Source organism: Brumimicrobium mesophilum, from assembly GCF_003025005.1.
GTDB lineage: Bacteria > Bacteroidota > Bacteroidia > Flavobacteriales_D > Crocinitomicaceae > Brumimicrobium > Brumimicrobium mesophilum.
In genome coordinates this window covers 1-88,070 of sequence record NZ_PVSS01000017.1, presented here as the reverse complement: position 1 = coordinate 88,070, position 88,070 = coordinate 1, and the positions used below count along the sequence as shown (strand labels likewise).

Sequence of the window (88,070 nt, the reverse complement as noted above, 5' to 3'; positions counted from 1 at the left end):
GTCAGAAGACTTTCAAAGTTGTGAAACAATAATTTTTAAAAACTGAAGCGATTCAAAATAGTTGAATCGCTTCAGTTTTATCACTTTAATTTATTTCAAAAAATGTTACTCTTTGAGTAGCGTTTTTTTTTGGTATATAGAAACATCCAATGTTAATATACTAAAAAAAATGGAGCATGTTTTTGTTTAATGGGCTCAATACCTTATTTTTACACATTATTCACAAAAAACTCATACTTTTAATATGAACAAATTTTACAAAAAATTACGAAATCTTGGGCTAGCAACTGTTGCTGTAACCGGTATGGTTACATCATCAATGGCTCAATGTACAACAGAAATTGCACCATACAGCGAAGACTTTAGCGGTGGAGCGCTACCAGCTTGCTGGGAGAATTTATCTTCTGGTACTACGACGGCTGCAAACAATTTTTGGAAGTTTACAGGTGCTCCTGGATATGGAGCAACAGCGAATGGTCGACCAACGGGTACATATGCTTGGGCAGATGGTTCAACACCAAACCCTGACTCTATTAACTTAATCACTCCATTGATTGATTTGTCTCCACTTACTACTCCTTCTGTTGGTTTCTCATGGTTTAGTAACAATAATGTTATTCCAGGGGATAATAACCCTATGAGAGTAGATGTATTCGATGGAACAACTTGGACTACCATTGCAACTTTTGAAGGAGATGATCCTGCATGGCAAGAAGAAATTCTAGATTTGTCTGCTTATGCGGGTTTAACTGTAAAAATTAGATTTTCAGTAGATCAATCTATTGCAGGTACAGCATTTAACAATGATATTCTTCTGGATGATGTAATGGTAATGGAAGCTCCAAGCTGTTTTAAACCAACAGAATTAACAATTCTCAACGTGACTACAACTTCTGTAGAGTTATCATGGGTAGAAAATAATGGAGCTACATCAGATTGGATAGTTGAATACGGTCCTTCAGGATTCACACCAGGATCTTCAGCAGGGACAGAAGTAGTTGTAACTACAAATCCATATACTGTACCAGGATTATCACCTAGTTCTAGTTATGACTTTTATGTAAGAACAGTTTGCGCTCCTGGAGATTCAAGTCTTCAAAGAGGTATATATTCAACATATACATTGTGTGGTATTGTTGTAGCGCCTTACTATGAAGGCTTCAATAGTGGTGCGCAACCACAATGTTGGGATAATTTGGCAACTGGTGGTACAACCGTTAACTACTTATGGAAGTTCGATGGAAATCCGGGATATGGATCAGCTCCAGCTATTAATGGTCGTCCAAACAATTCTTATGCTTGGGTAGATGCTTCTTATACAAGCGATAGTGTAATGTTGACTACGCCAGAAATAGATATTTCTCAGTTAACAACTCCTTATTTAGCGTTTGAATGGTTTAGTAGCAACACGAATACTCCTGATGATACCCACCCTTTAATAGTAGAAGTTTACGATGGTACATCTTGGAATTTACTAGATACATTACTTGCAGATAGTTCTGAATGGATGTTTGTAAATTATGATTTGAGTGCATTCTCAAATAATATCATCCAAGTTCGCTTCATGCTTAATCTGACTACAACAACAAGCAGTGCTTTTTATACTGATATTCTTTTGGATGATATCAGAATAGATGACTGTATAAGCTTTGGTGGTGTTGATGGTTCACTTGATATCTGTAGATTAGATAGTACAGTAAATTTAAATGACAACATAATCACTAAGCCAAACGGTGGTGGTGATTGGATATTCTCTGCACAACCAACATTCTTAACTGAAGATTCTATATTTAATGTTACATATTTGCCAGCAGGTTCTTACGATGTATATTATATTGAACGATTTGTTTGTTATGATACAACTTTCGCAACTATTAATGTATTCGGACCTTCATCTGCAGGTGTTGATGGATCTGTAACTGTTTGTAAAAACGAGCCAATTAACCTTTTTGGAGCCTTAACAGGAAACATCGATTCAGATGGAGATTGGTTAGATTTCACAAATACTGTGTTACCAAACTCGCAGCCTAAAGCTCAGCCAATTCCTGGTAATTACAACTACATCTATATTGCAGACAATGGAGTTTGTCCAGCAGATACTTCAATTGTGACTGTTACAGTTGATAATTCATGTGATTTCTTATCGTTAGATGATGAGTTGTTTACTGATATTTCAGTTTTCCCTAATCCAGCGACAAGTCAATTAAATATCGTTAATCCATCTAATGCTGCTTCATTGAAAGTAGAAATGTTAGATATGAATGGACGTGTGGTTTTAGTTGAAGACAAAGCATTGAATAATGCATCAAATGCTACAATTGCAATTGATCACCTTGAAAAAGGAATTTACACATTAAGAGTTTATAACAATGAAGGACAAAAATCTTTCAAAATTGTAAAACAATAAAAGTGATGTGAATTATTGGAGGTAAAAACTCCATATCACTCATTTAGAAGCAATAAATCATTGTATTATAAGACGTCTCTCTTCGGGGAGGCGTTTTTTTATGGGTCTCAATTTGACAATAAGTTGATTCCAATGAAATTAACCAAAACCGATTTTTGAACTATTTTTTTTCTATATGTCAATCATAGTGGGGATTAATGACGTATTCTGTTCTTCGCCAGTAATATATAAAGCTTAAGCATTGTTTTAACATGTTGTTTAACATGAATTTTTTTTTTATTTTAGCCTAAACAAACAAAATACTAGAATTATGAAAAAAAAATTACTCAAGGGGGTGCTTTTATTTGCAACCTTTGCATTTGGAGTCAATCTTAATGCACAATGCCCCATTATTCCTAATGACCCAATAGCTAATCCATCCGTATTCAATTATTGTACAGGTTCAACCTCTGCAATGATTACAGCTGAAACAACTACTGGAGGTCCGGCTTCACTTTCAACTAATAACCAGACAGGTGGAAATGGATGTGGTGGAGGTGCCATGTTTGATATTACTAATACTAGTGCGTATGATATTACTGTAAATACGATTGATGCCAGATTTAATGGAGCCGGTGCTTCAACTGTTGTTTATACAAAAAGTGGAACATTTTTAGGTTCCGAAACAACAATGGCCAATTGGACCTTGTTGGGAAATTATACTACAGTTGGTGGTGCAAATACTTTTGAAAATATCGATGTTGCTGATTTTGTTATCGCTGCTGGAGCAACTATGGGTATTTATATTAATTATAACGCTAGTTATACTACATTAACGGGTCCTTCCGTTGCAACAAACGGAGAAATTACAATTACTTCAGGCTCAGGTTTATGTTCTGCTTTTGGTGGAGTAAATGCCAACAGAGGTTTTAACGGAACTGTAAATTATACTTCTGCTGTGCCAACAGGTGCTATTTGGTATGATGCAGCAACCGGTGGTAATGTATTGGGTACGACAAACCCATTTGAAACCGTTGGTACTACAGTGATGCCAACGGCAACTGCCGGAAGTTATGATTTCTATGTTTCTTCTGGTGTTGCAGGTTGTGAGAGTGTAAACCGAACACTTGTGACCGTTACAATTGACCCAGTTAATGTTGAAATCGATAGTATAGACGTAACTTGTAATAATGGAAACGATGGTTCCTTTGTTGTAACAAACGTTGCATGTGGAACAGCTCCATTCACTTTTTCTGTTGATGGAGGTGCTTTTGGACCAATCCCTACAAATTTATTAGTAGGAAATCATGATGTAATTGTGAAAGACGCAAATGGTGATGAAAGTGCAACTTATGTTGTTCAAGTTGCTGATGCTTTAGCTCCGAGTGCTTTGAATGCATCCAATATCACAGCAACTACTGCTGAGCTTTCTTGGACAGCAAATGGAAGTGAAACCTCTTGGAATGTAGAATGGGGTGCGCCAGGATTTACTCCAGGTACAGGAACTTCAATTGGTTCTGGGCTAGCAACCACAAATCCTTACTCTATTACAATCACGCCTGCAACAGAATACGAATTTTATGTTCAAGCAGAATGTGGTAGTATTAATCCTGGAGCTTGGTCTGGACCTTATTACTTTGATAATGAGTACTGTGATTTTACTATTACGAGTACTAATCCACAACATATTACTTCATTTGTTACCAATGGAGCAATTGTGAATATTAATAATCCTGCATCAGGGCCAGGGACGCCTAATGCAGGGTATACTGATTTCACAACTATTTCAATGGATGCTTATGAAACTCAAATTATTGATTTTGATATTGCGGCATCTACTACTTTTACATATGGGGCTTCAATTTATGTAGATTGGAATAATGATTTTGTATTTGACGCATCTGAGAAAGTTTATGCTTCGGCTGGTTATCAATCGATGCCACAAAGTGGTAGTTTCACAATCCCAACTGGGATAGCTGTAGGTCAATACAGAATGAGAGTCGTTGCGGATTATCTTAATACTGCACCGCCTGCTTGTACTGGTAATAGTGCAGAAGCTGAAGATTATACAATTAATATCATTAATCCTCCTTCTTGTTTACCTCCTGTTGATTTAGATTCAGTTAACGTAACTACGACATCTGTTGAATTACAATGGACATCATTAAGTGGTGCAACAAATTGGATTATTGAATATGGTCTTGAAGGATTTACTCAAGGTTCAGGAATGGAAGTTAATGCAACAACAAATCCTTTTATAGTTACAGGTTTAACACCAAGTGCAAATTATGATTTCTATGTAAGATCTGATTGTGGTGGTGGTGATTCTAGTGCTTGGAGAGGTCCTTTCTCCACTTATACAGACTGTGGTATTGCTGTAGCTCCTTATTATGAAGGGTTCAATAATGCTGTACAGCCACAATGTTGGGAGAATGAATCTTCTTTGACGAGTACAAGTGTTAATAATTATTGGAAATTTACAGGTACTCCTGGTTATGGTGCAACTGCCAATGGTAGAACCCCAGGTGAGTATGCTTGGGCTGATGGTTCTTCACCATACCCAGATAGTATGGTTTTGGTGACTCCAGAAGTTGATATTTCTCAATTGGCAACGCCATATTTATCATTCGAATGGTTTAGTAACAATACAAATACACCTGGTTTCAATGTTCCGTTGATTATTTGGGTTCATGATGGAACAAATTGGAACTTGCTAGATACACTTAGAGGTGATAATCCAGAATGGCAATTTGTTAATTATGATTTAAGTGCCTATTCAAATAATATTGTTAAGGTGGCATTTGTTACAAACAATGCTATAGTTACAACTCTTCAATCTCAATATAATGACATTCTTTTAGATGAGATTAGAATTGCTGATTGTATCAGTTTAGGTGGTGTTGATGGAGTTTTTGATGTTTGTAGATTAGATAGTACAGTTGATTTGAATGATAATATTATCACAAAGCCAAACGGTGGAGGTGATTGGTCTTTCCCATCTCAACCAACTTTCTTAACTCAAGATTCTATATTTAACGTAACCTTCTTACCAGATGGTACTTATGAATTATTCTATGTTGAACGTTTCGTTTGTTATGATACAACTTTCGCAACGATAAATGTTTTCAATCCTTCATCAGCTGGTATCGATGGATCTGACGTGGTTTGTTTAAATGAGCCACTAGATTTATTTGGAGCGTTAGGAGGTGCAGTTGATTTAGGAGGGCAGTGGTTTGATTTTACAAATACACTTCTTCCGAACTCACAGCCAAAGGCACAACCAATTCCTGGTAATTACAACTATTTCTATGTTGCTGATAATGGAGTTTGTCCTGCAGATACCTCAATAGTTACAATTACGGTTGATAACGCATGTGATTTCTTATCGTTAGATAATGAATTGTTTACGGATATTTCAGTATTCCCTAACCCGGCAACGAGTCAATTAAATATCGTTAATCCATCTAATACTACTTCATTGAAAGTGGAAATGTTAGATATGAATGGACGTGTAGTTTTAGTTGAAGATAAAGCATTGAATAATGCATCCAATGCTACAATTGCGATTGATCACCTTGAAAGAGGAATCTATTCTTTAAGAGTTTATAATAATGAAGGACAAAAATCTTTCAAAATTGTAAAACAGTAATTGTAAAACATATTTTATCACATTATTCAATTTATTGAATATATGTTGTTTTGAAGCGCCTCTCATTTGGGAGGCGCTTTTTTGTTAATTTTAAGTTTGTTTAGAACCTGTTTTTGTAAGTATTTGCCTAGAATTTAATGAATTGTATTCTCATTTATTCTTTGTATTTTTATATTCAATCGAAAGATGATCTTAAAAAACTACTTTATGAAAACTATAACTCTAAAAAGTTTTATCCTCTTGATTTCCATTTTGTCTGGTTTAAGTACGAACGCTCAATCACAATGCACACCTGTTCAAGCTCCTTTTTATGAAAGCTTCGATAGCGGAGTAATGCCTCAATGTTGGGAAAATATTTCTTCTGACCCGAGTACAAGCCCAGATAATTATTGGAAATTAAATGACCAAGGAGATTATGGAGCTGCGAATAATGGAAAAAATGAAGGAGAATTTGCCAAAGCAGATGGTTCAAATCCAAATCCTGACAGTTTGATGTTGATTACGCGAGAAATCGATCTTTCTCAATTGACAACTCCTTTTATCTCTTTCGAATGGTTTAGCAATAATGTCGATTTTCCAGGAGATAACACTCCCTTGATTATTGATGTTTTTGATGGTACAAATTGGACTAATCTTGATACATTATCAGGTGATTCAGCTGTATGGAGATTTCAAAATTATGATTTAGCTGCATTCATGAATCAAACAATTCAAGTTCGTTTTATGGTGAATCAAACCTTAACCATAAACCATCCAATTTATAATGATATTTTAATTGACGATGTGAGAATTGATAATTGTGTGAGTACAACCGGACAAGATGGTTCTGCTGTAGTTTGTATTACAGGGAGTACAGTCAATTTAGATGATAATATAATTGTGAAACCCAATGGCGGTGGTTATTGGTCCTATCCAAGTCAACCTGGATTAGTCAATGGTCCTTATTTTAACGTTACAACTTTGGATACAGGTTCAACTTACGAAGTGTATTACATCGAAAGATTGGTTTGTTATGATACAACTGTTGCTACTATATCGTTTTATGAATATTTTTCTGCAGGAATTGATGGTAATACAACTGTTTGCAGAAACGAACCTGTTTCACTTTTTAGTCACTTAAGTGGTAATATTGATTTGGGTGGAACATGGTACGATTTTACTGGAGCTGCGTTGACCTCTTCTTTGATTTATTCTCAATCAATTTTTGGTGTTTATGATTATACATATGTGATTGATAATGTAAACTGTCCAAACGATTCGTCTGTGGTAACTGTTGAAGTTATTGATGGATGTGGTTGGGGTTGGCCAGATGCTTCTACAACAAAACAAAGTTTTGACAACATCTCAGTTTCTCCAAACCCAGCATCAAATCATTTGAAAATCACTAATTCTTCTAATGTTTCTGCTTTAAAAGTAGAAATGGTAGATATGAAAGGAAGGGGTGTATTGAAAGAAGATAAAATATTACATACTTCAGAAGTGGCAACAATTATGATTGACCACCTTGAGAAAGGGATTTATACCTTGAGGGTATATAATGACGAAGGTCAAAATGTATATAAGATAGTGAAACAATAAGCGTTCTCATGTGTTTCTTAAGAAACGCTATTATGAAATTTATTTCTACATTAAGCTTAATAATGATACTTGTGTTGAATTCTGGTTTCAGTTTTGGACAAGGCAGAGTTGACGGATTTTACAAAGGAAAAGGAAATATTGAACTCGCTTTTGGTGGAGGTGTTGAATTCGCCTCAAAATATTTTGCAGGAAATGACAAAATAGGTTTATCACGAAAAATTTATAATTCTAGTTTAACAGTTTCTACGGGATTGTTTGATCGTCTTGATCTATATATACATATTCCTTATGTTGCAATTGGTGATCAGAATTCAATTCAGGATGGAAGTCTATTTTTAAAATATCTAATAAGGAAGATTGAGTTATCCCAGGGAGAACTTTCTTTGAGTCTTGCCGGTGGATTTTCGTCAAATCTTGCAGATTATCAAACCGAAGGAATAAATGCAATCGGTCAAAAAGCTAAGGTGCTAGATATTAGGCCAATAGTGCACTACCAAATTGGAGCTTGGTTTGCAACGGCACAGTTTGCTTACAATTACAAATTCGATCCTGTTCCAAATGCAACTAATGCAAGTGTAAAGGTGGGAAAAGCAACTGGGAAATATTATTTTGATATATGGTATGAAAATTTATATACTTTTGGTGGGTTTGATTACAAAGGAACTCCAGCACCACCGTCATTTCGTGAATTGGGTGTGAGTTATCATAAAATAGGAGGAACATTTTACAAGCCTTTAGGCCAGAGATTAGGTGGATATGTAAGTTCTGCTTATGTTTTAAGTGGTCGAAATATTGGACAAGGACCGATTTTAAATATTGGTTTGGTCCTGAAAAATATGTAAATATTAGCTTAACCTAAAATAGTGTCATATACTTTAGGTTAAGATTTTTTGTTTCCTAATCTTCTTTTTTACTCTAGTTTGGAAATTTCGAAGCCAACTTTTTCAACGGCCTCAATAATTTGAGAGGAAATATCTTTTGTTGCTGATACAGTCAAAATTTTATCTTGACTCTCTAAATCAACATCCCATTCCTCAACTTCGTTTATTGCATTTAAACCAGGAGTTACTTTTTCTTCACATCCTCCACATTTCAATGTCGTTTTAAATCTTAATTCTTCCATTATTTGGTTTTATTTTCTTTTGTAAATTAAATCTCGATTATTCAGAGTGCTTCACCGCGCTTCAATGATATTTAGGTAATTGAGTCTGTCGAAATACCGAAATATCAAAACCCAATTTTAAATAATATTTCTGATATTACAACACACTAAAGTTTAATATTTTTTAAGCGTAAACTGTTGAGCACGACTGATACTGAGCTAAAAGCCATTGCTGCACCAGCAAGCATTGGGTCCAGTAAAAATCCATTTAAAGAGTAAAGGACTCCAGCAGCTATTGGAATACTGATTACATTATAAAAGAACGCCCAAAATAAATTCTGACGAATCCCTTTTACAGTTTTTGAAGACAACTTCAAAGCTCTTGGAACTGATGCTAAATCCGAAGTAGTTAAAGTGATTTTTGCAACATCCATGGCAATATCCGAACCGTGTGCCATAGCTATACTCACATCTGCTTGAGCTAAAGCTTCTGAATCGTTTATGCCATCACCAACCATCGCTACAACTTTTCCTTCTACTTGCAGTTTCTTTACGAATTCAGATTTGTCTGAAGGCATTACATCTCCTTTAAAATTTGAAATTCTTACTTGATGTGCAACGGCAGAAGCAGTTTTTTGATTATCTCCTGTTAACATATAAACTGCAACACCTAAATCTTTCAAGTCTTTTATCGCTTGAACAGAATTCGTTTTAATTTCATCTGCAATTCCTAAAATGGCAATTAATTGATGTTCATCCGTAAAGAAAACCACAGTTTTGGCTTCATCTTGCCACTTTTGAATTGTAGCGTTTAAAGTTTTGTCGATTTTAATTCCTTGTCCTTCAACTAAAGTTCGATTTCCAATAAAAAAGGTTTTTCCATTTTCGTCAATTGCTTGAGCTCCTTGTCCAGTGATACTTTTAAAATCTTTCATTTTAGAAGGAACCACACCACCTTCTTTTAATCTTCGAATCACTGCATCAGCCAAAGGATGTTCTGAATCTGCCTCCAAAGCCAATAGTTTTGAACGCAAGACTTCTTTATTTTCGTTGATCAACCATTTTTCATCTGTTACATTCGGTTTACCTTTGGTAATTGTTCCTGTTTTGTCGAGAATTATCGCATCTACTTTATGTCCCAATTCTAAACTTTCAGCATCTTTAATAAGAATGTTGTTTTCGGCTCCTTTCCCAATTCCTACCATTATAGCAGTTGGTGTGGCTAGTCCTAGTGCACAAGGACAAGCGACAATCAAAACTGCGATTGCTGTAGTTAATCCGTGAGAAAATGCCAATTCACCACCAAAAATCATCCAAATAGTAAATGTGAGAATAGCGATTCCTATTACGGTAGGAACGAAAATGCTAGCAATTTTATCCACCAATTTCTGAACTGGAGCTTTACTTCCTTGTGCTTCTTGAACGCGAGTAATGATTTGAGAAAGAAAAGTATCCTTTCCTACCTTTTCAGCAGTAAACTGAAAACTTCCTTTTTGATTCAATGTTCCAGCGAATACTTTATCTCCTTCGGTTTTCTCGACAGCTGTTGGTTCTCCGGTAATCATGCTTTCATTTACAAAAGAACTTCCTTTAATGACTGTTCCGTCCACAGGAACTCTTTCTCCTGGACGAATGATTATAGTATTTCCCTTTTCAACTGCTTCAATTGGAATTTCTTGTTCTTCACCATTGATTATCGCCCGCAAAGTTTTAGGTTGTAATCCCATCAATTTTTTCAATGCAGTCGAAGTGTTGGATTTCGCTTTTTCTTCCATCACTTTTCCCAAAAGAATAAAAGTGATTATCACAGTGGCCGCTTCATAATAAACGTGCGCTGGCATTCCACGAGAAATAAAGAGATCAGGAAAAAATGTACTAAAAGCACTAAAGGTGTACGCAATTCCTGTACTTAATACTACTAAGGTATCCATATTCACATTCCCTTGCTTGGCTTGCTTCCATGCATTAATAAAAAAGCTACGTCCAAAAATGAATAGTACTGGAGTGGCAAAAGCCAAAGAAATATAGTGACCAGGTTTCCAATGCATAAAGAACATTCCTAAGATGAAAACGGGTAAAGTCAAGATTGCCGCCCAAAGTGTTCTTTTTTTTACTTCCTTGTATTCTTTATCTTGAAATTCGGTTTGTTCTTCTGTTGCGTTTTCAGTGCTTATGATAATGTCGTAACCTGCACTTTGTAAACTTGATTTTAGTTCTTCTTTGGTCACAGTTTCTTTATCATAAGAAACTAACACGCTATTCGAAGCGAAATTTACTCCTGCTTCATTTACACCATCCATTTTCTTTAAAATGTTTTCAATGCTAGAGGCACAACCTGCGCAAGACATTCCTGTTACTGGAAAAGTAGATTTTTCAATTGATATGGACATAATATTTGACTTGTTTAATTTTAATAGAATTGCAAATGTCAGGAATTAAGACATCAAGAGTGTTATGGTTTTTTGAGAGAATGATATGTTTTTTGGTAGAGGCGGTAGGGGCGATTTGGTAATGGCGATTTGCAAATCGCCCCTACCAAACGTCAATTCCCTTCCGGTTCGAACCACGTAATTCTTTAAACTGCGTCAAGGTCATCCCTGTTTCTTTTTTGAAAACGCCAGATAAGTATGCAACGCTATTATAGTTCAATACATCTGCAATTTCTTTTGTAGGAATTTCACCATTAAAGAGCAATTCTTTCACTTTTTCGATTTTTTGGATCACAATGAATCTGTTGATTGTTATTCCTTCAACAGAAGAAAATAATCGACTCAAATAAGGATAATCGTAATTTAATTCTTTACTCAAGAAATCAGAAAAGTTTACCGTAAGAGGCTCAGGATTGTGATGAATTTGTTGAATAATTGTTGTTTTAATTTCTGAAATCAACTGTGACTTGTTTGAAGCAAGTAATTCAAATCCAAGAGAAGTTAGTTTTATACTGAGCTCTTCGTGTTGAGTATTATTGAGTTCTTCACTGAGATAAGCCTGACCCAATTCTACTTTCTCTGCGGAAATATCCAATTCCTGAAAAGCATTTTCCACGGCGGTAATACACCGCGGACAAACCATGTTTTTTATGTGAAGAGTTTCTTTCATTTACCTAAATCCAAAGGTAATAAAACTAATTTTTAATGAAGTGATTTGGTTTTAATTGATTGTTGTGGGTGAATTAATAATCCCACGGATATTTTCAAACCCACTCAATAACCAACAACCGCAGTTTAAATAATTATATTCAATAATCACCCTAATTGTTTGTCGTATAACTTCATAAACCATATATTGCTTAGCCATTAATAGTTTGAAAAGCATTTTTTTAGGCTATTTTTGAAACACTTGTAAATAAATCTTATGAAAATGAAAACATTTCTACTTAAAATTACTTTCCTAATATTCATTCTTCCATTCTCTTTATTATCGCAAAACTCAAACACGATTCTTCAAGAAACGTTGGATTTGAATGCGAAAGAAAAAGGGTTAACAAAATCGGATGTTGCAAATTGGAAATTAGAAAACCACCACAATTCTCGAAAGGGAAGTGTTGGGTTTTATTATATTCACCAATCTTACAATGATATATTAGTGTACAATGCCATAAGCGTTGTTGCAATTAAAGACAACAAAGGATATCTAACGGCAAGTGGATTTATTTCTGACTTAGAAAGTAAAATTGAAACTGCAACAGCGACTATTTCTCCGAAAGATGCAATTTTAGCAGCAGCGAAAAATATTGAAGCAGTGAAAATTGGAGATTTGAATGAACTTGCTTCCAAAGGAGCGAATAACTATGTTTTTGAAGCGAAAGATTTATCAGTTGAAAATATCACAGTAGACCTTAAGTTGTATCCATTAAATAATTCGACAATTCGAGCAGTTTGGGATTTACATATTTATCCGCTTGATCAAAAAAACTGGTGGAGTATTCGAGTAGATGCTCAAACCGGAGAAATTTTAGACAAAACGGATTGGGTGTTGAGTTGTAATTTTGGAGATCATGAAAATAAGCAAGGTTCTCATGCAAATAACAATCACACTATTGCAGAGTTTAATCAAGCAGCTATTTTTCCACCTCCACCACCTGGTGTTGGAGCGGTTTACAATGTTTTTCCAATCCCAGCAGAAAGTCCAAGTCATGGTCCTCGTCAATTATTAATCGATCCAGATGATCCAATTGCTTCTCCGTATGGATGGCATGATACGAATGGAGCTTTAGGAGCAGAATTCAACACTACGCAAGGGAATAATGTTTACGCGAGTGAGGATAGAGCTGATGCTGATGTTTTGGGTCATGCACCAAACGGTGGAACAACACTTAATTTTGATTACCCACTTGACTTTAATTTACTTCCAATCGATTATGAAGATGCTGCAATTACGAATTTGTTCTATATGAATAATATTATGCATGATGTTTGGTATCAGTATGGCTTCGACGAAGAAAGTGGAAATTTTCAACAAAATAATTATTTTAATGGTGGTTTCGATGATGATCATGTGAATGCACAAGCTCAAGATGGGGGAGGAATGAACAATGCGAATATGTCCACAGGACCAGATGGATTTAATCCTAGAATGCAAATGTATTTATGGAGTTCTGGATCTACAGATTTATTGACTGTTAATTCTCCATCTTCTATTAGTGGAATTTATGGTTCTCTTCAAGCTTCTTTTGGACCTGCTGTCCCTGTTAGTCCATTAACGGCGGATGTTGTAATATATGATGATAATACCGGTGAAGGAGCTGATGCTTGCCAAGTAGCGGTAAACGCTGCTGCTTTAAATGGGAAGATTGCTTTTGTTAAAAGAGGTTCTTGTAACTTCTCATTAAAGGTTGAAAATGCAGAGAATGCAGGAGCTATTGCGGTTATAGTAGCGAACAATACGAATGGTAATATTATTTCAATGGGAGGAACTGGACCTGGAATTGGAATTCCTTCGGTAATGATTTCTCAAGCCGATGGAGCGAGTATAATTGCTCAAATTAATAGTGGAAATACTGTAAACGCGACTTTGCAAGCTCCAGGTGGAAGTGCCTACAACGATGGCGATTTTGATAATGGAATTATTGCACACGAATATGGACATGGAATCTCTACTCGTTTGACAGGTGGAGCAGGTGTTGCTAATTGTTTATATAATGAAGACCAAATGGGTGAAGGCTGGTCTGATTGGTTTGGAATGATGTTAACAATTGAGCCGGGTGATATTGGTGCTGATGGACGTGGAATCGGAACTTTTGCTCAAGGACAACCAACAACAGGACCTGGAATTCGTCCATTAAGATACAGTACTGATTTCAATGTTAATTATATTACTTATGCAGCCACAAATAACTCCAGTGCAATTTCTCAACCTCACGGAATAGGTTTTGTATGGGCTACAATGTTATGGGATTTGAACTGGGCATTAATTGACCAATATGGATTTGATCCTGATGTTTACAATGGTACTGGAGGAAATAATATAGCGATGCAATTGGTGATTGATGGATTAAAATTACAAGCTTGTGCACCAGGTTTTGTAGATGGTAGAGATGCAATTTTACAAGCAGATCAGATATTTAATAACGGAGATAATCAATGTTTGATTTGGAATGTATTCGCAAAAAGAGGTTTAGGTTTTTCTGCTAGTCAGGGGAGTTCTGATAATAGAAGTGATCAAATTGAAGCATTTGATTTACCTGGAAATTTAAGCTCGGCTGCAAATACAGATGTTGTTGTTACATGTGATGCTTATACTTGGCCGGTTAATGGTCAAACATATAATTCTTCAGGAGTCTTTTCTTTCGCGTTAAATAATTCTACCAACTGTGACTCTATTATGTCATTGGATTTAACAGTAGAAAATATCAATACACAAATTACTACTACTAGTTTCGGGGCAACTTTAATAGCTACGAGTGGATATGCTTCTTACCAATGGATCGATTGTGATAACGGGAATACACCAATTGCCGGAGCTACAAGTAATCAATTTACCGCTACTTCAAATGGAAGTTATGCTGTGATTATTAGCACAGATAATTGTATTGAAATATCTGATTGTTTCACAGTTGGTAATGTTGGGCTGAATGACAATTCTATTGATGAGATGAGTATTTACCCTAATCCATCTAAAGGTGATGTCGTTATGGATTTCTCAAGTACGATTGAAGAAGCCGATGTCAAAGTTTATGATATGAACGGAAAAATAGTTCAAGAATTTGAGGTAATCAATTCTCCGCAATTTACTTTCTTTTTGAAAGGTGAAAATGGTGTTTATACGATTGAAATCACAACAAATAAAGGTGACGTTTATAGAAAAAGAATTAGCAAGATAGAGTAGGAAATACTCGTGCTTTAATCTAAAAACCGCCAGAATTAAAAATAGTTCTGGCGGTTTTTCGTTTTTATTAAAATGTACAACGGATACTTTATCAGAAGAATTTTATTTTGGATCCACTGAAGCAGGGAGTTGGAAAATCTTTTGAATAACTGGAGATTTTAATTAGTGCACTCAAATTCAACTTACTTTGTTGTACTATATCCTGAGCGTTTTTTAAGCAACCTAATTGAAGCACTCTTCGTCTTTTGCTTTGATTATGAAAAATATGAAAAGAATTTTAGGATTAGCATTACTACTTTTAGCCGCCACAAGTTATAGTCAAGTACAGAAAAAGATTTTGTTTATTGGAAATAGTTACACTAATGCTAATAACCTTCCAGAATTAATCACTTCTTTGGCACAAGCTAGTGGAAATAGTATTATCTCAGATGCATATACTCCTGGAGGTTCTCAATTGAATCAACATGCTACAAATCCAGTAGTTTTAAACAAAATCGCAGCAGAAGATTGGGATTTTGTTGTTTTACAAGAACAGAGTCAACTTCCCGCTTTTCCTTATGCTCAAACTTCCACCTTATTCTATCCAAATGCGGCAATTTTAGCAGACAGCATTTATGCCAATAATGAATGTTCACTTCCATTATTTTACAATACTTGGGGTAGACAAGTTGGAGATCCACAATGGGACAGTATCAACACATTTCAGAAAATGAATAAACGCTTGTTTGAGGCGTATTCACTAGCAGCTGAGCAGGCAGGTGCTATGTTGTCTCCAATTGGTATAGGGTTTTCGCATGTAAATCAGGACGGAAACGCAATTGTGAATTTCAATGATTTATATACAAATGATGGGAGCCACCCCACAATTAAAGGTTCTTATTTAGCGGCTTGTATATTTAATAATGTTATATTTTCTGGAATTTCAACAGGAAACACTTTTGTGCCTAATGGAATAAATGCTGCCGAAGCCGGATACCTTCAAGGAGTTGCGGATCATGTGGTTTATGACGTTGATTCAATACAGCTCGATTTCAGACCAGAATTATCAAATAATGATTTCACCGTTGTGATCAACTCAGGACAAGGAACATTCAACCCTTTAATTTCAGAAGGGGACTTTGATTCATGGAATTTTGGAGATGGTCAAACTTCGACCCTAGAGAATGCAACACACACCTATACAAGTAACGGGACTTTTGAAGTGGTAATGTATTCATCTGCAAAATGTCAAACAGATTCTGTGAAGCAAGATGTTACGATTTCAACATTGGGAGTTTTTTTGGAAGAATTGTCTGCAATAAATGTTTATCCAAATCCTTCAAGTAATGGAATGATAAATATTGATTTGAATGGCCTAGAAACATACACAGTTTTCACATTGTTAGGAAAAGAAATATACCAAGGAAGTGACAAGCAATTGACATTATCAAAAGGAGTTTATGTAGTGAAATATAATAGCCAAAGTAGAAAAATTATTGTTTTATAGTTGAATTAGCTATTTTAATGATCTTTTCTTTTGGCTTGTTGAGTTGCTGATTTTCTATTTTTTTGTCAATCCGTTTCGATTATCTAAAAAGAGTTTAAACAATTTAGTTAGATTTGTTTAATTATTTATTCCAATTAGAAGTATGGGGTTCTTTAAGAAGCTAGGAAATTTTGTTATTAGTCGTAAATTCATTATCAATTTTTTATTGTTTGGATTAGTTTGGTTCCTTATTATTTGGGGAGGAACTACCTATTTTGGTGCTTATACGCGTCATGGTGAAACCATTCATGTACCAAGTTTGTTGAACAATAACGTGAAAGATATTCCAAAATTAATAGGTGATAAGGATATCAAATACGAGATTTTAGATTCAATTTATAATCCTGATTTAGTTGAAGGAACAATAATTTATCAAAATCCGATGCCAACAGATTCTTCTGGTTTATTTGTAAAATCAGATCGAGTAATTCGTGTTCGAGTTTCAAAACGTTCTCGTTTGGTTTTAGTCCCAATAGTTGTGAGTAAAAGTCACAGATTTGCGGAAGCTGTTTTAATGACAAAAGGTTTACGTACACGTGTGAATTTCGTTCCAAGTAATGAAGATCAAGGAAGTGTTATTTCTCAGAAATTTAAAGGTAAAAGCATAACTAGTGGACAGCAAGTACCAATAAATTCTGTTATTGAATTAACTGTGGGAAAGCGAACGCAAGGTGAAATGGTGAGTATACCAAATTTAAATGGACTTACAATAAATGAGGCGCAAGAGCGTTTTCTAGGAAGTTCGAGCTTGAGATTATATGCTGTTTATTCTGGTTGTGAAACGAGTAAAGATAGTTTGCAGGCACGAGTAACTCGTCAGACTCCTGTTGCCTCAGATAGTAGCAGGATTCCTGAAGGTTCGACAATAACTGTATTCTTATCTCCAGAAATTGGAGAATAATAAATTTTGGAAAACAATACTCATGAAATACGTTCACATCTTATTACTTACTTTTCTTTTTTCTGCGGCTTATGGTCAAGACGGCGTTAGTCCATTAACAACAAATCCTGATTTGTTTGGGAAAGAGAAACCTTTGCCTACAAAGGCTTTACAAAATAGTTTTGACAGTACATTTTTTTACAAAACTGACACTTTGACTTTACCTTTCTTCGATGATTTTTCAAGAAATAATTTTCAAACGTATGATGCTGGATTTACTGATCCAAATGTGAGTGAAGTGCTTTACCATAGAATGTTAGATGAGTTTACATCTGTACCTCTAGATCCAGATACGAGATTGACAGATACGAGAACGTATCGTTTAGAGTATAATGTTGCAGCAGACACCACGATTTATTATTACTTCGATTCTATTCGATTTTTATATGATGATTTAAGTGTTTATGAACCCAATCATATTCAAACCTATGCATTTCCTTCTTATATTATTTATGACACTTTAGACGGAACAACCAATTCTGCTGACACAATTTTGTTGAGTAATTTTGAATATGAGCAGGATTCAGCAAGAATATTTATTTCCACAATTAATGACCCTGAAAGTTTATGGTTGAATGAAAGAGCATATCACAATTATAGATTTGCTCAAAACCCTTGGTCATTAGGTGTGGTGTCTTTTGATGGCTTAGACGAATTTGGCTATCCTTATAATTTTGGAACAACCACTAATGGAGTAGCAGATATTTTAGATGCAAAACCAATTGATTTATCCGTAAATAGTCCAGCTGACTCAATATACTTTAGTTTTTTATATCAACGTGAAGGTTTTGGAGATAAACCAGAGGAAGATAGTGATTCTCTATTTTTGGAGTTTTATTCTCCAGTGGATCAATTATGGAAACGTGTTTGGAGAACAAATGGAGGTCCAGTTTCTGATTTTATGGTTGCCCATATTCCGATTACTGATCCTATTTATTTTGAAAAAGGGTTTAAATTTCGTTTTTCAAATTTTGGTTCATTGGCAGGTGCTTTAGATCATTTTCATATTGATTATGTGAATCTTAGGCCATTATCTGGTTATCAAGATACCTTGTTTAAAGATTTTGCTTTGGTTTATCCAATTTCTAGTCTAATCAAAGATTATATCAGTGTTCCATGGAAGCATTATAGAAATAATCCGACAGGAAAGATGAATGACGAAGTAAATGTTTCTGTTAGAAATGGGAGTGAATTAACTGAAAATAATCAGAATGGTAGGGTGAATGTTTATTATGAAGAAAATTTAGAGGGTACATTTATTTTAAATGCCGCTGCACTTTCTGGAGGCAATATTAATTATTCTCCAAGGACCACCTATTCAAGTGTACATGATTTTTCGACAGGATATTCATTTGACAATATGCTGAGCAATGATACCTTAGCACGTTTTGATTATGAAGGGATAGCCAGCGCACAATTCCCCAATAACCCAATTAATGACACAACTTTTGGGAAACAAATTTTTGAAAACTATTATGCGTATGATGATGGTTCAGCTGAAAAAGCATATGGCGTAACGGGAGAGCAAGGTTTATTAGCTTATCAATTTAATGCTTACGAACCCGATTCATTAGTGGCTATTCAAATTCATTTTGTTCCTTCTGTAGTTGACGTTTCAAACAACTTATTCTTGTTAACTGTTTGGGATGATGCCAATGGAGAGCCAGGAAATGTTTTGTATGAGGACGAATTCTTCTATCCTCGTCAACCCATTTATACAGGAGGATTAAATAAATTTAAATCTTACTTTTTTAAAGATACCATTCGTGTAGGAGTAGGAGAAACATACTATATTGGTATGCGTCAAATTGATGAAGATAGATTAAATATCGGATTTGATTTAAATCATGATAACGCTGATAAAATATTTTGGAGTGTTGATGGTGGAGGTCAATGGAATAATTCAAATTTTGCTGGTTCTGTAATGATGAGGCCTGTTATTACTAGTAAAATGGATTACCAATTAGGAGTGAAAGAACAACTTAATTTAGCACCAAACTTGGACTTTACAATTTATCCTAATCCGACCAGAAATATTTTAAATGTTAAAGGTGAGAACTTTAGCACTAAGACAACTTTCGAAATTAGTGATTTGAACGGGAGGGTTGTTAAGCGATTCAATAGTGATAAACAAGTTGACGTTTCCATGATACATAGCGGAATTTATCTGGTAAACAGATTAGAAAAAGGTCAAATTATACAAACAAAGAAATTAGTAGTTCAATAAGGATGAAAGAAGAAAATCAAAACGATAACATCGAAGAAACAGAGAATGATGAACTTTACGAGCACCATAAATTCATAGCGGATTCAGGTCAAGAAGTATTGCGAATCGATAAGTTTTTAATGGATCGTTTGGCTAACACCTCAAGAAATAAAGTTCAAAATGCAGCTAAAAACGGCAATATTTTGGTGAATGGTGTTGCTGTTAAGCAGAACTATAAAGTTAAACCAGAAGATGAGGTGTCTATAGTAATGCCTTATCCAGTTCGAGAAATCGAATTAATTCCTGAAGACATACCTTTGGATATTCGTTACGAAGATGATACAGTAATCGTAATAAATAAACAGCCAAACATGGTTGTTCATCCAGGTTATGGCAATTATTCAGGAACATTGGTGAATGGATTGATTCATCATTTTGATCAGTTACCTTCAAAGTCGGAAGATTATTTTGGACGTCCTGGTTTAGTTCATAGATTAGATAAGCACACAACGGGTTTGATGGTTGTGGCTAAAACGGAAGACGCTTTAACTAATTTGTCTAAACAGTTTTATGATCGCACTACAGAACGTCGCTACCATGCTTTAGTTTGGGGAGATGTTTTGGAAGATGAAGGTACTATAACAGGAAATCTAGGAAGATCAATAAAAGATAGAAAATTAATGACTGTTTTTCCAGAAGGAGATTTTGGAAAACATGCTGTAACTAATTATAAAGTATTGCGTCGTTTTGGTTATGTCACTTTAGTAGAATGTAAATTGGAAACTGGAAGAACTCATCAGATTCGAGCGCACATGAAGCATATTGGACATACTTTGTTTAACGATTTAGAATATGGCGGAGATAAAGTTTTGAAAGGAACAACATTCTCTAAGTACAAATCCTTTGTGCAAAACAATTTTTCATTGTTAACGGGACAAGCTTTGCATGCCAAAACTTTAGGTTTTGTGCACCCAAAAACAAAGGAATACATGCGATTTGATTCTGAATTACCAGATGATTTCAAAGCTGTCATAGAAAGGTGGGAAACTTATCTTGCGGCAAGAGATGAAATTTAAAGGTTTTTAATTGAAAAATTAGAGCAATTTAATTTTTTTAAGGCCTTGTGAGTTAAGTGGTTATTGGACTCTTAAAGTAAAAAAAATAGTTTATGTCCAATAAATAACTAAAAAGTATTAATTTTAGAAGATTATTCAAAGAAGAACAATAATTTTGAATGATAATTTGTGTATAATTTTTTAATTTACTTTCTTTCGAGAAAATAACATGTTAAATATTGCTTTTATGAAAAACTGTTTACTATTAATTTCAATATTCATCTCAGTTATGGCGTTTGCACAGCCAGCTGCAGTTGTAAGAGCGGATGCCGCTTTTAAAAGTGGGAAATACTTTGAAGCTGCAGATCTTGCTGTTAAAGCTTATGAGAAGATTTCTCCTAAAAACGCTAAAGCATTAGCATTAAAATCAGAGTTGGCTTATAAAGCTGCTTACTCTTTTGAAAAAGCGTATGACAACGAAAAAGCGATTGATTGGTATCAAAGGGCAATTGACTTAAAACATTATGATCAAAATCCTTATGTGTACTTTCGATTAGGAAGTGCTTACAAATTAAAAGGTGATTATGACAAGGCAAAAACGAATTACGAAAGTTTTTTAGAGTTGGTTCCTAATGATAATCAAGCAGAAAATGCAATATCGTCATTGGATGATGCAGTTTTTATGAAAGACAATCGTTCACGTTATACTGTGAAATCTGAATTGAAAATCAATACAAATGGTATGGATATGGCTCCAACGATTTCTAGCAATCGTGGAAATGCTATAGTTTTCGGTTCAACAAGACAAGCAACAACAACTTCAGGAAAAGATCCAATTACAGGAGAAGGTTTTTTCAATATCTGGGAAGTAGAAATTGATAGATCAGGTAACTGGAGTGAACCTAAACTATTTGGAGGAGATAGCTTAAATACTGAACACAACGAAGGTACTATAGCAATGGATGGAAGATTTAGAACTGTCTATTTTACAAGATGTCCGTCAGAATTTAAAAAAGATTTAGGTTGTCAAATTTGGATGGCAAGTAAAAAAGGTAGAAGCTACGATATTCCGACGAAAGTTGTTTTAGGAGTTGCAGATTCAATTAGTGTTGGTCATCCATTACCAAATGAAGATGGTTCAATTTTGATATTCTCATCTGACCTGCCAGGAGGTTTAGGAGGAAGAGATCTTTGGTATTCTGAATATGAAAGAAGAGCAAAAACTTGGTCAACACCTGTCAATTTAGGCCCAGAAGTGAATACTGCTGGTGATGAGTTATTCCCAACTTATGCGGCAAACGGAGATTTGTTTTTTGCTTCAACTGGTCATAAAGGTTTAGGTGGATTGGATATTTTCCGTTCTGCAAAAATCGGAGAAGGAATGGAGTTTGGAGCACCTAAAAATTTAGGAACACCAATCAACTCAGACGCAAATGACTATCACATGACAGAAGTTGATGAGAAAAATGGTTACTTTACATCTAACAGACAAGGGTCAAAAGGGACTCGTAATTTGCCAGATATTTGGTCTTACGTGTTGCCTCCAAACATTTTCGATTTAAAAGTTATTGTTAGTGAAGTAGGTGGTTCTTCTAGAATTGATGGAGCTATTGTTGAAGTAACTGAAATTCCTCAAGATCCTGAAGAAGGAGAAGAGAAACAAGATACTGTAATATATAAAGGAACAACAAACGCTTCAGGAGAGATTTTTTGGGATAAAAAACCAGATGGAGATCGTTTTGTAAATGAAGATAAAGACTACATGGTTAAAGTTCTTCCTTTAGAAGGATACCATGAGAGTGGATATATTGAAGAATTCTCAACTATAGGTTTAGGATATGATCAGAACTTTATTCTTGAAATGAATTTATTGCCTAAAACACCTATCGTTCTTCCAGAAGTTCGTTATGCATTAGGTTCTGCAAATTTGCAAGTGATTGCTGGAGAAATCAACTCTAAAGATTCATTGAATTATGTATATGAATTACTTGAAGAATACCCTGGAATGGTACTTAAGTTAGTCTCTCATACAGATGCACGTGGTGGAGCAGGTACAAATGCTGCGTTAGCGAAAAGAAGAGCACAGTCTTGTGTGAATTACCTAGTGAATGAGAAAGGTGTAGATCCATCAAGATTAGTTCCTGAAGGTAAAGGTGAAAACAGCCCTCGTATTGTTTATTTAAAAGATGGTGATTATATGGCTTCTAAGCCTTCTGGAGAATTTAAAGCGGTTGAATTAACAGAAACTTATATCAATCAATTTAAATCTTCTGACAAAGAAACATTCGAAAAGTTACACCAATTTAACCGTCGTACAGAAGGTGAGGTTGTAAGAATGGATTACGTTAAGGAATAGGAAATAATAAAACCAAATAGGTTTAGATACTAAAAATCCCCATGCTCATATTGAACTTGGGGATTTTTTATTGTATTACCTTTTAAATTTAAAGTAATGCAAATCCCAATACTTCTTGGATAAATTCTTCCGGAGCTTCAGCATGGATCCAATGACCAGCTTTTTCAATTGTATAGAAATCAGCTAAAGGAAATAGAGTCCTAATTGCATCATGATCTGCTGGCAAAATATAATCTGATTGACCTCCAGCAATAAATAAAGTATCTATCATTGTTTCAACCTCTGGCAAGGCTTTTATAATTTCAGAATATTTTTCTTCTAAAACAGGTAGGTTAATACGCCAAGCCAATTGTCCTTTTTCTTTCCAATATAAGTTCTTCAATAGAAATTGGCGAATGGATTTATTGTCGATGTATTTAGATAATTGTTCCGATGCAGCGCTTCTTGATTTAATTTCGGATAAATCTATGGATTTCAAACCATTGATAATCGTATTATGTGAGCTAGGGTAATCTTTTGTTCCCATGTCTACAATGATTAATTTATCAATCATTTCAGGATGTTTTTGCGCATATCTCATCGCCGTTTTTCCACCCATAGAATGTCCCATCAAAACAATTTCTTTCAGATCATTTTCTAAGATAAATTCATGAAGGTCATCAGCCATTAAATCATAGCTGAATTCCTCACTCCAACCAGATTCACCATGGTTTCTTTGATCTACTACATATACATCAAAGTATTCTCCCAGTTTTTTTCCATGCGTTTGCCAATTGTCTGAAGAACCAAAAAGTCCATGCAGAATAACAAATGCTTTGCCTTCGCCAAATTGTTTAAAGTGTAATTCCATCTATTCTAGTAATTCTAATTATTTGAGTAACTCTAAATACTTTTGTATTGTGACCTCTAATCCATAGTAAAGAGCGTCTGCAATTAAAGCGTGACCAATACTTACTTCTTCTAAATTAGGAATAGAATTTTTGAAGAACGCTAAATTCACTAAACTTAAATCATGTCCTGCGTTAATCCCTAAGCCTAATTGGTTGGCTAGTTCAGCAGCAGTGATATAATCTTTAATCGCTGCATCTTTATCTTTTTCGTAATTATCTGCAAAAGGCCCAGTATATAATTCAATACGGTCAACACCCACTTCTTTTGCCCCTTTAATGTTGTCTGGATTTGTATCTACGAATATAGAAGATCTAACGCCCCATTCAGATAATTGTTTGCAAATTTCCGTTAATTGGCTTTTGTGTTTTATTGTATCCCATCCGGCATTCGAAGTTAAAACATCTGGACCATCCGGAACTAAAGTTGCTTGAGCCGGGCGTGTTTCTTCCACTAATTTCATAAAACGCTCATCTGGATATCCTTCAATATTATATTCTGTTGTTACTACCTTTTCTAGGTCGTAAACATCTTTGGTTGTAATATGTCTTTCATCCGGCCTTGGATGAATTGTGATTCCTTCAGCACCGAATCTTTCACAATCTTTTGCTACTTGAACAACACTAGGAACGTCTCCACCTCGTGCATTACGAATTGTGGCAATTTTATTAACATTAACGCTTAATTTTGTCATGCTATTGTTATTTTTTGCAACAAAGTTATATACATTAACGCAGAATTACTACTTTGGTCAATATAATGATAGGAATTGAATTAATAACAGATGAGATCCCACCGTTAAAACATACGGATTCAGGGGAAACGGCTTTACAATGGATGGAAGAATTCAAAGTGAATCATCTTTCAGTGCTGAAGGGCGAGAGTTTTGTAGGCTTGGTTTCAGAAGACGATTTATTGGATAAATCTGATCTTTCTTTACCACTTACAGACTTGTTTGTTCATCTACCACGACCATATGTTAAGGGGACTTCGCATGTTTATGAAGTATTGAATATTGCTTCTTTGGAAAACTTGTCTGTTGTTCCAGTTTTGGATGATCAGGAAAATTACTTAGGAAATATTAGCATTGCAAAATTGATGCAAAATGTGGCTTCCACAGGAAGTATCAAAGAAGCAGGTGGTATTATTGTTTTGGAAATGAGTGATACAGATTATTCTTTGGCTCAAATTTCACAAATTGTAGAAAGCGAAAACGCAAAAGTATTGAGTTCATTTATTACTTCAAATGCATTATCTAAAAAATTAGAACTTACCCTTAAAATTAATCAATTAGAGTTGGGTAGGGTAATTAAGGCATTGGAGCGATATGATTTTCATGTTAAGGCAAGTTTTCAACGCAATAGCTATCATGATGATTTGAAAGATCGTTATGATGAATTAATGAATTATTTGAATATTTAATCAATGAATGTAGCGGTATATTCTCGAAAAGTTTTAAAACACGAAGTGCTTTTCTTTAAGCGTTTCTTTAAACAGATGGAAGATTTAAATTGGAACCCCATCATTGAAGTTGAGTTTTATAAACAATTGAAACAACAAATTGGACTAAAGGATGGTTACCAAACTTTCAATAGTTATAAGGATTTTGTTACAGGAATTGATTTAGCCATAAGTATTGGGGGAGATGGTACATTTCTTAAGTGTGTGAGTTTTGTGAGATCTAGCGGTGTTCCTATTTTAGGAATTAATACTGGTCGATTAGGATTTTTGGCGGATACCAATACAGCAGATTTCGAAAGAACTTTAGAACGTATTCAAAAAAAGGATTTTACTTATCAAAAGCGTTCACTTATTCAAGTTGAAACAGAAGAAAATATATTTGGAGACAGAAATTTAGCATTAAACGAGTTAGCCGTACATAAAAAGGATACAGCTTCAATGATAACGGTTGAAGCATATTTAGGGGGAGAGTATTTGAATTCTTATTGGGCTGACGGTTTACTAGTAGGAACTGCAACTGGATCTACAGCCTACAGTTTGAGTTGTGGTGGACCAATTATATATCCAAGTTGTGGAGTACATTTTTTAACCCCTATTGCTGCTCATAATTTAAATGTCCGTCCTGTTGTAGTTCCAGATCATATTCCAATTACGCTAAAAGCTATAGGAAGAGATCGGAATTTCTTATTGACGTTAGATTCTCATTCCAAACCGGTAAAAAACGGTACTGAAATTGAATTAATAAAAGCTGATTTCATGATCAACGTTGTGAAGTTTAGTGAAAATGGATTCTTCAAAACTATTCGAGAGAAAATGATGTGGGGAATTGACCAGAGGAATGAGTAAATAATTACCAAATATTTTTCAAGTTTTACATAATTTTTGTTATTCATTCTGAATGTCAAATCGCTAACCAATTTGTTCTAATAGAATAGACAATAATTTCTTATTTTTGTCGTTTCATTGTTCCACATGAAAATAAATTTCAAAATATTATTGATAAGCGCTTTGGTTTTATTAACCACAGGTCATTCTATTGCTCAAGTTGAGAATTTTGGTTCTCGATCATCTTTGGGTTTTATGGTGGGTGGAAGCTATTACATTGGAGATTTAAATCAATACAAGCATTTTAATAATACAAATCTTTCAGCTGGTCTAATTTATAGGTATCATGTAAATTCAAGAATTGAATTACGTGGAGCTGTAAGGTACGGAAAGGTTGAAGGATATGATTCTGAATCTGATAGACCAGATAACTTGGCAAGAAACCTTTCTTTTGAATCCGATATTTTCGAAATGTCAGGAGGTCTTGAATTCAATTATTTGAATTATAAAATGGGAAATAAGCAATACTTCTTTACTCCATATATGTTTATAGATATTGGTTTGTTCAAAATGAATCCTAAGACTGAATATAATGGCGAATTAGTGGAGCTTCAACCCATAGGAACTGAAGGTCAAAACAGTGATCTTAGCGATATAAAAGCATATAGATTGACTCAAATCGTTATACCATTTGGAGTAGGTTTCAAAATAAACCTAGGTGAAAGAGCAGCTCTTTCATTAGAATATGGAATTCGAAAAACCTTTACAGATTACTTAGATGATGTAGGGAAAGGAGATTATTTAAATAGGACTCAATTAGCTGAACAAAACGGAAGTATTGCGGCTAATTTATCTGATCGTTCTCCTGTTGATATTGAAATGACAGGAAGTAGAGGGAATGCCGAAACGAAAGATTGGTACTCAATGTTTGGTGTAATGTTTACTTTTTCATTAGGAAAGCCAGGTAACTGCCATTATCAAAAATAAACTTCTATTTATTCTCTTGAAGTTTACTCGGTGTTCTTGCTGCAAAAAAGATGGTTATTAAGGCCATAAAAGGTGCTTTAAATCTAACTAAGACATTGAAAAGTCCTGAGGTGAACCCTGCGAAGAATCCCAGTATCAGAGAGAAAATTATGGCAAATACTAATATTTCATTTTTACTTACAAATTGAAAATGAGCCAAGATATTCCCTGAACGAAAAAAGAATCCGAAAGTTAGAAATATTAATAGAACGCCTTCAATTGCGCTTAAAAGTAGAAAGGGACTGCTAGCTTCTATTGGAAAAGGACGATAAAAAGCCGTTATTATTGAAATAGGAACTGCCTTAATCACACCAAATGTAGAATAGTCTGTTATACCTAAGTCATAGCGGGGACCAGTATAAAGTTTATTTTCAGCAAAATCTTGCTGAATAACTGCCATCTCTTCAATGTATGCATTATTGTTAATTTCGTGAGTTAAATTTTGAATATACACCAATGATAATAGAATAGTTAATCCTGTAAATGCAATTCTAATTGACCAAAGTAAGACAGGATTGTATTTTATGTTCTTAATTATACGCATTAGGATAACAAAAGACAAAGGGATGAGAATGGCTATAATCATAAAGTCCCGCATTGCATATAAAAAGTAGATTGAAATTAGAAGTAATATTACATATTTGAAACTCCATTTTTTCTTTTTAAGCAATATTGAGAAAGCGATATAAACTATTGTTTGAAAGGCTATCAGAACGTAGGTGTCTTTAGATATTCCAGAGCACCAAAAAGATACAGTTGGAATAAATAAAGTAGCAAATGCGAGCACCCATTTCTTACAAAAATCAAAATCTTTAACCAATTCATACATTTTCCAAGAGGTGATTCCGGTGATTGTTGCAGTTATCAATGACAGTGCTAAATAACTATTGAAAGTAAAAAATGTAAACAAGGAAGTGACCTTACAAACGAAGAAGCTTGCAGGTTCTCTATATATCCAACCTGGAGGGTAGCGAGTATTCTCGTTAAAATTATTTCTAATAGTTGATGAAGAGGGAGTTTGCCACAATTCAGAAAAATAGGCAGTTGGGCTATCCCAAAAAAGATGATTCAGTTTTACAGCTCCATCCCAATATGCTAAAGTATCTCCTCCTTCCAAAACAAGGGAATACGTAAGAGCAAACAAGACTCCGAATCCCAATTTAAAAATCATTGCTGGGTAAAAAAGCTTGTAATGAGCTTTGTCTAATTTATTTAAACGTAGAACCCACAAGAATGCCAAGAGAAGAATTAACCAACCAGCACCAATAACAATATCGAAAAAACCAATGAGCTCAGTTGTCAAAGCTAAATTCTATTATTATAAGTTATATATATCGTTGGTCAACTTCCATAATTTTCCTGCAATTGTCACAAGTTCGATTTTCCACTGACGAATAGAACTCTTTAAATCGTGGAAGAAAGTCTTTTTCGATGTTTTCTAATTTGAATTTATATGTTTTAAGGGGGTGATTACAGGATTCGCAATACCACATTAATCCATCAATTAAATTTGTTCCTTTTCGAACTCTTTCGATAACTAAGCCAACGGTGTTTTCTCCACGAATTGGAGAATGCGGTGTACGTGCAGGAAGTAAAAACAACTCTCCTTCAGAAATTTTTATGTCCTTGGCTTTTCCTTTTTCTTGAATGCGAACCGTGATATCACCTTCAATTTGAAGGAATAATTCTTCCGATTCATTGTAATGATAATCTTTTCGTGAATTTGGTCCTCCAACAACCATAACAATGAAATCTCCAGCATCTACATATAAGTTTTTATTTCCAACTGGTGGTTTAAGTAAATCTCGATTGGATTCAATCCACTTCATTAAGTTAAAAGGAGCTTTCATATTTTAAAATTTTTATTAAATATAGTTATTCCTATTGGTATCATCAACTGATTAAATAAAAAAAACAGAAGTATAAATAAATTTACCTCTGTTAATATAAACTTTTTTAATGTATTTATTCTATCCACTTATCAAAGTGCCAAACTTCTGTTGTAATTCTTCATCCTTCTGGATGGCTGTATAAAGTTCTTGATAACGTTGAAGGGTTAAACCTTCTTGTTGAATCAATTTTGTAATTTCAGCTTGAAAGTCACTCTGAATTTTGCTCATTTTTGAGTTTATGGCAGCTAGTTTTTCAACCTCCTCTTCTTTAGGGTCAGCTTTTTTGTTTGGGTCATTTTGAGCTTTAGCAATTTCATTAAATCGAGCGATTTCCATGCCTTCTTCTTCTATTGTTTTTACAGCCTTTTCTTGCATTTTTTGACTTTCAGATTGAACTTCAACATAGACGTTTGCAAATTTCTTCAATTCCTTATCAGTAATATCTTGAGTTTGATTTTCTTGAGCTGGCAACATTTGTTCTTGTCCGATAATTGATGTTGCTCCAGTCGTTAAGGCAAAAGCCAATAAAAGTGTTGTGATTTTCATATTGTTTTAATTTGTTTATTTTTTTCAAAACTATGGGATATAATATGGAATGTAAAGTAATTGTTGCTAAGTTGTGTTAATTGTAAAGTTGTTTCTCTTGGAAATATACAAATTGTGAAAAGATGGAAGTATCACTTAGGATTGAGTATTCTTCACTAATATTTCTCAGACTTAATGGAGCTAATCCAAAACATTTTAATTTATTTTAATCCCACACACAACCTTTTGATTTTAATTCTCGTCAGTACAATAGTTTGTCTGGGGTTTTATTGAAGGGGTTCAATTTTAAGCAGGCGGACTAACTCTTGCAGAGTAGACTCAGAAAAAACTTATATCGCGTGTTATCACGAAAAGATCCAGTTTTTTTTGAGTCTTTTTTTTGATTAATACTTTTACAGCTATTCGAACCAATCCATAAACTCCTTTTTTTAATTCTTAGATTTGCAAAGTCATTTCACATTTTTATTTCAATAAGATTTTATGGATTCATTGACCCAAATTGTATTAGGTGCCGCAGTTGGAGAAGCTGTTTTAGGTAGAAAAGTTGGAAATAGAGCTATGTTTTATGGTGCATTGGCCGGTACAATTCCAGATTTAGATGTGATTTCATCATTTTATGTTGATACTGTTCGGGCTTTGGAAGTTCACCGTGGTTTTACCCATTCCATACTTTTTTCTGTGATTTTTGCTCCGATATTCGGTTGGCTCGTCTCAAAAATCGACTCCTATAAATCAGTGAAAGGTTGGTCAATGTTATTCTTTTGGGCATTGTTTACCCATCCAATTCTCGATGTTCATACTACCTGGGGAACTCAACTTTTTTGGCCCTTAGATATTCGTTTGGCCTTTAAAACCATTTTTGTAATTGATCCACTTTATACGATTCCGTTTCTAACCTTTCTTTTGCTGGCAATGTTTCAAAAGAAAGATTCTCCGAAACGTCAGAAATACAATCGAATGGGTTTAATTGTGAGTTCGAGTTATTTAGCGTTAACATTTTTACTCAAAGGATTATCATTCTTTCAATTTACAACAGCTTTAGCACAACAAAATATCACTTATCAAGAAATTGATACAAAACCAGCTCCATTAAATACTATACTTTGGACGGCAAACATTAAAAGAGAGAATGATTTTTTAATTGGAAATTATTCTTTCTTAGATAAAAGTGATATCCAATTCTCTAGCTATTCTAAAAATCATGAACTCATTGATCATTTAATTGATCATGAGAAGATGCAGCGTATGATTAATATCTCACATGGTTGGTTCACAATTACAGAAAAGAATGGAGAATTATTCTATAATGATTTAAGGTTTGGCTTGTTAAGCACGAAAGAGAATTCAACAAACTTTGTTTTTCAATATAAAATTATTGAAAATAATGACGGATCTATCAATTTTTTAGAATCAGAAAAGGATATTGCCGATGGAAAAAAGTTGATAGGGGAGCTCTGGGAAAGGGTTTTAGGTAATTGATTAATAATTATTAATGTTTATAGTTTAATGCTTCATTTGATATAATAATTACGAATTTCTCCTTCTTATATTTCATATCGCAGTGTGAGACTCAAACTCGTAAAAAATTGACCTTTATTTAAATATTTCTGATGCCAGTCACCCACAATAAATAAAGCTGGTGGAAATGCTTGATTCAAGATGTGGTCTCTCACAGGAAATATTGAATTCTGAAAACGCAATTCCAATTGCCAATTTTCTTTGATTTCATAATTCACTCCCAACTGTAATCCAATGTCTAAAGATTTAAATTCTCTATAAGGTTCTGTAAGACCAAAGCTATTTCTTTCATTTTGATTGACTTTTACGCCTAAATATAATCCGGCGTTGAACTTAAATTTATTAAAATGATAATTTAAAACTAGTGGAGCTTCTACATAATTCACTCTTAATCTATAAGGGCTATAAACTGATTGTGATTGATAATTTCTCGCTCCTTTTTGATTGAATTGCAAACCAAAGGTTGCGGACCAAGTTTCATTAAATGGATAGTTCACGTCTGCTCCTGCGATTCCTCCAAATTGTGCAAAGCCGTAAATTCCATCGCCACTAATTTGGCTAGAAGTTAACCCGCCGATAATTCCCAAAGAGAATTTTTGAGAGAAGAGATTTGGAGTGAGGAATGTCAAGCCCAAGAGAAGAATGAATGTAAGATTTTTTAACATGGAGGAAAGATAAGAAAAAAAAGGTAAGGCAAAGTTTGGTAGTTGTGTGGTGGATTGCTGAGAGCGCCTTCGGCACTTGGTATTTACACGCAGGTAAAGTAGAGGTTTTTCACGCTTGTGCTGAGCCTGTCGATTTAGAGATTCACAGAGAAGGTGGAGGGTTATCCAGTATTTGAAGTTTTCTTACAAAAAATTAAACTTTTTGATCTTTACCAACACCAAACCCCATGGTTAATTTTAGAATCCCAACAAAAATCAGAAGTACTAAAGCATAATTCCAAACATGTGTTAGGTCATAAATTACTCCTACAGCAAATGGACCTGTAGCAGCAACGAAATATCCGATTGACTGTACAATACCAGAAAGCTCAGCTGCCGTTTCGGCATCATCCGAACGCAGTACAATTAGAAGTAAAGCCAGTCCAAAAGTACCACCTAAAACAATTCCAATTAAACTTATCCATAGTTCAATAAGTCCAATTTGAGGGATCATTATACAAATCAATGAAACAATTTCGATGATCGACAAAACAAGAATAACTAAGCGTTGGTCTTTTCTTTTTCCTGCCCAAATTGGAATAACCATGGCACCAATAATGCCCGTTACTTGTGACAATGAAAGCATCCATCCAGCGTAGTTTGCATCCATTCCTTTTCCAATTAGAATTGAAGGAAGCCAAGCGAGAACAGTATAGAAAGCAAATGATTGTAAACCCATGTAAAGCGCAAGTTTCCAGACCAATAGTGATCCACTTAATTTTTTCATTGCAATAAAAAAACTTCTACGAGGCGGAGTTCTTTTGATGCGTTTGATGTTGGGAATCCAGATTATGATCGCTAAAATGGAGAAAACTGTCCAAATTGCTAATGAGCCTTTCCATCCCAGATTAAATTCTGTAGCTAGCGGAAAGCTTAATCCTGCTGCAATCGAAGCTCCAAGTGACATTACTCCGGTGTATAAACTGGTCACTAAGCCTGCTTTATGAGGGAAGTTACGTTTAATTAAGGCAGGAATAAGTACGTTTCCAAACGCGATAGCAATTCCCAACAAAACTGTTCCAAAATAGAGGGGGAAAATACCGTCGGCTGAACGAATTATAATTCCTAGAGTGAGTAGAATTAATGAACCCAATAAAGTATTTCCAATACCAAATTTTTTAGTAAAAACAGGAGTGATTGTCGAAACCACCCCAAAAGCAATCAGAGGTAAGGTGGTGAGTAAACCCAGTAATGCTTCCGATAAATTAAGGTCGGCACCAATTAGTTCAATCAGTGGACCAATTGCTGCAAGCGCAGGTCTAAGGTTAAGTGATATTATCAAAACACCAACTAAGAGCAGTATTCTTGTAGACTTATTTAATCCGTTTTCGTCGAGTTTTTCCATTGAGCTTAAAAGGTCGCAAAAGTAGAGTTTTGTTTTGAGTGAGACTTCTATTTCAAGAAAATCATTCTGTTAAATCCTGAACTTGCGTTTAAAATTTTTTTTGAACATAAATTAAAATATGGTGTATTAAAGAAGTTTTAAATCTTTGTAAACAACTTTTTTATCGAATTACTTTATATAGCACTAAGTCAGCGTCTTAAAGTTTCACTGTTTAATTGCAATTCATTCCATTTCACGAAAAAAAATCAATAAAAAAAACCTCAAAATCTTGATTCTCTTGAGAATGTCGTACCTTTGCACTCAAATTTTAAATAAAAGTATGACCTTTAACGATTTAGGGCTGAGAAGCCAAGTGGTCAAAGCTGTTACAGACATGGGGTTTGAACAGCCAACGCCAATTCAGTTAGAAGCGATTCCACACTTACTCAAGTCTAAGAGTGATTTTGTAGGATTAGCTCAAACTGGGACAGGGAAAACTGCCGCTTTTGGATTGCCATTAGTGAACAGAATTACAGAAAGCCGAAAATATCCAACAGGCTTAATTATTTGTCCGACACGGGAATTATGTTTGCAGATTGCAAAAGATTTACAAAACTATTCTAAGTACGAAAAATCAGTGACTGTAGAAGCCGTTTATGGTGGAGCAGACATTCAACGTCAAATCAAAAACATCCGAAATGGAGTATCTATTATTGTAGCTACACCAGGACGTTTAGTAGATTTGATCAAACGTAAAGCGATTCAGCTTAACGAAGTTGAAGTTGTAGTACTGGATGAGGCAGATGAGATGCTAAACATGGGATTCAAAGAAGATTTGGATTTTATTTTGAGCGCTACGCCGGAAGAAAAAAGTACGTGGTTGTTTTCTGCAACAATGCCAAAAGAAGTGGCAAGAATTGGGAAAACGTATATGACTGACCCATTAGAGGTGAGCATAGGAAACAAAAATGAAGGTAATGCCAACATTGACCACATTTATTTTTCAGTAAAAGAAAGAGATCGTTACGCTGCATTAAAGCGTTTAATTGATTTTAATCCTAAAATATTTGGACTTGTTTTTTGCCGTACAAGAAGAGAGACTCAGCAAGTTGCTGAAAAACTTGGAAAAGAAGGGTACAGCGCAGAAGCATTGCACGGAGATTTATCTCAAGCGCAACGTGATCGAGTAATGAACTTATTCAGAAGCAGAAGTATTCAATTACTTGTAGCTACTGATGTTGCTGCTCGTGGAATTGATGTTGACGATATTACTCACGTAATTAATTATAATTTACCTGATGAGGTAGAGAATTATACGCACCGAAGTGGTCGTACAGCACGTGCTGGTAACACAGGAGAATCTCTTGTTTTAATCAACACACGTGAGAAATATAAAATCAATCAAATCGAAAAGATTATTGGTTCTAAATTTACTCAAGCTGAAATTCCTGGGCCGGAAGCTATTTGTGCTATCCAGTTGGAATCTATGATCAACAAAGTGAAAGCGACTAAAGTAAACGAAGAAGAAATCGCACCTTTCATTCCACATATCTTAGCTGATTTGGAGGAGTTGTCGAAAGAAGAAGTGATCAAGAAATTCGTTTCTGCTGAATTCAACCGTTTCTTAGATTATTACAAGAAAGCAGGTGACCTAAATGCTAAAGCTTCTGATAGAGGTGGAGACGATAGAGGTGGAGACGATAGAGGTGCTGACAGAGGTCGTGACAGAGGTAGAAGTAGAGACAGAGGAAGAACAGATGAAAACAAACAACGTTTCTTTGTTTCATTAGGAGATAAAGATGGATTGAATCCAGGTGGATTATTACGTGTAATATGTGATGCTACAGGATTAAAATCTGACACGATTGGTAGAATTGATATTATGCCAGCGTTTTCATTCTTTGATGCAGATAAGTCTGACGCAGAAAAAATTCTAGCACAAGTAAATGGTGCAGATTTCGAAGGAAAAAGCATGAACATTGAAAAAACCCAAGAAAAGTCGAAAGGCGGAGGTGGTAGAGGTCGTGGTGGTAGCCGTGGCGGAAGTCGCTCAGGTGGAGACAGAAGAAGTGGTGGAAGAAGCGGAGGCGGTAGTCGAAGTGGAGGCCGTTCTAGCGGAGGTTCAAGCAGAAGAAGATAAAATTACACTAAAACCCAGATAAACGAAAAATGGAAATTAGAAATATAGCGATTATAGCACACGTTGACCACGGAAAAACGACGTTGGTTGACCGTATAATCGAAGCAGGAGAGTCATTTAGCGAAAGAGATCGTGAAAATGCAGGCGAGTTGATGATGGATAATAACGACCAAGAAAGGGAAAGAGGTATTACCATCGTATCAAAGAATGTTTCTGTAAATTATAAAGGAACAAAGATTAACATCATTGACACTCCTGGTCACGCCGATTTTGGTGGTGAGGTAGAGCGTGTTTTGAACATGGCTGATGGTGTTTGTTTGTTGGTAGATGCCTTTGAAGGTCCTATGCCTCAAACACGTTTTGTACTTCAAAAAGCACTTCAATTAGGGTTGAAACCTTTAGTTGTTGTAAACAAAGTTGATAAGGACAACTGTACACCTGATGAAGTTCATGAGAAAGTTTTTGACTTGATGTTTGAACTTGAAGCGAATGAAGATCAATTAGATTTTGAAGCAGTTTATGGTTCTGCAAAGAACAAGTGGATGTCTAAAGATTGGAAAAAACCAACTGACACCATTGAACCACTTTTGGATACAATTTTAGAATATTTCCCTCCAGTTGACATTAAAGAAGGAAATACTCAAATGTTGATTACTTCTTTAGATTTTTCTTCTTTTGTTGGTCGTATCGCAATTGGTCGTTTACAAAGAGGAACAATCAAGCCTGGTATGCCAATCATTCTTACTAAGCGTGATGGAACGCAAGAAAAGCACCGTATCAAAGATGTGTTTGTTTACGAAGGAACGGAAAGAATTAAAGTTGATAGCGTTCAGCCTGGTGATATTTGTGCTGTAACAGGTATTGACGGATTTGATATCGGAGATTCTATCTGTGATGCTGAGAACCCTGAACCATTGGAAACTATCACTATTGATGAGCCAACAATGAGCATGATGTTCTCTATTAACGATTCACCATTCTTCGGGCAAGAAGGGAAGTTTGTGACTTCTCGTCATATCCAAGAACGTTTGACAAAAGAATTAGAGAAAAACTTAGCATTACGCGTTCAACAAACTGAAAAAGCAGATAAATGGTTAGTCTTCGGAAGAGGGGTAATGCACTTGTCTGTATTGGTTGAAACAATGCGTCGTGAAGGTTACGAATTACAAGTGGGTCAACCACAAGTAATCATCAAGGAGGTTGATGGTAAGAAACATGAGCCAATTGAGGAATTAACAATTGATTTGCCAGAGCAATTCTCAGGAACAGCAGTAGAAGCAGTTTCTAGACGTAAAGGTGAAATGACAAATATGGTTGCCAAAGGTGATCGTATGATCATTGACTTTATCGTTCCTTCAAGAGGAATTATTGGTTTACGTAATTACTTGTTGACACAAACGGCAGGTGAGGCAATCATGAACCACAGATTTATTGAGTTCCAACAGTACAAGGGAGAGATTCCTGGTCGTCAGAATGGTTCTTTAATCTCTATGGAGAAAGGGTCAGCAATTCCTTATTCTTTGAATAACTTACAAGATAGAGGTAAATTCTTCGTTAATCCTAATGAAGCAATTTATGGAGGTCAAGTAATTGGAGAAAATTCAAGACAAGGAGATTTAGTGGTTAACGTTACTAAAACGAAGAAAATGTCTAACATGCGTTCTTCAGGAGCTGATGATAAAATCAGTATTGCACCAGCAATCAAAATGTCTTTAGAGGAAAGTTTGGAATACATTCAATCTGATGAGTACGTTGAGGTTACACCTGAATCATTAAGAGTTCGTAAGATTATCTTAGATGAGGGTGCACGTAAGAGAGCAGGTAAATAACCGGAATAGCTTAAGAATAAAACTTTAAAAAAGGCGATTATCGAAAGGTAATCGCCTTTTTTTGTCCACTATTTTATTTAAAGTAAAAGTCAGCTTTCAATAAAATCAAAGCACTTACAACTTTTCAACTTCAACGTAAAACCTTTCTAAATCCGGATTAACTTTTCTCATTTTTCGAGTTCCACGAAGTTTTTCCCAATCAGAATTGGGTTTAATTCTTTTGATTCGTTTACCAAGTTTGACATCAATTGGCATTTTGAAATTTTCAACTGAAGCGTCCCAACGGTAATAAATCCGCTTTTTTTCTTTCTTTAATAGTAGGACAGGGATTTTTGAATGATATAAATATTGATTGAAAATAGGAGCTAGGGTTTCATTAGAATTTTCCTCGAAAAACGCAATAACTTCCTCCGAATTCGTGATTTTATGTTTGAAATTTTCACTGAAATCTTTTACAAGAGCCCACCATTTTTCATCATCGTTAATGACACTTCGAATAGTGTTTAGCATATTGGCGCCTTTGTAATACATATCGAAACTTCCCTCTTTATTTACTCCGTAATCTCCAATGATAGCTTCTTCGTTCGAAATCATTGTTTTCTGTAAACCGTTGAAATATTTCAAAGCATCTTCTTTTCCCCAGCGACATTCAATATAAACTGCTTCGGCGTATGAAGTGAAGGCTTCATGAATCCACATGTCTGCAATGTCAGATGAGGTAATGCTGTTTCCAAACCATTCGTGTCCTGTTTCGTGGATGATGATGAAATCAAACTTCTTCCCAATTCCTGTTTTCGAAATGTCCGTTCCTGCATATCCCATTTTGTACTCGTTACCGTAAGCAATGGCACTTTGATGTTCCATTCCCAAATAGGGTGTTTCTACTAATTTGTACGCATCTTCTTTGAACGGATATTCTCCAAAGTGTTCGTAAAAACATTCCATCATTGGAATAACCTCTTGAAATTGCTTTTTAGCTTTTTCTAAATTATAGGCCAAAACGTAATAATTGAGGTCTAAATCGCGAAATTTGTCTGCAAAATGAACATAATCACCAATATTTAGGATAATATTGTAATTATTGATCGGATTTGTGACTTTCCAGCTCCATTCAGTAAAGCCATTTTCTAAGTCTTTTTTTCCTGTGAATCGACCATTTGAAATGTTCATTAATCCATTAGGAGCAGCCACATGAATTTCGGCTTCTTCAGGCTTATCACTTTGATGATCTTTATTCGGATACCAAAGACTAGCGCCAGTTCCTTGAACTGCAACACTCACCCAATCTTTTCCGTTTTTATCCTTTGAGAATACAAATCCGCCATCCCAAGGTGGAGTTTTTGCAATTGTAGGATGACCAGAAAAATGAATGCTTAAACTGTCTATTGTTTCAGCAATTAATGCATTTTTAAATGTAATAAAAACGGCGTTAAAGTCTCTTGTGTAGTTCAATTTTTCACCCTGATGAACTATAGAATCAACTTTCATGTTTTCGAATAAATCGAGTTGCATTATTGGCATGTTCTCAATTACACGAAAAAAAATTTCATTAAACCCGGAAATGTATTTTTTGGAAGGTTCAACTTTTACGTTTAGATTGTACTTTAATACATCATAACTAGATCGTTCAGGTCGCAAAGAACCACGTAGAGTGTCTCCTCTAGTGTATTCTTTCGACCCTTGAAAAACTTGGCCTTGAATTAGAGCTATGTTAGAAAGAAATACGAAGAGAAGAAAGTGTTTTGCATACATAAACTTTTATTTTAGGCTAAAATAAGGAAATAAATTAGCGTTTAATTTCATTAACTTTACTATTCAATGTAAAACCTTTGTAAAAGAATCGAGGATGAAAATAACTTTATTGTTTTTCCTATTTCCACTCTTTCTGCTGTCTCAAAAGAAAGTGCCCTTTTCAACTTTAGTTAGTGAACTCAATGAAGATTTAACTCAATATGAAAAGTTGTCTCCGTTTGGTGAAGAATACCTGTCGCTAAAAGATTTTGATTTGTCTAGAAAAGAAAGGAATGAACTGATTTTGGTATCTGATTATGATGAGAATCTTACAAAAAACAAAGATTCAATAGCTCAGTATCAAATGATATTCTATTTGCAAGATCAAATTTTAAGTAAACTAGATAAAGTATTAAAACATCCAGATTTTGAAAAGTATGATATTGATGAATTGATTCATGATGAACTTTCTGTTGTAAAATCAACGGATAATAAATTATTCAACTTTTCATTGGATGAAAAAACTGGTGGAAGTTACCGTTCTCGATTTTCAATTATGCACTACACTGATTTAATTTTAGCCGACTCTATTGAAATTGATCCATATTTAGTTTTTGAAGGCGATGGTTACGATGAAATCTTTATGTTAGAAACCATGGAAGGTGTCAAATACGTGCTAACAGGAAATATTCGTGGATGTTCTTCTTGTTTTCACACCTTTGTTCAATTGATAAACTTCGAAGACAATTTGTTTAATTTAGATTTCGAATATGCCGTAACAAATCGTGATTGGAAGGATGGAGCCTACTATGATCACGAAACGAAAACAATTGAGGTGAGTTACCAAGTTGATGATTTGACTCAGCATTGCGGTTGCGAAGAAGGAAGTGAAGTTTATTTCGAATTTAATCCCAATGAGTCAAATTTGAATGAAATATTTTGCGGGTGTAAATTCATTTTTAACGGAAAAACATTTGAGCTAATTAAGGATGGGTGGGAGAAAATAGATGACCAAAAATAATCACTATCGCTTCGAAATTTTATTATTAGAAATACTGATTTGACGTGAACATTTAAATCTTGTAATTTCATCACTTCTTTTATTGAGATGTTTTTTGCTGATCTTACTATTCACCCGTTTTCTCCAAAGGTTGAACGAACTTCTTTTCAACGTTTTTCTCATTAATTCAACAACATTTGCTTCAGTTTTGCCAAATTGAAATTCAATTGCTTCAAAAGGAGTTCTGTCTTCCCAAGCCATCTCGATAATTCTATCCGTTTCTCTTTCTGTCATATAGCTTTAAAACAACAATTATTTAAAATGGTTCTTAAAATTATGGAGTTTTGACATTTGGAAATATTTTGATGTTAGATTTTGTCTATATTTACTATTCGGCATAAACTCAAATTACAACATCATGGAAACAACAGCAACTATACTTGGAGCAACAGGGTTAATTGGAGGACATATTCTGGAGCGATTAAAGAATGAAGCCACTTTTGATGAAATTAGAATTATTTCTAGAAGGTCATTAGAAATTGACCATCCTAAGGTTAAAGTTGTTGTAATTGACTTCGAGGATGAAGCGCAATTCAAGGCGGCTATTGATGGAAGTACTGTTGTTTTTTGTGCTATAGGAACCACTCAAAAAAAGGTTAAAGGGGACAAGAAATTATATAGGAAAATAGATTTCGATATTCCTGTTAATGCGGCTCAACACTGTGTAAAATTTGGCTGTAAACAATTTTTAATCGTTTCGTCATTAGGAGCGGATAGTAAAAAACGAGGTTTTTATTTGAAATTGAAAGGAGAAGTAGAAGATGCCTTGAAGGAGAAAGTTCATTCACCTGTTGGTTTGGATTCCTTATCTATTTTCAGGCCATCACTATTATTAGGGGATCGTTCAGACAATAGATTTGCTGAAGGAATCATGCAGTTGTTTGGTAAAGTGCTGAAATTCCTAATACCTAAAAATGCAAAACCAATTGAAGGTAGAACTGTTGCCAAAGCGATGGTTGAAGTTGCGAAATTAAATAAAAAGGGTGTAGAAGTGTATCATTATCAGGAAATGCAAGACGTGGTTTAACACGCTACAAGGTCCACCCTATATTTAGCCTTAAGTACGTACTTTGATTAAAATAGCCCGCTGAAAATGAAACATTACGAAGTCTATTTTTTTCTGTTAATCGGTAATGATCGAATTGAATCATAGGAAGCAACCATGTTGATTTCCTAAATTCTTCACTTTCCGGGTTGATTAAATATTTATTTGGAGTAAATCTGATTTCACCTCCTGAAATTGGAGTTTTAATATAGTTAACTCCAGCAGATAATGCCCAGCCGTATTCATTGATATTAAAGTATGTTGAGCCCAATCCCCTTCCCATGAAAACCATTGCGGAAGAACTGATGTGGTGGTTTCCCCCTTCTTTAAATTGATTATCTAAAGTGTTGTAAACCGATAAATTAAAATGAAAAGAAGCTTTTAAACCAAAGGAAGTTTTGTCAGTCTCATAGAGATTTACACGTGGCTCGATTCCTACACCAATAATGTTTATTAGAAAATTTCTATCTGTATATTCAACAGTTTTGTATTCGAAATTAGTGAAATGGTGTGGCTGTCCGTCGAAAATAATATCCATTTCTTTTGGTTTGAAAACTTCTGTAGGTATGTTCAGCTTTAAATCAAGAAAGAAATTCTTTTTCAGCCAAGAATAATTTTTAGATTCTGGTTCTTTGTAAGAATTCATTTTATCATCCACTAATTCTAAATCTTGGGATATTCCATTGAAGAAAATTAATGTGAAAAGAGTTATAAATATTACTTTCATTTTTAAAATATTATTCCAAGGTTAAAGAATGGTCTTCCCATGTGACGCATTGGTTGGTTATTATTATCATTTACAATCAATCCCCATTGAATACCGTAACCTAATAAAAAATGATCTTTCAAAATGAAATTACGTCCAAAAATAACTGAGGCTACGATCATTTTACCTTTTCCTCGTTCATCGTAGTAATACAGGTTTTCAAAGCAGTTTACGCAATTTGGGACTTCGACTTCTTCTTGCTGCAATGTTTCTCCGTTTTGGGTTCCATACTCAAATTTTAGCCCAATATATCTACCCGCTGGAGAATAGCTGCCTTTATTCTTTCTGTGGTAATTAAATGCTATTCCAATCGTTTTGTCATTTACATGCATGTATTTGTAATGATAATCATTGAAAAACTCTTTGTTTGCGCTAGTGGCACTCAATCCAATTGAAAAATGCTGAAAAGGAGAGTAAGTAAAGTTAATTGTTTGAGGTGCTAAAAGCTTTGTAGAGAAGTAATTAAGAACTACATATGAAGGCTGGTAAGAGAAAGAAAACTTCTTTCCTTGATAGCCCTGATAGCTTTGAGCATTTACACCGATGGTAATAAAAACAAGAATTATAAATAAAATTAGTTTTCTCATTTGGCAATATTTAAGTCGTTTATAATGTCTTGAAAAGTTAAGTAAACCTGAGCGGTTGTTTGAGGTTGCTGAGAGGTTCTGGTGTCCCAAAGAGCTAATTCACCATCAACCAATCTAAACATAATAGTTAGTTTGTAGGTTCTGTATTTCCCTATTTCAGAATTCATCACGAGCTGGGGGAAGTACTGATAAACAAACAAAACTGGATAAAATCTTTTCATGATACTTAATAAGCCGATTGTTTTAATATCAACTTGTAGGTTCGCCATTACGAATTCAATTCCATCTTCCTTGATTAATTTGTTTATTTCATCTTGATACATTGAAGTGTAGTCCTGTGCATCAAAATAAAATCGCTCTTGTAGCCATTTGTTTAATAAATTAAATTTATTGTACTCATCTCCAGAATATTCTTGAGGATTTGGGATTAAAGAAATAATTTTATCTGGATAATTTTCTGCTAGTTGCGAAATAGCCTCGGTTCCTCTAATTAATTGTTTTTCACTTTTTTCAACGTTTACATTGAATTTTTGCAATCCGACTTGAAGGTTTGTTGTGTTGTAATTAGACATTGCAATTTTTCCTTCGAAGGAACCTGAGAATTGTGCATTTGAAGTATAGTTTTTCGTATTGATCATCTCTGTAAATGGACTGATTAAAAAGTCATAATCTGTAAGATTCAAACTTTTACTTTCTTCAGATTTACGATCACTTTCTTTCGTTGATAACTCTTGAATATATCCTTTGTATTTGGCTAAAGTTGCACTGTTGTTTTCAACAGACATGCTATCCAATATTTTTACGCCCCATTCAGCCAGTAGTTCTTCATTTTGATCTTCATAAAAAGTAGAAAGAAGTTCATCAGGATAAGATGAAATGTTGGATGTATTTAGTTTGATAGAATTCTTTTTGTCCACGATTAGTCCATAAATTGCATAGGCAATACTGTTTATCGCATCTTCTTTTACTATCTCATTAGTTGAATTTTTTAAATAATAACTAGCGTAATTATATGTTGAAATGAAATCAAAATCTGATTTGTAAATTTCTAGCATTTCTAATTTTGAATACAGACTTAAAGAATTGAAAAATTCCTTTGAAATCAAAAATTGACTTCCTTTAGTATTGTTGTTGTTAAATTTTTCAATCGTCACTGAAATGGTATCAATTCTAAGGTCTATGTCAGGATGGCTACTTAATTGAGAGGTTTTAGCATCATCCGAGGAGCTTTTTAACTCGTTCAAATTTTCTTTAATTGTTTCTTTACAATAAATTAATAAATCAGCATCTATGAATAAAGAGCTTTCATCAAATGAATCATCATATACTTTTTGATTAGAAGTCTTAAGCATGTTTAAAGCTTGAATAGCTTCTGCTTTAGAGTAATTTGTTTTTAGATATAAGTGCAGTCCGTTGATATCGGCTTCATATTCTGCATCAAGACCCATTTGGTGTTCAAATAATTTCAAGTAATCATTATTAATTGAAATATCGGCTTTGTCCAGATTGTCTATTTCATCCTTAATTGTTCGCTGCTTGGAAATAATGTGGTCATTAATGACATGCATAATTTCATGTGAAATGATAAATGCCAATTGAGCTTCACTTTTAATCTTTGCCAAAAGTCCTACATTAATAAAAATATCTTTGTTTACAGTAGCAAAGGCGTTAACAGAATTGTCGTGGGTGATAAATATTTGAATGTCATTATTTACCGAAGGATAATCTTGAAGTAATAAGCTTTTTATTTGATTTAAATATTCAGTGGCTTCAGAATTGAAATTCACAGCACCACTTTTTTTAAGTGAATGGTTGAATAGTGACCCTTGTTTTAAAACATCTCCTATTAAATAACCTTCCTTTCTGTGGAGTTTACCATAGTTTTCATAGTAAAGGTCGTTTTTTAACTCCTCTGAAGACTTAAAATGATTAGATATATCAATGTTTTTGGTTTCATTAAAAATATTTTCTTGAGCATTTAGAAATATACCAGATAAAACAAAAAGTAAAGTAAGAATTACATTAAATGTAGACTCAGGCCTGTTGGTTAAAGTAAGAGTGTTTTTCACGCCCAAGTAATAAGTTTGTTGTTTTTTATTGCAGTCGACAAAAGTAATTTAATATACATATTTAACAAATTTTATATGAAATACCCACAAAAAAAGGAGCTCAATTTCTTGAACTCCTTTGATTATTTATCAAATTTAGTTTTGTAATAATGTGTTTAATAGCAAGACGCGATTAATTTTGAAATCCAAGGAGTTGACATTTGTCAATGACTGCTTTCAAAAATAATTGCAACGCCGATAGTGGACATATTATTACGAAACTATTATTAAGTAGTTTGTTTTCTTACCCTTACCTAAAAGAATAAATTGATCACTAATCAAGTGGTCTTCTGTTAGGATTAAATCTTCTTTAACTTTAGTTTTGTTCACGCTAATTGCATTTCCTTTTAACTCTCTTCTTGCTGCTCCGTTAGACTCTAAGAATCCAGTTTTTGCTGAAAGTGCGTCGATAATTCCAACACCTTCTTTTAATTCAGCTCTAGTTAAAGTGGCTTGCGTAATTCCTTCAAAAACTGCAAGGAAATCTTTGGCAGATAGTGATCTTAAATCCTCTTCTGTTGATTTTCCAAACAAAATATTTGAAGCTGTAATTGCCGTTTTTAGTGCTTCTTCTGAATGAACCATTATTGTGACTTCTTCAGCCAATTTCTTTTGTAATTGACGTTGGTGAGGAGCTTCCTGATGTGAGGCAACTAATTCTTCAATTTCTACTTTCGATAAAAAAGTGAAAATCTTAATGAATTTTTCTGCGTCTTCATCCGAAGTATTCAACCAGTATTGGTAGAATTGGTAAGGAGATGTACGTTCCGCATCTAACCAGATATTTCCACCTTCCGTTTTCCCAAATTTCGTTCCGTCTGCCTTTGTAATTAAAGGACATGTCACTGCGAATGCTTTTCCACTTTCTACACGACGAACCAATTCTGTTCCTGTGGTGATATTTCCCCATTGGTCAGAACCTCCCATTTGAATGGAAACTTCGTTGTTTTTATATAAATGTAGAAAATCATTTCCTTGAACTAATTGGTAAGAAAATTCCGTGAAAGACATTCCTTCCGCATTTTCACCCGTTAATCTTTTCTTTACAGAATCTTTGGCCATCATGTAATTTACCGTAATGTGTTTTCCAACATCGCGAATAAATTCTAGGAATGAAAAGTTTTTCATCCAGTCATAATTATTCACTAAAACAGCAGCGTTTTCATCTGTCGTATCGAAAGCTAAAAATCTACTTAATTGTGTTTTAATAGCGTCTTGATTGTGCTGCAGTTCTTGTTCATTCAGTAAATTACGCTCTTGTGATTTTCCAGAAGGGTCACCAATCATTCCTGTAGCTCCACCAAGTAAAGCATAAGGCTTGTGCCCAGCACGTTGAAAATGACGTAACATCATAACACTTACAAGGTGTCCAATATGTAAAGAGTCTGCAGTAGGATCTATTCCCACATAAGCAGAACGCATTTTTTCTAATAAATGTTCTTCCACACCGGGCATGCTATCGTGAATCATGCCTCTCCAAGTCAATTCTTCTATGAAGTTTTTCGCCATTTTTTCTAATTTTCTTCAAAAATACTATTGATATCTTATATTCTGATGATTTTGGTGGTTATTTTAGGGTGAAATATGAGTAGATTGGACTTTTTAACCAAAGTTCGAACAAGAGCATTACATTAATTGTTACTATCATTGGAAAAATAAAAATACAATGAGCAATACAAAAAAGGTATATATAGCAGGTGGTTGTTTTTGGGGAATGGAAGATTTGTTTAGAAACAGAAAAGGAATCATTGATACGGAGGTTGGATATATTGGTGGTGAAAATAAAAATCCATCATATAAATATCATCCTGGACATGCAGAAGGAATTGAAATCACTTACGATGAAAGTCAAACTTCATTTAAGGGAATCCTAGATTATTTTTTCCGAATTCATAATCCAACTACGATAAATAGACAAGGAAATGATAAAGGAACAAGTTATCGTTCGGCTATTTTCTATCAAGATGAAGATGAGAAAAGAACAGCGGAAGAGGTAATTGAAATAGTAAATGCATCCAATAAATGGGATGGAGAAGTGGCAACTTCTTTAGAAGCATTTTCCCCATTTTGGCCAGCAGAACCAGAACATCAAGATTATCTTCAAAAGTATCCAAATGGATATACTTGTCATTTTGAGAGGTTTGAGGAGAGTTTTATTTAATCAGTATTGAGTGTAGAGTGCTTCCAATTTTCCCTAAAGATATTCGCCCGCATCATCGATGCGCTCGAATATCTTTCACCATTAACTGCGGAGTCGTTCTTCCTCTATATTGATTCACTTCCAAAGTAAAAACCATATCAAAAGGACCGTTTTGAACAATTTCTAATGCTTCTGGAGCTTTAAAATAAATCGCTGGAATATGTTTTTGAAAATCTGGCTGATAAACATTCATTTTTAAATGAACATCTTTCAATAATTTTGCATCATGCGCATAAACGTTTTTCGCCAAGAAAAGTGGTTTCATGTTTTGTGGGCCATGTGGCTCAAATTGATTTAAAACACGCATTAATCTTGGGACTTCAAGCACCGATTCTCCCATGTTGAATAAGCTGTCAAAAGCCAATTCTTTTTCAATAATTTGTTCTGGAATTAAAGATTCACTTCCAATTATTTTTCGAACCTCATCATCAAAACATTTAACGAAATCATTGAGTTGTTCATTTTTTAAGGTCATTCCAGCAGCAAAATAATGGCCTCCAAAACGATCTAAATATTTACTGCAATTTTCAAGGACATCATAAACATTCACGCCTTTTATGCTTCGTGAAGAACCTGTCCACGTTTCTCCGTCTTCAGATTGCGTTAAAACAATTGTAGGACGATAATAATTTTCAATTAATCGAGAAGCTACAATTCCAATTACTCCTTTGTGCCATGTTTCGTGGTAAACTACAGTCGTACATTTTTGATTGAATCCAGGGTCATTTTCAACGATTGATAAAGCATGTTCGGTAATTTCTTTATCTAAACCTCTTCTTTCTTCATTGAAATCATGAATGGTTTGAGCGATATTTCTTAATTCTTTTTCGTCTTTTGAGGTCAAAAGAACCACCGCTTTTTTTGCATCGTCTATTCTACCTGCTGCATTAATCCTTGGAGCAATTGTAAACACAACATCAGTTAAAGTTAGCGGTTTTTCTTTCTTCGCTAAATTCAACATAATATCAATTCCAGGTCGGGTATTTTCATTCAATTGCTTTAATCCATATTGTGCCAATAGTCGATTTTCTCCAGTAACAGGAACAATATCTGCCGCAATACTTATGGCCAATAAATCTAAATTTTCAAACAGGATACTTTCATCCCAATTATTCGTAGTTGCAAGAGCTTGCATTAATTTAAAACCAACTCCAGCACCAGATAATTCTTTATACGGATAATTACAATCTTCTCTTTTCGGATCCAAAACAATACAATCCGGCAATTCTTTTCCGGGTGTATGGTGATCACAAATAATCATGTCGATTCCCAAAGAATTAGCTAGATCAACCTTTTCATTGGCTTTTATTCCACAATCTAAGGTGATTATTAAAGAAAAGTCATTCTCTTTTGCACTTCTGATACCTTTTTCACTTACTCCATAACCTTCAGAATAACGATCTGGAATATAATAGGCAATTGTATCGGTAAGTTGAGAAAGATATCCATAAACTATCGAAATCGCTGTTGTTCCATCGACATCATAATCTCCGTATATCAATATCTTCTGACCTTCTTCCAAAGCAATGTTTACGCGTTCTACCGCGCGTTCCATATCTTTCATCAAAAAAGGATCATGTAATTCTTTAAGTGTTCCACGGAAAAAAGATTTAGCCTGATCAAATTCTGTAATTCCTCGTTGGACTAACATATATGCCACAACTTCGGAAACATTCATTTCGTTTTTCAAGTTTTCTACCTGAAGCGCATCTGGAGCGTCTTTAATAAGCCATTTCGTATTCATTATCTTCTGATTTTTTGGGTGGTCTTATTTAAGTTAGTGAAATAATTGAATTAATTAAAGAATAAAATGAAAAATGGTACTCGCTGCCTTCGACAGGCTCAATCAACAAGAATCATTTTCCGTTGACTGAGCGTAGTCGAAGGCAGCTATAAAATTTATTATTTAACACTCTCCTCATACCCTTTATCCACCAGCAAATTCTTCCCATCCGCAGCATTTACAGCCAAGACATCACATCTTTCATTTTCCACATGACCTGCATGTCCTTTTACCCAAATAAATTTTGGCTTATAAATAGCATGTAATTTCAAATAGCGTTTCCATAAGTCAACATTCTTTTTTCCTTTAAATCCTTTTTTCTGCCAATTGAAAACCCAACCCTTTTCGACAGAATCGACAACATATTTGGAATCTGAGTAAATAACAACATCATGTTTGTCGGTTTTAATCGCTTCTAAAGCAACAATTACCGCCATAAGTTCCATTCTGTTATTCGTAGTTAAGCGGAAACCCTGAGACAATTCTTTCTCAAATCCCATAAATTTGAGAATTGCACCGTAACCTCCATTTCCTGGGTTTCCTTTTGCCGAACCGTCTGAATAAATTAGAATTGCCATAAAAACAAAGCTAAGTTTTTGACTACAATATTAATAGGGTTTCCTAAATTTTATTTTTTTTGGTGATTTTTCTTGTTGCTGTCAAGAGGTTGAGTAGTTATTTAAATGGCTGTTTATAAGGATGAATGAGTGTGATGTGTATTGAATTTCTGCCAATAGAGAAAAAACATGTGAAATCATGGAAACTTTTCGAGTGTAAATAGTTTCCATCGTTTTTATTTTACTACTTTTGCGCTCCAATGGATAAAAAGTATAAAGAAATAATTGAGAAATCAGCATTGATTTTTTTGCGTCACGGAATTAAATCAGTGACAATGGATGACTTGGCCAGAGAAATGTCAATGTCAAAAAAAACGATTTACAATCATTTTAAGGATAAAGACGAACTGGTGAAACAAATCGTAAGCACTTTAATAGATCAGAATCAAGTGGCATGCGAAGCGAGTAGGCTAAGGTCTGAAAATGCAATTGAAGCGTTGATGAGTATTAGTGAATTTTCTACAAAATTATTTACTGAAATTCATACTTCTGTATTTTTTGATTTACAAAAGTATTACCCCGAGGCATGGGAAATCGTCAGAGAACATAGGTTGAAATTCGTAATTAATCAAATTAAGGATAACATTATTAGAGGTCAAAAAGAAGGTATTTATTTATCTGAATTGGATCCAAAAATTATGGCAGGAATTCATTTGTCTACTGTGAGTATGCTAACAGAAGGTAAAATATTTGATGTTGAACCGAATCAATTTGGGGCGTTATTAGAGCAAATTATTCTATTTCAATTAAGAGGAATAGTGAATGATAAAGGAAGAGAGTTAATGGTTAAAAACATGAAAAATAAATAAAAATAATGAATAGGTTAAACAAACTAATAATTGTTCTGGTTTTGTTGGTGACTCAATCAACATTTGCACAACAATTTTCACTTTTTGAGGCACAATCTTATGCCTTAGAAAATGCAGAACAAATCAAGCGATCTGAACTAGATTTAGAATCTGCTAAAAAGCAAGTGATTGAAACGCGAGCAATGGGATTGCCACAAATTAATGGGGAAGTGAATTTCCAACAATTGATCAATATTCCAACGCAAGTTTTAGATGGAGCTTTAATGGGGCAACCTGGAGAAGATATCGAAGTAAGTTTTGGTCAAGAATTTTCAGCCAATGCAGGAGCATCGGTGAATCAATTGATTTTTAATGGTTCTTATATTATTGCTTTACAAGTTTCTAATTTCTACACTGAATTTGTAGCTTCAAGTATTAAAAAATCAGAACAAGATGTTCTATCAAATGTAACACAAGCTTATCAAATGGCTTTGGTGAGTGCAAGAAATAAAGCATTCGTTGATACTTTAGTTGGCTTGACAGAAGAGTTAATCAGAAAGCAAAGAGAGTTGTTTGATGTTGGTTTCATTACTCAAGAAGAAGTTGACCAAACAGAATTTTCATTATTGTCGGCACAAGCGAACTTAGTTGCTGCAAATACAACTTATGAGAACGCATTGATAATGTTGAAAATGACGATGTCTTATCCTATTGATGATGAAATTACATTAACTGAAGATTTAGATAATTTGTTATTGGATAAGCAGGTTGATTTGTCGGGTTCTTATGAGAATAATCTAGAATTAGATATCCTTAGAAAGCAAGTTGTGATTTCTGAGTATGATTTAAAGAATGTAAAAATGGGGAATTATCCACAACTTTCAGCATTTTTTAATCATCAATTTGATGCTTATAGATCTGAATTTGATTTTTTTAGAACTGGAGGAAAATGGTTTGATCAAACAGTTTGGGGATTGAAGTTGTCTATTCCAATTTTTGCAGGTGGAGAAAGATGGGCGAAGATTCAAAAAGCAAAAATCACTGTATTACAAGATGAATTAACTGTTCAAGAGTTTCAGCGTTCTCTTTCTGGTCAAGAAATACAATTGAAGAATGAGTTAAAGAGTGCAAGAACAAATCTTGAATTGCAAAAGAAAAATGTTGAATTAGCTCGTAAAATTCATAATAACTCAATGATTATGGCTGAAATTGGTAAGGAAAACAGCATTATCGTAACACAGAAATATAATCAATTAGTGCAAGCACAAACTAATTATGTGAATGCCATGGTTGAAGTCTTCAATAAAAAATTGGAGTTGGATAAATTATACAATCAATTAATTAGAAATTAACAGTAACAGAACCGATGAAAAAATATTTTAAATCACTGGTAGTATTAGGAGTAATATCAACAGTAGTTGCTTGTAGCCCAAGCACTAAATTGGATAAGTTAAAGGAAAAAAGAGCAGAACTTAAAGTTGAAGTGGCTGAATTAGACGCGCAAATTAAGGAATTGGATACGGTCAAGGTTGTTATGCTTCCATACGTAGAGAGTGAAAGTGCTGACTTTGGTCAATTTAAGCACAGGATCACTGTTCAAGGTGATATCGAAACAGACCGCCAAGCAATGATTGTTGCAGAGTCTAACGGATTAATCAAGTCAATTAACGTTAAGGAAGGTCAATCGGTTTCGAAAGGGCAGATTTTAGCTAGAATTGATACCGAAATCTTATCGAGTAACATTAAAGAGTTAGAAACACAATTGGAATTTGCTGAATACAACTTGGAGAAACAACAACAATTGTTTGATCGAGGTGTAGGTACAGAATTTGAATTAAAACAAGCGAAGAATCAAAAAGCTTCTTTAAGTTCTCAATTGAATACAATTAAAACACAATCTTCTAAATCTGTTGTAAGAGCACCTTATGCTGGGGTTGTTGATGAAATTGTAACACATGAAGGAGAAATGGCAAGTGCACAATCTCCAATTTTAAGATTGGTGAACAACAAAGACATGTATGTGTCTGGAAACATTTCTGAACACTACTACAGAACAATTAAGGAAGGAACAAAAGTAGAGGTATTTGTACCAACTTTACAAGATACGTTTAATCTGGAAGTTTCTTCAATTGGTAACTATATCAACCCAACAAATAGAACTTTCAAAGTGAAGTCAGACATCAAAGGGGAGACTAAATTGTTGCCAAATATGCTTGCAGAAATGCACATCACAGATTTGGTTGTAGACAGTACATTGATTGTACCATCTGTTTCTTTGTTAAAAACACAACAAAATGAGGATTACCTATTCATTTTGGAGAAATCTGGAGAAAACTTCATCGCCAAGCAAGTGATGGTGAATATTGTGAGTCAATACAAAGGTAAAGCTGCAATAACTGTTTCAAAAGAAGCAGTTAAGTCTGGTGACCGTGTGGTTTCTGCCGGAGCGCGTGGAATTACAGATGGCGATATTGTTCGAATAGAGAAAAGATAAGATAATGGAAGAGAAAAAAACAACAAAACTTTTTGGAATATCGAATTGGTCGGTAAATAACTCCAAAACGGTTTTCTTAATTATCGCCATCCTATTTATAGGTGGAATGCTGTCTTATCAGTCGATGCCAAAAGAAAACTTCCCAGAGTTACAAATCCCTGAAATTTATATCGGGATAGCAAAACCAGGTTCATCCCCAGAGTATATGTCTGAGAAAATTGCAGAAGCAATTGAGAAAAAAGTAAAGACAATTAAAAAGGTAGATGAGATTACTTCAGATTCACAACATGGTTACGCAACTATTCGTGTGGCTTTTGAATTTGGTATTGATGTCAACGACGGATTAAACAAGGTGAAAGATGCGGTTGATCAAGCGAGAGCTGAAACAGATTTCCCTGAACTCCCTGTTGAACCAAATATCTTTGAGATTAATCCTAGTGATTTTCCAATCCTGAATATTAACCTAAGTGGTGAAAGTCAAGGCGTTTTGAAAGAAATAGCTGAAGACTTAAAAGACATGGTGGAAGACCTTTCTGAAATCAATGAAGTGAACATTCGAGGAATTCAAGAAGAGGAAATGCGTATTGATGTTGACCGTTTAAAAGCGGAAGCAGTTCAAGTTTCTTTAACAGATATCGAAAATGCAGTTTCTGCTGAACACGCAACAATTTCTGGTGGTGAAATTCTAATGAATGGAATGCGTAAAACCGTGATGATTGATGGTGAATTCCAAAATGCTTCGGAATTAGGTGAAGTTATCGTAAAACAACAGGATTACATGCCTGTAAAGTTGAAAGACATTGCTGATGTTTATTTCGGAAATGGAGATACAACTTCTTTTGCTAGAGAGTTTGGTGCACCTGTAGTTATGCTTGATGTGATTAAGCAAGGTGGTGAGAACTTGCTGGATGCCGCTGATAAAATTGAAGCATTAATCCAACAAGCAAGAGATGAAAATATTATTCCTAAAGGAGTTAGTGTTTCATTGACAAATGATCAATCAGATCAAACAAGAGACATGGTTTCTAACCTTGAAAACTCAATTATTTTTGGGGTAATCTTGGTAACACTTGTATTATTGTTCTTCCTTGGAGGACGTAACGCAATGTTCGTAGGTGTAGCGATTCCACTTTCAATGTTGATGTCATTTATGATTCTTCAAACAATGGGTGTTACACTAAACACAATGGTACTTTTTGCTTTGGTATTGGCACTTGGAATGTTGGTAGATAACGGAATTGTAGTTGTTGAGAACATCTACCGTTTTATGGATGAAGAAAAATTCCCACCTTTCAAAGCAGCAATTCACGGGGTGAGTGAAGTAGCTTGGCCTATTATTGCATCAACGGCAACTACTTTGGCAGCCTTCGTTCCGTTGGCAATTTGGCCGGGTATTTTTGGGGAGTTCATGAAATACCTTCCAATTACATTGATTATCGTTTTAGGTTCTTCTTTATTTGTTGCGTTGGTGATTAATCCAGTGTTAACAGCGCTTTATATGACTGTGGAACAAGCAAAACCTAAAAAGGGGAAATCTTTAACGTATGGAGCAATCTTCATAGGATTAGGATTCTTAATTGTTATGGTAGGTGCTACATTATTTGGGAATATCTTATTGCTTATTGGGGCATTAAACTTATTGAATACTTTTGTTTTCTACCCAGGAACAATCGCATTCCAAGAAAGGTTATTGCCTGTTCTTGAGCGTTGGTATAAGAATTTCTTGACTTTTGCTTTGAAAGGATCAAGACCAGTTTGGTTTATTGTCGGGACTTTTGTAATGCTGATTTTATCTGTAGTTGTCTTCGCAATTAAACAACCAAAAGTTGAATTCTTCCCTTCAAATCAAGCGAAGTTTGTTAACGTTTTTATCACGCATCCAATTGGAACGGATATTATGGAAACGAATAAATCTGCTTTGATCATCGAAGAGAAAATTAATGAGATTCTAGCACCTTATACAAAAGGTGCTGACAGAAGTAATGTACAGGATGCTGACCTTGTTCAGTCAATTATTGCTCAAGTTGGAAAAGGAACGAGTGAGCAAGGAATGGACATGGGGAATACGCCACACAAGGCAAGAATCACAATTGATTTTACTGAATTCCAATACAGAGATTCGATTAACACAACTGGTTTTGTCTTGACAAAACTGCAAGATGAATTGAAAGGTGTGTTACCAGCTGACGTGCAAATTTCTGTGAAGAAAAACACAATGGGACCACCTCAAGAGGCGCCAATTAACATTGAGTTGATAAACACAAAGAAAAATGCCAGTTACAAAGACCTTATTATTGTAGCAACGGATGTGAAAAATCACCTCGACCGCTTAGGGGTTCAAGGTGTGGATGAATTGAAATTGAACGTTGAGGCAACAAGACCTGAGATTCCAATTGAAGTAGACCGTGACCAAGTGAGAAAATTGAGTTCTTCAACTTCACAAGTAGGTATGGCAATTCGTAAAGCCTTATTGGGTCAAGATATTGCAACATTTACGAAGGATGAAGAAAACTACGATATGGTCGTGCGTTTTAAAGAAGACTCTCGTTATGATTTAGACGCTTTGTTAGATCAAAAACTGATGTTTAGAAATAACACTGGACAATTATTGAATATTCCAATTCGAAGTGTAATCAAAGATCCAGAAGAGAATATTTCTTTTACGGGTGTTTCGCGTGAAGACCAAACTTCAAAAGTGATTATTTCATCTGAGGTGACAGAAGGATTTAATGGGAATGAAGTTGTAGCAGTCCTGAAAGAAAAGATGATGGATTATGCAAATGACGACAATCTTCCGAAAGATGTAGCCTACAGCTTTACAGGTGCTCAAGATGAGCAAGCTGAGGAAATGGCGTTTTTAACAAATGCGTTAATGATTGCCGTATTCCTTATTCTATTGATTATCGTTGCGCAGTTTAACTCATTCTCTACGCCAGCAATTATCCTTTTCTCAGTAGTACTTTCATTTATTGGAGTATTCTTAGGATTGGCATTGAGTGGGCAAACATTCGTTATTATGATGACGATGATTGGTATTATTTCTCTTGCGGGTGTTGTGGTAAATAACTCCATTGTATTGATTGATTATACCAATTTAATACGTAGAGAAAACCGTGAGAAAGCAAGTCTTGAAGAAACGGAACTTGAACCAGACGATGAAGTAGTGGAGGCTACAATTCGAGGTGGAGAAGTACGTTTACGTCCAGTATTGTTAACGGCAATTACAACTGTACTTGGTTTACTTCCTTTAGCGATTGGTTTAAATATCGATTTCGTTGGATTGTTAACTGAATACAAGCCAAACATCTTTATTGGTGGAGACAACAACATGTTCTTCTCTCCAATGGCTTGGACAATTATTTACGGATTAACATTCGCAACATTCTTGACTTTGGTTATCGTACCAGCGATGTATTTAACGTTGTACAGATTCAAAGTTTGGATTTACAAAAAACTGAATTGGACGTTGAAAACAAACGTGTAGTTCTTTAGTTAAAAGTTATACTAGGAAAAGCGGTACTTCTAAATGAAGTATCGCTTTTTTTGTTAAGATTATTTTTAGAATGCTACCGCGAAAAGGTGGTTGAGCTTGTAGAAATCCAATTCGTGATCGTCCTAAAAAAATATTTTTCTCCATCACCGCAGGTGAAAACTCTGCTTACCTCCTAAACCTTTGCTTCCTTTGCGGAAAAAAAACAATAAACTTCTCCAATTGCCGCTACCGCAAGTTTTCAACTTGTGATGGCAAAATCTTCTCAATAGCCTTCCACAAATCCCTAGCCGTAAAATCCCACGAGAACTCTGTCGCTCTTTCCAATCCTTTTTCAATTAAATCTTCTCGTAATTCTTGATTATCTAGCAACGAATACAATTGATTTTGAATTGATTCTACAGAATACGGATTACAATACAAAACTGCATCACCACCAATTTCAGGGAGAGAAGTTTTATTTCCAGCTAAAACTGGAACACCAGATTGCATTGCTTCAACTAGCGGAATTCCAAAACCTTCAAAATAACTCACAAAAGCCATGCATGTCGCACTTCCTACAATATCCGCCAATAATTCTAAAGATACATGACCTGTAAATCGAATATAAGATTTCATTTCTTCCTCTACTTCAATCGTTTGACTATCCCACATTGGTTCGCCTACAATTAATAATTGATGAGGTATTTTATGTTCAGATTTCAAGTTTTTAAAAGCCGCGATCAAACGTTGAACATTCTTTCTTTTGTGAATTGCACCAACAAAAACGACGAAAGGTTTTCCACCGGTATATCGATCTCTGATGGCTTGTTTTTCAAATTGATCTATGACTTTGAAAACAGGAGAAACTCCATTATGCGTTACATCAATTTTCTCTTCGGGAATTCCATAAGTTTTAACAATATCAGCCTTCGAGAAATGAGAAACTGTACACAAATGTTTGGCTTTTTTTGCAAACAATGGAAAACGTTTTTTGAAGAATTTTAAGACATTTTTTGGAACGTCTTGCGGATTATGTTCAAAATTCAAGTCGTGCATTACCGTAAGTTGCGGCACATCCGTTTTTAAGGATAAATAGCCATCGGTAGAAACAAAAGCATCGCATTTATATTTTTTCAATGCTTTCGGAATAGCATAGTCAAACCAAATGATTTGAAGAATTGGATGTCTAGCAGGTGGATTTACTACAACAGGAGTTATGTTATCCGAAAAGATAAATTTCTTGTCAAATGGACGATCAAAAAAGAAAATAAATTCATGGTCTGGATGGTTTTGAGTTATTCTCAACATGGTCTCATAAGTATACCATCCAAAACCTTCCATTTTGTTTTTCAATAAAAATCTTGTGTTAACGCCAATTCTCATAAATCAAAGATATTAATATTCTTCGAATACAGTATGCAGTATAGAGTTTAGAGTGTCGAGCGGAAAGTGAAAAAGATCGAGCGATTGGTAATTCGCCCTCGTGCTTTCATTCAATAACGCATATTTTTGTTCTTTCCATTCAACTAAAAAACGTACTTTTGCCAATTCATATAAAAAAACCATAAACAAAGGTTTGATTTTTGTGTTAGGTCACTTGATGAAACAATTATATTTATTGAGTTTCCGACAAAACAGTTTACAATATTATGGAAAAAGCATTAGCAGTTTTTCAATCAATAGCAGCAGAATTATTAGCAGACGAAAAAGTTAACCCTGTTGTAGATTATATTCCTGCAGATCAATTGTTTGATAAACTTGATCTTTCACTTGTCGATCAACCGATTGATGATGAAACACATCTTAAGAAATTGAAGGAATTGGTGATGGCAACACCAAGAACTGCAACAAACGCTTTCTTTAATCAATTGTATGGTGGAAGAAATGAAAAAGCAGTGCTTGGAGAATTGTTGGCGGTGCTGATGAATAATAGCATGTACACCTTTAAAGCGGCTGGAGCACAAGTGGGTGTTGAAAAAGCCGTTCTGCGTAAAGTTTGCGAAATCATTGGTTGGGATGAAAAGTCTGACGGTACATTTGCAACAGGAGGTTCTATGACGAATTTCATGTCTATGCTTATGGCTAGAGATGCCTACAATGGTAAAGTTCGCTTTGATGGAGTTCAGCAAAAAATGACTGTTTATACTTCAATAGAATCTCATTACAGTATTCCAAAAAATGCTTCTTTTTCAGGAATTGGAAGAAATAACGTACGCTATATTCCTGTGAATAAAGTTGGCGAAATGAACCCTGTTGAATTAGATAAAGCAATCGCAAAAGATCTTGCTGATGGTTTTCATCCTGTGATGGTGAACTCAACAGCTGGAACAACGGTTCTGGGTGCTTTTGATAATGTTGAAGAAATTAGCGTCGTATGTAAAAAACACAATGTTTGGATGCATGTGGATGGAGCATACTGTGGTTCTGTAATTTTTAGTAAAAAATACAAGCATCACTTAAAAGGACTCGAAAACGTTGATTCTTTTAGTTTCAATGCACATAAAATGATAGGAACGCCATTAACGTGTTCGATTATTGTTGTAAAAGACAAACAAAACCTACGAAATTCATTTGCGAATGACGCAGAATATCTTTATCAAACGGATGAAGACGATTTCAATCCAGGAAAAACTTCTTTGCAATGTGGAAGAAGAAACGATGCGTTAAAATTCTGGACATTCTGGAAAAGTGTGGGTACGCAAGGATTAGAAAAAATGGTTGATCACCAATTTTCTTTAGCCGATACAGCACGAGAGTACGTAAGAAATCATCCAGATTATGAACTGTTCAGCTTCGATGATTCAATTGCTGTTTGCTTCAAATACAAGAATATCCCATCTCAAGAATTGTGTACAAAGCTTTACGAAAAAGCCGAATTAATGGTGAGTTTTGGTTCATTCCAAGAAGATGAATTTGTAAGATTTGTAACGATCAACGCTCAAAATAGCCATGATGATATTTTACTTTTCTTCAAAAGATTAGAAGAGTTTGTCGCTGAATATTATGGTGAATTGAAAGAAAGCGACTTTGTTTGGGAGGAGTGTTAATATAATTACGAAAATTGCGGAGACTAAAGTCTCAATCGAAAGGTTTAAGATCTGAAGTTAATCAAGAATTTCATTAATTCTTGCGAAGTGTATTATGTTTAAAATAAAATATGAAAAATCTACTTGTAATTTTACATTTAACGATGTTTTTTTCCTTTTCAGTGTTTTCTCAAACGTATGACAAAATTGAGCTCACAAAAAAAGAGGAAAGAAAAATAAAACGGTATATACATCCTCAATCGAAATATATTTCAGTTTCAGCTGGTTTTGGTTTTACTTCCACTCATATTAAAGACCCTAACAATTTTCTTTCAGAAGGTTTGATTATGCATAATAACACCTATTTCCCAAATGTGATGTATGAGCATGGTATTAGAGATGGTTTCTTTGCTGAAGCGGGATATAGTTATATTGGTCAAGGAATCTCATTGAAAAGAGATTATAGTGAAAATATTAGCTGGGGTTATTATCGAAAGCATTATTCAAATCATGATATTCAATTAGGGATTGGCTATAGGTTGGCGAATTCAAATAATTTCAACTTCTTCAACCTTCATGCGGGAATGTTTTTTGGTGTTTCTAATATGAAATCGAATGATGTCAAAAATTTCAAAGAAGGTACAGCAACAATTAGCGTTTCTGAGAATGTGGAAAATACAGCAAATTTGAACTATCAATTGGTTGAAACGACAAATTCATTTTCTAGGCTTTCAGTTGGTCCTTATTTGGGGCTGTCAAAGGACATTCGACTTTCTAGTAAAGTTAGAATATTTGTGAAATATGTTCATCGTTTTGGACTAAATGCTAATATCGATAATTCAATAAAGATCGTCTCTGATAATATGACATTCGATGATAAAGTATCTGTTAAAGTTCGTGGTGGTGGAGCATTCATTTCAGGAGGGCTAAAAATTTCTATATTTTCAAATAAATTACCTAGTTATGAGATTCAATAGCATTTTAGCGTCAATTATTATTCTTTCTTTTAGTGTTCTTCAAAACCTTCACGCACAAAATAATAATGCCACTTTAGACCAAAGTATTTCGCAATCTAGGAGTTCGAAAATTCAAGAAAGAGCAAATCGTAGATTGGTTAATCCAAATACGCATATAGTTACTGTGTCTCTCTTAAATAGTCGTCATCCCATTATTCTTATTGAACCAAGCTTTTCTCTACCACAAATGAACAGCACTCCAATTAATTTAGATCGAGGTAATCTTGTTAACGGTTGGAATGTTGGTTATCAATATAACTTACCTCAGAATTTTTTTGCAGAAGGTGATTTTAGTTGGACATGGCATGGTACAACATTAAAACCTAATCGATATGGAATTAAGGAAGGAGGAATAATAAGTATTTATAATAATTCTTTCATTACTTACTCACTTAATATAGGTGGGGGATATCGATTTGTCGGTAAAAACAACTTACGGTTTTTCGATGTACATGCAGGCTTCGTTTTGGGAATGACTGATAATAAGGTGAGTACAGGCGGTGGATATGGACTTAGTGCTGCATATTTAGATTATAATGATAATGTAGGAATTACGACCCTTGGTTTCAATTATCGCATTAGTTCTCGAACATATTACGGATTTTACCTTGGAATCTCTAAAGACATTAGAATTACAGAAAATCTACACCTTAGAGGGCGTTATCAATATCAATTTGGCAAAAGTAGTTCGATCACAGAGCATACAATTTCTTATAGCCTTCCAACCCTTGGTCTAACCGAAGTGGTTAGAGCAGAAATGACAGCAAAAGCGCAGATATTTTCTATAGGACTAAGCTGGTATTTTGATAAGAATAATTAGAGATTTTCTAATTTTTAATTTGAAGCCTCAACTTTCTCAGATTCACTTTTCATATAATTATAAAAGTAACTATTTATGATTAGATCTTTATTGTTAAAAAGATAAAGTACATTTTGATTGTCACCGTTGAATTCTGGAATTTTATTTAGTCTTCTAAACCTTCTGTTTTGAGGCCCTTTAACGAATGTAGTGTAGTCCATTAATACCACATAATCGTATTTTTCAAAGTTAATATTCAATTTAGTTGAATCAATATACTCTAAATATGGAGTGATTTCGGCGAGCTTATTTTCTTCAGACCATTTAACGGAATCCAGTTTAGAACCATACTTTGAAAAAGCATAATATTTGAAGGTAGTAGTTTCACAAATATTTAAAGAATCGTAAATAGGGAGTTGCCCTTTAAAATTGTAAATATAAGCCTCAGTATTAAAGACTTCAAGGTCTCCAGTTTGCTCTATGTAGTCAGAAGAAGAATAAACTATTTTATAATTTGTTATGTCCTTTTTACGTAAATCTTTAACTATCTTATTATGGCTTTCAAGTCGAGTGTTATATTCAGTTGGTTCTTTAATGTTTAAAGTGAATTTATTAAGCATAACCTTTGAAACTACTTGACATCCTTGAAGTCCTGACAAAGTAATAAGTAAAATGAATAGTGAAATTTTCATAAAGCAGTGTTTATTTTTAAAGAGAATTTGATCAAATTTATATAATTATATTTAAACATTCATAATTTAAATATTCATAATTTAAACATTCGTAACTCTACTTTCTTATATTTCTTATATTTAGGCAGTTAAAGTCCGACTATTTTAAAACCCCTATCGTGTTAACCATTTACAAGTAAACATTTAACATTAACAACTAAATTTAACCACAGTCACTTCATCTTCCAACCCAATATCTGGATAGAAACGTTGCATTTTCTCCCACATATCTTGGTGATCTTTGAAACCATCATTCTCCAAATCCTCAGTATTCACATCCTCTAATTTAGCATAGTAAAAACTAACAACTTCAACTATTTTTTGTCGGTCCTCATCAGAACTTTCAAACATCAATTTACCCAATTCTATTTTTCTTCGACCTTTCCGAATAGTCGTTATTTTACCTTGGTTCAAGGCATCAAAAATATCCTCATGTAAGATTAATTTCTGCATTTTTCTATTCTCAATTTAGTTACTACTTTGATATGATCACTTATCTCGTGTAGATAAAATCGCAGTGCTGTTTTTCAATTTCTTTTCCCTAAATTTACTTCTAAACAATTGTATTATGAAGAATCTCACCTTATTTTTTGTCTTTTTCTTAGGCTTGCAATCATATTCTCAAACAGGAACTCAGTCAACTTCGACTTTGCAACATGATGGTAAAACTAGGGAATACATTCTTTACGTTCCACAATCATACGATGGACAATCAGAACTTCCCTTGGTAATTAACCTTCATGGTCATGGTTCGTCTATGCTAGAACAACTTTTCTACGGTGAATTTCGTAATATTGCTGATACTGCAAATTTCATCATGGTTGTTCCCAATGGCTTGTTTGATTCGGGAAATGAAAGACATTGGAATTTTTACTTACCCAATGGAGAGGACGATATTGGTTTCTTATCGTTACTAATCGATGAAGTATCTAGTCAGTATTCAATTGATCAGAACCGGATCTATTCAACAGGAATGAGTAACGGTGGATTCATGAGCTATTATTTAGCATGTAATTTATCAGATAAAATCACTGCAATTGCATCTGTAACTGGAACGATCATTGTTACTCAGTTGGGAAATTGCAACCCTAATAAACCTGTCCCAACAATGTTGATTCATGGAACTAATGACCCAGTGGTTCCATATAACGGGAATATTGGATTTGCGTCAGTTAATCAGGTGCTGGACGAATGGGTGAGTATTTTAAACTGTTCTAATTCACCAACTGTTACACAATTACCAGATATTGACCCAACAGATGGGTGTGCCGCAGAGCACTATCTTTACGAAGGAGGAACAAATGGAGCTACTGTTGAACATTATAAAATAATAAACGGAGGTCATACTTGGCCAGGTGCTTTTATAGATATTGGGGTAACCAACCATGATATTGACGCCAGTACCGAAATTTGGAGGTTTTTTAGTCAATATAATTCTTCGGACTTACTATCAATTGATGAGCAACCCCAAGGGGATAGTGGATTGATTATTTATCCAAACCCTTCCAAAGGGACAATTCAAATTGAAACACACCAAAAAGTAGATAAGATTGATATACTATCTGCCCATGGAAAAACAATTGCAACCTTTACCAATATTCAAAAATCATTCGAAATTTCGAATTTGAATAATGGTGTTTATTTCGTGAAAATTGAGACTGAAGGAAAAGTTGTAACCAGAAAAGTAATTGTACAGTAGTTTTAAATGCTTTAATTCGGGTGTTGTTTTTAAGACCTTTCCTAAGATGTAAAACTGTTGAGCGAAGTACTTCATTTCAAGGTTAGGAATAATATGGAGGTTTATCGAGAAGCAGGGCTGATTTACATTGAATCCCCGTCATTCTCGATACAAATCCCTTCATTTCTTTACGCCACTCACTACCGCGAGTTTTAGCAGCTACCGCGAGTTTTCAACTCGTGGTAAGCTAGCTAATAACTATCTTTTATCTATCGCGAGTTTCCTCGTGATCCTTTACTAAAACTAAAATCTACTTTATAATAGAAAATCGGCAAGAATCCCAACTGATACCTTTCAGCAATTGGTTCTTGTGTTGGATCAATCAAATTTGGAGCATAGCTCAACGCTAAAATATTCTCTGTATTTAGAATATTCACTAAGTCCAATCCAATTTCGTGCGTTAGTTTTTCTGTGTTTAAAACATAAGTTACCTTGAAATCTAAACGGAAATAATCTTGAAATTGTCTTGTGTTAAATAGAGAATCTTTAAAAACCAATTCGCTGTTGATTTCTGTTTGTGCAATATCAACATATCCATATCTTCTTCCTCCAGCCGCAGTAATTTTAAACCCTGCAGAAATTTTACTTTTATCATTGATTTTAATTTCTTTACCTGCTAGGAAATTCAATGCATAGTTTCCATTGAAATCTGTATCTCTTTCAATTCCATCACTTCCTTTGTATTTAGATTCAAAAAGTGATCCTGTAGCCAAGAAAAAGAACGATTTATTGAAAAACTTTTGAACTGTTACTTCAACTCCATAATTTGTTCCGGTTCCTTCGTTTACTAATTCATCTGGGAAAAATCTTTGGAATCCAGATCCTTGATTAATCAAACTAAAGGACGAAGCATACATGTCGACTGGAATATTGTATAAATATTGATAATAAACCTCAGATTTAAGACTTAAGTTCCCTTTAAAGTTTTTCTGATAACCAATTGCACTGTGAAAACTTCTTGTGAAATCCATGTCTTCATTCAACCTACGTAAATCTCCCTGAGCATCAGATTGCTGGTAAGTATATTGATAGGTTGGCTGCATTTGTGAGTGCATTCCTGCTCCTGCACTCAATTGATGACCGTTGTTTAAACGCCATTGCCAACCTAATCTCGGTTCTGCATAACTCCAACTGTCACTCAATGAAAAATATTGACTGTGTAAACCTGCTGTGAAGTCCATTTTTTCATTCACCTTCAATTTGTACTGAACAAACGGCTGTACTAACATGCTGAAACCTTTGTAGTCGTGTCGCGTTTCGAAAAAGCTTTTTGTAACATCTAATGCAGAATCAATATTTTCCATATAATATCCATCCACATTTAGTCCAGCGCGAATTAGGTTTCTATTATTGATTTTATGATTTATACTTGCGTATAATGCAGTTTTATAGGTCTTAAATTTATAGCTAAACAATTCAAAAATAGAATCTGTTCTGATTTCATAAGTCGGTTCACTCCCCGAATTAAGCGTGTCAAGACTTCTAATTAAAAAATCGTGACGCGATTGTTGTTGATCATAAGATTGGGCAATTGTCGCTTTAAAGAAAGTGTTTCTTGATATAGGTTTCTTATAACTGACACCAACAACTCCCATGGCAGTTCCAAAATATTGATCTCTGTCTCCTTCCCCAAAAGCTTCTTCAGAAACTTCTTTCTGATCAGAAATTACAATGTCAATGTCGGAGGCTCCTCCAATTCCAAAAACACCAAGGTGACCACCTTTTTTAAGGGGGAAGGATAATTTGAAAGCACCATCTCCATAAACAGGAACCGCATCTGTTCCAATTCTAATATTCATTGATTGGAAAATACTTAGCGTGCTGTAACGGCCCATTACCAAATAACTAGATCGTTTGTCGCGGTTGATAGGGCCTTCTGCTAAGGCTTCTGTTCCTAAAAAACCAAACTGACCAGTAAATTCATGTTTGTCTGTATTTCCATTTCTTAATTTTAAATCAAACACCGCTGAAATTGAGTTTCCATAATCAGCTGGAAATGCTGACATGAAAAAGTCTGAATTTGCTAATATTTTATTGTTCAAAATGGCCACTGGTCCACCTGTAGATCCAGATGTAGCAAAGTGATTTGGATTTGGTAAATCAATCCCTTCAACTTTCCAAAGTACTCCAATTGGGGAATTTCCTCTCACTACAATGTCATTTCTTGAATCATCTGCTCCTTGAACTCCAGCAAAGTTACTAGACATTCTTGCGGGATCACCTCTTGAACCAGCATACCTTTCAGTTTCTTCAACACTAAATTGACGAGCAGAAATTGTTGCCATCTCATTGTTGAGTTGATCGATTTTTTTACCGACAATATTTATCTCTTCTGTTGTAAGAATATCTTCATTTAATTGAACATTAATAATGCTCTCTCTTCCAGAATTTACAGTTACTGTTGTGTAGGAGTTCAAATATGAATTATAACTCGTGATTAATTGATATTTTCCAATCGGTACATCCTGGAAGTTATATAACCCATCCATATCTGTCATGTTCTTAATAATGACACTTGAATCTGAAGAAACCAAGGTTAATCTTGCTCCAATTAAAGGATATTGCGATTCAGAATCTACAACACTTCCTTTAACCGTTTGCGATATTTGTCCAATCAATGGCAGTGATACCAAACTGATCATGATGAGTAAATATTTTATCATATACTGTTGTTTGTGGTCAAAAATAGACCGATTTATTATTTTTCCTTGGATTCCCATTCTTTTTTTGACCAATCCTTAAAGTATACTTTCTTAAAAGTATAACTATTCATTTCGTTGAGCTTTAGGTTTCGAACTTTGGAATATACTATTTTGATTGTTTCCTCATACCATAAAATAATGTACGGAGAATCATCCATCAAAATAGATTCAGCTTCGGCAAAAAGGGTGTATCGTTCGACTATTTCGTCAGTGTTTTTTGCTTTTTCGAATATATTATCAAACTCTTCATTTTGATATCGTGAATAATTAGTCATGGAAGGCTGGGCAGAATCTGCAGGTAAAGTTTTACCATAGGCTGTCATTAAAAAGCTTTCAGGACTGTAATATTCTGCAAACCAAGAAGAGCGAAATAAATCTCCTCGTGCAAATTTTTGATCTTCCAATTTTTCCTCAAAAGAAACAGCTTTTAACTCCACTTGAACGTTTAAAGTTGCATTGAGCTGATTTGCTATTTCTTTTGCAACCTTAGAATGAATTGTTCCTTTATTGAAAGTTAATTGAATAGTTGGGAAATCTTTACCATCAGAATAACCAGCAGAAGTGAGTAACTTTCTCGCTTTTTCAGGTTGGAAAGAGTATCCATTTTTCTTCACAAGATCTGAATTGTATCCGTTAAAAACTGCTGGCGGAGTTATTCCTCCATCACCTTTTCCAAAGGCTTGATTTTTTAGAACATTTATAATGATTGAGTCTCGATTGATAGCGTAGTTTATGGCCTTTCTTACCCTAATATCTTGAAATTCGGGTTGCATTAAATTGAAGTAATAAAACTGTGTGGCTAATAATGGTTTTCTAATAAGATTGAATTTAGGAGGAGTACCATTAAAATCTTCAATATTATCTTCTCCTAACATTGATGAAATTTTACTTGGTGGCAAGCCCTCAATTAAATGAATTTCTTCATTTTCAAACATTTTTAATTGCTGTAGTTTATCGTTTTCTACTTTTAAAATCAGTGAATCTAAATAAGGGAGCTTTTTTCCCTCACTATCTTTTCCGTAATAATCTTTATTTCTTTCTAAAACAATCTCTTTTCGACCTTGACGTATTCTATTTTCTACAAATCTGAAAGGTCCTGTGCCTATAAGCTCTTCCTCAAGACCTGCTATTACGGCTTTTTTAGAAACTATAAGAGCTGAAGTTTGGGTAAGTTTATTGATAAAATCAGCATCTCTTTGTAGTAATTGGATTTGTATTGTATTTCCTCTTACTTTTAAACCTGAAATATGGTCGGCTTCCTTTCTGAAAAACGCATCTGCACCTTCCAATAAACCCTTAAAAATTGAATGGTAAGCTCCACTTGCTTCATTTGCTTCCGGTGAACAAGCCAACTCAATACTGTAAACTACATCCTCGGCAGTGAATTTATTTTCCCCCTTTATTGAAGTGTGTTTATGGAAATAAACATTTTCTCGAAGTTGGAACTGAATGGTTTTTCCATCTGGTGAAATGGTCCAATCTTTAGCTAAACCAGCTTTTGTTTCAAGTGTTTTTGGATCTAATTCAACTAAACCTTCATAAACCTGATTCAGTAAAGTAGAAGAATATAAGTCATTTACATATCTCGGAATTAAAGTGGACGGCTCATTATTTATCACATAGTTGAAACTACCTCCTGCATTTTTGCTTTTCTCATTGAAAGAAAAGTCAGAACATGAATAGGTAGTCAATAATAATAAAAAAAATGGTAATTTTCTCATTTTAAGTTAGTAATGTGAATTTTAAACTTTAAAAGTAGATCGTTAATCAAAGTGATTCATCACCGAATTTAAAATAATAATTCCATAAACTAAGCGGTGCCGTTCATTATTTAATCCACATGCTGTTCTTTATATTCTAAGTGGGTTGCGGAATTAAAGAAAATGCCTGAAGAAAAACAAGATGAGAATACATTGAAAAAGAATGTAAATGCCATGCTTACAACAATCATTAGTAAGAGTTACTAAAAAATCAATATGATATTAAATCGCCGACCCCAACAATATGCAAACGACTAAAGTCTGAGGTAAAAACTCCACCAACATCACCATTTTTATTAATTTAGTCCACATGAATAAAATTGAACACATCGGAATAGCAGTTAAAGATATGGATAGCGCTATAAAAATCTATGAGCAATTGCTAAATACAAAATGCTACAAGATTGAAAACGTTGAATCAGAAGGAGTAAAAACGGCTTTTTTCAAGATAGGTGATTCTAAAATAGAACTACTTGAAGCAACAAATCCTGAAAGTCCAATTGCGAAATTTATTGAGAAAAGGGGAGTAGGAATGCATCACATTGCTTTCGATGTAACAGATATAGAGTCAGAAATTGACCGCTTAATTGCAGAGGATTTCCAACTGATTCAAAAAACGCCTAAAAATGGTGCAGATAATAAAAAAATTGCATTTTTACATCCTAAATCTACTGCAGGTTTGTTGGTAGAATTATGTCAGGAGCGAACGGACTAAAGTGATGACATCACTTTTTTCAATGTCTAAATGATGTGCTTGAATCCCTATAGATTTAGCCCCTTCAACATGTTGAATGGAATCATCGATGAATAACGTTTCATTAGGATCAAAGCCTTCGTTTTGGCAAATAGTTTCAAATATTTCAGTATCTGGTTTTCTCATTCCTAGGTCGCAACTGAAGTAAACTTCATTAAAATAGGAAGCAAGCGATGTTTTTCCATAAACTTCAAATAATTGTTGATGGAAAAAATCCATGTGTATTGTGTTCGTATTGCTCAGTAAAACTGTTTTGTAATCCAATTTCAGTTCCATCAAATAATCTAGCCTGTTTTTTGGTAGATCTAATAACATGGCGTTCCAAGCCGCAATAATGTCTTTTTCTGAAGTGTTTTCAGGTAGATATAATTTTATTCCTTCAATAAATTCATCGGCTTCGATATCTCCTCTTTCATATTTGTTGAATAAATCGCTTTGATTAGCTTGAGTGTACATGTCCTCAAAATCCTCTATGCCGAGTTTTATAAAAGCATCAATAGTGAGTTGATAGTTGATATTCAACAAAACTCCTCCTAAATCCAAAATGATGTTTTTTACTTTCATAGTCCTAAAATAAACAAAAAAGGGCAATCCCGTTATGGAATTGCCCTTTTCAATAAATTTAATTATTTACTATTTTTTCATCATCTCAACATGTAAGTCAAATTCGATTTCAGTTGAAACCGCTCCTTCTTCAGGTTTGTCTTCTTTAACTTTCATTCCTGGCATGTCCGCTTCTGTAAAGTCAACTGCAAATTCACCTTTCATTGTTAATTTGTTGTCGTCAGTTTTAACTGTCATTGGAACAGTTCTTTCCATTTGAACACCAGCAACGTTGATCATCAATTTAACTTGGTCTTCAATCACTTCCATAACTTTAACATCTACCTTAGAATGCTTACTTACGTTAAAAAAGTCTTCGTTTGAAAGGTGACCTTCTAATTTTGGCTTTCCGCTTTCTGCATCGATATCTTGTACGTCAATTGATGACATATCAATAACAAAGTTTCCTTTGAAGTCTTCACCATCTTGCATAATTGTACCTTGAGCAATGTGAACAACTCCATTGTGGCTTTTACCATCATTTTCTCCTCCTACCCATGATCCAGTCCATTCTAACTTACTGTTTTCAGTGTCTAGTTGGTATTCAGCAACTACAACTTCTTCTTTAACTTCTTCTTTATTTTCAGTTGCTTCAGTGTTTTCAGTTCCACCGCAAGATGTCAACGAAAATGCTGCAAATGCCAAAACTCCGTAAATTACTTTTTTCATAATGTTATTTTTAATTGATTATTATTAAGGTGCAAATATAGCTAAATTAAATATACCAAGGTATGTAATTTTTCCAGGTGTATCTTTGACGAGGTTAAAGAACGTTAAAGATATTTACTAATTGAGATCTGATATAGACCATTTCGGATAATCAAACTTTGATATTTAACTCACTTTAAAGTATTTTAATTTGTAACAAACCCAATTTTTAATTTTAGTTAGGAAAATTCTCAAGACTTAAATCACATAACATTAACTATATTTCTAAAAAATCTTCCTAAATTCGTCGATTAAATGGGAAAGGATATCGAAAAATATGGAAGAAGAGGTCTGCAGTCAGGCTATCTTTCTGTGGTGGTCGGAATTTCACTGGTTCTTTTTATGTTAGGACTTGTGTTGGGCGCATACTTTGGATTAGAGCATACGCAAAACGCTGCCAAAGAAAATATTGAAATTGATTTGTTTTTTAATCCAGATTTAAATGATTCTGACATTAAGCTTATCGAACAAGAGTTAAAAGGTTGGGAAAACATCAAATCAGTGTGGTTTGTTTCTCCTGAGCGTGCTTTGGAAGTTTTTCAATCAAATGAAGTCGAAGCCAATGAAATCAAAGCCATTTTTAATGATAAAAGTCCCTTTCCTCCTTCAGTATCCTTTAACCCGATTGGAAGTATCGTAGATAAACAGGGTTTAGATGAAATAAAAGAACAAATTTTATCTACTTATCCTGACCAAGTTGCTGAAGTTAATTACGACGAAAATAGAGTGGCTCAAGTAAATCTTGGGTTTTTACAATGGATTTATCTTTTCGTTGCCATTGGATTATTGTTAACAATTATAGCTTTTGCAATGATCAATAATACTATTCGTTTAGCGCTGTATTCAAAGCGATTTACAATAAAAACAATGCAATTGGTAGGTGCAAAATCAGGATTCATTAGAAAGCCTTTCCTATGGAATTCTGTCGTTCAAGGCTTTCTTTCTGCTATCGTTGGAATGTCATTGTTAATGGCTGTTTTCTTTGCATTAAAACGCTATATGGAAATAGTAAGCTCGACTTATAACTTTGAGACTTTTTTAATTCTTTTCGGAGTTCTAATTTGTTTAGGAGTCTTAATTAGTTTACTTTCAACTTGGTTTGCATTAAATAAGTACCTGAGAAAAAGACTTGATAATTTGTACTAGAATATATTCATTATGGAAAAAGAAAAAACAACATTCCTTTTTAATAAATCAAACTATACCTTTCTTATAATTGGTGTAGTACTTAATGTAATTGGGTTTTTATTGATGATTGGAGGAGCAGCTGAAAATTTAAACGATTTTAACGCAGACGAATTATTCTCTCCTGTGAGATTAACTGTCGCTCCAATTCTTATTCTTTTAGGTTACGTGGTAATTATTTACAGTATCATGAAAAAACCTAAATCGACGAAGAACGACAATTTACCGAAAGCCTAATTCCTTTTTTTTAAATGGAAAAGACATCCTACGAATTTCGAACTGGTGAAGTGATTTTGGTTGACAAGCCATTAAATTGGACTTCATTTGATGTAGTAAATAAACTACGTTGGAGATTGAGTAAACAATACGGAATTAAAAGATTTAAAGTAGGTCACGCGGGAACATTAGATCCTTTGGCCACTGGCTTATTGCTTATTTGTACAGGGAAAAGTACCAAAATTAGCCAGGAATTAACGTCAGAAGATAAAACGTATACTGGAACATTTTTGATCGGAAGAACAACCCCAAGTTACGATTTGGAAACAGATTTTGATCAAGAATATCCAATTAACCATATTACATCTGAAGCAATACATCAAGCGGCTATTTCGTTTGAAGGCGAACAAAAGCAAATTCCACCTGTTTTTTCCGCTAAGAAAGTAAATGGGAAACGCGCTTATGAATCTGCAAGAAAAGGGATTGAAGTAGATTTAAAAGCAAATGACATCAATATACAATCGTTTGCTATTACTGCAATTCGTTTTCCTGAAGTAGATTTTGAAATCAAATGTTCTAAAGGAACTTACATTCGCTCTATTGCTAATGATTTTGGAAAAGAATTAGGGTCTGGTGCAACGCTTATTGCCCTAAGGAGAACAAAATCAGGTGAATTTCTGATTGAAAATGCTAAATCTGTTGATGAATGGATAGAAATTATTGAATCAAATGAAATGGTTGATGAATTAAAATAATAACAACTTATGGGGACCAGTACTATCTATCTTTATGCAGATCTTGACGAATTAGAGAACGAAAGTGATAAAACCAAGGAGTTTATTCAAGAGAACTTCCCCAATATTGTTGATTATCGGACATTCGATTTAGGATCCATAACAGAAGACGATCGCGTTTTTGTTTATATTAGTGATAGTCAAATTAAATTAAAATTACCTGAATTAGCCAAACAAAATTGTGCAATTGGATTTTTACCTCATCCTGATGCAGTGCAAGCTCAATCTGGCTATAGAATACCCAAAGATTTAAAACAAGCATTAACTGATTTATTAGAGGCTGAAAGTGTTGTTAACTCAGGAATACTTTGTTGTAACGGAGAAGTGATTTTAAATTATGTGGTAATTGGCGAAATTGTAACCTTTCTGACTAAACGATCAAGAAGTAAAAATTTGTTTCATAGAATCAAAAGGTTTTTTAGGTACTTGGACCGATTAAGAAATATTAGGGCTTTACCTTTTACAATTAAAGCGGAAGAAAAGGATGCAGTTGATACTGCTGCAACTGACATTTTAGTTGTTCAATCAGCACAGAACTCTGTTGTATCTCGCGTTTTCACATCCGGTGATATTTCAAGTGATAACTTATTTAATACTTTTATTTTTGCTCCACGAAGTGTTATTCAGTTGATTAGGTCTTATATCATGAAGCTTTTACTGGGAACTGGTCAAAAAAACAAATCATTTGACTTTTTAAGTCGTTTTAAAACCGAAGATTTATCCATATCATCCACTCAAAGTTTCAGCTGTAATATTGATGGTCGGTATTCGTCATTAACAGAATTAGTTTTTTCTCTTGAAGCTAGCTTTAAGCAAATTCCTAGTGAGTCAACTCGTGTAAATATTGAATCAAAAAAAACAAATAGTTCAAAGATATTTCAAACTAAAAATTTACCAAAAGGTGATTCGATCAAAGAAATGGTTCGAAAGAATTTACCTTTTATTTCTCATGCTTCTTCTGATGAATATAAAGAGCTTTTTACGCAATTAAGAGAAAATGCTAAACCAACTCAGAACTATGTTGTTCTGATGATTTTGTCTGTGATTTTAGCAACACTTGGGGTTTTTGCAGATTCATCCCCTGTTATTATTGGGGCGATGATTTTGGCTCCACTTATGGCTCCAATTATTTCATTTTCTATGGGTGTCCTTAGACAAGATAAGGAGTTGATGAAGAATAGTTTTATTACGATGATGGTGGGAATAGGAGTTGGATATTTATTTGCAATTATTTTTACCGTAATTACTCCGCTCACCCAAATTAATTCAGAGATTACCTCACGCATTAAACCCAATATCATTGATTTAGGAATAGCAGTCGTTTCTGGTGCGGCTGGAGCTTATGCTTATTCAAAAGAAGAAATTGCTAAAACACTCGCTGGTGTGGCAATTGCTGTTGCTCTTGTACCGCCTTTAGCTGTGTCAGGAATTGGAATTGCTTGGCTAAATTTTGAAGTGTTTTTTGGAGCTTTCTTATTGCTAATTACCAACCTTACAGGAATGGTTTTAGCGGCCGCCCTTGTTTTTCTGCTCACAGGATATAGTCCGTTTCAATTGGCAAGAAAGGGATTGTTGATCTCATTGTTTGTGGTGCTTTCTATTAGTATTCCCTTGGCTTTTGGATTCTTTAAGGTTGTGGAAGAGAATAAAATCATACGCTCACTAAACGATACTGAAATAAAAGGTGTTATTTTGGAAAGAGTAATCATGGAAAGTAGAAAACCTATGGTTATTTCTGTAGATGTTGTAGCAGATTCCACACCAAGTAATGAAGAAATAGATGTTATTAAAGAAGAAATTGAAGAAATAGTTGGTGAAAAAGTAACGCTAAAAGTGGCCGTCAGAGTAACGAGATAACGCAAAATTTAATTATTTTTGCCTGTTTAGATTACTTCTCTGCACATTTGCCCTCTTATTAACGAATATCATGGATATATTTGTTACATTTGTATCCCTTAAAAAAAGAGTACGATTTGAATAAAATGAAACTTTCTGAGTTCGACTTCGAATTGCCCGAAGAACTCATCGCAAAACATCCTGCACAAAACCGAGACGAATCTCGTATGATGGTTATACATCGTAAGACAGGTGAAATTGAACATAAATTATTTAAAGACGTCATCGATTATTTTGATGAAGGCGACGTTTTTGTACGCAATAATACCAAAGTTTTTCCTGCACGTTTGTATGGGAATAAAGAAAAAACTGGAGCTAAAATTGAAGTTTTCTTATTGAGAGAATTGAATAGAGAGTCTCTTCTTTGGGATGTTCTAGTGGATCCTGCAAGAAAAATCCGTATTGGTAACAAGTTGTACTTTGGAGATGATGAATCTTTAGTAGCAGAGGTAATCGACAATACTACATCAAGAGGACGTACTTTGCGTTTCTTATATGATGGAACTTACGAAGAATTCAAGAATAAAATTGATGAATTAGGTGAAACACCTTTGCTTAAGTACATCGATAGAGAGGTTGAACCAGAAGATGCTGAACGTTTTCAAACAATTTATGCGAAAGTTGAAGGAGCTGTAGCTGCACCAACTGCTGGGATGCATTTTTCTAAGCAATTATTGAAAAGATTAGAGCTTAAAGGAGTTGAGTTTGCAGAAATTACTTTGCATATTGGTTTAGGTACTTTTAGACCTGTTGAGGTTGAGGATCTTACTAAGCATAAAATGGATTCTGAACAAGCTGAAGTAACTGAGAAAGCTGCTAATATTGTAAATAAAGCTAAGAAAAAGAAAAAACGCATTTGTGCTGTTGGAACAACTTCAATGCGTACAATCGAAACTTCTGTCTCTACAGATGGAATGTTGAAACCATACGAAGGTTGGACAAATAAATTTATTTTCCCTCCTTATGATTTCAGTATTGCAGATTCAATGATTACTAATTTCCATGAACCTTCTTCAACTTTATTGATGATGGTGTCAGCGTTTTTAGGACATGAATTAACAATGCAAGCTTATAATGAAGCAATTAAAGAAAAGTATAGATTCTATTCTTACGGAGATGCGATGTTAATCATCTAGGTCCACAAGAATTAAATTTTTTAGAAATATTTGAAGTCCTGACCTAACAGTCGGGACTTTTCTTTTAAATTCGTTTCATGAAACAATCTGTTATTATTACTGCTGGTGGAATTGGAAAGAGAATGGGGAGTGATTTACCGAAACAATTTATTACGATTAAAGGACTTCCCGTTTTAATGCACACCATAAAAAGATTTTTTGATTACGATCAAGAAATTCAAATAGTAATTTCCTTACCCAAAGATTTTATTCAATTGTGGAAGGATTTGTGCAAACAATTTGATTTTGATATTCATCATGAAGTTATTGAAGGAGGGAAAGAGCGCTATCATTCAATAAAAAATGCCCTTCAGAATGTGGACGGTGATGTAATCATGGTGCACGATGCTGTTCGTCCTTTGGTGAGCCAGCAAACAATTCAAAAGGTGATTGAAAAGGCTGTTTCATTTGGAGCTGCAATTCCAGTTCTTCCAATTAAAGACACTTTAAGAAAAGGCAATAGCGAAGTAAGTGGGCACCAAGACCGTTCAGAGTTTTGGATTGTTCAAACTCCTCAAGCTTTTCAATTAAAAATTCTTCAAAAAGCATATAATATTCCTTACTCAACATCCGTTACAGATGATGCAAGTTTGGTGGAGGCAATTGGGAAACAAGTTTTTCTAACAGAAGGAAATGAAGAGAATATTAAGATTACAACTCCATTCGATTTAAAACTGGTTGAATTTCTTATGGAAAATTAATAGGATTCATTTAAATTATAGTCCTCTAATCTAAAGGCTATTCTTAAATTTGTCATGCTAAAATAAAACTATCCAAACAATGAAGGTAATTGATCACATTAATGAAGCGAAAGATACATTGTTTTCTTTTGAAATACTTCCTCCTTTAAAAGGGAAGAGTATTCAATCAATTTATAATGGAATCGATCCGTTAATGGAGTTTAAGCCTAAATTCATTAATGTAACTTATCACCGAGAAGAGTATGTTTACAGAGAACGGGATAAAGGTTTACTAGAGAAAGTGTCAATTCGTAAACGCCCAGGAACAGTTGGTATTTGTGCGGCTATCATGAATAAATATCATGTAGATGCTGTGCCTCACCTTATTTGCGGTGGTTTTAGCAGAGAGGATACTGAAAATGCTCTGATTGACTTGCAATTTTTGGGAATAGATAATGTTTTGGCATTAAGGGGTGATCCCATCAAAACAGAAGCCGCTTTTAAACCTGCAATTAAAGGTCACAATTATGCTGTGGAACTTATTGAGCAGATTCAAGCCATGAATAAAGGGAAGTACACAATGGATGAAATCCATTTGGAGCCTACCGATTTTTGTGTTGGAGCTGCCGGATATCCTGAAAAACATTTCGAAGCGATGAATATGGACACAGATTTGCAATACCTCAAGCAAAAAGTGGATATGGGTGCTGATTATATCATTACACAGTTGTTTTATGATAACAATAAATACTTCGATTTTGTAAAGAGATGTCGCGCTGTTGGAATTAATGTTCCTATTATTCCAGGACTTAAGCCGATTTCAAATTTGAGACATATTTCCTTTTTACCCAAGTTTTTCCACATTGATTTGCCTAACGAATTGTCTTCCGAATTGTTGAAATGTAAAACCAATGATGATGTTAAGCAGGTCGGTATTGAATGGGGGATTCAACAAACTAAAGAATTAAAAGCTGCAGGTGTGCCTTGCATACATTATTACACAATGTCAAACTCATCAGAGGTAAAACAAATTGCTTCTGAATTATTTTAAAAAAGAAAAGCTATGAAAAACATAATATTGATCACAATTTCAATTCTATTTTTAAGTCAAAATATTTGGTCTCAAGATTCTGAATCGTTGAATTTGAAAAACGTAATGATTGTTGGTCAACAAGACGATTTGTCTGACCGTTATATTTTAGAAGTGGGACTTTTACAATTGTTTACTGATAACAATATTAAATCTAAAGCTTCCTTAAATGTAATTAAAGAAGGTGGGGAAGATGATATTATTTTAAACGACAGCATTTATGCATCATTGAAAAGTGAAGGAATAGATACTTATGTTTTAGTGTCAATTCGAGGATATAATAATCGCTTTAAGCTTTCAGATGAAGCAAGTCCGCTCGAGGATGAAATCAATGCTGGTCACCTTTATCCATTATATAGAGAAAGTGCTTCCAACGTAACTTTTTCCTTTACATTTTACCGTGATATGAAACCAGTTCATTACGAGTTAATTAGGACTGGAACAGTTGGTTCTCGAGATGCTGTAATGAAGAAATTATTAAAGAAGGTTGATAAGAAGTTGAGAAAAGAGTGGAAGTAGAGTTAAAAAGATGAAAAATGATTATTGAAAAGTGAAAAGTTTGTTTGAACACAATTTTTCACTTTTTATTCAATCCAAAAGTCTCACCAATATCATTTAAGAAGCTCTTCCTGCTATTCAAAAATACTTTGATGGTAAAAATCATAAGATATCTGCATTGAAAAAACCTTGAGAGTTTTAGACTTTGAAGAGTATTTGTTAATGCAACTACTTGTTATTCAGGTTTTCGCAGGGTTGTTGATTGGCATTCGCTAATTTTAATCAACTCCAAGTCAAACAAATTCATAATTAAATGATTCGTAATTCGTAATTAGTTATTAATCACCTGCACAAACCCTTCCTTCTTCACTTCGCAGTCTGAAGTTTCGCAATTCACTGTTTCTCGATCGAGTTCAAAAGTGATCTGATAAAAATATGTTCCATCTGTGACTTTTTCACCGTTTTTAGCTGCACCATTCCACAAATTGTGTGTCCCTTTCAAAAGTTTATCTTCGTTTTCGAAAACTATATTTCCCCATCGATTTAAAATATTTAATTTGTAAGCAACTGGAAGATTCACGCTTACATTAAAGTTATCATTTGCACCATCATTGTTAGGCGTAAAAACATTAGGTAAACCAACAATTAAACTATCCAAAATAAATACAGTAAATGAAGCTGTGTCGGCACAAATACTATCATTACGAAAGGCGATGAGTTCTATCTCGAAAGTTCCTGATGTATCTGTAAAAAATCCTGAAAATTGATTTCCTTGATAAACATCATTGATCCACCAGCTGTAATCCGTAGCGTTTTCTGATTGATTCGTAAGATTAATTTGTATTGGTGCAGTTCCAGTTTTAGGATTCGCATTGAATGCCGCTTTTGTATCAATTATTGGCTCTACATAAACTAAAGTGTCTGAACTGCATCCAAATTTATCGATATAAAAAACTGTGTAATCTCCCGCAGAAAGATTAACAAAAACATTCCCCGAAGCAGGACTCAATGTGTCTCCATTTTGATTTACTGCTCCAAGTTGAACAGCTTAGATCGTTTAATGCAGAAGGATTTGAAATGGCAGACCATTCGTAGCCGGAGGAAGTGCTGTTTGGGGTTCCGCCTTTTGCTTGGAGTTGGAGGGTTTGACCAAAGCATATTGTGGTGTCTGGGGTGAGGGATGTAGTGAATGTGTCGCAGGAGGTAGCATACGTAAGAAAGAGTTGAAGGACTGAATTTGAATAAGGGGCAAATGTAGGGTCTTGATATTCAAATTTTATATCAAGTTGATTAGGATTTGTTATATAGGATTGAATATTAGCCAGGGCATCAGCTCCCTCCATTGTGTTATTCGGAATATCATTCGCTAAGCCGAACAATGTCCCATTATTGTAATTAAAAGAACCCCAAACGCCAGTGCAGGACTTGTTGGGAGGTAATTCATCGCCTCCTACAAGCCCTAAAATATTATTATTGGCATATATATAGCTGCCGTCCTTGATTGTATCACAAAAAGAAGTTGAATGAAATGAAAATCCAACATCACTTCCTGTATCGATAGAGTTTATATTACTAATATTATAATTGATAATAAGATCATTATTTTGTTGATTTAATACTATTAAGGGATTTACTTTTGTTAAGGATGTATTCTCATAGGCTATATATAAGTAATATTCAGAATAAACACCGGTTGCTGCCGAAATGAGTTGATTTGTTGGAGGGCTCAATGTATAGCTATTCTGTGTTGATGATGTCAATGTTGTAACATCAATGGCAATTATACCCATTTTAATAGGTACCCCACTTCCAACAGCGTTAAAAGTGCTAATTATTTCATTTTCAGTTAACCCTAATTGACTATTGTTAAATTCAATTGTTCTGTTATAAAAAATACTATCTAAGTTTGGAAATGAGGTTTTGTGTGTGGTGACAAAAAGATATGCCACTCGAATAGCACTGTTTGATGGAATGTCAACATTAAAAGTCATTTGTGATTCTGAGTTAAAGGGGCCGATGCCATCTCCTGTTACACCACCATGATATGTGTCTTGATAGAAAACTGTTTGTGATGAACAAGTTGAATAAAAGGATGAATATAGAATGAATATATATAGTAGAGAGATTTTTTTCATGGAAAATATATTAATTTCGAAAGAGTTCCTTTAGTAATATTAACGTGTAAAATAAGGGGGTAGTTGGTGTGAAAAGTGAAAAATGTTACGACCTATAAACTAAGTGCTTATTTAATTACTGAAGAACGGTCTTTTTTTCAAATATCAAATGGGAAATATTTGCTGAACTAAACAATGCTCACTACAAAATCTTTAATTTGAATGGTATCGAAATGGGGTCAGGTACAATTGATGCAAATGAAGGTGAGAAAGTTATTGATTCAAGAAATCTCACAAATGGAGTTTACCTTATCAATATTTACAACGATGGAATAATGAAATTGAACTCTAAATTGATTGTGAAAAAAGAGAAGTAAAAGAAAATATTAAATTCAGAAATGCACATTCCTTGATTGGGGTGTGCATTTTTTGGCTAAATTATCTGAATCCTTCAATAAAAATCGTTAGTCACAATGAAAGTGGACGATTTGCTAATCGTCCCTACATTGTATCTTCGATTGATGTTTATCTTTAAATTTTTGAATCCTTCAATCCTTCAATCCATTTTCGTTACTAATTCCTCCTCATCATCTTGGCAATATACTTTCCTAAAATGTCAAACTCCAAATTCACTGTACTACCAACTTTTAAGGCATGAAACTGAGTGTGCTCATAAGTGTAAGGAATAATATGTACTGAGAATTGATCATCTTTTGAATCAACAACGGTTAAACTTGCTCCGTTTACGGTAATTGAGCCTTTTTCTACAGTCATGTTTTCTGTGGTGTATTGGAATGTAAATACCCAACTTCCGTCTTTTTCAATTATAGAAATACACTTTCCAGTTGTGTCCACATGACCTTGCACAATGTGTCCATCAAAACGACCATTGGCGGACATACATCTTTCAAGGTTTACTTTGTCTCCAATTCCCCAATCTGAGAGACTTGTTTTATTTAAGGTTTCGTCAATTGCGGTAACAGTGTAGTTTTCCGCGTCAAGGTTTACAACTGTTAAACAAACACCATTGTGAGCCAAACTTTGATCGATTTTTAATTCATTTACAAAAGAGCAAGTTAGCGTATAATGAATGTTACTTCCTTCTCGTTCGATGTTTTTAATTTCGCCAAGGTCTTCTATTATTCCAGTAAACATAATCTTTTGTTTTAATTTTCTTCAGTCGAAACCAATTCCATGTTGTCGATCAATCTTACATCTCCGCAAAATGCAGCAATACATGCCGTAGCTCCAGGAACCCAATATTGATTTAAGTCATTCAATGTTTCTGGATGAACAATTTGTAAATATTCTAATTTTAGAGCACTGTCTTCAAAATAGCGTTTCATTTTCTCTAAAGTAATCACTGGAGAATAGGTTTTTGCCCAAGCTTGGCCTTTATTGAGAACTTGAGATATTACAACAGCTTGTTCAAGTTCTTGTTCACTCAACCTTAAATTTCGACTGCTCATTGCTAATCCACTAGCATTTCTTTTTGTGTCAACAACTACAATATCCACCTGTATTTTTAACTGCTTTACCATTTCAATAACTACGGCAACTTGTTGAAAATCTTTCCTCCCAAAAAATGCTTTTGTGGGTTGAACCATTCTGAAAAATCTTGAGACAATGTTTACTACACCATCAAAATGTCCAGGACGGTGTGCGCCTTCCATAGTATTTTCAATGTGATGCAGGTCTACTTTTTCGGCTACATAATTTTCAGGGTACATTTCAGAAACTGAAGGTAAAAAGACAAAATCACATTCATTCTTCCTCAGAAGTTTGATATCTTCCTTTTCCGTTCTTGGATATTGCTCTAGGTCTTTAGAGTTATTAAATTGAGTAGGATTAACAAAAATACTTACTACCACAAAGTCGCATTCTTTCTTTGCTTTATTTATTAATGAGATATGTCCATCGTGCAAAGCTCCCATTGTAGGGACAAATCCAATTTTCAAACCTTTATCCCTTATGGGTGAAAGTTGATCATTAAGTTCTTGTAAGTTATATATTTCTACCAAAATTTCTAAGGCTATATTAAAGCGAAATCAACAAAACTATCTTTTTATGCTGAAATTCCGAATTTTTTTTTATATTTTTGTAAACGTTTTACCAAAATACATTTCATGGAGAAAAAGAAAATCCTATTTGTTTCGCAAGAAATTGCACCATTTTTACCAAAGTCTGAGGTGTCTACCGCAGCCCGAAAACTTCCACAAGGAGTGCAGGAGAGTGGCAAAGAAATAAGAGTTTTTATGCCTCGATTTGGAGTGATTAATGAAAGACGCCACCAATTGCATGAAGTAATTAGATTGTCAGGAATGAATCTTATCGTCGATGATATGGATCATCCTTTAATTATAAAAGTAGCTTCTATTCCTACGGCGCGTATGCAGGTTTATTTCATCGATAATGATGAGTACTTTAAGCGTAAAGGTGTTTTTTCTAACGATAAAGGAGAGGAATTTAATGATAATGATGAACGTTCTATGTTCTTCTGTAGGGGAGTTTTAGAAACTGTGAAAAAATTAGGTTGGAAACCAGATATCATTCACTGTCATGGTTGGATGACTTCTTTAATGCCTATGTATGTAAAAGATATTTACAAGAATGACCCACATTTCTCAGATACAAAAGTTATTTACTCTTTATATGATAATGAGTTTAACAATAATTGGGAGGGGAAGTTTGTTGAAAAACTTAAATTTGAAGGCTTTAATGAAGATGTAATAGATTCAATTAAAGGAGGTGATTATACCAGTTTAAATAAGGCTGCCTTAAATTACTCTGATGGAGTAGTTATGGGAAGTGCATCTGTTAATGATGAATTGAAAAAAGCATATGATGATTCTGAGGTTTTCAAATTAGATTTTGAATCTGAAGAAGTTCAACCTAAGGTCATGAGTGAGTTTTTCGATAAAGTTATAGATGAAGAAGCATTGATTCAATGATGATACAAAATACAACAAATTATACTCTGAAAAAGTGGCGAAAAGTAATTTTACTTTTCGCTGCTTTTTTTTGTTTAAGTATAACCATTTCTTCATGTAAGAAGAAAAGAAATCCGGTAGGAGCAAGTGCACTTTCTTCAGAAAATATTATGGGGTCTGATGTAATTGATACTTTTCAATTGAAAACCTATACCATAGAAGAGGATTCTATTTATTCAATGGATCCTAGTTTTAATCTTCTGGGTAGCTACAATGATGAGGTTTATGGAAAAGTTGATGCTAGTTTTTATACGCAATTAACTTTGTCTGGTTTTTCTCCAGATTTTGGTGATTTATCTACTGTGGTTATAGATTCTGCTGTAATGGCTTTTGAATTTGGAGGGTATTATGGAGATATATCTGAACAGCTTTTTGAAGTTTACGAAATTACTGATGAATTGACACGAGATTCTAGTTATACAAGATCTTCTGTTGCTTCTGTTGGAACGGAACAATTGGTTCCTACTGTGAATGGTGAAGGCTTGATTACTCCAGATCCATTGAAAAATGCAGTTGTTGGAAACGATACTTTAAATCCACAGTTAAGAATACCATTGGATACCGTTTTTGCGCGTAATATGTTGTCTATAGCTGAAAATTCAACTAGTGATGCAGATTTTTTGCAAAGTTTCAAAGGACTTCATTTTAAAGTGAATAATAGCTTTCAGTCTCCAGGTGAGGGAACAATACTATATCTTTCATCTACTTTGCCAGCATCTAAAATGACTGTTTATTACACAGCTAATGGAGAACAAGGAAGTTATGATTTTTTAATTACAGGGTCGGCAATTGATTTCAACAATGTTGTTACAGACTATTCTGGTACCCGAGTAGAACAGGTGATCAATGATAATGATTTGGGTCAAACGGAGTTTTATGCCCAGGCTTTTTCTACTAGAGCGAAAATTGATTTTAGTTCAATAGATTCTTTACCAAAAAACATCATTATACAAAAAGCAACTTTAGAACTACCTGTAAGTTATTATCAGGGAAGTAATTTTTACCCAAGCTCTGATGTACGAGTAAGTTCTGAAATATTAGGAGATGGAAAGAAATATGTAGTAAGTGAAACTGAAAATGTTTCATTCAATTCTACACGTAAATCCTATGTAATTAATTTGAGAACATATATTCAGCAGATTGTTTTAGGAGAAGCTCCTAATTCTGGTATCTTTGTTTCTCCTACTAAATTTAATACAACTGCAGAACGTATCTTATTTAATGGTTCTGATACGCCAAATAAAAACAAACCTAAACTAAGTATTGTGTACACAGTGCTTTAATAATGATTAACTTAATAATATTTAACTATGTGTGGAATTGTTGCTTACATTGGAAAAGAACAAGCTTTCCCTATTATTTTAAAAGGACTTAAAAGACTTGAATACCGAGGTTATGATAGCGCTGGAATTGCAGTTCTAAATAATGAATCTGGATTAAACAACTACAAACGCCAAGGTAAAGTTTCAGAGTTGGAAGATTTTTCAGCTGAACAGGATACTTCTGGTACAATTGGTATTGGGCATACGCGTTGGGCAACTCATGGTTTGCCTAACAACGTAAATGCTCATCCTCACATCTCTACTGATGGAGAAATGGCCTTAATTCATAATGGAATTATTGAGAACTATGATTCTTTGAAAGAGGAATTGGTGTCAAGAGGTTATGTTTTTAAGAGTGAAACGGATACAGAGGTCCTTATTCATTTAATTGATGACATTAAGACCAATGAAAAAGTAAAAACTGCTGAAGCAGTAAGAATAGCTTTAAACAGTGTTATTGGTGCATATGCAATTGTGGTTTTAAGTAAAGACAATCCAAATCAATTAATTGCTGCTCGTAAATCTAGCCCATTAGTTGTTGGAATTGGAAAAAACGGAGATTTCTTCTTGGCTTCCGATGCAACTCCAATAATTGAGTATACAAACGAAGTTGTATATATGGAAGATGAGGAAATAGCTATTGTTGATAGAAATGAAGGATTAAGAATCTTCAGTATTCAAAATCAAGAGAAAACTCCATATATTCAACATTTAGAACTTCAATTAGAGGCTATCGAAAAGGGTGGATATGAGCATTTCATGTTAAAAGAAATCCATGAGCAGCCACGTTCGATAATGGATTGTTTTAGAGGAAGACTTAATGTTGAAGATGGCTGGGTAGGACTAGGTGGAATAAAAGATTATGAAACCAAACTAGCAAAAGCTAAAAGAATTATAATGGTTGCTTGTGGTACTTCATGGCATGCGGCATTAGTAGGTGAGTACTTGTTTGAAGATTTAACAAGAATTCCTGTTGAAGTTGAATATGCTTCAGAGTTTAGATACAGAAATCCTATCATAAATGAAAATGATATTGTGATTGCAATTTCTCAATCAGGAGAAACAGCAGATACTATGGCTGCTCTAAATTTAGCAAAGTCTAAAGGAGCAACCATCCTAGGGATTTGTAATGTAGTTGGGTCATCAATTTCAAGAATAACTGATGCGGGTTCTTATACTCACGCAGGTCCAGAAATAGGTGTGGCTTCAACGAAGGCTTTTACTGCTCAGGTTACAGTTCTTACATTAATGGCATTAACAATTGCACGTAAAAAAGGATCAATTAATGAAACTGATTTCAGAAGAATTATCACAGAAATGGAGCTTATTCCGGATAAAGTGGCTAAAATTCTTGAAAAAAGTAAGAAAATTGAAGAAATCGCTGCTATTTATAAAGATGCAACAAATGCTTTATATTTAGGAAGAGGAAACTCATTCCCAGTTGCATTAGAAGGAGCATTAAAATTAAAAGAGATTTCATATATTCATGCGGAAGGATATCCAGCTGCGGAAATGAAACATGGACCTATTGCTTTAATTGATGAAGAAATGCCAGTTTTCGTTATCGCGACCAAAGGTACGTCTTACGAGAAAGTGGTGAGTAATATTCAAGAGGTTAAAGCAAGAAAAGGTAAAGTTATAGCAATTATAACTGAAGGTGATGCTCAAGTGAAGGAAATGGCGGATCACTATATAGAAATCCCTGATACTCACGAATATTTAACTCCTTTGTTAACAACAATTCCTTTTCAATTAATTTCTTATTATGTTGCAGTAATGAGAGGAGCAAATGTTGATCAACCAAGAAATTTAGCTAAATCGGTAACTGTAGAATAAAAAAGTATGAACATTGATTTAAAAGGTAAGCATGCAGTTGTATGCGGAAGTACACAAGGGATAGGTAGAGAGTCTGCTTTGAAATTATCTAAATTAGGTGCATCAATTACTTTGGTCGCAAGGAATGAAGAGAAATTGAAAGCAGTGCTTAAAGAACTTGAGCCAAATGCTAAGAACGATTATATCGTTGCGGATTTTTCACAACCTCTAGAGTTAGACAGAAAAATTAAAGAATGGGCAAATAAAAATAATGCACATATCCTACTCAATAATACAGGAGGACCAAAAGGGGGACCGATTAGAAAAGCAAAGATTGAAGAATTCAATGAGGCTTTTACAAATCACCTTATCTGTAATCACATTTTGGTTCAAGCACTTTATCCTGGTATGAAAAAAGAAGGTTATGGTCGCATTATAAATATTATTTCTACAAGTGTAAAACAACCTTTGGACGGATTGGGTGTTTCAAATACGATCCGTGGTGCAGTTGCTAACTGGAGTAAGACATTGGCCAATGAACTAGGACAGTATAATATTACAGTTAACAATGTTTTACCTGGAGCTACTAATACTGTTCGTTTGCAATCGATTGCTGAAAATAAAGCAGCTCAATCAACCGGGTTGAATTATGAAGAGATTTTAGGAAGTATGGCGGCACAATCGCCAATGAAGCGTATAGCTCAACCTGAAGAAATTGCCAATGCTGTGGCTTTTTTAGCAAGTCCAGCTGCAAGCTACATCAATGGAATTAACGTACCAGTAGACGGAGGTAGAACAAAGTCACTGTAGTCAAGTAGATATTTTTAAAAGAAATGAGTGTACTTCGGTACGCTCATTTTGTGTTTTTGGACGGTTTCAGATTTGAATATTCTTTTAACTTCTCGATTATGTTTATCATTTTATATATATAGATGTATTAATTAAATTGGTGGAGGCTTGCCCTTATTAATCACAGCTTAAAATCATCACTGTTGAGTTACTCTAGTTCGTGTAAATTAGATAATTACACATGCCTTGTTTGGAGGATAAAAATCAAAAGAAAAAAAATTCTCAGTGTTTCTCTTTTACAGATTGTCAGTAATTCTTTCAATTAAATTGTTGTTCCTTTTAGAGGACAGCGAAGAATAATAGTTCAATACAGATTTTCATCCAAGGATTAGGTTTTAACTACTTGCTTGATTTATGATAATATAATAAATGAGATTTTGTGGAGATACCTGTATTACTATTTTAATATGATTTTATTGCGTTAATATTCTAAAGAAGCACTTTTGCATAATAAGATAATTCAATTCAATCATTCTTATATCAAAAGTTATGCATGCATACGCCACTCTAAATAGGTGGTTTTCAGGTGTTTTTGAAGAGTTTTGGAAAGTAATAATCAAAACAAATGTTAATTTTACATTTGTTTAACCCAAATTATTTCTCTATGTTTGGTAGTCACAATTATCAATTAAAAACTTTCCTATGAAAAAGATTTTACAAAAACTAAGGAATTATGGTTTAGCTATTTTGGCAACCACTTCCTTTGTTGGCTATACTTCTGCGCAATTTACAGAAGATTTTGAAGGAGGAACAATTATTCCTGCCGGATGGTCAGCAATTAACAATAATGCAGATGCAAAAGAGTGGGAATTTGGAGTTCCACCTTCTGGCAGTGCAAACTCTGGTGCAAATTCTGCGTATATAGAATATTCATCGGTGGCGCATGACGATTACTTGATAACACCAGCGATAACCGTAACAGCGGGTACAAGCGATTTATTAAAATTATATGGTAAAAACAGATCTTCCTCTTTTCTTGAGGAGTTCAACATTTTAATTTCAACAACAGGAACAGCTGTTGCTGATTTCTCTACCACATTACAAGCCGCTGTTCAACCTCCTACTTCCTGGACAGAGTATGAGTACTTTTTAACTTCATATGTAGGTCAAACAATTTATATTGCTTTTCAAGCAATATCACAAGACGAGTTTGGATTATACTTAGATGATATTAGTGTCTCAGGAATACCTACCTGTCCTAGTCCAACATCATTAGCTACTGCTAATATCACGCCTTTCACTGCGGATTTAAGTTGGACTGAAAATGGTTCGGCAGCTGCATGGAACATTGAGTATGGTGCGCCAGGTTTTGCTCCAGGTTCAGGAACAACTGTGGCTGTAACATCAAATCCATATAATATTACTGTACTTTCTGCGGAAACTGATTACGATTTTTATGTTCAATCAGACTGTGGTGGAGGTGATTTAAGTGTTTTTGAGGGACCTTTTAGTTTCTCAACACCACCTACTTGTTTAGCACCTACTGCTTTAACAGTAAGTAATTTAACGACAACAACAGCAGATTTATCATGGACTGAAAACGGAACTGCATCTTTATATAATATTGAATATGGATCTCCAGGATTTACTGCTGGTAATGGAACAACTGTTTCAGGTGTTGCTAACCCTTACAATTTAACAGGTTTGACCGCAGATACAGATTATGAATTTTACGTTCAAT

71 protein-coding genes are annotated in these 88,070 nt (G+C 34.3%); 42 read left to right on the top strand and 29 right to left on the bottom strand.

Annotated features, from left to right (window positions below; all coding sequences use genetic code 11):
- Window positions 1-244 precede the first annotated feature (244 nt).
- The 4 genes from C6368_RS15690 to C6368_RS15675 all read left to right on the top strand — a co-directional run bounded on the left by C6368_RS15690 (window position 245) and on the right by C6368_RS15675 (window position 8,455).
- Complete coding sequence (locus C6368_RS15690) at window positions 245-2,407, top strand: T9SS type A sorting domain-containing protein (protein WP_107040179.1); 2,163 nt, start codon at window positions 245-247, stop codon at window positions 2,405-2,407.
- Window positions 2,408-2,717: 310 nt separating this feature from the next.
- On the top strand, window positions 2,718-6,035 hold the full coding sequence (locus C6368_RS15685) for a GEVED domain-containing protein (RefSeq protein WP_107040178.1): 3,318 nt from the start codon (window positions 2,718-2,720) through the stop codon (window positions 6,033-6,035).
- Between the two features lie 207 nt (window positions 6,036-6,242).
- On the top strand, window positions 6,243-7,613 hold the full coding sequence (locus C6368_RS15680; protein ID WP_159038640.1) for a T9SS type A sorting domain-containing protein: 1,371 nt from the start codon (window positions 6,243-6,245) through the stop codon (window positions 7,611-7,613).
- Window positions 7,614-7,645: 32 nt separating this feature from the next.
- The gene (locus C6368_RS15675) at window positions 7,646-8,455 is read left to right on the top strand and encodes a hypothetical protein (protein WP_107040176.1); all 810 of its coding nucleotides are present in this window, start codon (window positions 7,646-7,648) and stop codon (window positions 8,453-8,455) included.
- Window positions 8,456-8,523: 68 nt separating this feature from the next.
- On the opposite strand, the gene C6368_RS15670 is transcribed toward C6368_RS15675, so the two are convergent.
- The 3 genes from C6368_RS15670 to C6368_RS15660 all read right to left on the bottom strand — a co-directional run bounded on the left by C6368_RS15670 (window position 8,524) and on the right by C6368_RS15660 (window position 11,814).
- Entirely contained in the window at window positions 8,524-8,736 is a 213-nt protein-coding gene (locus C6368_RS15670) for a heavy-metal-associated domain-containing protein (protein ID WP_107040175.1), read from the bottom strand.
- A 146-nt stretch (window positions 8,737-8,882) separates the two neighbouring features.
- Window positions 8,883-11,105 carry a heavy metal translocating P-type ATPase gene (locus C6368_RS15665; protein ID WP_107040174.1) on the bottom strand — a complete coding sequence of 741 codons (2,223 nt, stop codon included), beginning with the start codon at window positions 11,103-11,105 and terminating at the stop codon, window positions 8,883-8,885.
- Between the two features lie 142 nt (window positions 11,106-11,247).
- A complete protein-coding gene (locus tag C6368_RS15660; RefSeq protein ID WP_107040173.1) occupies window positions 11,248-11,814 on the bottom strand; it encodes an AraC family transcriptional regulator in 567 nt (188 codons plus the stop codon).
- A gap of 261 nt (window positions 11,815-12,075) precedes the next feature.
- On the opposite strand from C6368_RS15660, the gene C6368_RS15655 reads away from it, so the two are divergent.
- From C6368_RS15655 to C6368_RS15630, 6 genes are all read left to right on the top strand, one after another.
- Complete coding sequence (locus tag C6368_RS15655; RefSeq protein WP_159038639.1) at window positions 12,076-15,042, top strand: T9SS-dependent M36 family metallopeptidase; 2,967 nt, start codon at window positions 12,076-12,078, stop codon at window positions 15,040-15,042.
- A 265-nt stretch (window positions 15,043-15,307) separates the two neighbouring features.
- Window positions 15,308-16,528 carry a DUF4886 domain-containing protein gene (locus tag C6368_RS15650; RefSeq protein ID WP_159038638.1) on the top strand — a complete coding sequence of 407 codons (1,221 nt, stop codon included), beginning with the start codon at window positions 15,308-15,310 and terminating at the stop codon, window positions 16,526-16,528.
- Window positions 16,529-16,670: 142 nt separating this feature from the next.
- Entirely contained in the window at window positions 16,671-17,468 is a 798-nt protein-coding gene (locus C6368_RS15645) for a PASTA domain-containing protein (RefSeq protein ID WP_107040170.1), read from the top strand.
- A 22-nt stretch (window positions 17,469-17,490) separates the two neighbouring features.
- Complete coding sequence (locus C6368_RS15640) at window positions 17,491-19,734, top strand: T9SS type A sorting domain-containing protein (protein ID WP_107040169.1); 2,244 nt, start codon at window positions 17,491-17,493, stop codon at window positions 19,732-19,734.
- A 2-nt stretch (window positions 19,735-19,736) separates the two neighbouring features.
- Window positions 19,737-20,789 (top strand): RluA family pseudouridine synthase, encoded by a 1,053-nt coding sequence (locus tag C6368_RS15635; RefSeq protein ID WP_107040168.1) that lies wholly within the window; start codon window positions 19,737-19,739, stop codon window positions 20,787-20,789.
- A gap of 226 nt (window positions 20,790-21,015) precedes the next feature.
- Window positions 21,016-23,124 carry an OmpA family protein gene (locus C6368_RS15630; RefSeq protein WP_159038637.1) on the top strand — a complete coding sequence of 703 codons (2,109 nt, stop codon included), beginning with the start codon at window positions 21,016-21,018 and terminating at the stop codon, window positions 23,122-23,124.
- A gap of 88 nt (window positions 23,125-23,212) precedes the next feature.
- Here C6368_RS15630 and C6368_RS15625 read toward each other — a convergent pair whose 3' ends face one another.
- Together C6368_RS15625 and C6368_RS15620 are read right to left on the bottom strand one after the other, a co-directional pair.
- Window positions 23,213-23,974 (bottom strand): alpha/beta fold hydrolase, encoded by a 762-nt coding sequence (locus tag C6368_RS15625; RefSeq protein ID WP_107040166.1) that lies wholly within the window; start codon window positions 23,972-23,974, stop codon window positions 23,213-23,215.
- Window positions 23,975-23,992: 18 nt separating this feature from the next.
- Window positions 23,993-24,706, bottom strand: a complete 714-nt coding sequence (locus tag C6368_RS15620) for a pyridoxine 5'-phosphate synthase (RefSeq protein WP_107040165.1) — start codon at window positions 24,704-24,706, stop codon at window positions 23,993-23,995.
- A gap of 65 nt (window positions 24,707-24,771) precedes the next feature.
- Here C6368_RS15620 and C6368_RS15615 point away from each other — a divergent pair, with 65 nt between their 5' ends.
- The 3 genes from C6368_RS15615 (at window position 24,772) to porG (ending at window position 27,285) form a co-directional block, all read left to right on the top strand.
- A complete protein-coding gene (locus C6368_RS15615) occupies window positions 24,772-25,434 on the top strand; it encodes a CBS domain-containing protein (RefSeq protein ID WP_107040164.1) in 663 nt (220 codons plus the stop codon).
- 3 nt (window positions 25,435-25,437) lie between these two features.
- A complete protein-coding gene (locus tag C6368_RS15610; protein ID WP_107040163.1) occupies window positions 25,438-26,319 on the top strand; it encodes an NAD kinase in 882 nt (293 codons plus the stop codon).
- A gap of 126 nt (window positions 26,320-26,445) precedes the next feature.
- Window positions 26,446-27,285, top strand: a complete 840-nt coding sequence (gene porG / locus C6368_RS15605; protein ID WP_107040162.1) for a type IX secretion system protein PorG — start codon at window positions 26,446-26,448, stop codon at window positions 27,283-27,285.
- A gap of 4 nt (window positions 27,286-27,289) precedes the next feature.
- On the opposite strand, the gene C6368_RS15600 is transcribed toward porG, so the two are convergent.
- From C6368_RS15600 to C6368_RS15590, 3 genes are all read right to left on the bottom strand, one after another.
- Window positions 27,290-28,627 carry a hypothetical protein gene (locus C6368_RS15600; protein WP_107040161.1) on the bottom strand — a complete coding sequence of 446 codons (1,338 nt, stop codon included), beginning with the start codon at window positions 28,625-28,627 and terminating at the stop codon, window positions 27,290-27,292.
- A 22-nt stretch (window positions 28,628-28,649) separates the two neighbouring features.
- The gene (locus C6368_RS15595) at window positions 28,650-29,174 is read right to left on the bottom strand and encodes a 3-hydroxyanthranilate 3,4-dioxygenase (RefSeq protein ID WP_107040160.1); all 525 of its coding nucleotides are present in this window, start codon (window positions 29,172-29,174) and stop codon (window positions 28,650-28,652) included.
- Window positions 29,175-29,294: 120 nt separating this feature from the next.
- Window positions 29,295-29,762 (bottom strand): DUF4168 domain-containing protein, encoded by a 468-nt coding sequence (locus tag C6368_RS15590; protein ID WP_107040159.1) that lies wholly within the window; start codon window positions 29,760-29,762, stop codon window positions 29,295-29,297.
- A gap of 480 nt (window positions 29,763-30,242) precedes the next feature.
- On the opposite strand from C6368_RS15590, the gene C6368_RS15585 reads away from it, so the two are divergent.
- A complete protein-coding gene (locus C6368_RS15585; RefSeq protein ID WP_107040158.1) occupies window positions 30,243-31,241 on the top strand; it encodes a metal-dependent hydrolase in 999 nt (332 codons plus the stop codon).
- 65 nt (window positions 31,242-31,306) lie between these two features.
- Here the strand turns inward: C6368_RS15585 and C6368_RS15580 are convergent, their stop codons facing one another.
- A complete protein-coding gene (locus C6368_RS15580) occupies window positions 31,307-31,945 on the bottom strand; it encodes a porin family protein (protein ID WP_107040157.1) in 639 nt (212 codons plus the stop codon).
- Between the two features lie 193 nt (window positions 31,946-32,138).
- A complete protein-coding gene (locus C6368_RS15575) occupies window positions 32,139-33,329 on the bottom strand; it encodes a CynX/NimT family MFS transporter (protein WP_107040156.1) in 1,191 nt (396 codons plus the stop codon).
- A 319-nt stretch (window positions 33,330-33,648) separates the two neighbouring features.
- Here C6368_RS15575 and C6368_RS15570 point away from each other — a divergent pair, with 319 nt between their 5' ends.
- Both C6368_RS15570 and typA read left to right on the top strand, forming a co-directional pair.
- Window positions 33,649-35,448 carry a DEAD/DEAH box helicase gene (locus C6368_RS15570; RefSeq protein WP_107040155.1) on the top strand — a complete coding sequence of 600 codons (1,800 nt, stop codon included), beginning with the start codon at window positions 33,649-33,651 and terminating at the stop codon, window positions 35,446-35,448.
- Window positions 35,449-35,477: 29 nt separating this feature from the next.
- Window positions 35,478-37,277: a translational GTPase TypA gene (typA, locus tag C6368_RS15565; protein WP_107040154.1), complete on the top strand. Its 1,800-nt coding sequence runs from the start codon at window positions 35,478-35,480 to the stop codon at window positions 37,275-37,277.
- A gap of 114 nt (window positions 37,278-37,391) precedes the next feature.
- On the opposite strand, the gene C6368_RS15560 is transcribed toward typA, so the two are convergent.
- Window positions 37,392-39,029, bottom strand: a complete 1,638-nt coding sequence (locus C6368_RS15560) for a M1 family metallopeptidase (RefSeq protein ID WP_107040153.1) — start codon at window positions 39,027-39,029, stop codon at window positions 37,392-37,394.
- A gap of 94 nt (window positions 39,030-39,123) precedes the next feature.
- Here C6368_RS15560 and C6368_RS15555 point away from each other — a divergent pair, with 94 nt between their 5' ends.
- Window positions 39,124-40,029: a hypothetical protein gene (locus C6368_RS15555; RefSeq protein WP_107040152.1), complete on the top strand. Its 906-nt coding sequence runs from the start codon at window positions 39,124-39,126 to the stop codon at window positions 40,027-40,029.
- Window positions 40,030-40,032: 3 nt separating this feature from the next.
- Here the strand turns inward: C6368_RS15555 and C6368_RS15550 are convergent, their stop codons facing one another.
- Entirely contained in the window at window positions 40,033-40,302 is a 270-nt protein-coding gene (locus tag C6368_RS15550) for a TIGR03643 family protein (protein WP_107040151.1), read from the bottom strand.
- A 124-nt stretch (window positions 40,303-40,426) separates the two neighbouring features.
- Between C6368_RS15550 and C6368_RS15545 the strand changes: the two genes are divergently transcribed.
- Window positions 40,427-41,095: an NAD(P)H-binding protein gene (locus C6368_RS15545; RefSeq protein WP_199851661.1), complete on the top strand. Its 669-nt coding sequence runs from the start codon at window positions 40,427-40,429 to the stop codon at window positions 41,093-41,095.
- A gap of 4 nt (window positions 41,096-41,099) precedes the next feature.
- On the opposite strand, the gene C6368_RS15540 is transcribed toward C6368_RS15545, so the two are convergent.
- From C6368_RS15540 to tyrS, 4 genes are all read right to left on the bottom strand, one after another.
- Window positions 41,100-41,840 carry a hypothetical protein gene (locus C6368_RS15540; protein WP_107040149.1) on the bottom strand — a complete coding sequence of 247 codons (741 nt, stop codon included), beginning with the start codon at window positions 41,838-41,840 and terminating at the stop codon, window positions 41,100-41,102.
- Window positions 41,841-41,842: 2 nt separating this feature from the next.
- Window positions 41,843-42,466 (bottom strand): hypothetical protein, encoded by a 624-nt coding sequence (locus C6368_RS15535; RefSeq protein WP_107040148.1) that lies wholly within the window; start codon window positions 42,464-42,466, stop codon window positions 41,843-41,845.
- Window positions 42,463-44,535, bottom strand: coding sequence for a M48 family metallopeptidase (locus C6368_RS15530; protein WP_159038636.1), 2,073 nt, complete (start codon window positions 44,533-44,535; stop codon window positions 42,463-42,465). Before C6368_RS15530 ends, C6368_RS15535 begins: the two co-directional genes overlap by 4 nt.
- Before the next feature lie 252 nt (window positions 44,536-44,787).
- On the bottom strand, window positions 44,788-46,083 hold the full coding sequence (gene tyrS, locus C6368_RS15525) for a tyrosine--tRNA ligase (RefSeq protein WP_107040146.1): 1,296 nt from the start codon (window positions 46,081-46,083) through the stop codon (window positions 44,788-44,790).
- Between the two features lie 157 nt (window positions 46,084-46,240).
- Here tyrS and msrA point away from each other — a divergent pair, with 157 nt between their 5' ends.
- Window positions 46,241-46,735 (top strand): peptide-methionine (S)-S-oxide reductase MsrA, encoded by a 495-nt coding sequence (gene msrA / locus C6368_RS15520; RefSeq protein WP_107040145.1) that lies wholly within the window; start codon window positions 46,241-46,243, stop codon window positions 46,733-46,735.
- A gap of 52 nt (window positions 46,736-46,787) precedes the next feature.
- Here the strand turns inward: msrA and recJ are convergent, their stop codons facing one another.
- Together recJ and rnhA are read right to left on the bottom strand one after the other, a co-directional pair.
- Window positions 46,788-48,518 carry a single-stranded-DNA-specific exonuclease RecJ gene (recJ, locus tag C6368_RS15515; RefSeq protein WP_107040144.1) on the bottom strand — a complete coding sequence of 577 codons (1,731 nt, stop codon included), beginning with the start codon at window positions 48,516-48,518 and terminating at the stop codon, window positions 46,788-46,790.
- A 158-nt stretch (window positions 48,519-48,676) separates the two neighbouring features.
- Window positions 48,677-49,135 (bottom strand): ribonuclease HI, encoded by a 459-nt coding sequence (rnhA, locus tag C6368_RS15510; protein ID WP_107040143.1) that lies wholly within the window; start codon window positions 49,133-49,135, stop codon window positions 48,677-48,679.
- Between the two features lie 239 nt (window positions 49,136-49,374).
- Between rnhA and C6368_RS15505 the strand changes: the two genes are divergently transcribed.
- From C6368_RS15505 to C6368_RS15490, 4 genes are read left to right on the top strand one after another with little or no spacing between them, the layout of a single operon-like run.
- Entirely contained in the window at window positions 49,375-49,983 is a 609-nt protein-coding gene (locus C6368_RS15505; RefSeq protein WP_107040142.1) for a TetR/AcrR family transcriptional regulator, read from the top strand.
- Between the two features lie 5 nt (window positions 49,984-49,988).
- Complete coding sequence (locus C6368_RS15500; RefSeq protein WP_107040141.1) at window positions 49,989-51,314, top strand: TolC family protein; 1,326 nt, start codon at window positions 49,989-49,991, stop codon at window positions 51,312-51,314.
- A 14-nt stretch (window positions 51,315-51,328) separates the two neighbouring features.
- Window positions 51,329-52,456, top strand: coding sequence for an efflux RND transporter periplasmic adaptor subunit (locus C6368_RS15495; protein WP_107040140.1), 1,128 nt, complete (start codon window positions 51,329-51,331; stop codon window positions 52,454-52,456).
- A gap of 4 nt (window positions 52,457-52,460) precedes the next feature.
- Window positions 52,461-55,940: an efflux RND transporter permease subunit gene (locus C6368_RS15490; protein ID WP_107040139.1), complete on the top strand. Its 3,480-nt coding sequence runs from the start codon at window positions 52,461-52,463 to the stop codon at window positions 55,938-55,940.
- Between the two features lie 234 nt (window positions 55,941-56,174).
- Here the strand turns inward: C6368_RS15490 and C6368_RS15485 are convergent, their stop codons facing one another.
- Window positions 56,175-57,311 (bottom strand): glycosyltransferase family 4 protein, encoded by a 1,137-nt coding sequence (locus C6368_RS15485; protein ID WP_107040138.1) that lies wholly within the window; start codon window positions 57,309-57,311, stop codon window positions 56,175-56,177.
- Between the two features lie 266 nt (window positions 57,312-57,577).
- On the opposite strand from C6368_RS15485, the gene C6368_RS15480 reads away from it, so the two are divergent.
- The 3 genes from C6368_RS15480 to C6368_RS15470 all read left to right on the top strand — a co-directional run bounded on the left by C6368_RS15480 (window position 57,578) and on the right by C6368_RS15470 (window position 60,790).
- Window positions 57,578-58,975 (top strand): pyridoxal phosphate-dependent decarboxylase family protein, encoded by a 1,398-nt coding sequence (locus tag C6368_RS15480; RefSeq protein ID WP_107040137.1) that lies wholly within the window; start codon window positions 57,578-57,580, stop codon window positions 58,973-58,975.
- A 110-nt stretch (window positions 58,976-59,085) separates the two neighbouring features.
- Complete coding sequence (locus C6368_RS15475) at window positions 59,086-59,931, top strand: hypothetical protein (protein WP_159038635.1); 846 nt, start codon at window positions 59,086-59,088, stop codon at window positions 59,929-59,931.
- Window positions 59,918-60,790, top strand: a complete 873-nt coding sequence (locus tag C6368_RS15470) for an outer membrane protein (RefSeq protein WP_107040135.1) — start codon at window positions 59,918-59,920, stop codon at window positions 60,788-60,790. Before C6368_RS15475 ends, C6368_RS15470 begins: the two co-directional genes overlap by 14 nt.
- A gap of 14 nt (window positions 60,791-60,804) precedes the next feature.
- Here the strand turns inward: C6368_RS15470 and C6368_RS15465 are convergent, their stop codons facing one another.
- Entirely contained in the window at window positions 60,805-61,461 is a 657-nt protein-coding gene (locus C6368_RS15465) for a hypothetical protein (protein ID WP_107040134.1), read from the bottom strand.
- A 189-nt stretch (window positions 61,462-61,650) separates the two neighbouring features.
- Complete coding sequence (locus tag C6368_RS15460; protein WP_107040133.1) at window positions 61,651-61,953, bottom strand: ASCH domain-containing protein; 303 nt, start codon at window positions 61,951-61,953, stop codon at window positions 61,651-61,653.
- Between the two features lie 115 nt (window positions 61,954-62,068).
- On the opposite strand from C6368_RS15460, the gene C6368_RS15455 reads away from it, so the two are divergent.
- Entirely contained in the window at window positions 62,069-63,199 is a 1,131-nt protein-coding gene (locus tag C6368_RS15455; RefSeq protein WP_107040132.1) for an extracellular catalytic domain type 1 short-chain-length polyhydroxyalkanoate depolymerase, read from the top strand.
- A 248-nt stretch (window positions 63,200-63,447) separates the two neighbouring features.
- On the opposite strand, the gene C6368_RS15450 is transcribed toward C6368_RS15455, so the two are convergent.
- Window positions 63,448-65,901, bottom strand: coding sequence for a TonB-dependent receptor (locus tag C6368_RS15450; protein WP_159038634.1), 2,454 nt, complete (start codon window positions 65,899-65,901; stop codon window positions 63,448-63,450).
- A 35-nt stretch (window positions 65,902-65,936) separates the two neighbouring features.
- The gene (locus C6368_RS15445) at window positions 65,937-67,661 is read right to left on the bottom strand and encodes an ABC transporter substrate-binding protein (RefSeq protein WP_107040130.1); all 1,725 of its coding nucleotides are present in this window, start codon (window positions 67,659-67,661) and stop codon (window positions 65,937-65,939) included.
- Window positions 67,662-68,010: 349 nt separating this feature from the next.
- Between C6368_RS15445 and mce the strand changes: the two genes are divergently transcribed.
- Complete coding sequence (mce, locus tag C6368_RS15440) at window positions 68,011-68,415, top strand: methylmalonyl-CoA epimerase (protein WP_107040129.1); 405 nt, start codon at window positions 68,011-68,013, stop codon at window positions 68,413-68,415.
- Here the strand turns inward: mce and C6368_RS15435 are convergent.
- Both C6368_RS15435 and C6368_RS15430 read right to left on the bottom strand, forming a co-directional pair.
- Window positions 68,392-69,018: an HAD family hydrolase gene (locus tag C6368_RS15435; RefSeq protein WP_107040128.1), complete on the bottom strand. Its 627-nt coding sequence runs from the start codon at window positions 69,016-69,018 to the stop codon at window positions 68,392-68,394. The genes mce and C6368_RS15435 overlap by 24 nt on opposite strands.
- A gap of 69 nt (window positions 69,019-69,087) precedes the next feature.
- Complete coding sequence (locus C6368_RS15430; protein ID WP_107040127.1) at window positions 69,088-69,726, bottom strand: YceI family protein; 639 nt, start codon at window positions 69,724-69,726, stop codon at window positions 69,088-69,090.
- A 294-nt stretch (window positions 69,727-70,020) separates the two neighbouring features.
- On the opposite strand from C6368_RS15430, the gene C6368_RS15425 reads away from it, so the two are divergent.
- The 8 genes from C6368_RS15425 (at window position 70,021) to C6368_RS15390 (ending at window position 77,320) form a co-directional block, all read left to right on the top strand.
- The gene (locus C6368_RS15425; protein WP_107040126.1) at window positions 70,021-70,911 is read left to right on the top strand and encodes a cell division protein FtsX; all 891 of its coding nucleotides are present in this window, start codon (window positions 70,021-70,023) and stop codon (window positions 70,909-70,911) included.
- Between the two features lie 12 nt (window positions 70,912-70,923).
- Window positions 70,924-71,187, top strand: a complete 264-nt coding sequence (locus C6368_RS15420) for a DUF3098 domain-containing protein (protein WP_107040125.1) — start codon at window positions 70,924-70,926, stop codon at window positions 71,185-71,187.
- Window positions 71,188-71,201: 14 nt separating this feature from the next.
- Window positions 71,202-71,921: a tRNA pseudouridine(55) synthase TruB gene (gene truB / locus C6368_RS15415; protein WP_107040124.1), complete on the top strand. Its 720-nt coding sequence runs from the start codon at window positions 71,202-71,204 to the stop codon at window positions 71,919-71,921.
- Between the two features lie 9 nt (window positions 71,922-71,930).
- A complete protein-coding gene (locus tag C6368_RS15410) occupies window positions 71,931-73,817 on the top strand; it encodes a TIGR00341 family protein (RefSeq protein ID WP_107040123.1) in 1,887 nt (628 codons plus the stop codon).
- 125 nt (window positions 73,818-73,942) lie between these two features.
- Complete coding sequence (gene queA, locus C6368_RS15405; RefSeq protein WP_107040122.1) at window positions 73,943-74,992, top strand: tRNA preQ1(34) S-adenosylmethionine ribosyltransferase-isomerase QueA; 1,050 nt, start codon at window positions 73,943-73,945, stop codon at window positions 74,990-74,992.
- Window positions 74,993-75,069: 77 nt separating this feature from the next.
- A complete protein-coding gene (locus C6368_RS15400; protein WP_107040121.1) occupies window positions 75,070-75,732 on the top strand; it encodes a 2-C-methyl-D-erythritol 4-phosphate cytidylyltransferase in 663 nt (220 codons plus the stop codon).
- 79 nt (window positions 75,733-75,811) lie between these two features.
- Window positions 75,812-76,762 (top strand): methylenetetrahydrofolate reductase [NAD(P)H], encoded by a 951-nt coding sequence (gene metF / locus C6368_RS15395; RefSeq protein ID WP_107040120.1) that lies wholly within the window; start codon window positions 75,812-75,814, stop codon window positions 76,760-76,762.
- Window positions 76,763-76,774: 12 nt separating this feature from the next.
- Window positions 76,775-77,320, top strand: coding sequence for a hypothetical protein (locus C6368_RS15390; protein WP_107040119.1), 546 nt, complete (start codon window positions 76,775-76,777; stop codon window positions 77,318-77,320).
- A 310-nt stretch (window positions 77,321-77,630) separates the two neighbouring features.
- Here C6368_RS15390 and C6368_RS15385 read toward each other — a convergent pair whose 3' ends face one another.
- Window positions 77,631-78,308, bottom strand: coding sequence for a T9SS type B sorting domain-containing protein (locus C6368_RS15385; protein ID WP_107040118.1), 678 nt, complete (start codon window positions 78,306-78,308; stop codon window positions 77,631-77,633).
- Complete coding sequence (locus C6368_RS15380) at window positions 78,277-79,434, bottom strand: hypothetical protein (protein ID WP_107040117.1); 1,158 nt, start codon at window positions 79,432-79,434, stop codon at window positions 78,277-78,279. Before C6368_RS15380 ends, C6368_RS15385 begins: the two co-directional genes overlap by 32 nt.
- Before the next feature lie 143 nt (window positions 79,435-79,577).
- Between C6368_RS15380 and C6368_RS15375 the strand changes: the two genes are divergently transcribed.
- A complete protein-coding gene (locus C6368_RS15375) occupies window positions 79,578-79,790 on the top strand; it encodes a T9SS type A sorting domain-containing protein (RefSeq protein ID WP_107040116.1) in 213 nt (70 codons plus the stop codon).
- A 196-nt stretch (window positions 79,791-79,986) separates the two neighbouring features.
- Here the strand turns inward: C6368_RS15375 and C6368_RS15370 are convergent, their stop codons facing one another.
- Together C6368_RS15370 and panC are read right to left on the bottom strand one after the other, a co-directional pair.
- A complete protein-coding gene (locus C6368_RS15370) occupies window positions 79,987-80,568 on the bottom strand; it encodes a riboflavin synthase (RefSeq protein ID WP_107040115.1) in 582 nt (193 codons plus the stop codon).
- A gap of 11 nt (window positions 80,569-80,579) precedes the next feature.
- The gene (gene panC, locus C6368_RS15365) at window positions 80,580-81,434 is read right to left on the bottom strand and encodes a pantoate--beta-alanine ligase (protein ID WP_159038632.1); all 855 of its coding nucleotides are present in this window, start codon (window positions 81,432-81,434) and stop codon (window positions 80,580-80,582) included.
- A 105-nt stretch (window positions 81,435-81,539) separates the two neighbouring features.
- Here panC and C6368_RS15360 point away from each other — a divergent pair, with 105 nt between their 5' ends.
- The 5 genes from C6368_RS15360 to C6368_RS15340 form a co-directional block, all read left to right on the top strand.
- Window positions 81,540-82,364 (top strand): glycogen/starch synthase, encoded by an 825-nt coding sequence (locus tag C6368_RS15360; RefSeq protein ID WP_107040113.1) that lies wholly within the window; start codon window positions 81,540-81,542, stop codon window positions 82,362-82,364.
- Entirely contained in the window at window positions 82,361-83,686 is a 1,326-nt protein-coding gene (locus tag C6368_RS15355; RefSeq protein WP_107040112.1) for a DUF4270 family protein, read from the top strand. The genes C6368_RS15360 and C6368_RS15355 overlap by 4 nt, the downstream gene beginning before the upstream one ends.
- Before the next feature lie 27 nt (window positions 83,687-83,713).
- Window positions 83,714-85,561, top strand: a complete 1,848-nt coding sequence (gene glmS, locus C6368_RS15350) for a glutamine--fructose-6-phosphate transaminase (isomerizing) (protein WP_107040111.1) — start codon at window positions 83,714-83,716, stop codon at window positions 85,559-85,561.
- 6 nt (window positions 85,562-85,567) lie between these two features.
- Window positions 85,568-86,350: an SDR family oxidoreductase gene (locus C6368_RS15345; protein ID WP_107040110.1), complete on the top strand. Its 783-nt coding sequence runs from the start codon at window positions 85,568-85,570 to the stop codon at window positions 86,348-86,350.
- Between the two features lie 681 nt (window positions 86,351-87,031).
- Window positions 87,032-88,070 (top strand): choice-of-anchor J domain-containing protein (locus tag C6368_RS15340; RefSeq protein ID WP_199851660.1); only part of this gene is annotated, 1,039 nt, incomplete at its 3' end.

Excerpts from the sequence above, each read along its gene's own strand:
- C6368_RS15690 (WP_107040179.1), top strand. The coding sequence starts at position 245 with ATGAACAAATTTTACAAAAAATTACGAAATCTTGGGCTAGCAACTGTT.
- C6368_RS15685 (WP_107040178.1), top strand. The coding sequence starts at position 2,718 with ATGAAAAAAAAATTACTCAAGGGGGTGCTTTTATTTGCAACCTTTGCA.
- C6368_RS15680 (WP_159038640.1), top strand. The coding sequence starts at position 6,243 with ATGAAAACTATAACTCTAAAAAGTTTTATCCTCTTGATTTCCATTTTG.
- C6368_RS15675 (WP_107040176.1), top strand. The coding sequence starts at position 7,646 with ATGAAATTTATTTCTACATTAAGCTTAATAATGATACTTGTGTTGAAT.
- C6368_RS15670 (WP_107040175.1), bottom strand. The coding sequence starts at position 8,736 with ATGGAAGAATTAAGATTTAAAACGACATTGAAATGTGGAGGATGTGAA.
- C6368_RS15665 (WP_107040174.1), bottom strand. The coding sequence starts at position 11,105 with ATGTCCATATCAATTGAAAAATCTACTTTTCCAGTAACAGGAATGTCT.
- C6368_RS15660 (WP_107040173.1), bottom strand. The coding sequence starts at position 11,814 with ATGAAAGAAACTCTTCACATAAAAAACATGGTTTGTCCGCGGTGTATT.
- C6368_RS15655 (WP_159038639.1), top strand. The coding sequence starts at position 12,076 with ATGAAAACATTTCTACTTAAAATTACTTTCCTAATATTCATTCTTCCA.
- C6368_RS15650 (WP_159038638.1), top strand. The coding sequence starts at position 15,308 with ATGAAAAGAATTTTAGGATTAGCATTACTACTTTTAGCCGCCACAAGT.
- C6368_RS15645 (WP_107040170.1), top strand. The coding sequence starts at position 16,671 with ATGGGGTTCTTTAAGAAGCTAGGAAATTTTGTTATTAGTCGTAAATTC.
- C6368_RS15640 (WP_107040169.1), top strand. The coding sequence starts at position 17,491 with ATGAAATACGTTCACATCTTATTACTTACTTTTCTTTTTTCTGCGGCT.
- C6368_RS15635 (WP_107040168.1), top strand. The coding sequence starts at position 19,737 with ATGAAAGAAGAAAATCAAAACGATAACATCGAAGAAACAGAGAATGAT.
- C6368_RS15630 (WP_159038637.1), top strand. The coding sequence starts at position 21,016 with ATGAAAAACTGTTTACTATTAATTTCAATATTCATCTCAGTTATGGCG.
- C6368_RS15625 (WP_107040166.1), bottom strand. The coding sequence starts at position 23,974 with ATGGAATTACACTTTAAACAATTTGGCGAAGGCAAAGCATTTGTTATT.
- C6368_RS15620 (WP_107040165.1), bottom strand. The coding sequence starts at position 24,706 with ATGACAAAATTAAGCGTTAATGTTAATAAAATTGCCACAATTCGTAAT.
- C6368_RS15615 (WP_107040164.1), top strand. The coding sequence starts at position 24,772 with ATGATAGGAATTGAATTAATAACAGATGAGATCCCACCGTTAAAACAT.
- C6368_RS15610 (WP_107040163.1), top strand. The coding sequence starts at position 25,438 with ATGAATGTAGCGGTATATTCTCGAAAAGTTTTAAAACACGAAGTGCTT.
- porG (WP_107040162.1), top strand. The coding sequence starts at position 26,446 with ATGAAAATAAATTTCAAAATATTATTGATAAGCGCTTTGGTTTTATTA.
- C6368_RS15595 (WP_107040160.1), bottom strand. The coding sequence starts at position 29,174 with ATGAAAGCTCCTTTTAACTTAATGAAGTGGATTGAATCCAATCGAGAT.
- C6368_RS15590 (WP_107040159.1), bottom strand. The coding sequence starts at position 29,762 with ATGAAAATCACAACACTTTTATTGGCTTTTGCCTTAACGACTGGAGCA.
- C6368_RS15585 (WP_107040158.1), top strand. The coding sequence starts at position 30,243 with ATGGATTCATTGACCCAAATTGTATTAGGTGCCGCAGTTGGAGAAGCT.
- C6368_RS15580 (WP_107040157.1), bottom strand. The coding sequence starts at position 31,945 with ATGTTAAAAAATCTTACATTCATTCTTCTCTTGGGCTTGACATTCCTC.
- C6368_RS15575 (WP_107040156.1), bottom strand. The coding sequence starts at position 33,329 with ATGGAAAAACTCGACGAAAACGGATTAAATAAGTCTACAAGAATACTG.
- C6368_RS15570 (WP_107040155.1), top strand. The coding sequence starts at position 33,649 with ATGACCTTTAACGATTTAGGGCTGAGAAGCCAAGTGGTCAAAGCTGTT.
- typA (WP_107040154.1), top strand. The coding sequence starts at position 35,478 with ATGGAAATTAGAAATATAGCGATTATAGCACACGTTGACCACGGAAAA.
- C6368_RS15560 (WP_107040153.1), bottom strand. The coding sequence starts at position 39,029 with ATGTATGCAAAACACTTTCTTCTCTTCGTATTTCTTTCTAACATAGCT.
- C6368_RS15555 (WP_107040152.1), top strand. The coding sequence starts at position 39,124 with ATGAAAATAACTTTATTGTTTTTCCTATTTCCACTCTTTCTGCTGTCT.
- C6368_RS15550 (WP_107040151.1), bottom strand. The coding sequence starts at position 40,302 with ATGACAGAAAGAGAAACGGATAGAATTATCGAGATGGCTTGGGAAGAC.
- C6368_RS15545 (WP_199851661.1), top strand. The coding sequence starts at position 40,427 with ATGGAAACAACAGCAACTATACTTGGAGCAACAGGGTTAATTGGAGGA.
- C6368_RS15540 (WP_107040149.1), bottom strand. The coding sequence starts at position 41,840 with ATGAAAGTAATATTTATAACTCTTTTCACATTAATTTTCTTCAATGGA.
- C6368_RS15535 (WP_107040148.1), bottom strand. The coding sequence starts at position 42,466 with ATGAGAAAACTAATTTTATTTATAATTCTTGTTTTTATTACCATCGGT.
- tyrS (WP_107040146.1), bottom strand. The coding sequence starts at position 46,083 with ATGGCGAAAAACTTCATAGAAGAATTGACTTGGAGAGGCATGATTCAC.
- msrA (WP_107040145.1), top strand. The coding sequence starts at position 46,241 with ATGAGCAATACAAAAAAGGTATATATAGCAGGTGGTTGTTTTTGGGGA.
- recJ (WP_107040144.1), bottom strand. The coding sequence starts at position 48,518 with ATGAATACGAAATGGCTTATTAAAGACGCTCCAGATGCGCTTCAGGTA.
- rnhA (WP_107040143.1), bottom strand. The coding sequence starts at position 49,135 with ATGGCAATTCTAATTTATTCAGACGGTTCGGCAAAAGGAAACCCAGGA.
- C6368_RS15505 (WP_107040142.1), top strand. The coding sequence starts at position 49,375 with ATGGATAAAAAGTATAAAGAAATAATTGAGAAATCAGCATTGATTTTT.
- C6368_RS15500 (WP_107040141.1), top strand. The coding sequence starts at position 49,989 with ATGAATAGGTTAAACAAACTAATAATTGTTCTGGTTTTGTTGGTGACT.
- C6368_RS15495 (WP_107040140.1), top strand. The coding sequence starts at position 51,329 with ATGAAAAAATATTTTAAATCACTGGTAGTATTAGGAGTAATATCAACA.
- C6368_RS15490 (WP_107040139.1), top strand. The coding sequence starts at position 52,461 with ATGGAAGAGAAAAAAACAACAAAACTTTTTGGAATATCGAATTGGTCG.
- C6368_RS15485 (WP_107040138.1), bottom strand. The coding sequence starts at position 57,311 with ATGAGAATTGGCGTTAACACAAGATTTTTATTGAAAAACAAAATGGAA.
- C6368_RS15480 (WP_107040137.1), top strand. The coding sequence starts at position 57,578 with ATGGAAAAAGCATTAGCAGTTTTTCAATCAATAGCAGCAGAATTATTA.
- C6368_RS15475 (WP_159038635.1), top strand. The coding sequence starts at position 59,086 with ATGAAAAATCTACTTGTAATTTTACATTTAACGATGTTTTTTTCCTTT.
- C6368_RS15470 (WP_107040135.1), top strand. The coding sequence starts at position 59,918 with ATGAGATTCAATAGCATTTTAGCGTCAATTATTATTCTTTCTTTTAGT.
- C6368_RS15465 (WP_107040134.1), bottom strand. The coding sequence starts at position 61,461 with ATGAAAATTTCACTATTCATTTTACTTATTACTTTGTCAGGACTTCAA.
- C6368_RS15460 (WP_107040133.1), bottom strand. The coding sequence starts at position 61,953 with ATGCAGAAATTAATCTTACATGAGGATATTTTTGATGCCTTGAACCAA.
- C6368_RS15455 (WP_107040132.1), top strand. The coding sequence starts at position 62,069 with ATGAAGAATCTCACCTTATTTTTTGTCTTTTTCTTAGGCTTGCAATCA.
- C6368_RS15450 (WP_159038634.1), bottom strand. The coding sequence starts at position 65,901 with ATGATAAAATATTTACTCATCATGATCAGTTTGGTATCACTGCCATTG.
- C6368_RS15445 (WP_107040130.1), bottom strand. The coding sequence starts at position 67,661 with ATGAGAAAATTACCATTTTTTTTATTATTATTGACTACCTATTCATGT.
- mce (WP_107040129.1), top strand. The coding sequence starts at position 68,011 with ATGAATAAAATTGAACACATCGGAATAGCAGTTAAAGATATGGATAGC.
- C6368_RS15435 (WP_107040128.1), bottom strand. The coding sequence starts at position 69,018 with ATGAAAGTAAAAAACATCATTTTGGATTTAGGAGGAGTTTTGTTGAAT.
- C6368_RS15430 (WP_107040127.1), bottom strand. The coding sequence starts at position 69,726 with ATGAAAAAAGTAATTTACGGAGTTTTGGCATTTGCAGCATTTTCGTTG.
- C6368_RS15425 (WP_107040126.1), top strand. The coding sequence starts at position 70,021 with ATGGGAAAGGATATCGAAAAATATGGAAGAAGAGGTCTGCAGTCAGGC.
- C6368_RS15420 (WP_107040125.1), top strand. The coding sequence starts at position 70,924 with ATGGAAAAAGAAAAAACAACATTCCTTTTTAATAAATCAAACTATACC.
- truB (WP_107040124.1), top strand. The coding sequence starts at position 71,202 with ATGGAAAAGACATCCTACGAATTTCGAACTGGTGAAGTGATTTTGGTT.
- C6368_RS15410 (WP_107040123.1), top strand. The coding sequence starts at position 71,931 with ATGGGGACCAGTACTATCTATCTTTATGCAGATCTTGACGAATTAGAG.
- queA (WP_107040122.1), top strand. The coding sequence starts at position 73,943 with ATGAAACTTTCTGAGTTCGACTTCGAATTGCCCGAAGAACTCATCGCA.
- C6368_RS15400 (WP_107040121.1), top strand. The coding sequence starts at position 75,070 with ATGAAACAATCTGTTATTATTACTGCTGGTGGAATTGGAAAGAGAATG.
- metF (WP_107040120.1), top strand. The coding sequence starts at position 75,812 with ATGAAGGTAATTGATCACATTAATGAAGCGAAAGATACATTGTTTTCT.
- C6368_RS15390 (WP_107040119.1), top strand. The coding sequence starts at position 76,775 with ATGAAAAACATAATATTGATCACAATTTCAATTCTATTTTTAAGTCAA.
- C6368_RS15380 (WP_107040117.1), bottom strand. The coding sequence starts at position 79,434 with ATGAAAAAAATCTCTCTACTATATATATTCATTCTATATTCATCCTTT.
- C6368_RS15370 (WP_107040115.1), bottom strand. The coding sequence starts at position 80,568 with ATGTTTACTGGAATAATAGAAGACCTTGGCGAAATTAAAAACATCGAA.
- C6368_RS15360 (WP_107040113.1), top strand. The coding sequence starts at position 81,540 with ATGGAGAAAAAGAAAATCCTATTTGTTTCGCAAGAAATTGCACCATTT.
- C6368_RS15355 (WP_107040112.1), top strand. The coding sequence starts at position 82,361 with ATGATGATACAAAATACAACAAATTATACTCTGAAAAAGTGGCGAAAA.
- glmS (WP_107040111.1), top strand. The coding sequence starts at position 83,714 with ATGTGTGGAATTGTTGCTTACATTGGAAAAGAACAAGCTTTCCCTATT.
- C6368_RS15345 (WP_107040110.1), top strand. The coding sequence starts at position 85,568 with ATGAACATTGATTTAAAAGGTAAGCATGCAGTTGTATGCGGAAGTACA.